111 protein-coding genes, 1 tRNA gene and 2 pseudogenes (2 of these 114 running past the window's edge) are annotated in these 112,095 nt (G+C 74.1%); 49 read left to right on the top strand and 65 right to left on the bottom strand.

Going from position 1 to position 112,095, the window contains the following annotated elements:
• The 15 genes from IEY94_RS09775 to IEY94_RS09705 form a co-directional block, all read left to right on the top strand.
• Positions 1–351 carry the 3' portion of a hypothetical protein gene (locus IEY94_RS09775; RefSeq protein ID WP_189169751.1) on the top strand. 309 nt of this gene lie to the left of the window's left edge, so the window shows 351 of its 660 coding nt (coding positions 310–660); its start codon lies off the left edge, out of view; the stop codon is at positions 349–351.
• A 100-nt stretch (positions 352–451) separates the two neighbouring features.
• Positions 452–1,477 (top strand): M23 family metallopeptidase, encoded by a 1,026-nt coding sequence (locus IEY94_RS09770; protein ID WP_189169750.1) that lies wholly within the window; start codon positions 452–454, stop codon positions 1,475–1,477.
• A 147-nt stretch (positions 1,478–1,624) separates the two neighbouring features.
• Positions 1,625–2,023: a hypothetical protein gene (locus IEY94_RS09765; protein ID WP_189169749.1), complete on the top strand. Its 399-nt coding sequence runs from the start codon at positions 1,625–1,627 to the stop codon at positions 2,021–2,023.
• Between the two features lie 154 nt (positions 2,024–2,177).
• Positions 2,178–2,624 (top strand): hypothetical protein, encoded by a 447-nt coding sequence (locus IEY94_RS09760; protein WP_189169748.1) that lies wholly within the window; start codon positions 2,178–2,180, stop codon positions 2,622–2,624.
• Positions 2,625–2,743: 119 nt separating this feature from the next.
• The gene (locus IEY94_RS09755) at positions 2,744–3,229 is read left to right on the top strand and encodes a hypothetical protein (RefSeq protein WP_189169747.1); all 486 of its coding nucleotides are present in this window, start codon (positions 2,744–2,746) and stop codon (positions 3,227–3,229) included.
• The gene (locus tag IEY94_RS23430) at positions 3,226–3,618 is read left to right on the top strand and encodes a hypothetical protein (RefSeq protein ID WP_229783472.1); all 393 of its coding nucleotides are present in this window, start codon (positions 3,226–3,228) and stop codon (positions 3,616–3,618) included. The genes IEY94_RS09755 and IEY94_RS23430 overlap by 4 nt, the downstream gene beginning before the upstream one ends.
• 58 nt (positions 3,619–3,676) lie before the next feature.
• Positions 3,677–4,447: a hypothetical protein gene (locus IEY94_RS09745; RefSeq protein WP_189169746.1), complete on the top strand. Its 771-nt coding sequence runs from the start codon at positions 3,677–3,679 to the stop codon at positions 4,445–4,447.
• Between the two features lie 116 nt (positions 4,448–4,563).
• Positions 4,564–5,322 (top strand): hypothetical protein, encoded by a 759-nt coding sequence (locus IEY94_RS09740; RefSeq protein ID WP_189169745.1) that lies wholly within the window; start codon positions 4,564–4,566, stop codon positions 5,320–5,322.
• Between the two features lie 174 nt (positions 5,323–5,496).
• Entirely contained in the window at positions 5,497–6,693 is a 1,197-nt protein-coding gene (locus tag IEY94_RS09735; RefSeq protein WP_229783471.1) for an AAA family ATPase, read from the top strand.
• Positions 6,690–8,429 (top strand): vWA domain-containing protein, encoded by a 1,740-nt coding sequence (locus IEY94_RS09730; RefSeq protein WP_189169744.1) that lies wholly within the window; start codon positions 6,690–6,692, stop codon positions 8,427–8,429. The genes IEY94_RS09735 and IEY94_RS09730 overlap by 4 nt, the downstream gene beginning before the upstream one ends.
• Before the next feature lie 163 nt (positions 8,430–8,592).
• Entirely contained in the window at positions 8,593–9,375 is a 783-nt protein-coding gene (locus tag IEY94_RS09725; protein WP_189169743.1) for a hypothetical protein, read from the top strand.
• Between the two features lie 88 nt (positions 9,376–9,463).
• A complete protein-coding gene (locus IEY94_RS09720; protein ID WP_189169742.1) occupies positions 9,464–10,000 on the top strand; it encodes a hypothetical protein in 537 nt (178 codons plus the stop codon).
• A 108-nt stretch (positions 10,001–10,108) separates the two neighbouring features.
• Positions 10,109–10,954: a hypothetical protein gene (locus tag IEY94_RS09715; protein WP_189169741.1), complete on the top strand. Its 846-nt coding sequence runs from the start codon at positions 10,109–10,111 to the stop codon at positions 10,952–10,954.
• 122 nt (positions 10,955–11,076) lie between these two features.
• Positions 11,077–11,679, top strand: a complete 603-nt coding sequence (locus IEY94_RS09710) for a hypothetical protein (RefSeq protein WP_189169740.1) — start codon at positions 11,077–11,079, stop codon at positions 11,677–11,679.
• 505 nt (positions 11,680–12,184) lie between these two features.
• Positions 12,185–12,385: a hypothetical protein gene (locus IEY94_RS09705; RefSeq protein WP_189169739.1), complete on the top strand. Its 201-nt coding sequence runs from the start codon at positions 12,185–12,187 to the stop codon at positions 12,383–12,385.
• Positions 12,386–12,604: 219 nt separating this feature from the next.
• Here IEY94_RS09705 and IEY94_RS09700 read toward each other — a convergent pair whose 3' ends face one another.
• The 14 genes from IEY94_RS09700 to imuA' form a co-directional block, all read right to left on the bottom strand.
• Positions 12,605–13,450 (bottom strand): DUF2637 domain-containing protein, encoded by an 846-nt coding sequence (locus IEY94_RS09700; protein ID WP_306341598.1) that lies wholly within the window; start codon positions 13,448–13,450, stop codon positions 12,605–12,607.
• Positions 13,447–16,704 carry a BTAD domain-containing putative transcriptional regulator gene (locus tag IEY94_RS09695; protein ID WP_189169738.1) on the bottom strand — a complete coding sequence of 1,086 codons (3,258 nt, stop codon included), beginning with the start codon at positions 16,702–16,704 and terminating at the stop codon, positions 13,447–13,449. The genes IEY94_RS09700 and IEY94_RS09695 overlap by 4 nt, the downstream gene beginning before the upstream one ends.
• 27 nt (positions 16,705–16,731) lie before the next feature.
• On the bottom strand, positions 16,732–17,163 hold the full coding sequence (locus tag IEY94_RS09690; RefSeq protein WP_189169737.1) for a pilus assembly protein TadG-related protein: 432 nt from the start codon (positions 17,161–17,163) through the stop codon (positions 16,732–16,734).
• Positions 17,160–17,570 (bottom strand): TadE/TadG family type IV pilus assembly protein, encoded by a 411-nt coding sequence (locus tag IEY94_RS09685; protein ID WP_189169736.1) that lies wholly within the window; start codon positions 17,568–17,570, stop codon positions 17,160–17,162. Before IEY94_RS09685 ends, IEY94_RS09690 begins: the two co-directional genes overlap by 4 nt.
• 59 nt (positions 17,571–17,629) lie before the next feature.
• On the bottom strand, positions 17,630–18,058 hold the full coding sequence (locus tag IEY94_RS09680) for a TadE family protein (protein ID WP_189169735.1): 429 nt from the start codon (positions 18,056–18,058) through the stop codon (positions 17,630–17,632).
• Between the two features lie 12 nt (positions 18,059–18,070).
• The gene (locus tag IEY94_RS09675) at positions 18,071–18,283 is read right to left on the bottom strand and encodes a hypothetical protein (protein ID WP_189169734.1); all 213 of its coding nucleotides are present in this window, start codon (positions 18,281–18,283) and stop codon (positions 18,071–18,073) included.
• Between the two features lie 24 nt (positions 18,284–18,307).
• The gene (locus IEY94_RS09670) at positions 18,308–19,177 is read right to left on the bottom strand and encodes a secretion system protein (protein ID WP_189169733.1); all 870 of its coding nucleotides are present in this window, start codon (positions 19,175–19,177) and stop codon (positions 18,308–18,310) included.
• Positions 19,174–20,058 carry a type II secretion system F family protein gene (locus IEY94_RS09665; protein ID WP_189169732.1) on the bottom strand — a complete coding sequence of 295 codons (885 nt, stop codon included), beginning with the start codon at positions 20,056–20,058 and terminating at the stop codon, positions 19,174–19,176. The genes IEY94_RS09670 and IEY94_RS09665 overlap by 4 nt, the downstream gene beginning before the upstream one ends.
• Entirely contained in the window at positions 20,058–21,614 is a 1,557-nt protein-coding gene (locus tag IEY94_RS09660) for a TadA family conjugal transfer-associated ATPase (RefSeq protein WP_229783470.1), read from the bottom strand. Before IEY94_RS09660 ends, IEY94_RS09665 begins: the two co-directional genes overlap by 1 nt.
• Positions 21,604–22,356: a CpaE/TadZ family protein gene (locus tag IEY94_RS09655; RefSeq protein WP_189169731.1), complete on the bottom strand. Its 753-nt coding sequence runs from the start codon at positions 22,354–22,356 to the stop codon at positions 21,604–21,606. Before IEY94_RS09655 ends, IEY94_RS09660 begins: the two co-directional genes overlap by 11 nt.
• Positions 22,356–23,015, bottom strand: coding sequence for an SAF domain-containing protein (locus IEY94_RS09650; RefSeq protein WP_189169730.1), 660 nt, complete (start codon positions 23,013–23,015; stop codon positions 22,356–22,358). The genes IEY94_RS09655 and IEY94_RS09650 overlap by 1 nt, the downstream gene beginning before the upstream one ends.
• On the bottom strand, positions 23,012–23,977 hold the full coding sequence (locus IEY94_RS09645) for an ATP/GTP-binding protein (protein WP_189169729.1): 966 nt from the start codon (positions 23,975–23,977) through the stop codon (positions 23,012–23,014). The genes IEY94_RS09650 and IEY94_RS09645 overlap by 4 nt, the downstream gene beginning before the upstream one ends.
• Entirely contained in the window at positions 23,971–24,600 is a 630-nt protein-coding gene (locus IEY94_RS09640) for a hypothetical protein (protein WP_189169728.1), read from the bottom strand. The genes IEY94_RS09645 and IEY94_RS09640 overlap by 7 nt, the downstream gene beginning before the upstream one ends.
• 746 nt (positions 24,601–25,346) lie before the next feature.
• Positions 25,347–26,123 (bottom strand): DnaE2-dependent mutagenesis accessory factor ImuA', encoded by a 777-nt coding sequence (imuA', locus tag IEY94_RS09635; RefSeq protein ID WP_229783469.1) that lies wholly within the window; start codon positions 26,121–26,123, stop codon positions 25,347–25,349.
• Between the two features lie 45 nt (positions 26,124–26,168).
• On the opposite strand from imuA', the gene IEY94_RS09630 reads away from it, so the two are divergent.
• Complete coding sequence (locus tag IEY94_RS09630) at positions 26,169–27,299, top strand: hypothetical protein (protein ID WP_189169727.1); 1,131 nt, start codon at positions 26,169–26,171, stop codon at positions 27,297–27,299.
• A 10-nt stretch (positions 27,300–27,309) separates the two neighbouring features.
• On the opposite strand, the gene IEY94_RS09625 is transcribed toward IEY94_RS09630, so the two are convergent.
• From IEY94_RS09625 to IEY94_RS09615, 3 genes and pseudogenes are all read right to left on the bottom strand, one after another.
• Positions 27,310–27,891 (bottom strand): hypothetical protein, encoded by a 582-nt coding sequence (locus tag IEY94_RS09625; protein WP_189169726.1) that lies wholly within the window; start codon positions 27,889–27,891, stop codon positions 27,310–27,312.
• 212 nt (positions 27,892–28,103) lie between these two features.
• Positions 28,104–28,441, bottom strand: a pseudogene (locus tag IEY94_RS09620) (YnfA family protein).
• A gap of 172 nt (positions 28,442–28,613) precedes the next feature.
• Positions 28,614–28,838: a hypothetical protein gene (locus IEY94_RS09615; protein ID WP_189169725.1), complete on the bottom strand. Its 225-nt coding sequence runs from the start codon at positions 28,836–28,838 to the stop codon at positions 28,614–28,616.
• Between the two features lie 239 nt (positions 28,839–29,077).
• On the opposite strand from IEY94_RS09615, the gene IEY94_RS09610 reads away from it, so the two are divergent.
• Positions 29,078–30,112, top strand: a complete 1,035-nt coding sequence (locus tag IEY94_RS09610) for an ATP-dependent DNA ligase (protein WP_229783468.1) — start codon at positions 29,078–29,080, stop codon at positions 30,110–30,112.
• Between the two features lie 14 nt (positions 30,113–30,126).
• On the opposite strand, the gene IEY94_RS09605 is transcribed toward IEY94_RS09610, so the two are convergent.
• On the bottom strand, positions 30,127–31,005 hold the full coding sequence (locus IEY94_RS09605) for a hypothetical protein (protein WP_189169724.1): 879 nt from the start codon (positions 31,003–31,005) through the stop codon (positions 30,127–30,129).
• Positions 31,006–31,157: 152 nt separating this feature from the next.
• Between IEY94_RS09605 and IEY94_RS09600 the strand changes: the two genes are divergently transcribed.
• Positions 31,158–31,493, top strand: coding sequence for a hypothetical protein (locus IEY94_RS09600; protein WP_189169723.1), 336 nt, complete (start codon positions 31,158–31,160; stop codon positions 31,491–31,493).
• Between the two features lie 10 nt (positions 31,494–31,503).
• Here IEY94_RS09600 and IEY94_RS09595 read toward each other — a convergent pair whose 3' ends face one another.
• Entirely contained in the window at positions 31,504–31,734 is a 231-nt protein-coding gene (locus IEY94_RS09595) for a DUF2188 domain-containing protein (protein WP_189169722.1), read from the bottom strand.
• A gap of 140 nt (positions 31,735–31,874) precedes the next feature.
• Here IEY94_RS09595 and ligD point away from each other — a divergent pair, with 140 nt between their 5' ends.
• On the top strand, positions 31,875–32,840 hold the full coding sequence (ligD, locus tag IEY94_RS09590) for a non-homologous end-joining DNA ligase (RefSeq protein ID WP_229783467.1): 966 nt from the start codon (positions 31,875–31,877) through the stop codon (positions 32,838–32,840).
• 9 nt (positions 32,841–32,849) lie between these two features.
• On the opposite strand, the gene IEY94_RS09585 is transcribed toward ligD, so the two are convergent.
• Positions 32,850–33,509, bottom strand: coding sequence for a VOC family protein (locus tag IEY94_RS09585; protein WP_189169721.1), 660 nt, complete (start codon positions 33,507–33,509; stop codon positions 32,850–32,852).
• A 288-nt stretch (positions 33,510–33,797) separates the two neighbouring features.
• Here IEY94_RS09585 and IEY94_RS09580 point away from each other — a divergent pair, with 288 nt between their 5' ends.
• Positions 33,798–34,433, top strand: coding sequence for a hypothetical protein (locus tag IEY94_RS09580; RefSeq protein ID WP_189169720.1), 636 nt, complete (start codon positions 33,798–33,800; stop codon positions 34,431–34,433).
• On the opposite strand, the gene IEY94_RS09575 is transcribed toward IEY94_RS09580, so the two are convergent.
• From IEY94_RS09575 to IEY94_RS09565, 3 genes are read right to left on the bottom strand one after another with little or no spacing between them, the layout of a single operon-like run.
• Positions 34,327–34,827: an HXXEE domain-containing protein gene (locus IEY94_RS09575; RefSeq protein WP_189169719.1), complete on the bottom strand. Its 501-nt coding sequence runs from the start codon at positions 34,825–34,827 to the stop codon at positions 34,327–34,329. The two genes, IEY94_RS09580 and IEY94_RS09575, sit on opposite strands and share 107 nt — an antisense overlap.
• 44 nt (positions 34,828–34,871) lie before the next feature.
• Positions 34,872–36,287 carry an outer membrane protein assembly factor BamB family protein gene (locus tag IEY94_RS09570; RefSeq protein ID WP_189169718.1) on the bottom strand — a complete coding sequence of 472 codons (1,416 nt, stop codon included), beginning with the start codon at positions 36,285–36,287 and terminating at the stop codon, positions 34,872–34,874.
• 19 nt (positions 36,288–36,306) lie between these two features.
• On the bottom strand, positions 36,307–37,632 hold the full coding sequence (locus IEY94_RS09565) for a collagenase (RefSeq protein ID WP_189169717.1): 1,326 nt from the start codon (positions 37,630–37,632) through the stop codon (positions 36,307–36,309).
• A 368-nt stretch (positions 37,633–38,000) separates the two neighbouring features.
• Here IEY94_RS09565 and IEY94_RS09560 point away from each other — a divergent pair, with 368 nt between their 5' ends.
• The 3 genes from IEY94_RS09560 to IEY94_RS09550 all read left to right on the top strand — a co-directional run bounded on the left by IEY94_RS09560 (position 38,001) and on the right by IEY94_RS09550 (position 39,680).
• Positions 38,001–38,162: a hypothetical protein gene (locus tag IEY94_RS09560; protein WP_189169716.1), complete on the top strand. Its 162-nt coding sequence runs from the start codon at positions 38,001–38,003 to the stop codon at positions 38,160–38,162.
• A gap of 324 nt (positions 38,163–38,486) precedes the next feature.
• Positions 38,487–38,957, top strand: a complete 471-nt coding sequence (locus IEY94_RS09555; RefSeq protein WP_229783466.1) for a PaaI family thioesterase — start codon at positions 38,487–38,489, stop codon at positions 38,955–38,957.
• 646 nt (positions 38,958–39,603) lie between these two features.
• Positions 39,604–39,680, top strand: a tRNA-Phe gene (locus tag IEY94_RS09550).
• Between the two features lie 175 nt (positions 39,681–39,855).
• On the opposite strand, the gene IEY94_RS09545 is transcribed toward IEY94_RS09550, so the two are convergent.
• Together IEY94_RS09545 and IEY94_RS09540 are read right to left on the bottom strand one after the other, a co-directional pair.
• Positions 39,856–42,267, bottom strand: a complete 2,412-nt coding sequence (locus tag IEY94_RS09545) for a PLP-dependent aminotransferase family protein (RefSeq protein WP_189169715.1) — start codon at positions 42,265–42,267, stop codon at positions 39,856–39,858.
• Between the two features lie 229 nt (positions 42,268–42,496).
• The gene (locus IEY94_RS09540; protein ID WP_189169714.1) at positions 42,497–43,060 is read right to left on the bottom strand and encodes a permease-like cell division protein FtsX; all 564 of its coding nucleotides are present in this window, start codon (positions 43,058–43,060) and stop codon (positions 42,497–42,499) included.
• Positions 43,061–43,499: 439 nt separating this feature from the next.
• On the opposite strand from IEY94_RS09540, the gene IEY94_RS09535 reads away from it, so the two are divergent.
• From IEY94_RS09535 to IEY94_RS09520, 4 genes are all read left to right on the top strand, one after another.
• Complete coding sequence (locus tag IEY94_RS09535) at positions 43,500–46,298, top strand: putative bifunctional diguanylate cyclase/phosphodiesterase (protein WP_229783465.1); 2,799 nt, start codon at positions 43,500–43,502, stop codon at positions 46,296–46,298.
• Positions 46,299–46,308: 10 nt separating this feature from the next.
• Positions 46,309–47,571, top strand: a complete 1,263-nt coding sequence (locus IEY94_RS09530; protein WP_229783464.1) for a type III PLP-dependent enzyme — start codon at positions 46,309–46,311, stop codon at positions 47,569–47,571.
• A gap of 7 nt (positions 47,572–47,578) precedes the next feature.
• Entirely contained in the window at positions 47,579–48,871 is a 1,293-nt protein-coding gene (locus IEY94_RS09525) for a hypothetical protein (protein ID WP_229783463.1), read from the top strand.
• Between the two features lie 253 nt (positions 48,872–49,124).
• Positions 49,125–50,441 carry an ABC transporter substrate-binding protein gene (locus tag IEY94_RS09520; protein ID WP_189169713.1) on the top strand — a complete coding sequence of 439 codons (1,317 nt, stop codon included), beginning with the start codon at positions 49,125–49,127 and terminating at the stop codon, positions 50,439–50,441.
• A gap of 24 nt (positions 50,442–50,465) precedes the next feature.
• On the opposite strand, the gene IEY94_RS09515 is transcribed toward IEY94_RS09520, so the two are convergent.
• Positions 50,466–51,785, bottom strand: coding sequence for a PrsW family intramembrane metalloprotease (locus IEY94_RS09515; protein WP_229783462.1), 1,320 nt, complete (start codon positions 51,783–51,785; stop codon positions 50,466–50,468).
• Positions 51,782–52,330: a hypothetical protein gene (locus IEY94_RS09510; RefSeq protein ID WP_189169712.1), complete on the bottom strand. Its 549-nt coding sequence runs from the start codon at positions 52,328–52,330 to the stop codon at positions 51,782–51,784. The genes IEY94_RS09515 and IEY94_RS09510 overlap by 4 nt, the downstream gene beginning before the upstream one ends.
• Positions 52,331–52,450: 120 nt before the next feature.
• On the opposite strand from IEY94_RS09510, the gene IEY94_RS09505 reads away from it, so the two are divergent.
• On the top strand, positions 52,451–53,422 hold the full coding sequence (locus IEY94_RS09505) for an aldo/keto reductase (protein ID WP_189169711.1): 972 nt from the start codon (positions 52,451–52,453) through the stop codon (positions 53,420–53,422).
• A gap of 142 nt (positions 53,423–53,564) precedes the next feature.
• Here the strand turns inward: IEY94_RS09505 and IEY94_RS09500 are convergent, their stop codons facing one another.
• Positions 53,565–53,774, bottom strand: a complete 210-nt coding sequence (locus IEY94_RS09500) for a BldC family transcriptional regulator (protein ID WP_189115003.1) — start codon at positions 53,772–53,774, stop codon at positions 53,565–53,567.
• A gap of 296 nt (positions 53,775–54,070) precedes the next feature.
• Complete coding sequence (locus tag IEY94_RS09495) at positions 54,071–54,925, bottom strand: DUF8083 family protein (protein WP_189169710.1); 855 nt, start codon at positions 54,923–54,925, stop codon at positions 54,071–54,073.
• A gap of 169 nt (positions 54,926–55,094) precedes the next feature.
• Here IEY94_RS09495 and IEY94_RS09490 point away from each other — a divergent pair, with 169 nt between their 5' ends.
• On the top strand, positions 55,095–56,171 hold the full coding sequence (locus IEY94_RS09490; RefSeq protein ID WP_189169709.1) for a Leu/Phe/Val dehydrogenase: 1,077 nt from the start codon (positions 55,095–55,097) through the stop codon (positions 56,169–56,171).
• A 302-nt stretch (positions 56,172–56,473) separates the two neighbouring features.
• Positions 56,474–56,677 carry a DUF3073 domain-containing protein gene (locus tag IEY94_RS09485; RefSeq protein ID WP_189169708.1) on the top strand — a complete coding sequence of 68 codons (204 nt, stop codon included), beginning with the start codon at positions 56,474–56,476 and terminating at the stop codon, positions 56,675–56,677.
• Between the two features lie 85 nt (positions 56,678–56,762).
• Here IEY94_RS09485 and amcA read toward each other — a convergent pair whose 3' ends face one another.
• From amcA to IEY94_RS09460, 5 genes are all read right to left on the bottom strand, one after another.
• Complete coding sequence (gene amcA / locus IEY94_RS09480; RefSeq protein WP_189169707.1) at positions 56,763–56,984, bottom strand: multiple cyclophane-containing RiPP AmcA; 222 nt, start codon at positions 56,982–56,984, stop codon at positions 56,763–56,765.
• Entirely contained in the window at positions 56,953–58,056 is a 1,104-nt protein-coding gene (gene amcB / locus IEY94_RS09475) for a cyclophane-forming radical SAM peptide maturase AmcB (protein ID WP_189169851.1), read from the bottom strand. Before amcB ends, amcA begins: the two co-directional genes overlap by 32 nt.
• Positions 58,057–58,177: 121 nt before the next feature.
• Positions 58,178–59,278: a phosphoribosylformylglycinamidine cyclo-ligase gene (gene purM / locus IEY94_RS09470; protein WP_189169706.1), complete on the bottom strand. Its 1,101-nt coding sequence runs from the start codon at positions 59,276–59,278 to the stop codon at positions 58,178–58,180.
• 35 nt (positions 59,279–59,313) lie between these two features.
• Positions 59,314–60,804 carry an amidophosphoribosyltransferase gene (gene purF / locus IEY94_RS09465; protein ID WP_189169705.1) on the bottom strand — a complete coding sequence of 497 codons (1,491 nt, stop codon included), beginning with the start codon at positions 60,802–60,804 and terminating at the stop codon, positions 59,314–59,316.
• Between the two features lie 260 nt (positions 60,805–61,064).
• A complete protein-coding gene (locus IEY94_RS09460) occupies positions 61,065–61,421 on the bottom strand; it encodes a sterol carrier family protein (protein ID WP_373291254.1) in 357 nt (118 codons plus the stop codon).
• Positions 61,422–61,585: 164 nt separating this feature from the next.
• Here IEY94_RS09460 and IEY94_RS09455 point away from each other — a divergent pair, with 164 nt between their 5' ends.
• Positions 61,586–63,616 carry a carboxypeptidase regulatory-like domain-containing protein gene (locus tag IEY94_RS09455; protein ID WP_189169703.1) on the top strand — a complete coding sequence of 677 codons (2,031 nt, stop codon included), beginning with the start codon at positions 61,586–61,588 and terminating at the stop codon, positions 63,614–63,616.
• A gap of 108 nt (positions 63,617–63,724) precedes the next feature.
• On the opposite strand, the gene IEY94_RS09450 is transcribed toward IEY94_RS09455, so the two are convergent.
• The 5 genes and pseudogenes from IEY94_RS09450 to IEY94_RS09430 all read right to left on the bottom strand — a co-directional run bounded on the left by IEY94_RS09450 (position 63,725) and on the right by IEY94_RS09430 (position 69,116).
• On the bottom strand, positions 63,725–64,501 hold the full coding sequence (locus IEY94_RS09450; protein ID WP_189169702.1) for a 2-phosphosulfolactate phosphatase: 777 nt from the start codon (positions 64,499–64,501) through the stop codon (positions 63,725–63,727).
• Positions 64,502–64,934: 433 nt separating this feature from the next.
• Positions 64,935–67,367, bottom strand: a pseudogene (purL, locus tag IEY94_RS09445) (phosphoribosylformylglycinamidine synthase subunit PurL); the annotation flags it as partial.
• Positions 67,364–68,104, bottom strand: coding sequence for a phosphoribosylformylglycinamidine synthase subunit PurQ (purQ, locus tag IEY94_RS09440; RefSeq protein ID WP_189169700.1), 741 nt, complete (start codon positions 68,102–68,104; stop codon positions 67,364–67,366). The pseudogene purL and the gene purQ, both read right to left, overlap by 4 nt.
• Positions 68,101–68,352, bottom strand: a complete 252-nt coding sequence (purS, locus tag IEY94_RS09435; RefSeq protein WP_189169699.1) for a phosphoribosylformylglycinamidine synthase subunit PurS — start codon at positions 68,350–68,352, stop codon at positions 68,101–68,103. The genes purQ and purS overlap by 4 nt, the downstream gene beginning before the upstream one ends.
• A 158-nt stretch (positions 68,353–68,510) precedes the next feature.
• Positions 68,511–69,116 (bottom strand): TMEM165/GDT1 family protein, encoded by a 606-nt coding sequence (locus IEY94_RS09430; RefSeq protein ID WP_189169698.1) that lies wholly within the window; start codon positions 69,114–69,116, stop codon positions 68,511–68,513.
• Between the two features lie 155 nt (positions 69,117–69,271).
• Here IEY94_RS09430 and IEY94_RS09425 point away from each other — a divergent pair, with 155 nt between their 5' ends.
• The 4 genes from IEY94_RS09425 (at position 69,272) to IEY94_RS09410 (ending at position 72,124) form a co-directional block, all read left to right on the top strand.
• Positions 69,272–70,000 (top strand): S1 family peptidase, encoded by a 729-nt coding sequence (locus IEY94_RS09425; RefSeq protein WP_189169697.1) that lies wholly within the window; start codon positions 69,272–69,274, stop codon positions 69,998–70,000.
• 25 nt (positions 70,001–70,025) lie between these two features.
• Positions 70,026–70,880 carry a S1 family peptidase gene (locus tag IEY94_RS09420; RefSeq protein WP_189169696.1) on the top strand — a complete coding sequence of 285 codons (855 nt, stop codon included), beginning with the start codon at positions 70,026–70,028 and terminating at the stop codon, positions 70,878–70,880.
• Between the two features lie 310 nt (positions 70,881–71,190).
• The gene (locus IEY94_RS09415) at positions 71,191–71,541 is read left to right on the top strand and encodes a YbjQ family protein (RefSeq protein WP_189169695.1); all 351 of its coding nucleotides are present in this window, start codon (positions 71,191–71,193) and stop codon (positions 71,539–71,541) included.
• Between the two features lie 61 nt (positions 71,542–71,602).
• Entirely contained in the window at positions 71,603–72,124 is a 522-nt protein-coding gene (locus IEY94_RS09410) for a hypothetical protein (RefSeq protein ID WP_189169694.1), read from the top strand.
• Between the two features lie 4 nt (positions 72,125–72,128).
• Here the strand turns inward: IEY94_RS09410 and purB are convergent, their stop codons facing one another.
• Complete coding sequence (gene purB / locus IEY94_RS09405) at positions 72,129–73,550, bottom strand: adenylosuccinate lyase (protein ID WP_189169693.1); 1,422 nt, start codon at positions 73,548–73,550, stop codon at positions 72,129–72,131.
• Between the two features lie 77 nt (positions 73,551–73,627).
• Positions 73,628–74,935, bottom strand: coding sequence for an acetyl-CoA C-acetyltransferase (locus IEY94_RS09400; protein ID WP_189169692.1), 1,308 nt, complete (start codon positions 74,933–74,935; stop codon positions 73,628–73,630).
• Between the two features lie 107 nt (positions 74,936–75,042).
• On the opposite strand from IEY94_RS09400, the gene IEY94_RS09395 reads away from it, so the two are divergent.
• Both IEY94_RS09395 and IEY94_RS23425 read left to right on the top strand, forming a co-directional pair.
• Complete coding sequence (locus tag IEY94_RS09395; RefSeq protein ID WP_189169691.1) at positions 75,043–76,368, top strand: 3-oxoacyl-ACP reductase; 1,326 nt, start codon at positions 75,043–75,045, stop codon at positions 76,366–76,368.
• The gene (locus tag IEY94_RS23425) at positions 76,365–77,432 is read left to right on the top strand and encodes a MaoC/PaaZ C-terminal domain-containing protein (protein WP_229783460.1); all 1,068 of its coding nucleotides are present in this window, start codon (positions 76,365–76,367) and stop codon (positions 77,430–77,432) included. The genes IEY94_RS09395 and IEY94_RS23425 overlap by 4 nt, the downstream gene beginning before the upstream one ends.
• A gap of 204 nt (positions 77,433–77,636) precedes the next feature.
• On the opposite strand, the gene IEY94_RS09385 is transcribed toward IEY94_RS23425, so the two are convergent.
• The 4 genes from IEY94_RS09385 to IEY94_RS09370 form a co-directional block, all read right to left on the bottom strand.
• The gene (locus IEY94_RS09385; protein WP_189169690.1) at positions 77,637–78,149 is read right to left on the bottom strand and encodes a hypothetical protein; all 513 of its coding nucleotides are present in this window, start codon (positions 78,147–78,149) and stop codon (positions 77,637–77,639) included.
• Positions 78,150–78,728: 579 nt separating this feature from the next.
• Complete coding sequence (purD, locus tag IEY94_RS09380; RefSeq protein WP_189169689.1) at positions 78,729–80,018, bottom strand: phosphoribosylamine--glycine ligase; 1,290 nt, start codon at positions 80,016–80,018, stop codon at positions 78,729–78,731.
• A gap of 150 nt (positions 80,019–80,168) precedes the next feature.
• Positions 80,169–81,071, bottom strand: a complete 903-nt coding sequence (locus IEY94_RS09375) for a hypothetical protein (RefSeq protein WP_189169688.1) — start codon at positions 81,069–81,071, stop codon at positions 80,169–80,171.
• A 152-nt stretch (positions 81,072–81,223) separates the two neighbouring features.
• A complete protein-coding gene (locus IEY94_RS09370; protein ID WP_189169687.1) occupies positions 81,224–82,513 on the bottom strand; it encodes an adenylosuccinate synthase in 1,290 nt (429 codons plus the stop codon).
• Positions 82,514–82,635: 122 nt separating this feature from the next.
• Here IEY94_RS09370 and IEY94_RS09365 point away from each other — a divergent pair, with 122 nt between their 5' ends.
• Both IEY94_RS09365 and IEY94_RS09360 read left to right on the top strand, forming a co-directional pair.
• Positions 82,636–83,583, top strand: a complete 948-nt coding sequence (locus tag IEY94_RS09365; protein ID WP_189169686.1) for a hypothetical protein — start codon at positions 82,636–82,638, stop codon at positions 83,581–83,583.
• Between the two features lie 1,094 nt (positions 83,584–84,677).
• Positions 84,678–86,954, top strand: coding sequence for a chromosome partitioning protein (locus IEY94_RS09360; protein WP_189169685.1), 2,277 nt, complete (start codon positions 84,678–84,680; stop codon positions 86,952–86,954).
• 163 nt (positions 86,955–87,117) lie between these two features.
• Here IEY94_RS09360 and IEY94_RS09355 read toward each other — a convergent pair whose 3' ends face one another.
• The 3 genes from IEY94_RS09355 to IEY94_RS09345 all read right to left on the bottom strand — a co-directional run bounded on the left by IEY94_RS09355 (position 87,118) and on the right by IEY94_RS09345 (position 88,757).
• Entirely contained in the window at positions 87,118–87,735 is a 618-nt protein-coding gene (locus tag IEY94_RS09355) for a DUF4360 domain-containing protein (RefSeq protein ID WP_189169684.1), read from the bottom strand.
• A gap of 276 nt (positions 87,736–88,011) precedes the next feature.
• On the bottom strand, positions 88,012–88,341 hold the full coding sequence (cutA, locus tag IEY94_RS09350) for a divalent cation tolerance protein CutA (protein ID WP_189169683.1): 330 nt from the start codon (positions 88,339–88,341) through the stop codon (positions 88,012–88,014).
• The gene (locus tag IEY94_RS09345; RefSeq protein WP_189169682.1) at positions 88,338–88,757 is read right to left on the bottom strand and encodes a DUF3151 domain-containing protein; all 420 of its coding nucleotides are present in this window, start codon (positions 88,755–88,757) and stop codon (positions 88,338–88,340) included. Before IEY94_RS09345 ends, cutA begins: the two co-directional genes overlap by 4 nt.
• 29 nt (positions 88,758–88,786) lie before the next feature.
• Between IEY94_RS09345 and IEY94_RS09340 the strand changes: the two genes are divergently transcribed.
• From IEY94_RS09340 to IEY94_RS09325, 4 genes are all read left to right on the top strand, one after another.
• Positions 88,787–89,980, top strand: coding sequence for an LOG family protein (locus tag IEY94_RS09340; protein ID WP_189169681.1), 1,194 nt, complete (start codon positions 88,787–88,789; stop codon positions 89,978–89,980).
• 34 nt (positions 89,981–90,014) lie between these two features.
• Positions 90,015–90,656, top strand: coding sequence for a PadR family transcriptional regulator (locus IEY94_RS09335; RefSeq protein ID WP_189169680.1), 642 nt, complete (start codon positions 90,015–90,017; stop codon positions 90,654–90,656).
• Between the two features lie 153 nt (positions 90,657–90,809).
• Positions 90,810–91,778, top strand: coding sequence for an ATP-binding cassette domain-containing protein (locus IEY94_RS09330; RefSeq protein ID WP_189169679.1), 969 nt, complete (start codon positions 90,810–90,812; stop codon positions 91,776–91,778).
• Positions 91,779–91,787: 9 nt separating this feature from the next.
• Positions 91,788–92,543, top strand: a complete 756-nt coding sequence (locus tag IEY94_RS09325; protein ID WP_189169678.1) for an ABC transporter permease — start codon at positions 91,788–91,790, stop codon at positions 92,541–92,543.
• Between the two features lie 49 nt (positions 92,544–92,592).
• On the opposite strand, the gene IEY94_RS09320 is transcribed toward IEY94_RS09325, so the two are convergent.
• The 4 genes from IEY94_RS09320 to fbaA all read right to left on the bottom strand — a co-directional run bounded on the left by IEY94_RS09320 (position 92,593) and on the right by fbaA (position 95,885).
• Positions 92,593–93,276 carry a lipoprotein gene (locus tag IEY94_RS09320; protein WP_229783496.1) on the bottom strand — a complete coding sequence of 228 codons (684 nt, stop codon included), beginning with the start codon at positions 93,274–93,276 and terminating at the stop codon, positions 92,593–92,595.
• Positions 93,277–93,474: 198 nt separating this feature from the next.
• Entirely contained in the window at positions 93,475–93,636 is a 162-nt protein-coding gene (locus IEY94_RS09315; protein ID WP_189169676.1) for a hypothetical protein, read from the bottom strand.
• A 1-nt stretch (position 93,637) separates the two neighbouring features.
• Positions 93,638–94,711, bottom strand: a complete 1,074-nt coding sequence (locus tag IEY94_RS09310; RefSeq protein WP_189169675.1) for a hypothetical protein — start codon at positions 94,709–94,711, stop codon at positions 93,638–93,640.
• A gap of 148 nt (positions 94,712–94,859) precedes the next feature.
• Positions 94,860–95,885: a class II fructose-bisphosphate aldolase gene (gene fbaA, locus IEY94_RS09305; RefSeq protein ID WP_189169674.1), complete on the bottom strand. Its 1,026-nt coding sequence runs from the start codon at positions 95,883–95,885 to the stop codon at positions 94,860–94,862.
• Positions 95,886–96,064: 179 nt separating this feature from the next.
• On the opposite strand from fbaA, the gene IEY94_RS09300 reads away from it, so the two are divergent.
• Complete coding sequence (locus IEY94_RS09300) at positions 96,065–96,277, top strand: hypothetical protein (RefSeq protein ID WP_189169673.1); 213 nt, start codon at positions 96,065–96,067, stop codon at positions 96,275–96,277.
• Positions 96,278–96,297: 20 nt separating this feature from the next.
• Here the strand turns inward: IEY94_RS09300 and IEY94_RS09295 are convergent, their stop codons facing one another.
• From IEY94_RS09295 to IEY94_RS09285, 3 genes are read right to left on the bottom strand one after another with little or no spacing between them, the layout of a single operon-like run.
• On the bottom strand, positions 96,298–97,032 hold the full coding sequence (locus IEY94_RS09295; RefSeq protein WP_189169672.1) for a hypothetical protein: 735 nt from the start codon (positions 97,030–97,032) through the stop codon (positions 96,298–96,300).
• Positions 97,033–97,068: 36 nt separating this feature from the next.
• The gene (locus IEY94_RS09290) at positions 97,069–97,725 is read right to left on the bottom strand and encodes a CoA transferase subunit B (RefSeq protein ID WP_189169671.1); all 657 of its coding nucleotides are present in this window, start codon (positions 97,723–97,725) and stop codon (positions 97,069–97,071) included.
• 28 nt (positions 97,726–97,753) lie between these two features.
• On the bottom strand, positions 97,754–98,524 hold the full coding sequence (locus IEY94_RS09285; protein ID WP_189169670.1) for a CoA transferase subunit A: 771 nt from the start codon (positions 98,522–98,524) through the stop codon (positions 97,754–97,756).
• 153 nt (positions 98,525–98,677) lie between these two features.
• Here IEY94_RS09285 and IEY94_RS09280 point away from each other — a divergent pair, with 153 nt between their 5' ends.
• Positions 98,678–99,343, top strand: coding sequence for a DedA family protein (locus tag IEY94_RS09280; RefSeq protein ID WP_189169850.1), 666 nt, complete (start codon positions 98,678–98,680; stop codon positions 99,341–99,343).
• Between the two features lie 115 nt (positions 99,344–99,458).
• Here the strand turns inward: IEY94_RS09280 and IEY94_RS09275 are convergent, their stop codons facing one another.
• The 6 genes from IEY94_RS09275 to clpB all read right to left on the bottom strand — a co-directional run bounded on the left by IEY94_RS09275 (position 99,459) and on the right by clpB (position 106,716).
• Positions 99,459–99,836 (bottom strand): ArsR/SmtB family transcription factor, encoded by a 378-nt coding sequence (locus IEY94_RS09275; RefSeq protein ID WP_189114961.1) that lies wholly within the window; start codon positions 99,834–99,836, stop codon positions 99,459–99,461.
• A gap of 57 nt (positions 99,837–99,893) precedes the next feature.
• A complete protein-coding gene (pyrE, locus tag IEY94_RS09270; protein WP_189169669.1) occupies positions 99,894–100,436 on the bottom strand; it encodes an orotate phosphoribosyltransferase in 543 nt (180 codons plus the stop codon).
• Between the two features lie 100 nt (positions 100,437–100,536).
• Complete coding sequence (locus IEY94_RS09265) at positions 100,537–101,325, bottom strand: SDR family NAD(P)-dependent oxidoreductase (protein WP_189169668.1); 789 nt, start codon at positions 101,323–101,325, stop codon at positions 100,537–100,539.
• A 5-nt stretch (positions 101,326–101,330) separates the two neighbouring features.
• Entirely contained in the window at positions 101,331–102,521 is a 1,191-nt protein-coding gene (locus IEY94_RS09260; RefSeq protein WP_189169667.1) for a hypothetical protein, read from the bottom strand.
• Positions 102,522–102,644: 123 nt separating this feature from the next.
• Entirely contained in the window at positions 102,645–104,090 is a 1,446-nt protein-coding gene (locus tag IEY94_RS09255; protein ID WP_189169666.1) for a hypothetical protein, read from the bottom strand.
• Between the two features lie 40 nt (positions 104,091–104,130).
• The gene (gene clpB, locus IEY94_RS09250) at positions 104,131–106,716 is read right to left on the bottom strand and encodes an ATP-dependent chaperone ClpB (RefSeq protein WP_189169665.1); all 2,586 of its coding nucleotides are present in this window, start codon (positions 106,714–106,716) and stop codon (positions 104,131–104,133) included.
• A gap of 199 nt (positions 106,717–106,915) precedes the next feature.
• Here clpB and IEY94_RS09245 point away from each other — a divergent pair, with 199 nt between their 5' ends.
• The 4 genes from IEY94_RS09245 (at position 106,916) to IEY94_RS09230 (ending at position 109,623) form a co-directional block, all read left to right on the top strand.
• Entirely contained in the window at positions 106,916–107,353 is a 438-nt protein-coding gene (locus tag IEY94_RS09245; protein ID WP_189169664.1) for a hypothetical protein, read from the top strand.
• Positions 107,354–107,417: 64 nt separating this feature from the next.
• Complete coding sequence (locus IEY94_RS09240) at positions 107,418–107,918, top strand: cation:proton antiporter regulatory subunit (protein WP_189169663.1); 501 nt, start codon at positions 107,418–107,420, stop codon at positions 107,916–107,918.
• 1 nt (position 107,919) lies between these two features.
• Positions 107,920–109,107, top strand: coding sequence for a cation:proton antiporter (locus IEY94_RS09235; RefSeq protein WP_229783459.1), 1,188 nt, complete (start codon positions 107,920–107,922; stop codon positions 109,105–109,107).
• 87 nt (positions 109,108–109,194) lie between these two features.
• Positions 109,195–109,623 carry a hypothetical protein gene (locus IEY94_RS09230; protein ID WP_189169662.1) on the top strand — a complete coding sequence of 143 codons (429 nt, stop codon included), beginning with the start codon at positions 109,195–109,197 and terminating at the stop codon, positions 109,621–109,623.
• A 22-nt stretch (positions 109,624–109,645) separates the two neighbouring features.
• On the opposite strand, the gene IEY94_RS09225 is transcribed toward IEY94_RS09230, so the two are convergent.
• From IEY94_RS09225 to grpE, 4 genes are all read right to left on the bottom strand, one after another.
• The gene (locus tag IEY94_RS09225; RefSeq protein ID WP_229783458.1) at positions 109,646–109,849 is read right to left on the bottom strand and encodes an Rv0909 family putative TA system antitoxin; all 204 of its coding nucleotides are present in this window, start codon (positions 109,847–109,849) and stop codon (positions 109,646–109,648) included.
• Positions 109,850–109,926: 77 nt separating this feature from the next.
• Positions 109,927–110,373 carry a heat shock protein transcriptional repressor HspR gene (locus IEY94_RS09220; protein WP_189169661.1) on the bottom strand — a complete coding sequence of 149 codons (447 nt, stop codon included), beginning with the start codon at positions 110,371–110,373 and terminating at the stop codon, positions 109,927–109,929.
• Entirely contained in the window at positions 110,366–111,571 is a 1,206-nt protein-coding gene (gene dnaJ / locus IEY94_RS09215) for a molecular chaperone DnaJ (protein WP_189169660.1), read from the bottom strand. Before dnaJ ends, IEY94_RS09220 begins: the two co-directional genes overlap by 8 nt.
• Positions 111,572–111,638: 67 nt before the next feature.
• Positions 111,639–112,095, bottom strand: partial view of a nucleotide exchange factor GrpE gene (gene grpE, locus IEY94_RS09210; RefSeq protein WP_189169659.1) — the 3' portion only. The gene runs 131 nt beyond the window's last position; only the last 457 of its 588 coding nucleotides appear in the window; its start codon lies beyond the right edge, outside the window; it ends in the stop codon at positions 111,639–111,641.

The following is a 112,095-nucleotide window of genomic DNA, read 5'->3' as shown; positions in this document are numbered from 1 at the left end:
GCCAAGAAGACAGTCAAGGTCCGCTCGTTGGTCGGCGGCACCACCCTGGCCGGCCTCTACGCCGCGTTCCGGCCGGCGCCGGACGACCTCGCCGCCGTCGCCCGGGCCAAGGCCGCCCGCACCGGCCCCGACGCCGCGGCAATCACCGAGGGCGTGGTGGTCACCGTCGCCGGACCGGGCTGGAAGCACCCCGCCGGCCGGCTGTACGTGGTGACCCGCCGGATCAGCGACGAGCACGCCCGCATCGCCGTACTCGGCGGTGACAACGGCCGCTACTTCCCGAAGATCCCGGTCGCCTGCCTCACCGTCGTCCGCGACATCGCCGCCGCGCTCCGGGCAGCTCAGCCCTAGCCGCCACCGCGCCGCGGGGCGGAACCGGCAGCACGCAGCAGCACCTGGCTGCGGCTGCGGCCCCGCCCGCGCGGCCCCCGTCGGGAAGGGAAAGCTCGGGATGAAGCTCAAGCAGATCCTCGCGCTGGCCGTCTGCGCGGTCGCCGGACTCGTGCTGTGCGGCGCCGGCCTGGTCGGCACCGGATTCGGCGTCGGCGGCGACACCGGCGTCTGCCTGCACGCCCTGGCGTCCACGGGCGGGGTGTCGGGGTTCGACGGCGAGCAGACCGGCCACGCCGCCACGATCGTCGCCGTCGGCGCGCGCCTGAAGGTCCCGCCGCGGGGCTGGGTCGTCGCGGTCGCCACCGCGATGCAGGAGTCCGGCCTGCGCAACCTGCCCGGCGGTGACCGGGACTCCGTCGGCCTGTTCCAGCAGCGCCCGTCGCAGGGCTGGGGCACCATCGCGCAGCTGCGCGACCCGGCCTACGCGACGACGAAGTTCTACCAGCGGCTGCTCACCATGCCCGGCTGGGAAGCGATGCCGGTGACCGTCGCGGCGCAGGCCGTACAGCGGTCGGCCTACCCCGACGCCTACGCCAAGCACGAGCCCGCCGCGACCGCCCTGGTCGCCGCCGTCGCCGACGCCACCGCCGGGCTTCCGGTGTGCCCGCCGGTCGGAGCGCAGGGCTGGATCGCGCCGGTGAAGGCGCCGATCGTCTCGGGCTTCCGTACCGGCGACCGGCCGAACCATCAGGGCGTGGACCTCGGCGCCCCGCGCGGCACTCTGATCCGCGCCGCAGCGGCCGGCCGCGTCGTGCAGGCGATCTGCAACATCGACCCGGCCTCCCACGGCTGCGACCGTGACGGCTCACCGACCGTGGGCGGCTGCGGCTGGTACGTCGACCTCGACCACGGCGACGGGGTTCTCACCCGCTACTGCCACATGGCCGCCCGCCCGCTCGTACACATCGGCCAGCAGGTGACCGCGGGGCAGCCGCTCGGGCACGTCGGCTCGTCGGGGAACTCCTCCGGCCCGCACCTGCACTTCGAGGTCCACGTCCGCGGCGACGCCGGCCCCGCCGGCGCGGTGCCGCCGACCGAGTGGATGGCCGCACACGGCGCCCCACTCGGCCAACCCCAGCCCTAACCCCGCGGGCAGCGCCCGCTCACCGGTCCCGGACCCGCGCCGGGACCCGACCAGCCAATCCCTCTCCGCGTCGGCCGGCGCCGACACCCAACCAGAAGGTCGACCATGTCAGAACGCGGCTACATCGGCATTCCCGACAACGGTGGCGTGACCGCCCGCTACCTGCACTGGGCCGACGGCCCGGACATCCTGATCCCCACCCTGCGAGCCATCTGGGACGGCTTCGGACGCGACAGCCGGGCGATGGCCGCGGCGCTGCTCGCCGAGGACTGGTCCCAGCTCAGCGCCGCCCGGCAGCGCACCGGCCCGTACCGGATCGTGCCCGGTGTCGGACAGCCCTCGCCCGGCGGCACCCGCGCCCGCCCGGCCCGCATCCGGTTGGTCGAGCCCATCGGAGCGTGGCTCGGGTGGCTCTACGTCGTCGATCCGGACTCCGACACCGTCACCGTGTACGAGGCCACCGTCCACGACCGATGGCTGCACCACAGCGTCCACGAGCTGCACACCCTCGTCCCGGCGCCGGTCAAACCGACGGCGCAAGGCTAGCCCGTCGCGGCGGTTGGATGGCCGCCCACGCCGCCCCGCTCGGGCAGCCCTGACCGCGCGACGCCGCTGCATGTCGACCCCATCCGCGCGACCCGGGGTCGGCGTGCTGCGGCCTCGGGCAACTCCGTCCGACGCCACGAATAGGGAGCACCTGTTGAACGACGACTACATGCCGGCGTACCTGAGCGGCGATCCCGACCAGCGAGCCAGCATCCTGGAGCGGGCGGTCAGCCGCTACCGGCAGTCCCTCGCCGAGACCGACCTGGACCGCGTCGCCGACCTCTTGATTGCCGACGGTCTGCAGCGGTGGCTGAACCTGTGGCCGCACTTCACTCGCCTGCTGTTCAGCATCAGCGGACCACCGACCCCAGCGAGCACCATCCTCATCGGCCCGGACAGCGACGACCTCGACGCACCCGCCCACCGTGACTGGCTCCAACAGCACTCGGACTACGAGGCGGGCGGAAGTTTGATCCTCGCCGCGGTCACTCTCGGCATGCCACCCCACATGCGCCGGACCGGCCGGACTCCGGACACCCACGTACTGCAGATCGCGGACACCGCCTACGTGCGCGCCACCGGCTGGCCCGGCAAGCCATGACCGCACCCCGAGCCCACCACCGCCTCCGGCCGCGCGGTGTTCGCACAGCCCCACCTGTTCGACCCGAGCCGCCGGCAGCCCCCGGCGGCTTCTTCATGCACGCCGAAGGAGCACCAACGATGAAACCTGTCACCCCGCCCGTTCTGCCGCTGCGCATCGGCGAGCGCGGCATCTTCGCCGGTCGCTGGGCGTGGCAGCCCGATCCGGCCACCGGCGGGCGCCGCGTCGCGGTCGGCTTCGCCGGCACCCTGATCGACTGGTGGAAGGGCTGGGCCGTCTGGTCCTGCCCCCGCCCGGTCGCTGAGGCGGTCGTCGCCGACCAGATGTGCCTGCGCATCGACGCCCGCGACCGGCTCGCCCGCACCGGGCTGACCGGCGGGGCCCTGGACCTGGCTGTGGACCGGCAGCTGCCGCAGATGCAGTGGCACGACGACACGCTGGTCGTCAACGAAACCGCCCAGCGCGGCGCCTTCACTCTGCGGCATATCAGCCCGGACCGGCTCGGCCGGTACGTCATCGGCGGCTGGCAGTGGCCGTGGACCGCGATGAGCCCGCAGGCGTGCGACCGGATCGCCGACGTCGGCCCCGACGGAGCCGGCCGATGACCCCCGCCGGCTGCGCCCTTCCGGACCGCGTGGGCGAGCCGCTGCTGGACACCATCCGGACCGTCGCCCGCGGGGACGCCGACAACACCGCCGCCTGGTGGCAGCAGGACGCCATCGGCGGACGAACGGCCGGCGACACCTCCGCCGCGGCGCGCCGGGTGCTGGCCGGGATCGACAACGGCGACCCCGCCGTCCTGGACACGCTGCCCACCGCCGCAGACAGCGGCCCGGGCGACGCATACGCGACCAGCAGCCCGGCCGGTGCGGCCCCGTACCGGGAGCTGTGCCGTCTGTGCCGCAACCGCATCGAGTTCGCCTACGAGCAGGCATTCACAGACCGGCTCGCCGACGCGATCGGCGAGCACTGCCAGCAACTGCCCAACCCCTGACCAACCGCCGCGTGCGCACATCGCACCCCGGCAACCCGCTCACCTGAGGAGATTCTTCATGGCAACACCGTTGCGGCACACCTACACCGACCCCGAACTCACCGCGCTCGCGGACACCGTCGACGCCGCGAGCGACCCGATCGCCTTGATGGCCGCGGCGATCACCGCTGTCTACACCCCGCTGGTGGCCGCCGTCGGCGGCACCTTCGCCCTGGCCGACTACAGCCGTGGCCTGATTCGGCCTGCCGACTACAGCATCCCGACAGTCCAGTGGGAGGCGATCTGCGCGGCGGTGGCACTGCGCGCCGAGCAGTGGGGAACCCAGGTCATGTTCGCCCTCGAACTGGTTGCTCACATGCCGGCCCAGCACCAGGATCCGACGGTGCCGGCGCCGAAACTGGAGATCCCGGACCGGCGCCCGCTGATCCATCAGCTCGATGTGGACCGCGACGCGGTCGACGTGATCGCGGCCTGCAGCCGCCACGTGCAGAACCTCGCCGACTACTTCGGGGCGGGCAGCCCCGCGCACACGGATGCGCTGCAGTCCTGGGAACGGCAACTCTCCCGCCTGTTCCTCATGGGGCTCGGCGCCCACAGCAAGGTCCGCCGCGACGGGCCCCTGTCGCTGATCGTGGCGACCGCCGCCGGGGTGACCTTCGGGCTGATCTTCCACAGCCTGCGCCGTCGCTGCACGGTGTCAGGCTGCGCTGCCTGGATCGCCGACGACGGCAAGGTCAGCGGCACGCGCGGCGGTCCGCCCGGCCACGCCCACGTGCCGAATTACCCACTCGGGGCGCCGCAGCCCGGCACGTGGCGCTTCCACTCCTGAACCTTCCTCGGCACACCCGCGACGAGGCCGTCCGGCACGCAACCGGCGCGCTCGACCCGAATCTGCGGCGTGGGCACAGGGTCCACGCCGACAACCATGAGGAGAAACACCAACCCATGTCGACACCGATCCGACACACCTATACCGAGGAGCAGATCGCAGCGATCGCCGACGCGATCAACGGCAGCACCACCCCGATCGACCTGCTGCACAACACCATCGACATCGTCTACCGGTTGCTGCTGGCGGCCGACCCGGACATCAACCCGTCCGAGGCCAGGGTGATCAACATGCACCGGTACGCCATCCCCGCTGTCCAGTGGTCGGCGATCCTGCACGCGGCCAGCGACCGCGCCCAGCCGTGGGGAATGGCCGTGCACATCGCGGTGGACCTGTCGCCGATTCTGCCGCCGCGCTACGACGACCCCGGGGTGCCCGATCCGAAGATCACGGTCCGGCGCTACGACCCGCTCGTGCACCACATCGACGTCACCCTGCCGGCGGCGCAGGTGATCGCGGCGGCCAACGCCTACATCGACAGGCTCGCCGCGTTCTACGGCCAGGACAGCCGGTACTACCTCGACGCCGTCGGGTCCTGGCAGCGGCACCTGTCCGCGGTGTTCAGCCTCGCCTGCGGCACGGCCAACGGCAGCCGCACCCGCGTCCACCGGCACCGGCCGTTGTCGCTACTGGTGCAGACCAGCAGCGGCGTGCTGTACGAGCTGACCTGGAACGGCCAACTCAGGCTCTGCCGGCACTGCGGCGCCACCGTCACCGACGACGGCGCGGCCGACGGCGGCAACCCCGACTGCGGGCACGAGCCGAGCTACCCGGTCGACGGCCCTGAGCCCGGGACCTGGACCTTCAAGTACTAGCGAACCGAATCGCGACTCACTCGGGCCGCGATGTAACTCCCTGAGTCCGCCGTAGCGGCGGGCGCCGGCAACGCCATCCCACCCCGCGCACCGCGGGCGGGATCCCACGCAGTGGGTGGCCGCGCCGGCATCGGTGCGGCCACCTCCTGCCCAACCTCGGGAGGAACTGCACCCATGACCACCGGTATCGACACGCCGCCCACCAGCGGCGCCCCCATGAGGATGGCCACCCCGAGCGGCGGGGTGAACGCCGACGGCTCACCAACCCTGCGCCCCGGACAGCTGCAGGCCATGGTCTTGGGCCACCTCGCCGAAGACGACAGCCGCCACGCCACCGTCGGTGAAATCGCCAAGGCCCTGGGCGGCCGGTCCACCGGCGCGGTCGGACAGGCCCTGGACAGACTGCAGCAGCTCGGCCACGTCGTCTCCACCTTCGGCTCCGGGCGGCGGGAATTCTCCGTCACCACCACCGGCGTCAACCAGCACCAGACCAACCTCAACCGCGGGCCGATGCCGCCCGCACCGCAACGCGCACCCCGCAGCACGCCGCCGGCCCCGCCGGCGCCCACAGGGCCGGTCATCCGACCCAACGGCACTCCCTACCACCCCCGCCGGTTGGCCGGCCGCCGCGACGTCGACGTCCTGCAAGAGCTGCGCGGCGCGGGGATCGCGGTGCTGCTCTACGGCCCGCCCGGCACCGGCAAGACCTCGGTGGTGGAGGCGGCGTTCGGCGACGAGCTGCACACCGTCGCCGGTGACGGCGACACCACCGTTGGGGACCTGATCGGCGACTACGTCCCCGACGGCCCCGGCTACCGATTCGTCCCCGGGCCCCTGCCGACGGCGATGGAACGCGGGGAGGTCCTGTTCATCGACGACGCCACCCTCATCTCCCCACGGGTGCTGGCAGCGATGTACCCGGCCATGGACGGCCGCCGACAAATCGTCCTGAAGGCGGACGGCGGCCGGGTCGTCACCGCCACCGACGGGTTCTACGTGATCGCCGGCCACAACCCCGGCGTGCAGGGCGCCGTGCTCACCGAGGCCCTCGCCTCCAGGTTCACCACCCACGTCGAGGTCACCACCGACTACGACCTCGCCCGGGCCCTGGGCGTGGACGCCCGCGCGGTGCGCGCGGCGATGGACCTGCACGGGCGGGTCAAGGCCGGCGAGATCGGCTGGGCGCCGCAGCTGCGCGAACTGCTGGGTTTCAAGGCCGTCGCCGACGTGCTGGACCTGGACTCCGCGATCGCCAACCTGGCCGGGGTCGCCCCGCCCGAGGACCGCGACGCCGTCGTCGAAGCCCTCGCCAAGAGGTTCTCCCGGCAGCCGAACACGGTGGCCGGGCTGGCCCTGGGCCGGCAGCTGTGACCGCCGCGCAGCCCGCCCCGGCGGCTTCCACGATCGGCGGCCACATCAACCCGACCGGCGCGCCGACCGCACCGGTGGATCCGACGTGGCAGCGGCTGTCGGATGCCTGGACCCAGCAGGTCCCGATACTGGCCGACCGCACCGACCTCACCGTGGTGGTCGCTCCGGGCGCCGGTCACGGCTCCCCGGCGTGCTTCTTCCCGTTGCTCAACCGCATCGAGGTCAACGGCGACCACCTCGGCGCCGACCCGGCCACCGTCGACCCGTGGGCATTGGACGCCGCAGATCAGTACCCGGTCGGGTGGGGGCTGCTCGTGCACGAGGCCGCCCACGCCCGCCACTCCCACTGGGACCCGCCCGGCGCGATGGATGGCGTGCCCTGGCCGGTGTTCGACGCGGCCCGGCATCTGGACGAGTCCCGCATCGAGTACCGGCAACTACGGCGCCGGCCGATCGACCGGCTCTACCTGCGAGCGGCGACCCGTCAGCTGCTGATGCACGCCATCCCGCCCGTCGACGACGTGCACGTCGCGGGGAGGGCGTGCGCGCTGCTGCTTGCCCGCGCCGACGCCGGTGTCCTGGACCGGCCGGAGGTCCGGCCCGTGCGCACCGCCGTCCGCAAGCTCATCGGTACCGACCGGCTGCGCCGGCTGCAGGTGATCTGGCGCAAGGCCCACCGCACCCGCGATGACGACACCGCCCGGATGGTCGATCTGGCCCGGCAGTGGTGCGAGGTGCTCGGCATCGACACCACCGGCTACGGCCCCGCCATGGCGCTGCCCAGCGGGACCGGCGGAAGCCTGTACGACGCCGTCGCTGCGGCAATCGGGGCGATCGCCGCCGCCGACGCCGCGGACGCCCAAGCGGCAGCCGATGCCCTGCGCCGGGCCCTCGCCGCAGCGGCGGCCCGCCAGCGCGCCAAGGAAGCGGAGGCCCTGGCCGCCAAGCGGTCCCGAAACACCGCCCATGAGGTGTTCGGCAAGCCGGCCGCGCCCGGCCACACCCGCACCCCGAAACCCGGGGAGCGGGCGAGCGCCCGGCAACTCGCGCGGGCGTTGAAGGCCGCGGCGCAGCGGGAACCGGTCACCATCCACACCACCTCAGAAACACCGCCGGGCCGGTTGATCCCCAGAGCCGCCGTCACGGCAGCCGCGCAGCGCGCCGCCGGGGTCCGCCCGGACGCCCAGCCCTGGCGCAGCAGCCACCACCGCCGGATCCCGAACCCGCCACTGGCGGTCGGGATCACCGTCGACGTGTCGCTGTCCATGCGCGCCTGGCTCGGGCCCCTGCAGTCCGTCGCCTGGATTACCGCGCAGGCCACGCGGTGGGCGCAAGGCCGGTCGGCGACGGTGACCTTCGGCGAGAACGTCACCGCGATCACCCGACCCGGGCAACCACCCGGCGAGGTCCGCGAGCTCGGCCTGGAGGGCAACACCGTCGGGTTCACCAAGACCGTCGACGCCCTCGACGGCGCCCTCGACCTCGGCGACCCCCGCGCCGGGGCGCGGCTGCTGGTGGTGGTCTCCGACGGCGAGTTCACCGGCGTCGACACCGTGACCGGGCAGCTACGCATCAACCGCCTCCGCGCCGCCGGCTGCGCCGTGCTCTGGCTCGGCCCGCCCCGCAGCACCCCGCTGCACGGCGTCACCACCCGGCTCGGGATCGCCCCCGCGCAGGCCGGCAAGGAGATCGCCGACGCCGCCACCGCCGCCCTGCGCGGCCACCCCGGCCCCTAGCCGGATCCCGGAAACGGCGGCGTGCGCTCCCATCGCTACGCCGGCCCCTCGCGGCGCCGAATCGCCGGGCCGCGCCAACCCACACCCATCTCCGAGGCCGTCGGCTGCCCGCCCCCGCGGTGGTCAGCCGGCGGTCTCACATCGTGAAAGGACCAGCACCTTGTTGGATTACGACCCCCGCACCGAACCGGGCATCGATGCCTATCTGCAGGACTTCCTCGACATCAGCGACCTGGCGGTCGAGCCTGGCGATCTGATGTGGGCCTGGGTCAACTGGCCCGACCTGACCACCTCGTTTCTGCAGGCCGTCGGCGACTACGCCGTCGCCCACTACCACCGCAAGCTGCTCGCCGGCACATTCGAGTACCTACGCGACGAGATCGGCAACAGCCACAACAGCGCCGACGACATCCTGAACCAAGCCCGCGACCTCGGCCGCGCCGCCGACATCTACACCGGCCTGAACAACAAGATGCGCGACGCCTGGAAGCGGTTCACCGACGCCCGGAAGACCCTCAGCGCCAACGGAGTCCTGGAGCCGATCCCGCGGACCTGGGTGCGGGTGGACCTCGTCCCGGCCGGCTCGACCACCGCCTACTCCCTGGAGATCCCCCGCCCGTACCCGACCGACGCGTCCACGGCCGGGATCGCCGATCCCGAGGGGGCTGCCGTGTCGCTGGTGCGGGCCGATTGGCGCACGATGCGCGCGCTCGCCGACGACAGCACGAACCACGCGCCGGGTCGACGGCAGATGCATCGCCGCGGCGACTACTTCGTTCGCTGCCTTCCCGGCGCCGACGCCCCTGGACGGCAGCAGGTGCTGCTGGACCTTCTCCACGCCGATGGCGGCAAGTACTGGCTGCTGCGCGACTTCGCCTGGCAGCCCCTCTCGCCGGCCGTGGCACCGCCGACCGGCGAAGCCGACGGCGAGCCCGTCCACCAGTAGGCCCGGCTGCCGCCGAAACGGCCACCACGTCTCAGCCCATGCCCGGCCGATCCCGGCCGGGCATTTCGCATGTCCGAAGGAGAAACACGTGTCCATCGACCCGACCCACCAGGCATCAACCACCGAACGGGAAGCCGAACAACTGCGCGCGATCCTTGAGCGCGCCTGGGCCCGCACCGCCGCCGAGCAGACACCGGAACCCCACGACGTGTGGATCGCCGCCACCCTGCCGCTGATCCAGCACCACGCCAACAATGTGGGCTTCCGCATGGGCGAGCGCCGCGCCGCGAGCCTGCAGACACGGGTAAACCAGCTGACCCGAACCATCCAGGCCCAACTGCGCGACGGCGTGGCCGAGGACAACATCGACCTCGAACTCGCCCAAGGCATCCTCGACGCCTGCAGCCTGCCGCGCCTACGCCACCACTACACCGTTCGCGTGCAGGTCGTGTTCGAGGTCGACGTCACCGCCGAAGGTAACGACGACGCCGAGGACGCCGCCACCACCCGCGTCACCGACCTACTCCAGGACCAGATCGAAGACGACGACCTGCGGCCGGAGCGCGACACCGAGATCCTCAACTGCGACATCGGTGACCTCGTCGAACTCGACGACTACCGCTGACCCCCTGAGGCGCAACCTGCGCCGACCCCTCAACGCCGAAGGCGCCCCACAGCCGTGCACACCGCGGCCATGGGGCGCCTTCGGCGTTTCCATCGGAAGGAACAATCCTTGTACGACTACGACGCCGTGGCCGCCCCGAGCATCCGCGACTACCTACACGCCCTCACCGCCAACGCTGGAATGGCCATCGTGCCGGAAGAAATGCAGTGGGCGATCGCCAACGACACCGACGTTCTGCGCTCCTGGATCGACCCCGCCGCCGGCTACGCCGCCGCCGACTATCACCGTCGCCTGCTCGCCGGCGTTATCTGCTACCTCCGTGACGAGATCTCCCACTCCATGGCGGCTATCGAGGACATTGCGAGCTTCACCGGCGGGCTCGCGGACGCTGTCCGCAAGTACTGCGAGCGGGACCGAGACCGTGACACCCATAGGGCACAGTTCGCGGCGGCCAGCCGCGGACTCGTCGCCCTCAGTGCACTCAGGGCTGACGCCGTGAATTGGCAGCCACGCAATCTGACCCCTGCCGGTGAACACCGATCCTATGAAGTGCAGGTCCCCGCCGATGGCCCAGCCGGCTGGCCGCTGGTGCGCGCCAACATCCTCACCATGAGCAAGCTCGCCGCCGACGCACGCGGCACCAAGCCCATCTCGGGCCGCCCAGTGGTCGGGATCGTCGACGGCGAGGTGTACGTCAAGGTCAGCACCGACCATCGGGGCCGAACGTCCCACGAAGCAATCATCGACGTCGACGGGAACTGGCTGCTTCACGGTTTCGCCTGGCAGAACACATCGGCTTCCGGGCCGGCATCCGCCCCCGAGTGCTGGGCACCCCCGGCCAACTGCCCCGCGCCACCAACGGCCCTCGATGTCAAGCGGGCGACCGAGCCGTCGCCGCGCACGAGCGGAGCCGGCGGCTCCCCAGCCGGTCCCTCGTCGGACCTCGAAGCCTGACCCCGTGACCGTGCTTCGCCGTGCGCCGGGGGCGACTTGACCGCGGCGCGCGGCGAAGCGTCACTTCCGTTGCCCGCCGGCCACCGACCGGCGGCTCATCGAACTCGGAGGAACCATCAGCGATGCCGTACTTCCCGTCGGGAGTCTTCGACCCGACCCATCACGCCTACCAGCGCGCGCGGGCGCTCCTGTCGGACCACTTCGACATCGTCGACTGGTCCGACGACACCGGCATGCCCATGGCCATCACCCTCGTGGACGTCGACTGCGGCGACGCGTTCACCGTCACCCTGAACGACACGTTCGTTGACACCGCTCCCGCCACCATTCTGGCGTTCACCGCCGACGGGCGGGTGATCGCCTACGGCCCCTATCCCGGCCGCCGGGCGGCGAGCGCCGCCGCACCCGCGGTGGCCGCCGCAGGTCCGGTCGCGGCGACGTTGAGCGCTTCCCTGTACGAGCCGGGACCAACTGTCGAGGCGGCCGTCAGCGGATGGCACAGCATCCACGAGCTGGTACCCGAAGGCGTCGAGTTCCTGCCCGGCCCGGCTGGACCCGCCGCCGTGATTCTCATCGACTGGACCGGGCGACGCCTGCTACCCGTCGGGCCCTTCGCTACCGCCGCGGACGCCGACGCCTGGACGCCGGCCGGCCTGGCCGGCGACGTGCAGCGGTACACGCTCGCGCTGCGCGCTACCCCGCCGGCCGTACAGGAGGTGACGTAGCCGCACCGGCCCGGGCGGCATCCGCAGATCGTGGGGCGCCGCGGGCACACGGCCCGCGGCGCCCCACGATCGCCACAACACCCCCAAGCCGCAGTGACCTGCACCCGACGATCACCCGGAGGCGACACCGTGCCCGTCGGGGTATGGCATTGCTCCGGCTATCTGCCGCGGCTTCGCCGACCGCTACGACACCCAGGCTTTGCAGGTGATCGGGGGACTGTGGGGCTTCGTCGAGGTGGAGCCCCCGCCGCTGGCGACCGGCGACGCGCCTTCTCGGGCGGCGTCGGTCATGACGGGGTGACTACAGTGGATGGCGGTTGGCTGTCTCCGCTCCCCCGTGCGGAGACAGCCAACCGCCATCCTGGCCCGGCCGGCGCCGGCTACCGGTCGCCGAGCTGCGCCGCCGCCGCAGCGTCGCTGGGCGGTAGGTGGTAGCGCGACCGCGCGCTCCAATTCCCGCCCCGCAGCGGGCTCCACGACACATCTGGCGACGGGAGCAGCGATCGTGACTCGCCCGGAACCCATGGCCGTGAAGCGGCGGGTCCTTGCGGCCCGTCTCGCGGCGCTCTGGTGCGGCCTGTTCGCCGTGCGGGGCGTCTACTGGGCTCTGGGCGGCACGGTTGGTCTGGGCACCCTGTCGCAGGGGATCAAGGAACTGCAAGCCCAGGGCGATCGGATGCTGTTTCTGGCGCTGACCCCGCGGTGAGTGGTGAGTAGACCGGCGGGCCCCACTGGCGGCTGGCTGGAGCTCACGCCCTACGAATAGCTGGCTCTCGGGAGTGGACCCGTCCCGCGAGGAGCTGTGGTACTCGCTGTTGTGGGGGCCGTGGTTCGTCCCGGGTGGTGTGTTGTTCATGGTGGCCGCTGGGGCATCGCTCGCTCGCCTCCGCGTGATCGCGATCCGGTGATGTGAGGCCGGGCTGCATCAAGCGGCGCTCGTCGCGGAGTGCTGGCTACTGTCGGTGTCCTCGGCGGGTTTCGGTAGGTACCGGTACACAGTGCGCACTGACCGGTCGACCCGCTCGGCGATCTGGTCGGGATCCAAGTCGCGGGCGTGCCAGTACAGGACGGCTTCCTTGATCCCGGCAGGCACCTCATCCGGCGAAGGATCGGCCTTTTCGTCGTTGGGGATCGGTTCGTCGCCGCTTGGCGGTGCGCTATCTGCCGGTAGCGGCATGTCCGGTGGGGCGCCGCTGCCGGCCCCGTCGGGGTCGTGCCCGGCCGGTGCGGCATTCGGATCGTCGGGCGCGGCCGGACTCGGCTCGCCTGACGGCGTGGTCGGGAACTTGCCCGGTGTCGCCGCGCCTGCGGCGGTGGTGAGCGCGCCGGCCTTGAGGATGCGGATGCGGCCGGCGATCTCGACCAGGCTGATCGAGGCCACGACGACCAGGCCATCAACGGACAAGGGCAGCAGGTACGGGTCGGAGCCTGTCTCGCCGTAGCGCGCGGCGACGGCGACCATGTGCCAGTACGACACCCAGGCGGCGATGGCCGCGATCCCGGTGGTAGCGACGATGCGGATGATCGCGTGCACCCGCCGGTGTACCGGCACCCGGCCGATGACCTCGATGGTCAGCAGCAATGCGATCGGCGGCCACGCGGCGACCGCGCGGGCGATCAGGTGATCCTGGGCGTGCAAAATGTTCGCGCCGACGCTGGCGGCCACGCCGAGCATCAGCACGCCGCGCACAGCCCAACGGATGCGGATGAGCTGCTTGAGCGTCATCGGCGTGGAGCCCAGGCTCGATCGGCCGGCGGTCAGGGCGGTCACCGGCGATCACCCCGACCTTGGCGGCCTGCGCGGCGGGCCACCTCGGCCAGCAGCTGGGCAGCCAGCGCGCGGGTGTCGTCTTCGGGTTCGGCGTCGATGCTCTCCAGCGCCCGGGTGAGGTCGCGGCGCACGCGTTTGATACCGGTTTCGTCGCCGAGGGCGGCGTGGGCGCGCATCGCCTCCTGGTAGAGCACCTCGGTGTGCGGGTGGGCGGCGATCGCCGGCTCCAGCACCGCGAGGGCGTCGTGCGGCTGGGCGGCCAGCTCTTGGGCAAGGGCGAGGACGATGTCGATGTGGTCGCGGCGGACCGCCTCACGGGGCAGGTCGGCCCAGTCCCACTTGTTCTCACCCTCGGCGAAGGTGCCGCCGTAGGCGGCCACGGCCCGGCGCAGCAGCCGCACCCGTTGCACGCTGCTGTGGGCGGCCTTGGCCTTGGTGAGGTTGTCGCGCATGCGCCACACGTCGATGTCGAAGCGGTCCCGGCGCAGGCCGACGCGGCGTTCGTCGCGGTCGAGGAACTCGCCGTCGCCGAAGTCGCGCATGGCCTGGCGGAAGCTGTAGACGGCAGCGGCAAGCCGCTGCTTGGCCTTGGAGAAGGTGGCGTCGGGGACGAGGTCTTCCAGGACGGCGTCGACGGAGGTTTCGCCGCCGTTGACGGCGAGGTAGGCCAGCAGCTCCAGGGCGCGGCCCCGGCCGCCGAGTTTGCCGGGCCGCTGGTAGTCCGGCAGCGTCGGGCGGCCGAGCAGCATCACCCGGACCCGCCCGTCCGCGGGCGCGGGGTCGTCGTCGCTGTCCTGCGGCTGCGGCTCGTCGTCGCCGGACGCCGCGGCGGTGACGGCCGGGACGGGGTGCCCGTTGATCGGCGCACGCGTCGGGGAGCCGTCGTCGTCGCGCTCCGGAACGGTTGCGTCGTCCGCGTCGGGTTCGGGCGTGCCGTCACCGGCGGTGGGGTCGGCCTTTTCGTCGTTGCGGACCGGAACACCTGCCAGCGTTACGGCGGGGGCTTCGGGGTGCGGGTCCGGGGCGGGCTCGCCGTTGTGCGCCTCGGCGAGGGTGGTGAGGGCGGCGAGGGTCTGGTCTTCGTCCATGACGGCGAGGCGGCCGAGGTCGGCGCCGTGGCCGTGTCGGTGCCGCTCGGCGACGCCGCCGCGGTCGGGCCGGCTGGTGGTGCCGTCGGCGTCGACCTGCACGGTGTCGCCGTGGGTCCAGCCGCCGAGCAGGACGCCGTGGATGTCGAGGCGGTAGTGGTGGGACAGGGACCAGGCGATGCGGGTCTGCTCGGGCGCACCGCCGACGTCGGTGATCAGCAGCAGCGGCGGCAGGTCCTCGGCGTCGGTCCGCTCGCGCAGGTCGGCGATGGAGAACACGTCGTGCTCCTGGCACAGCCGGGCCCGGCACAGGGCCTCCTGCTCGACCTCGACGAGTGCTTCCTCCAGGCCCGCGGTGACCTCCAGCCGCCCGGACTCCGGCACCCGCACGGCGTTGGCGCCGAGCAGGGAGGCCAGGGTGCCGGCGGTGATGATGACCCGGGTCCGGGAGTGCGGCAGGTCGGGTTGGCCGGCGGCGAGCGCGGCGACGAGCATGCCGCGGGCGGCTGCGTGGGCGCCGGGGCCGGTGAGGCCGAGGCCGGCGGTGGGCCACAGGTCGGCGTGCTGGCCGGTGATGGCCGGGGCGACCGGCTGCGCGTCCCCGGCGTTTACCACCGCTAGGTCCTGGTCAACGTCGTCGGTTCCGGCCGCGACCAGCTCGTCCATATCCGGGTGCTGCGGGAGATCAGCGGTCACCGGTACGGCAGGGTCGTCGGCGGTGGGTGCCTTGAGGTCGTCGACCCACGCCTCGATCGGCTCGGCCGAGTCGGTCGCCGGCGCGGTGGGGGTCGGGGTGAGGCGGGCGCGTAGGTGCCGGATCAGCGCGGGCAGGGGGCGCAGGTCGGGATCGGCCCGGCGCAGGCCGTGGCCGCGGCCGGGCCGGTAGCGGCGGCGGCGGTGCGCCCACACCAGCGCGCCGACTCCAGCGAGGGCGGCGGCGAGGCCGACGTCGACCCAGCCGCCGCCGGGCAGGTCGATCCCCACCGGCGACGACGCGGGCTGTGTCGGCCGCTGCGGCGCCGGCGTCGCGGTCGGGGTGTCCGTGGGCCGGGTCTGTGCGGGTGGGACGGTGACGACGCCGTCGTCGCCCGGTCCCCCCGGCGTCGGCGTCGCCGGGGGCGGCGTGGTCGGGGCGGTGGGCGCCGGCGGTGTGGTCGGCGCCGGCTCCGCGGGCTGGGTCGGATCGGCGGGTGGCTTCGGCTGGTCCGGCGGTGTCGTGGGCTTGGTGTGGCCGGGTGGGCGGGCGTCGTCGGGCAGGTCGAGGGTCCACCCGGGGTGGATCAGCCGCGGGGTGTGCAGCGTGCGTCCGTCATCGAAGTGGCGATGCTTGTTGAGCTTGTAGATCTCCGGCCAGCGGTCGCCGTCGCCGAGCCACCGCTGCGCGAGGGTAAACAGGTTGTCGCCGCGCTTGACCTGCACCTCGTGGGCCTGCTGGTTGGCGACCAGCGTGATCGTCCCCGCCTGCACCTCGACGCTGTCGGCGTCGTGCAACCCGTGGCTGGGGTGGGGGATGCGCAGCTGCCAGCCCTCGCGGATCAACGTCTGGCCGTGCTGCAAGGCCCGCCCGTCCGGCTGGGTCACGCCGGCGTTGGCGGCCACGATCCGGCCGAACTCGTCGGCGCTGCCGTAGTACCGCTCGGCCAGGTCGAGCAGGTGCTCGCCGCGCTGCACGGTGTGCACGAGCGCGTCGCCGCGGTCGGCGCCGGGGCCCTGGTGCACCACCGGTGCCCGATCGCCCTGGACCGGGGTAGGTGTGGCGGCGTCGTGGAGGGCGACGGCGGCCGGCCGATCTGGGGGTGCGGGCAGGCTCGCCGCCGTGCCCCAGCTGCCGGCGGTGGCGGTGGTGGTGAGCACCGCGCCGAGCAGCACGGTGAACAGGGCGCGTTGGGCGCTGATCGCTGGGATGGGTCGGCCGCCTGGCCGTAGGTAGTCCAGCAGGGCGGCGACGAACGCCTGCACGAATGTCAGCCAGGCGATCCAGCCGACGAGGGTGATCGCGCCGAGCAGGACGGTGTTGCTGTGGTCCACGTCGAACAGGTGCTGGCCGGCCCAGGTGGCGGCGGTCCAGGGGTTGGTGCCGAGGTGGAGCAGGGCGAAGGGGGCGCCGGCCAGGATCGCGGCCATGGCGGCCAGCGCGCCGGCGGCTTTGATGATCCGGGTCAGCATCAACAGTGTCCTTCGCAGTCGTGCAGGTCAGTTGGGGGTGATCAGGCGGGCGGTGGCTTCGCCGGTGACGTCGCGGCTGCCGTACCCGAAGGCGGACAGCAGGACGGGCCGGTGGGTGATGGTGGCGGTGACGGTGACCGACTGCCGGTCCGGGGCGACCGTGACCGTCCCGGTGGCACCGGCGGAGGCCAGGTACTGGGCTGCGGCTTGGTTGGCCGCGGCCGGGTCGATGCGCTTGACACCGCCGCCGACCGCCGCGGGCAGGTCAATGGCCTGGCCGGCGGTGCGGGCGGCCTGGGCGGCGACGTTGTCCGCGCGCTGCAGCGCGCGGATCTGCCCTGCGCCGTCGACGACCAGACCGACCAGCAGAAGCAGCACGGGGGCGAGCATGGCGACGAAGATGCTCACCCCGCCCCGGTCACCGCGCACGCCGGCCAAGCGGCGACGCAGCCGGCTCATGAGGGCACCGTCCGGGTCCGGAACCGGTCCAGCGGCGAGGTGAACTCGGACTTCAGCGTCTTGGTCGCGGTGATCCCGGGCAGGGCGGCGAGCTTGGCGTAGGACATCGTGCACGCGACCTGAACCCGCACCTGCGCCGGCTGCCCGAGCGGCACCGCGTACCCGGAAGTGTCGACGACAGTGGCGATGTCCTCACACTGCAGCCCGTTGCCGGACAGGGACCGGTGCGCGGCCCGGTCGGCCTCGGCACGCGCCTTCGCCGGGTCGGTTTGCAGGGAGGCGGCGCGGGCGGCGTCGTGGGCGGCGTCCGCGACGGCGTTCGCGGCCAGCACGGTGCGGCCGGCCGCGACGGCGAGCAGGATCAGCAGCAACAAGACCAGGCCCAGGATCGCCGTCTCGATCGTCACCGACCCCCGCTCCCGGTCAACCGCGCGCCGTGCCGGCGCTGGCGGGACGAGGCGGCCGGTCATGGCGCACCGCCGGTGACGACCTCGCGCGGGCCGGAGCTGGACTTCGAGATCCGCGACCACGGGCCGGGAATGATGCTGACGGCGTCGGCGTCGATGGTGACCGTGACGGTGGTGGCGGTGGTCTCCGCCTTCACCCGCGGGCTGGTGACCAGCCCGCCGGCGGCTTTGCCGAGGAACCGCGTCGCGGACTCCTGCGCCGCGCCCGGCGGCGCGTCGTAGAGCCGGCCGGCATCCACGCCCTGCTGCGCCGCCGCGAGGACGGTCATGTTCGCGTACATGCTCAGGGCGGCCTGTACCCCGCCGACGATGAGCAGCATGACGGTCGGGGCGAGGATCGCCAGCTGCACCGCCGTCGCCCCCCGGTCGCCGCGCAGCCTGATCCGCCGCCGCGCGAGCGCGCGGCGGAACCGGTCAACGACGGGCACAGGCATCGGCGGCTACGGCGTGAGGCCGTTGATGACGTCGATGAACTTCCCGACCCCACCTTTGATCGCGGCGATCACGAGCAGCGCGAGCAGGGCCAGGCCGGCGGTGATGATCACGGTCTGAATGGTCTCCGCGCCCCGGTCGCCGTCAGGCCCTGTCAGCCGGGCAGCCAGCCGGCCGCGCAGCCGCGCGGCGACGGCCTTGGCGCTGGTGATGGTCTTCATGTGGTGCACCTCCCGTGAGTTCGTTCAGGTTGCGAGCTGTAGTTGGGCGACGAACGGATACGCGGCGATGCCGAGCAGCACCAGCACCAGCGCCGCGCCGAGGGCGTCAAGCGCGGTGGAGGACGCTTTCGCGGCGGACAGTTCGTCGTAGCGGATCTGCGTCCGCAGGCTGGTGGCCTTGGCGCGCAGGGTGCGGTAGACGTGCGCGCCGGCGGTACCGGAGGCGTGCATGATGTCGCCCAGGTCCCCGAGCGCAGGAACGTCGAGGTCCCGACCGAGCTGCTGCAGCCGCTCCCACGGCGGCTCCAGCCGCAGCCGGGCTTCTCCGAGGGCGCCGCGGATGAGGTCGAACACCGCGCCGACACCGACGGTCGCGGCCTGCTCCAGCGAGGCAACCGGCCCATGCCCGGCGGCGGTGGACAGGGCGACCTGGTCGAGATAGACGCAGACGCCACGCCGGTACTCCGACCGCGCCCGACGGGCCCGTGTCCGGATCCCGCGGTACTGCAGGACCATCGACCCCAGCGAGAACCCCAACCCACCAGCGGTCGGGACGACGAACGGCACGTCGACCTCGGCGAGCGAGGCAGCGAGCGCCAGCGTCGGCACGGCCACCAGGCCAGTGAGGGCGGCGAGGCCGAGGTGGGACAGGAACCTCGTGCTGGTGTAGCCGAGCACGGCGATGTCGGCGGCCGGGACGAGCTTGTCGGTCGCCCAGCGCCAGCCGCGCCGCAGTGGCGGCTGATACCGCTGCGGGGTGTCCGGGTTCAGCCGCGCCAGCGCCGGCCCCAGCGCCGGCGTCGCGGGCCGCAGCTGCCACACCACCACCGCCACGGCGAGGCCGAACAGTGCGCCGGCGATCAGCCCCGCCACCGCGAGGGTCCCGCCGCTCATGCCGCACCGTCCAGGGTGAGGATCCGCGCGGGGCGCCGCGGCAAGGCGAGCTTCCGCGCGGCGAGCAGCAGGCCGATGAACGCCGCCGAGAACAGCGCCAGCACGACCTGACCGGTCGCGGTCGCGTACGGGGCGGCGTAGGCGGGGGCGAGCACGCCGACGGCGAACTCGGCGATCACCATCGCCGTCAGGACTTTGAGGGTGAGGCGGGCGTTGGCGCGTTCGGCATGCACCGCCCTGCGGATGCTGGCTTGCTCGGCCGCGGCGGCGGCGATGCCGTCCAACACGTCGCCGAGGCGGGAGCCGCGCACCTGTGCGTGGGCGATCAGCGCGGCGACGACCTCGTCGGCGTGCGGATCGTCCAACTGTCCGGCCAGCCGCCGCAGCGCCGCGGGTAGGTCCTGCCCCGCCTGCAAGGCGGCTGCCAGCGCTCGCACTTCGACGGCGATCTCCGGCGCCGCGGTCGCGGCGGAGGCGATGATGCCCTGCTGCAACCCGGTCCCCGTCTCGACCAGATCCTTCAGGCGCCGGGTCCACGACTCGACGGCCTCGAGCCGTTCAATCGCGGCCTCCTCCAGCTTCCCGGCGCCCAGCAGCCACGGCAGCCCACCCACCGCGAGGGCGGTCAGCGCCGCGGCCACCGGCATCCCCGACACCGCCAGCACCGCCAACGCGGCCAGGCCGGCGGCAGCGATGCGGCGGCGGTGGATCCGCCGCTCCCGCGCCCCGCCCCGCCGCGGCCCACGCCATCCCCGCCGAGCCCAGGCGGTCGCCGGTCCGAGGGTGCGCGGGAGCCGGCCGGTGAGCATGCCGACCAGCCACAGCACCGAGACCGCGAGCACGGCCCCGGCGACCATGGCGGGCAGGAACAGGCCGTCCATCAGCCGCCACCGCCCACGATCGTGTCCAGCCGGCGGGGCCACCTACCGACTCCGCGGTACTGGTTGAGGACACCTGGGTCGTAGCCGACGCGGCGCAGCCGGTTGACGTGCCGCTCCGGCAGATGTTGTGGCACCGCCCGCCCCGACTGCCCGTCGGCCGGCCCGAACACGGTGGTGGTGCGGACGCCGTCGCCGTCCGGGAAGAGGCCGTCGACCTCTAGGACGTGGCTCACGAAGCGGTGCTTCCGGCCGCCGATGGCGGTCTCGTCGATCATCTCCACGTACACGATCAGGTCGACGGCGCCGGCGACCTGCCGGAACGCCCGCTGGACCGAGTGTTCGCCGCGGTGGGCCAGGACGAGTTCGACGACGCGGTCCATCACCATCTGCGGCCCCCGCGAGTGGATGGTGGCCAGGGAGCCGCCGGTGGTGCCCATCGCCTGCAGCATCGCCACGATCTCCCGCGACCGGACCTCACCGACGATCACCCGGCTGGTGTTCAGGCGCAGGGATAGCGGGATCATGTCGTCGAGGGTGATCTCCCCGACCGGCCGGCCATCCATACCGAGGTCACCGTGGCCTTCACGCGCTTCCAGGGAGACGGCCCACGGGTGGGCGCCGGTGGTGTGCAAACCGAGCTCGCGGGACTCCTCCATGGTCACGAACCACTCGTGACGGGGGATCTCGGCCGCGAGCGCCCGCACCAGGGTGGTCTTGCCTGCGCCCGGCCAGCCGGCCACCAGCACGTTGAGGCGGGCGGCCATCGCGGCGGTGAGGAAGTCCGCGAGCAGCGGATCGAGCATGTCGAACGACGGGCCAACCAGATCGGGAAGCGTCACCGCCAGGGCGCCGTGGCGGCGGATCACCACCACCGGCCGCTGGGACACCTGGTAGATCGCCGTCAGCCGAGACCCGTCCTTGAGCTGCAGGTCGAGCATCGGCTGCGATGGCGACAACGACCGCTCCGTCGAACCGGAGTCCGCCGCCCGGCGGGCGAGGTTGGCGACCAGGGCCACCAGGTCGTCGTCGCTGTCGGCCACCGGCGGCGCCGAGGCGATCCGCCCGTCCCGGTACTCGATCCGGACGCCGTCGCAGCCCAGGATCGTGATGTTCTCGATCGTCGGGTCGTCGAGTAGCTGCTGCAGCCGCCCGAGCCCGGCGATCTCGGCCATGACGGCGGCCAGTAGGGCGTCCTCGTACGCCGGGGTGATGCGGCGCTGTCGGCGCTGCTCGTCGACCCAGACGCCGACGACGCGGGTCACGATCCGCTCCCGCTCGGCCACCGCGACGGGGTCGTCGCTGGCGGTGGCGTGCAGCATCGTGGCCTGCTCCCGCACCACCCGCTCGTGTAGCCGCCGCACCAGCGTGTAGTCCACCGCCTGCGCATCCTGCGGCGCGGCGGGGGCGGGTTCGGGCAAGCGCGGCGTCGGGACGCGCGTGTTGGCCTGCTCACCGGCGGGCTCGTCGGTCATTTGCCGGTTGGTGCGCACCGCGGCGAGGTGACGTGGCGGCGGCAGCGGGCTGGTCAGCCATGGCGGCTTCGGCTTATCGGACATCGGCGCTCACCCCCTGCCGGTGCACCCCGTCGTGCAGAGTGCGGGCCAGGCGGTGCGCCTCCACGATCAGCCGCTGCCCCCGCGGCAGCGCCCCACCGTGCGAGAGCTTGCGCGCCACGCGTGGCGCCCACGGCCACACCCCGGCCACCGGTGCGTCCAACCGCCGACCGGCCTCGCTGGCGTAGGGGCCGTCGTCAACGATCAACAGCCTCACGTTCTGCGGGTGCGCAGCGACAGCCTCCAGCTTCGCCAGGGCGTGCTGGGCGTGCGCCAGCGACGGCAGCGTTGCCCGCACCACCAGCAGCACCGCGCCCGCGGCGCGGATGACCGGCCAGAGGGTGTGCTCGGCGGACAGCCGGCCGCAGTCGGCCACCACATCCAACCCCTGCGCGTCCAGGTCGGTGAACAGGGCGGCCAGGTCCTGGCCCATCTCCGCCACGACCCCGGCCGAGGTCGGGGAACTGATCCCGGGCAGCAGCAGCCGACGCTGCGCCGGCGGCTCCAAATCGATCAGGTTTCCGAAGAACTCCTCACGCAGCCGGCCGCGGGCGTGCGCGACCGCCAGCTCCGCCGTCCCCCGGTCGGCCGGAACCTGGCCGGCGAGGTAGCCGGGCAGCGCGTCGCCGCCGGCCGGATCGCACTCGGCCAGCACCACCGGAATCGGCCACGACAACGTCAACGCCAACGCCGCCGTACTCACCCCGGGCGAGCCCTTCGCCGAGCACACAGCTACGACACCCATCAGCGGTCACCGCCGTTGACCACCAAAGCGATCCGGCTGGCCGCCGCCGCCGTCGCGATGCGAGGTGCTTCGCCGGCCTCGACGATCACGTCCACGGTGGTGCCGCCGCCGAACTCCAACGCCCGCACCGCGACCACGGTGCCCGGGTAGGTACGCGGCGGGGCTTCGGTGTCACGGCCGGCGCCCGCCACCGGCACCTCCACCAACTGCACCCCGGCGGCCGGCTGCAGCGGCTGCGCCGGCGCATGCTCCGCCTTCAACGGCACCGACACCATCCGCTTCCCGGCGCCGGGGAACGACTCGACGAACGGCGTACCGGCCGTCAGCAGCTGCCCGGCCAGCAGCGGCGCCTGCGCGTACCGGCCCACGATCCGATCCCGCTCATCCGCGTCGACCGGCCGAACCGCTGCGTCCAGCGAGCCGCGGACGACCACGAGGTCTTCGGCGGCGATCCGCTGACCCATCGCCACCGGCCGCGCCACCGCCAGATACGACCCCCCGCCTCGCGCCGCCGCCAGCAGATACACCACCGCCAAGCCGGACAACACCATCAACACCACCGCCGCGGCGATCACCGACCGGCCCGCACGCCGGCTGGTGACCCTCTGCGGCGCCGCGACGGGACCGGTCGAGCGGCGAGCTTCGGCCTGCGTGCTCATCCGTTCACCACCACCAGCTCCTTCACGTCGACCGCCGTGGTCGACTGCCGGGTGGTGGTCAACTCGCCGGACTGGCCGCCGCCGGCCCAGGTCACGCGCCAAGTGGTGACCGCGGTGATGGTGTACTTGCCATCCGGCTGCGACTTGCTCGGCGTGCGGTAGACGTACCCGCAGTCAGGCGACGTCGCCCCCGCGGCGGACGCCTTGTACGGGGTGCCGGGAGTCGTGCAGGTGACCGACTGGCCATCACCCATCTGCCACTCGATACGGCTCGCGTTCGCGGTCGCCGTCACGGTGATTCCGCCGGCCGACGCCGTGGCGGTAGCCGGTCCCCAGGTTCGCGGCGACACTGTGGTCCAGAGCCAGACCGGCAGGCCGACCAGTCCGGAGCCGTCGCGGCGTGGGGCGGTGCCGATAGCTGGCCCGGTGATGGGCAGGCGGGCGACTGCCTGTTGCGCGAGCACCGCCGGGGATACGCCTCCGCCGAACCCGGGCGGTGGGCTCGCCAGCCACTTGATGCCGACCCCGCCGATGCCGAGAGGATGAGTCCTGCCGGCTGGATAGCAGATGTACTCGTACACGGCGCCTTCACCGGGCTTGTGGCCCTCCCACAGCGTGCTGCTCGCCGGGGGCGGCGGGTCGATCGTGTTGTAGTAGCAGCCGTCGCCGGCGTTGAACCATGCGGACGTGGCGCGAGTGATCTCACTGCGGACCGGAATCGTGCAGGGCACGGTTTCCCCGGCCCAGTTGCATGCCCCGGCGCCGCCTTCGCTGGGCTTGCCGGTGCCGGGCTTGGTGCCGCCGGGCTTACCGGGCTTGGTGACCACGACGGTGCAGTCACCGTCCGGGGTGCAGATCACTGGCGGGTCGGCAGATGCCGGTGCAGCGCTGGTCAGGATGGTTGCGGTCGGCGCGATGAGCGCAAGGCACATCATGAGCGCCGCCCCCGTGCGGCTCAGCATGGACTCTTCCTCTCCGGTGTGAGCGTGGAAATCAGCCACCGGCCGTCGCCGTACTTCTCGGCCTTGGCGCGGACGATGTACTTCGGGAGCTGGTCGGGCGCCGACCGGTTCTGACCCGTGGCCTTGTCGATCGTCTTGGAGCCGTTGGCGTCCCGGCAATCGACCAACTGCACGTACGGCGGGGTGCCGGCGAGGTTCACCTCGGCCACGCGTACGTCGTGCTTGGGGGTACCGACGACGGCCAAGCCGTTGTCAGCGAGTTGCTTCAGCGAAACGCTGGCCTGCAGCCGCAACGGTGACCCCGCGCCCTTAAGCGGAAGGTCCTTCGCCGGGTCGGCCGCGGCAGCATTGAACGACTCCTGGTACGCATTGAACGCAGCGAGCGCCTGCTCCGCCGCCTGGTCGCGTGCCGCGTCAGCAGAACTGGTAGGCGAAGCACTCGGCCCGGCTGTCGGTCCGGGCCCCGACGAGCCGTCCTGCGGCCAGTACTTCACGGCCAGCAGCACTGCGCCGAGGACCAGCACGAGCACGACCGCGGTGATGCCGATGGCTTTGCCGCCGGAGCCGCGGCCATCGGCTGCTTCGGTGGTGGTTACGTCGTCGGCCGGGTGCGGTGACGGCATGATGGAGGACCTTTCTCGTCATCGGGGCGAGGGAAGTCGAGTCGGGTGCAACAACGTTTCTAGTCGATGTGTTCCACCCTCGAAAAACCCATTACGCGCGGTAAGTGAACGGCAGCACGAGAGTCGGGGTGGGCCGGACGGTTAACTGTCCATCCAGTTCACGGCCGATTACCGGCCGGTAGTCCCGTGTGGAGGGTGTCACGTTGGGTGACGGATGTGGGCGTCGCGGACGTTTCGGAGATGGCCCATCGGTCCACATCGAGCCGGCGAAGTCCAATTCACATCACGTCCCCCCGTGGCATTCCTCTGTGAACACAAACATGAGACTCCGCGAATCGTCAGGTGGTTTCCGGCGTGTGCCTGGTCACTTTGTCGACGCAATTGCCTGAGGCTCACCTATCAATTGACGACTCAAATAACGGTGCGCAAGCGGGTCCGAGCGGTGGGTCAGCGAAGAGCCCGCACAGATCGCGGTACGCGCGGTGCAGCACGCCACATCGGCACGCCAGCTCTCCGCGCAGGGCGGGTGCGTGCGTGCACCGGCACGGGTACTCCGGTTCCGCGCCGACCCGGTACGGTCGCGGCGGTCGCGCCAGCGCACGGTGGCCGGGTTGGCGCGGATGCGTCGCAGGTCGGCGCGTAGGTCCGCGACGGTGTCGAGGTAGAGGGTGAGTTGCGGTGGTCCGGGCCAACCCCGGTCGCGGGTGACGACGAGGCGCCACCTGCTCACCCTGTCGCCCATCCGTTCATTCGCTCCAGGTGGTCCAGGTCTGCGGGCGTCGCTGCTGCGCGGTGACTCCGGGCCCGGGTAGCGGTATCGGCGTGGTCAGCCGTCGGGGGCGGGCGGCGGCGCCGCGGCCGTGGGCGGTGACGGTCAGGGTCATCTGCTTGAGTCGGCCGCGGCCCTGGCCGAGTCCGTGCCAGACGCGGTCGCTGGCGGCGAGGTTCAGGTCGGCGCCGGGCCACCGGCCGGTGGGTATCAGGATTGTCCCGGTGCGTCGGGCGCGCGCCACGAGCGCGCGGGCGGTCGCGTCGGTGACCCCGCCGCGCGGGCGGATGGCGACGGCATCGACGCCGTCCATGAGCACGGCGAGGATCGCGGGCCAGTCGGTGCCGGGGTCGGGTACCAGCGCCAGGCGCGATAGGTCCAGGCCGTCGTGCTCGGCGGCGGCGACCGCGCCGAGGTCCGGCATCCCGACGACGGCGGCCCAGCCGCCGGCGCCGATGATCGGCGCGAGCACCGCGTACAGCAGGGACATCGACCCGGTGACCGCGACCGTTGAGCCGCGGCGTAGCCCGCCCGCCCAGGGCGACAGCGGGGCCAGCACCGGGTGCAGCGGCAGGAACCGATCCGCGCCGCTGTCGGACACCTGCGCGGCAGCGCGCAGTGCCTGTGCAGGCGTGGCGGTGGTGAGGTTCTGCTTCTTGCTGGCCGCCGTACCGGTGACCGTCGCGAGCGCTCGGGCGACGTCGTCGGAGCCGCGGATCCGACCGGCGCCGCGCCACGGCGCGGGCGAGGTCATCGGCGTTCACCCCCTCTCGGGCAGCACGGGACGCACCCTCGACCGGTGCTGCTGGTCGAACGTGTGTACGAATGCGGTAGGTGGCTGACGCTACCCCGGGCCGGTGGCGGCGGGATCGGACTTTCGGTGGCTTCGATCTATGTCACAGCAGGTCAGGCGGTTCGGGTTGTCGTTTCGTCGGTGTCCTTCCCCGGTGTCCGCTCCTCGCCAACGTCCGGCCCGGTAGCGCTGACGAGGCGGCGGTCGACGCGCGCGGCCGGTGCGGCCCGCGGGGGTGCTCGCGCGATGGCGGGCGGGCTGGCGCCGCGCATCTACGGTGGGGCGGTGGCGTTGATGACGCGCACGGCTGCGGTGCGCGTGCTGAGGTGGGCGGCGGTCGTGGTCATCGCGGTCGAGGTGCTGCTGGTGGCCACGGGCGTACTGGATCTGGGCGATGCGGTGGTCATCGCCGTCGGGCTGGAAGTGCTCTGCGCGCTGCTCGCGCTCGCCCTGGCGGTGGCCGCGCGGGCCGTCTACCGGCGGCTGCGCCGCGACGGGGAGAGCCGGAGCGAGGCGTTGCTGCAAGCGGCGGGAACGGTGCTGCCCCGGCCGGTGGTGTCGCTGCTGCGGCACGAGGTCGGCGGCGTGCTGTCGATCGGGATGCTGCTGCGCGGGCGCAAGGACGTCCCGGCGGGTGCGGCGGTGATCCGGTACGGGGGCGCGCACAAGGCGTTCCTGATCGTGATGATGGTCCTCGCCCCGGTGGAGATTCTGCTGGCGGAGCTGTTCATCCCGTGGGCATGGCTGCGGCTGACCCTGCTCGTGCTCGCCGTATACGGGGTGGTGTGGCTGTTCGGCCTCTACGCCGGCATCGTCACCCGCCCGCACTACGTCGACGGCCACCGGCTGGTCGTGCGCATGGGGCATCTGGCCTCGGCGTCGGTCGACCTTCGCTGCGTCCGGTCCGTGCGGCGGGAGTCCGCCAGCGGATACAAGGGGCTGGTGTCGGTCCGCGACGGGGTGGTCGCGGTGCCCGGGATGAACGGCACCGGGCTCACCGCCGTCCTCACACCGGATGCGGTGGTGCGGGTGCAGGGCCGCGGTGCGGTGACGGCGGGGCAGCTGCGGTTCGACGCCGACGACCTGTCCGGCGCGCAGCGGTCGATCCACGACAGCCTCGCCACGCGGTCGAGCTGACGCCCGCGGGTCAGCGGCGGGCGGTGAAGTTCAGCCGGTAGCCGTCGCGCTGCAGGGCCAGGACTGTGGGTTCGAAGTCGCCGCCGTCGAGGTCGCGCCAGCGCTCGAGAGCGGCGCGGATCGGCTCGGGTAGGCCGCCGTCGCGGCGCACGAGGGTCGGACGCCAGGTCGGCTGCACGGTGGGCACTCCCAGCGAGCCGGTCGGGCCCCACGCGAAGTCGTACGGGTGCCAGTGCAGGACGTGGCCGTCGAACGTCGCCTCAACGGTGACTATCGCCGTCGGGAACACCTCGCCCGGAGCCTGCAGCGCGGTCATCAGGTCGGCGTGCTCCCACGCCACGAGCAGGCGCGTGGCGTACATCGAGGCGGGCAGCTCACCTAGCCGGGCGATGGCCGCTGCGGCGTCGGCGCCGCGCCGGAACTGGCGGCTGGTCACGTAGCCGGCGTAGGGCGGGTCCATGGTGTCGATGAAGATGTGCACCGTCGGCGGCGGTACCGCTCCGGCTTCGCGCATCACCTGCTCGGCGGTCTCGAGCACCACGCGCCTGAGCTGTGACGCCATGGGATGCTCCGGCTGCTGCTCGATGACCACATCGACCTCCCCGTGGCGGACCAGCGCCCGCCTGAGCCACCACCGTAGAGGCACCGGCACCCTCCGCGCGCTACCGCTCGGTGGGCTGCGGCGGGCGTCTGTCCGGTCTCGACAGTGGCCGCCGCGCGGCGTACGGTCGGCCCTGCGGTTGCCGCCCGACCACACTGCCCGCTGGCGAGTCGGTACCCGCCCTGAGCTGAAGTCTCTGTGGGTCAGCCGGATGTCCTGGGCGCGTACCTGATGATCGCCACGCCCGCCACACAGATCAGTGCGCCGATAATGTCCCACCTGTCGGGGCGGAACTTGTCGACCGCCATACCCCAGGCCAGTGAGCCGACGACGAAGACGCCGCCGTATGCGGCGAGGATGCGGCCGAAGTTCGGGTCGGGCTGGAAGGTGGCGACGAACCCGTAGGCACCCAGGGCAATGACACCTGCGGCGATCCACCACAGGCCGCGGTGCTCGCGCCAGCCTTGCCAGACCAACCACGCCCGCCGATCTCGAACAGGGCCGCGACGGCGAACAGCAGGATCGAGCGGGCGACGATCATCCCTGGACCGTACCGGCGTCCCCGCCGCCGATGATCATGCAGGTGACCCGGCCGGCGGGCGGCCAACCCTGCCCCGACAGGACCCGGCGGCCAGCAGCGGCGGCGAATGACGCAGCCCCGCGCAGGCCGACCCCGTTCATACCGGTCAGTGCTTCAGCGCCGTGGCCCGCCCTCAGGCCGGCTTGGGGGCCGGTTCGGTGTCGCGCGACCTGTAGGTGGCCACCTCGCCGGTCTCCTCGAACAGAATGAAGGAGCAGTGGCCGACTCCGTGGTCCATCTCCCTGCTGCCGATGACCCGGCCGATGTTGGCGCCCTCGGGTCGGCCCTTCACCCGGACCCACCGCTCTTCGTTGGTAGACGCGATCCCGTTATTGACGGATTGCACAGAGATGTCCATGTCGCCACGCTATACGGCGGCTCCGACAACCTCGAGGCCGTGCGGTCCGACCGCTCTTCGCGAGCGCCGCATCGCCTACTCACCTGCTCGCCACGGCGGCCCCCGCGGCTTCGATCCGGGTCTGAGCAGGTCACGGATGTCGCCGAGCCCGTTTCCCGGTTCGCCGGTTCGCCGGTTGCGGGACCCTCTACGCGCTCACTCTGGGATCAAGACGCAGGCACACCACCGGGAGCGCGCTCATGCGGCGGCCGGGCATCGAGGGAGTCGGTGGGCCGGCGATCGTTCCGCCGGTCGCGCCGATGCTCGCCGACGCCGTCGAGCGGCTGCCGTCCGGTGAGCGGTGGATCTTCGAGCCGAAGTGGGACGGCTTTAGGGGGATCCTGTTCCATCTCCCGGAGGGCACGCGGCTGCAGTCGCGCAGCGGCAAGGCGCTGGGCCCGTACTTCCCGGAGATCCTGCGCGCCGGCCGCTGGCTCCCCGTCGGCACCGTGCTCGACGGCGAGCTGATTGTGTGGCGCGAGCACGGCCGCACGTCGTTCGCCGCACTGCAGCGGCGGCTGTCCGCCGGCCGGCAGGTCATGCGGCTGGCACGCGAGTACCCGGCGCACCTGGTCGTATTCGACCTCCTCGCTGACGCCGACGGACCCTGGCTCGACCAACCACTGCGCCTGCGACGGACCCGCCTCGTCGAGCTGCTTGCCGGGGCGCCGCCCGAGCTGGTGCTGTGCCCGCAGACGACGGACGTCGAGGAAGCCCGGGAGTGGATGCGCACCTGGACCGCCGCCGGTGTCGAAGGGGTCGTCGCCAAGCGCGCCGACAGACCGTACCGGCCGGGCCGACGTGGCTGGCGCAAGTTACGCGTCCGCCACACCGTGGAAGCGATCATCGGTGGGGTCACCGGCACTCTCAGCCACCCCGAAGCCCTGCTGCTCGGCCGTCATGACGCCGACGGGCGCCTGCACTACGTCGGCCGCACCGGCCCGCTGACCGACGCCCACCGCGGCGAACTCCGCGCAGTTCTCACCCGTGCCGGCCCCGCCCGCGGTGGTGGCACCGACCATCCCTGGCCTCAACCGCTACCGGCCACCTGGACCGGGCAACTCGACCGTGCTCAGCCCCTGACCTATGTACAGGTCCAGCCGACGGTCGTCGCCGAGGTCGCCGTCGACGCCGCCTACGAACACCGCCGCTGGCGCCACATTGCCCGCTACGTGCGCTGCCGCTTCGACCTGTCCGTCTACGACACGCCCTTGCTCACATCAGGCGAGATGTGACAGCGGGTCGGTCCTCAGCGCCGTTGGGTGTAGGCAGCCAGGAGCCCTGCCGTCGTCGCCAGAATGGCCTCGGCGTCTACGCGGCTCCAGGAGAAGCCCTCGGTAGTGCTGTCGTCATGGTGAGCAGCACTGGCCATACTTTTCACGTCGTGGAGAATCGCTGCCCAGCGCTGGTCCTGGGTGCGCTGGGCCGGCGGGGTCTCCGCAACGTTCTTGGCTGAGGGCAGGGTCACCAGCCGGGAGACGTTCTCCAGTACTCGGCGGCAGGTAGCCACGCAGTGCTCCCACTGGTGGTCCTGCAGCTCGGCCCGCGCCTGGCGCAGCCGAGCTGCCGCCTGGGACAGCGAAGCCGCGTCCTCGTCAGATGCCGCCGGCGGCGATACGAGCGCTGAGTCGGTGAGCGGGCTCGGCACCCGGATCAGCACGCCGACTTCCGCGCCGGCTTGATCCAGTAGTTCTGACCAGCGACTCCGGGAGATTCGCACCGGCAGCTCTTCGTGGGCCACCGGGTGCACACCGTCCGGCGGTGCCAGGAGTGTGGCCTGGAGCTTGAGGCGCAATACAACGTCGTCCTGTCCACGCGCGCGTTCCAGGCTGATGAGCTGGTCGTCTGTGAGGGAGAGGACCAGTTCCTCGGCGGCCAGGTAGCCACGCAGGGTCACGACCTGAGCTTCCAGCCCGACCAACCATCGGAAGGATGGGTTCTCGGACCAGACCGTGCCGGTCAGGAGGGCCGGAGCATTGCTGGTCGCGTCCTCGGCCTCCAGCCACGTGGCGGTCAACTTGATGGGGAGCACCAGGCGGTGGTTGGCGATGCCCGGTGTTAGCTGGAGCTCCCCGAAGGAGGCGTGAATCTGCCCAGCGGGGTGGTAGCGGAATGAGGCCGTGGTCACGGGCTAAGGAGTAGCACGTGGCACCGACGGTCACCGGTTGATACGCCGTGCATGGTCGCGGGCGGTCGGAGAGATGCCGTAGCGGCCCCGGTTCGGCGCCGGCTGGGCTGCGTTGCCGAGCGGATGTCATAGGGCTGGGGCAGGATACGGGCGTGCCTGCGCTCCGGGACCCTGCCACCATCGCCGCGACGATCGCTGCGGCCCTCGGTGTCGCCGTACCGGAGAGCAGGGTCTGCCCGGCGGGGGTACCGGATGAGTTGGCCCGCTGGCACTGCTACACCGCCGCCAGCGGCCACAGCGTTGTCGTCGCGGTCGCCGCGCTCCTGACTCCGGGGACCAACCCGCTGCACGCGCTGGTGGCGGCGCCGGTCAACGCCGTCACCAGGACGGGCTGGCGCTGGGATCCGGCGCACGACCTGATCGTCGCGGATCTCCCGTATGACAGCGACCGGGGAGTGCTGATCGACCCGGCCGACATCCAGCCCTGACCGCCGAGGGTCAGCCCTTGGAGCTGCGGGGGTCGCGGCTGCGCGGGTAGGTGTTGCGCGAGCCGATGGTGCCGTCCTGGTTGTGGATGACGTGCTCCACGCCGCGGTCGATGGCCATCTGCCGGCCCTCGGCCTGGGCTTCGGCTTTGGTGGCTGCCGTGTTGGAGGCGCGTGTGTTGCCCTCGGCCTTGTTGACCCAGCGGTCGCCGTCCTTGCTGGTGTGGATGTCGCCCTCGGCCATCGTCTGACTCCTCTCCTCCCCGGTACTGCCGGCGTCGATGCGGTTGCCCGCCTCGCGGGACGCGCCCACCATTCCCCGCTTCGCCGTTGGTCATGCCTTGATCAGCGGTGGCCAGCGTGCCGTTCTGGCACGCTGGAAGTGTGGCGATCTTGGGTGGTGAGCTGGTGAAGCCGATGCTGGCCACCCTCGGCACGCTGCCGGCCGGGCCGGGGTGGGCGTCGGAGTTCAAGTGGGACGGCGTCCGCGCCGTCACCTACGTCCGCGGCGGCGCGGTCAACGTCGTGACCCGCAATGACCTCGACGTCACCAGCCACTACCCCGAACTGGCCGACGTCGCCGGCCTCGCCGGCCGGCGGGAGGTCGTCGTCGACGGGGAGATCGTCGCCCTCGACAACCGCGGCGTGCCCGAGTTCGCGCGGCTGGGCAACCGCATCCACGTCCGCGCGCCGACCGCCCCCCTGCTGCGCACCGTCGGCGTGCAGTACTACGTCTTCGACGTCCTGGCCGTCGACGGCGAGCCGACGGTCGGCTGGCCCTACGCCCGCCGCCGCGAGCTGCTCGACGAACTCGGCCTGGACGGCGGGGCGGTCCGTACCCCGGCCGCGTTCGTGGGTGCGGAGCCGGCGGCGGCGTATGACAGCGCGGTCGAGGCGGGCCTGGAGGGCGTGGTGTGCAAGCGCCTGGACTCCCCGTACCGGCCGGGCCGGCGCTCCCCCGACTGGGTCAAGGTGCCGATCGCCCAGACCCAGGAGGTCATCGTGGTCGGCTGGCTGCCCGGCGCCGGCCGCCGCGCCGGGATGATCGGCTCCCTGCTCACCGCCGCCTACGACGCCGACGGGACGCTGGCGTACACCGGCAAGGTGGGCACCGGCTTCACCGACGCCGCCCTGCGGCAGCTGGAGCAGCGGCTGCGCCCGCTCGCCCGGGCGACCAGCCCCGCCGACGGCGTGCCGCGCGCCGAGGCCCGGCACGCCCGGTGGGTGACGCCGAAGCTCGTCGGCGAAGTCGCCTTCCGCACCTGGACCCCGGACCGGCGGCTGCGGCACCCCAGCTGGCGCGGCCTGCGCATCGACAAGACACCCAGCGACGCACGGCTACCCGAGTAGGCGCCGCGGTCAGCGGCGGCGGGCGGCCAGCCACGGCCCCAGACCGGCGCCGTCGTCGGCGGCCAGGAACGCGCCGCGGGCGTTGAGCAGCGCCTCCTCCGCGTGTGACAGGCATCCCCAGACGGTGTCGCCCCAGGGGTCGGCGAGCTTTACCTGCGCCGGCTGGTCACAGGGTGCGCCGTGGGGGCCGCCGATGCGGCAGCCGCCGAGCGGGGCGTCGCCGCGAGCCGCGACGCGGGCTGCGGCTTCGGCCAGGATCGAGAACCCGGCGTCCGGTTGCGCGCGGGGTTCGGTGGGCGGGCCGGTGGGGCTGCGCTGGCCGAGGACGATGACGTTGCGGTCCGGGTCGGCCGTGCGCGCCTCCCCGCCCGGGGCGTGGGGCGGGTGGCCCACGTGCTCACTCTGAATACCGGCATCGGTCAGCGCTTGCTGGATGGCGGTGACGTCAGTCGACCACAAGTAGAGACCCATCGGCAGCGGGGCGGTGACCGGACAGGGATCGACACGGGCGAGCAGGACGGTGCAGTCGCCGTGGCCGAGGAACCGGTAGCCGCCGGCGTCGCTGCTACCGCGGCGCAGCTCGGCGAGCCCGAGCAGCTCGTAGAAGGCCTGCGCCGCGTCGAGATCCTGCACGTAGCAGACCGGGATGGCGTCCTGCAGCGTCGACACGGGCCGAACCCTACGGCACCGGGTGCGCCGCGGACCGGCGGCAGCCAATGGCGCGCGGACCGGTTAGCGCAGCGCGCTCCCTCACCAATCCCGCCAGGCGGGCGGCGGGTGGTGAGCGAGCTCCGGTGGGGTGCGACACGAAGCGCTGTGCGCATCAGCAGGTCTACGCCAAGCCCCTGGCCGACGGCGGGGGTACCGCGTAGTCAGCGCGCTGGTGGGTCGGCGTCGCCCACGTGGCTCTGTCGTAGTCGTTGCGTATGTTGCGGCCACGGATTGAGAGGAGTGGCGGTGTCCTTCATCGAGCATGGCGAGCCCGGCGGGAGCATCGCAGCCGGCGGAGGGAAGTACAGCCGCGATGCCGCCCGGCGGGGTGGCTACTTCGAGCGCACCGTCGCCGGGGCGCTGCGGACGTGGCTCGGCCGCCGCGCCGACACCCTGCATCTGATGCACGACCTGGGCAACTTCAACCAGATCGGTGGCGCCGGCTTGCCGCCGCTGAGCCTGGGCGCGGCGAACGTGGATCACCTTGTCGTGGGTGGAGAGCGGTGGCTGCTGTTCGACGCGAAGGGATGCGGCGCAGGCACTCTGCAGCTTGACGACCGGGGCCGCGGGGTCCTTGTCAAAGACGACGGGGGTGTCGTGGCGCAGCCGTGGCTGAACTCGCAGAAGACCTACTCACTGATGGGCGCGGTGTACCGGCTGACCGAGGGGGTGGGAGGCCAGGTCGCCTGGGTGCTCCCTGACCACACCGACTACACCCGGCTGCCCGTGAACAAGGTTCGGGCGTTCGCCAAGTCCGGGGGATTCGTCCTGCACGTCAGTGAGCTGGCGGCCGGCGGTCTCGACGAGCATCTTCCGGACCCGCAGCCTCCTGCCTCGCCGGCGACGGTGCAGGCGCTCCGGCAGCACCTGCTGTCCGGGTAAGGCCCGGCCCGTGGCCATCTCGCTGATTTGTGCGGTCGAGGTCGCGGCGCAGCCGGAGCCAGAGCAGCCCTGCGGGCAGGTTGAGCAGCAGCGCGGTGATCAGGCCGGGGGCGTAGCCGCCGCTGAGGATGGCCAGTGGCACATGCGGGACCACGGTGTTCGCCAGCATGATCCATGCGAGGGCCGTGACATACGCGGTGTGCTGGCGCCGTACAGCGATCGCCGTGGCCAGCAGCGCTACGAACGTCACGGTGACGGTCGCCAGTTGGAAGGCACCCGCCGACGGCCACGGGATCGGCAACTCGCCGCGCATCCGGTCGAAATATCTGGGTGCTGTCAGCGCTTCCTCGGTGTTGTGTACGGCGAACGCGGCCAGGAGCAGCCAGGCCGGCACTGCGGGTACCCGCCGCCGGTGGCCGGACACCGGTTCGCGCTGTCTCACCGGATGCCGAGTAGGGCGTGGGTGTTGCCGCGGCGGGACCATGGCACGACGACGTAGGTGTTGCCGGCGCGCACCAGGGTCGCTTCGCGTTGGTACTCCAGCTCCGGTGCTTCGACCTCGGCCAGAGTGCGTACGGCGCCGTCAGCGGCGGCCAGGTGCAGCAGCCGGGTGGGTTCGTCGACGGAGGCCAGCCCCGGTTCGAGCAAGGTGACGCTCTGGTCGTCGACGGGGCCGAGCATGGTTGATCGATCCAGCTCCCGGCTGGTCCACCGCGTGTCGCCCGTCGCGAGGTCGATCGCGTGCAGGTAGCGGCCGTTGCCGTCGGCGAACACGTAGAGGGTGTTGCCGTGCACGGCGGCGGGCAGGCCGGCGGCTTCGTCGCCGGAGACCGGGCCGAGGATCTTCACGATCCGGCCGTCGATGCGCTGCGGAATCGCCACGGCGAAGCTACCGGTGTCGGTGAGGGCGATGATCGCGGCGCGGTCGCCGCCGAGTCGGGTGGTGGCCACCGGCGGCGAACCGGAAATGACGACGGCCAGGCCGTGCCCGTCGCCCTGCGGGGTCATCCACTTCTGGCGGCCGGTGGCCAGGTCCACACCGGCCACCGACGGTGGGGTGCGGCTGAACAGGCCCTGGACGCCGACGATGGCGGTGGTGGCGGAGGCGCCGAGCCCGGTCAGGATGCCGTCGCCGGTGGTGCCGCCGGTGTAGGTCCAGCCGGGCCGGCCGGTCGCGGCGTCGTAGGCGCGCACCGCGGTGGACGCGTCGTTGATCAGAATCTTTCCGCCGGCCACGGCCATGTTCGTGGCGCGCCAGTCGGTGCGCGGGTGCGAGCTGTCCGCCGCCGGCAGGGCGCGGGTCCAGGTCTGCTTGCCGGCGGCGAGGTCGATGCCGAGCAGGGTCGAGCAGCCGGTCTTCTTGTCCGCGACCAGCACCGCGGTCAGGGTGCCGGTGATGCGCTGCGGGGCCGCGCAGACCTGCCGGTCCTGCGGTGCGGGCACGGCCCAAGCTTGCTGGCCGTCGGCGACGCGGTAGCCGATCACCCCGTCGGGCTGGGCGCGCACGACGACGTCGCCGGCGGTCCAGATAGCGTAGGGGCGGTCGGAGTCCTGGTTCTTCAGGTCCCACTCGGTGGCGTAGGTGACCGTCCACGCCACCGACGCCAGCGGCCCCTCCCGCTCCCGCTCGTCCGGTGCGATGGCCGCCCGCACGGCGAGGGTTACGCCCAGGCCGATCAGTAGCAGGGCGGCGACTCCGGCGGCGATCCACACGCCCAGCCTCCGCGTGCCCCGGCCGCCCGGCGGCGGGAACGCGACGACGTTGCCGGCGGGCGGGGCGGGCGGCGGCGCGCTGCCGACGCCGGCGGCCGGGGTGGGGTGCGGCGGTGGTGTGGGCTGCTGCGGTCCGGTCATGGTGGTGTCCCCCCGGGGGTCAGCGCAGTTGGCTGCGCGCGTAGGCGATGGCGGCGGGCGCGAACGAGGCGTACGGCGGCGCGCCGACCTCCGCGAGTGCGGTGTCGCGTTTCCCGGCGCGGTAGTAGGCGCTCACCAGCCGGTACGGGGCGGTCGGCCCGTACTTCGCCGCCAGGTAGCGCATGGCCTGGTGGCCGGACCAGTAGTCGAGGTCGGTCTGCCGCCGGTCGGCTACCGCCAGGAGTTCGGCCTTGGCCAGCCGGATGGTGCGGCCAGCGGCCACGTCCGCCCGCGCGGTCGTCGCCCGGGTTTGGGCGGGGCCGCCGTGGTTGGCCAGGTACTCGGCGAACCCTTCGACGATCCACAGGTCCTGGCCGGACAGGCCGTTGTCGGGGTCGGTCTTGTTGACGTTCATCCCGGCGATCAGGGCGTGCGCGAACTCGTGCCGCCACAACTCGGCGACGGTGCCGTCGCGGAAGAACGAGGAGTTCGCGTCGACCACGACGCGGACGCCGGTGGGCTCGGGGCGTTCGGGATGGCCGTGATCGACCATCGGCATCGCCCACCCCGCCGCGTCCTGCGTCTGATCCGCAACCTGGTACAGGGCGTCCATCTCCCGCTTGGTGGGCACGATCGAGGCTACGAACGTCTCGAACGTCGCCCCCGGCGCGCCGGCCTTGCGCCAGGCTGCGAGGTTCGCCTCCGCCGCGGCGTCGGCGGCCGGTAGCCATCGGCGGGCGGTGGCCGCCATCGGCGCGTCGACCAGCAGCACCACGCGCTTGCCCTTCACCACGCGCATGTCCGCCCAGCGGTCCCAGGGGGCTGGCCAGAACACGGTCTTGGAGAAGCCCAGACCGGGCGCAGGCGCGCCGGTCACCGCGGTGATGACCGGCTGCGCGGTCCGGTGGGGTTTGGTGACCGTCCACCGGTACCACTCGGTCACCGGCAGCGGGTCGTAGCCGGCGAGTTGGTGGACGAACGACACGTCGAAGCTGACCGTGATCGCACGGCCGAACGAGTCCGCGGCGCGGCCCTCGTGCCAGATCGGCCGGTACCCCGCCTGCGCGAAGTTCACCTTCTGCAGGTTGTCGAACAGCCGTGTCTGCCCCGCGCGCAGCTTCGCATTGGCGGCCAGCGGGGCGAGGAACCCAGTTCGGTCCTTGCTGCGGATGGCCTCGCTGCGTGCGTTGGCGAGCTTCTGCAGCTCGGCGACGGTCAGCTCGTTGGTGTTCGCTCCGCCGACACCGACGGTCGGCGGCGGCCACCCCGACCTGTTCTCCGCATACTGCTGCCGGCGGTCCAGCCCGCCGAGCACGTAGCCGGCGACGACAGCGATCGCCACCACGGCCGCGAGCGCGCCCGCGCCGATGCCGATCCAGCCGCCCCGGCTGAGCCCACGCCGGCGAACCGCCGTGCCGGGCCCAGCCGGGGCCACGTTGTGAGTCGATGACGAGTTCTCGGTCACGGCGCCCTCCCCAACGGCCGTCCGCACCGAACACCAGCAACCCCACCGCACCTAGTCCACTACGGACGGTCATCGGTGGTCGGTCGCGTGGGTGACGCGCTCGGATGTCGATCAGTCTAAGAAGCAGGCGCAACAGCATTGTTCCCACCGACCGGCAACTTTTCGGCATGCGAAGCATCACCACGCAGCGTGTGGGCGAACCCGCGAACCCGACGCACGATCGAGCCAGATCCACGAGGGAGGACACGATGATCCGACTCCTGCGCCGCCGCGCCGCCGCCTACCTGCAGGGCACCACGTTCTGCGACTCCTGCTACGCCAGCCAGGTGTGCACCCCGGAGTGCCGCGCCGAAGGCCACTACCAACGCATCCGCAACCTGCCGCTGGTCCACACGTCGTTCATGCGCTGAGCCGCCGGAACCCACCGGCGGCGGTCAGCTCAGGTCAAGGACGCGGTCCAAGCCGGTGATGTTCAGCAGCCGACGGACGAGCTCGCCGGGCCGGGCCACCGTGAAAGGTGGTCCCGGCCCCACCGCGGCGTGGTGCAAGTGACATGCCCGACCGGTGCTGGCTCGCGCCGTCAGCCGCTTCTCGGCTGGTTCAATGCTCGCCATGGGGGTTGTACTCGGCGTGCAGCAGCTCCTCGGTTGATTCGTTGTCGGCGCGGTCGGTAGGGGACGTCGGGCCTGGCCCCGCTACACGCGGCAGATGTAGTGAACGGATGATGAGAGCGGGTGCAGGCAGGTATGGACGATGCGAGCGTTGACGCTTCGATGAGCCGCGAGGTGCGGGAACGGGTCGAGGCCAGCTTCGGCCGGCAGGGCTTGATGCGCTATCTGGGCGCGCGTCTGACCCGCATCGCGCCGGGGTGTGTGCACATCGAGTTGGCCAGCCGGCCGGAAGTGACCCAGCAGCACGGTCACGTTCACGCCGGGGCGACGAGCGCTATCGCCGACACCGCAGGCGGGTATGCCGCACTCACACTGCTTCCCGAGGGGGCGGAGGTGCTGACGGCAGAGTACAAACTCAACCTGACCGCTCCGGCTCGCGGGGACCGCATCGAGGCGGTCGGAACGGTCCTCAAAAGCGGCCGGACGCTGAGCGTGTGTCGGCTGGAGGTGTACAGCGTTCAAGACGACCAGAGGTCACTGGTGGCCGCCGGCCTACAGACGATCTACTGCGTTCGGCCCGCCGCGGCTCAATGACCCGGACCGGGATGAGGGCCCACACTGATTGAACGCGACGCGAATCGGCACGTCGACTTCGACCGGCTCGAGCGAGAGTGAGCCGTCCGAGGTCACGCGCGGATCGGGGCCAGGATGCGTGTGCATGCCGTCCAGTGACCTGCGCTTGAGCGAGCCGACCAGCGACGGTGTCACCATCGTTGCCGTGGCGGGGGAGCTGGACATGAGCAACGCGACCTCCCGATCTCGGTCGCATCGGGGATACGCCCGCGTGCCCGCCCACCAGCGGATGTCACGGACAGTGACACGCGTCGGGCCGCGACTGGCCGCATGTGCGTGCTCCCAATGTGCTCGGATGTCGAGGTACGCGGAAGGACCGGGAAGGACCCAGCCGGACTGACGCGGATTCCGGCCCTGATCATCAGACTGGTCGCCGAGCGCCGTCCCTTCCCCAGTCGGACCCGCGACGAGGTCGACGAGGAGGTGCTAGAGCCCATGCCGGCCCCCTATGACCCGTGACGTTCTGTACACCAAGAACCAGGCAGCGATCACGGAGCGTCTAACGCGCGACACGCAAATCGGTCGAACGGCGCCCACGCCGTCGAGGCACACCCTCACCCGACCCTTTCGGCCCACCCTGATACTCTGGCCCAGCGCGACAGCGCACGGCCAGGTAGCTCAGTTGGTACGAGCGTCCGACTGAAAATCGGAAGGTCGGCGGTTCGACCCCGCCCCTGGCCACCAGCACCTTCGCCGGGCTGAGTAAGCGCCCACCAGCAGCAACGCCGGTGGGCGCTTTACTGCACCCAGCCCCGGCCGCGACTCGATCGCCCACCGAGTCCCGGTTCACCCGCCCCCGGGGCGAAGCGCTGATAGCGCACGCAGACGCCACAGAGCGAACAGACCGCCACGGAACAGCCTAGGCGCCGGCGAGTTGCCGCCCCTCCCCCACCGCCGGCCGCAGATGGAGACGCTGGGCGATGTCGCCCAGCAGGTCCCGGTGCAGGCTGTCGGTGGACTGCACGTACAACCAGCTCCGGTGCCGCCGCGCCCCGAACCGCGCCTTGTGCCGGTCGGCCCCCATGCCGTACAGCACCCGCCCGCTGCCGTGCCGCTGCGCGCACCGGATCGCCTGCCACAGCGTCTGCTGGTACGAGTCGTCCGTCCGGACGTAGTCGTAGTCCAGCCCGATGAATACGCCCTGGACGTGGTCGGGGCCGACGTGGTGGGCGCCGAACGCGACCGGGCGGGCGGTGCGCTCGGGGAGCCGCAGCGTGACCACCTCCCAGCACGGGTGCGCCAGCACCGCGTCGATGGTGCGCCGGGGCAGCGGGAAGACGTTGAGGTCGAGGTGCCGGTCGTGTACCCGGCGGTACAGGTCGTAGAGGTGGTCGCGGTCCGCCGGGCCGAGGGCGGCGGCGCTGCCGCCGCGGACCACGTCGACCCGGTACCGGGCCTCCACGGCGAGTACCCGGTTGCGCTGGTGGTAGCGCGCCTTCTTGGTGAGCTGGCCGACGAACTCGTCGGTGTCGGCGAAGTCCATCGGGCGCTGCCAGTTGTCCCGGCCGGGCAGCCGGGCGAACCCCTCGCCGAGCAGGAACAGGCGCAGGTCCTCATCGTCGGGCAGGTCCCGCAGCACGATGCCCGCGGCGCCGATCCGGTCCTCCTCGGCCCGGGCGGCGTCGAGGATGAGGCGCAGCGCGCCGCGCCAGTCCCGGCCGCGGTCCAGGTACAGGTGGTCGCCCTCGGTGATCAGCGAGCCCATCGCGAGCACCCGCGAGGTGAGGTGGTACGGCGTCGTCGCGCGCTGCCGCTCCACCTCGGCGGAGACGTCGGACGGGGCGAGCATGTCGTCCTTCCAGATCGTGTCGGTGAAGAAGGTCGCGGCGACCGGGTGGCCGGTCGCGTCCCGCACGATCCAGTAGTGGAAGCGCCAGACGTTCTCCGGCCGCGGGTCGGGGCCGGCGAACACGTCCTCGGCCGTGCGCAGGCCGGCCCAGTCGAACGAGCCGCGGCCGCCGAGCAGCGCGTTCCACTCGGTCGGCGCGACGGTGTCGATGGTGTCGTGGTGCTCCAACCGCAGCGCGCCGGCCGGCGGTGGCGGCGGCAGCTCCGTGCCGGCGACCGGGCGCCCGTCGAGCTGCCGGGCGAACAGCCGGGCCAGGTGGTGCGCGCTGCTGCCGCCGGCCGCCAGCGCCCGGGGCAGGGCGGCGGCCAGGGTGTGCGCCAGGCCGGTGACGTCGGCCTCGGTGTGGTGGGCGGTCAGCGTGAGGCGCACGCCCGACCGCTTCGCCGGTACCGCCGGGAAGGAGGCGGTGTCGACGAAGTAGCCGGCCGCGTGCAGCCGGCCCACCATGTCGTACGCGAGGTGCGGCAGGCCCGCGCCGACGAACCGGATGGGCGCCTCGCTGTCGCTGACCAGCGGCAGCCGCAGGTCGGCGGCGAGCGCGTTGAAGTGCCGGATCAGGCCCAGCAGGCGCTGCTGTAGTTCCGGGAGCAGCGGGGAGCGGTGGATCCGGGCCGACCCGAGGATCGCGCCGAGCATCGGCGGCTGGACCGGCCCGGAGAAGATCATCGGGCCGCCGACGGTGAACACCTTCCGGCGGCTCTCCGGGTCGGGGAAGACCAGCACGCCGCCGGCGGCGGCGAAGGACTTGTTGAGCGAGCCGGCCACGACGGCGCGGGTCGCCGCGGCGGCGCCGAGGTGCTCCAGCGCGTACCCGCGGCCGTGCCGGCCGGTCCAGGAGAGGCCGTGCGCGTCGTCGAGGTACAGCCACAGGTGCTCGTGCCGCTCGGCCAGCGCGTTCAGGCCGTCGATCGGGCAGTGGTCGGCGTACATGCTGTAGAGGCCGTCCGCGGCGTACCAGACCCGCCGGTACCGGCGGCGGTACTCGGCCAGCCGGCGGTCCAGCGTCCGCAGGTCGTTGTGCGGGACGAACTCCACCCGGGCGCCCTGCGCCCGGACCAGCGTGGCCGCGGTCTGCACGCTGTGGTGGACCTGGTGGTCCAGGAGCAGGACGTCGGTGGATTCGACCAGCGTCGGCAGCGTCGCGAGGTGGCCCATGGTGGTGCTGGCGGTGATGAGAACGTCCCGGCCGAAAATGACGGACAACGCCGATTCCGCCGCTTCGTACAGCGGCGCCGAAAGGTACGCCCGGGACGACGAGAACTGTGTGCCGAACCGCATCGTGGCATCCACCGCGGCGGATTTCAGCAGCTCGTGCGTCTCCAGTCCGAGATAGCTGCACGATCCGAAATGGACCATTTTCTTGCCGGACACCGTGACGGTGCGGCCGTCCAGGCGCTCGTCCTCCGCCCGCAGGTGCAGCATTCCCCGGCGTACCCCGTCCGAGACAATCTCGTCAAGTGCCGCCAATTGTTCCTCGGACGTCGCCAACCGAACCTCCCACACCACAGCGGACCGGTCACATTAAGATCCAAAATGGGGAGTGGTGTCAACCGACCTCACTGTGACATCGGCCGCCTCCATTGTTCCGTATGAATCGCGCGGATTCCGGAAGAATTGGCAGTGACGTCGCTATTCGGCGGCCCGGCGTCCGTCAGTTGCCGCACTGGACCACGACCGGGCGGGAGCCCGCGGCCGCCAGCGGGATGTCCGCCCGCTCGACCCCGGCCAGCGCGCAGTACGCGGCCACCACCCCACGGTGGTCGACCACGTCGGGCCGGACCGCCGCCCGGAAGCTCTCCGGCAGGTCCCCGCCGCGGGTCCGCGCCACCAGGTCCGGATCCACCTCGCCGAACGTCTCGCGGAAGTGCGCCAGGGCGGCGGCGCGGTCGACGAACCGCACGTCGGCCAGCCGGCGGTCGCCGACCAGCGCGGCCCGCACGGCGGCCTGCTGGGCCGGGGTCGCGTCGGCCCGGAGGTACACGTTCATCGTCCGCGGCGGCCCGGCGGCCGGCGCGCCCGGCCGCAGCAGGAGCAGCAGGGAGCCCGCGGCGCCGGCCAGGAGCACCGCCGCCGCCACCAGCAGCCACCGGCGCGGCGGGCGGCGGTGGGAACCCCGGCGCCGGGGGTGGTCCGGGGACGGCGGCGCGGCGGGGACGGGCGAGGCGGGGACGGGCGAGGTGACCATGGTCGGGCCTTTCGACGTGGGAGCGGTCATGCTCGCCCGCTCCCACCCCGCGCACCAGCCACGCGTCGGGTAGTCGACACCACCCCGTCGGCAGCCGGGCGCCGCCCTCGACCGAACCCGCCACCCGCAGCCGGGCGCCGCCCTCGACCGAACCCGCCACCCGCAGCCGGACGCGCCCTCGACCGAACCCGCCACCCATCGACGCCCGTGCGCCGGTACCGCACCCGCTGCGGCCCGGCCGGTCGGCCTGCGGCGGGTGGTCACGCGGCCGGTACCGCGCGGCTCGCCGATTCGCACCCGCCCCGCACCCCGCCCAACCCGGACCCCCGGCCCGTCCCGCCGCGAACAGGACGAAACCACCGAACCACCCGCGCGAACCCGCTCAGGTCACCCTGCCCCCCTCCGATCTCCGCTGTTGCCAGGCGACCCGGCTGGCGGTTCCCCCGGACCTGGAGTGGTGAGGATGGCTGTGGAGACGCGCGCCCCCCGAAGCGCCGACGCAGTGACCGACGTCGACCCGACGCCGGACGCGACCCCGATGCGCTCGCGGAGTTGGCTGTGGCTGTGCGCCGCCGTCGCCGCGATCGTCGGCGGGTTCGGCGGGCTGCTGATCACCGACGCCGGCGGCGAGACGTTCTCGCAGACCGTCTCGAACGTGGGCCTGTGCGTCGCCGCGCTCTCCGCCGCGGGCGCCTGCCTCGTCCGGGCCCGGCACAGCGCCGGCCGGCTGCGGCTGTCCTGGGGGCTGATCGGGCTCGGGATCATGGCCTGGGGCGTCGGCCAGGGGGCGTGGGCCTACCTGGAGTCGGTGCGCGGCGAGGAGGTGCCGTTCCCGTCGGCCGCGGACTTCGGGTACATCGGGCTGCCGCCGCTGGTGGTCGCCGGCCTGCTGTTCTTCCCGGTGGCCCGGCAGACGCTGGCCAGCCGGATCCGCAACGTGCTCGACGGCCTGATGATCGGTACGTCGGCGCTGGTGATCAGTTGGATCTTCGTGGTCGCGCCGACGATCCAGGCGGGCGGGGACAGCCCGCTGGCGCTGTACATCAGCCTCTGGTACCCGCTCGGCGACGTCGTCGTGCTCACCGTCGTGTTCTTCCAGCTCGCCCTGCTCCGGCACCGGCGCGAGGGGATGGGCCGCCCGCTGATGCTGGTCGCCATCGGCATCACGATCTTCTCGATCTCGGACAGCGGGTTCGCGTACCTCAACCTGACCGGGTCGTACACCTCCGGCGGCGTGATCGACACCTTCTGGTTCATCGGCTTCGCGTTCATCCTGCTCGCCGCCCGGATGCCGGTCGGCGCGCCGGTCGAGCCCGCCGCCGCCCGCAACGCCGAGGACGAGGACGAGGACCAGCAGCCGTTCGCCGTGCTGCTGCCGTACGTGGCCGTGCTGGTCGCCCTCGGCACCACGATCTTCTGGTTCGCCACGAACGTCGGCGGCTCCCCCTTCATCTCCTGGACCCGGTCCGCGCTGATCCTGCTCATGGTCGGCCGGCAGATGCTCACGCTGCTGGAGAACCGCGCGCTGACCCGGCACCTCAAGGCCCGGGTGGTCGAGGTGTCGGCCAGCGAGCAGCGGTTCCACGCGCTCGTCCAGCACAGCTCCGACGTGGTGACCGTGGTCGACGCCGACGCCGTCGTCACGTACCAGAGCGAGTCGGTCCGGCGCGTCTTCGGCTACTCGGCGGCGATGCTGACCGGGCGGACGCTGACCAAGCTGCTCGACCCGGAGGCCGGCGTGCGGCTGTCCGAGGCGCTGCGGGCGGTCGCCGGGCGGCCGTACGGCAGCACGGTCCTGGAGCTGTACGTGCAGCACCGCGACCGGCGCCGCCGCCAGGCCGAGATCACCGTCACCAACCTGATGGACGACCCGAACGTCCGCGGCCTGGTGCTCAACACCCGGGACATCAGCGAGCGCAAGGAGTTGCAGGAGCAGCTCGTGCACGAGGCGTTCCACGACGCGCTCACCCAGCTCGCCAACCGCGCGCTGTTCCACGAGCTGGTCGGCGAGGCGCTGCACCGCAAGGGCGACAACGGCACCGTGTCGGTCCTGTTCCTGGACCTGGACGGGTTCAAGGAGGTCAACGACTCCCTGGGCCACGCCGCCGGCGACCAGCTCCTCGTGCAGGTGGCGGACCGGCTGCGGCACTCGGTGCGGGCCGACGACGTGGTGGCCCGGTTCGGCGGCGACGAGTTCGCCGTGCTGGTCGAGGCGCCCGGCCGGGACGACGCCGAGGACATCGCCGAGCGCGTGGTCGCCGCGATGGACGCGCCGTTCCTGCTGGACGACCGCGACATCCACATCGGCGCCAGCGTCGGCCTCGCCTGCGGGGACGACGACGAGGCGGCCGCCAGCGACGCCGAGCAGCTCATGCGCGACGCCGACCTGGCCATGTACCGGGCGAAGTCGCTGGGCGGCGGCGGCTGGGCCGCATACGACCCGCAGATGCACTCGGGCCTGGTCGCCCGGCTCGAGCTGGAGGCGGACCTGCGCCGTGCCCTGGACCGGGACGAGATCAGCCTGCACTACCAGCCCACCATCGACCTGGCCGACGGCCGGATCGTCGGCTTCGAGGCGCTGGTCCGCTGGTACCACCCGGTGCGCGGCATGATCAGCCCCGGCGAGTTCATCCCGGTCGCGGAGGCCACCGGGCTGATCATCCCGCTGGGCCGCTGGGTGCTCACCGAGGCGTGCCGGCAGGCCGTCGCCTGGGGCGCCGGCAGCGGCAACGACGAGCTGAAGATGTCGGTCAACGTGTCGGTGCGCCAGTTCGACCGGGCGGACCTGCCCGCCGTCGTCGCCGCGGTGCTCGCCGAGACCGGGATGCCGGCCGCGCAGCTCTGCCTGGAGATGACCGAGAGCGTCCTGATGACGGACACCGAGGAGAACCTGGCGCAGCTCATCCGGCTCAAGGACCTGGGCGTGCAGCTCGCGATCGACGACTTCGGCACCGGCTACTCGTCGCTGGCGTACCTGCGCCGGTTCCCCGTCGACACGATCAAGATCGACCGGTCGTTCGTCGAGCGGCTCGGCGAGGAGGCCGACGAGTCGACGCTGGCCCGCACGATCGTCCAGCTCGGCCAGAGCCTCGGCATGCACACCGTCGCCGAGGGCATCGAGGAGCTGGCCCAGCTCACCGCGCTGCGCCGGATGGGCTGCGAGCTGGCCCAGGGCTTCTACTTCTCCCGCCCGGTACCGGCGGCCGAGGCCGGCCGCCTGCTCGCCGGGGCGGACGCGCCGCTCGACAACTCCTCGATGGCCGCGTGAGGGCAGACCGATGACGACGATTCCGACCCGCGACCCGCGCACCGACGACCTCGGGAGCCGACCGACCATGCCCACCGCGCTGACCGGACACCGCGCGCAGCCGCGCCTGCCCGGCCACTGGCCGACGTCGCTGACCCCGGACTACCTGGGGCTCATCGACATCCCGACGCCGTACCTGGTGACGGACCTGGACGCGCTCGCCGACCGGTACGCCCGGTTCTCCGACGCGCTGCCGGACGTGGCCACGTTCTTCGCGATGAAGTGCAACTCCACCCCGGAGATCCTGCAGGCCCTGCACCGGCAGGGGGCGAGCTTCGAGGTGGCGTCGATCGGCGAGCTGCACGCGCTCCAGGCGCTCGGCGTCGACCCGGCCGGGGTGCTGTACAGCAACCCGATCAAGCCGCCGGCGCACGTCGCCGCCGCGCACGCCGCGGGCCTGTGGCGGTTCGGCGTCGACTCGGTCGGCGAGCTGCACAAGATCGCCCGGTACGCGCCGGGCAGCGCCGTCTACCTGCGCCTGCGGGTCGACGACAGCACCAGCGTGTTCCCGCTGTCGCGCAAGTTCGGCGCCGAGCTGAGCGGGGCGCGGGAGCTGCTGCTCACCGCGCGCCGGCTGGGCCTGCGCCCGTACGGGCTGACCTTCCACGTGGGCTCGCAGTGCGCGAACCCGAGCGCGTGGCGGCAGGCCATCGCCGCGGCCGGCACCCTGATGAGCCAGGCGCTCGAGGACGGCATCCGGCTGGAGATGCTGAACCTCGGCGGCGGCTTCCCGGCCCGGTACGTGGCCGCGGTCCCGTCGATCACCGAGATCGCCACGATCATCGAGGGCGCCCTGCGCGACCTGCTGCCGTACCGGCCGGAGCTGATCGCCGCCGAGCCGGGCCGGCACCTGGTCGCCGAGACCTCGGTGATGGCGACGACCGTGCTGGGCCGCGAGGTCCGGGCCGGCGAGAACTGGCTGTACGTCGACGTCGGCGCCTACAACGGCCTGATGGAGACCCAGCAGACGGTCAACGGCTGGCAGTTCCCGCTGTGGACGTCGCTGGCCGACCACCACGACGTCCCGCACGTCCCGTTCACCGTGACCGGGCCGAGCTGCGACTCGTCCGACACGATGTTCTACGGCGTCTCGCTGCCGGAGAGGCTGGACGTCGGCGACACCCTCTACATCGGCTCGGCCGGGGCGTACACCCTCAGCTACGCCTCCCGGTTCAACGGATTCGCCCCCCCGACGCCGCTGTTCGTCGGTGACGGCCATGTCGGCGGCCGATGACGTCCGCGTGAATCCCCCCGCGGACGCGGCAGCACCCGGTCGCAGCGGGCATCGGCGACCGGCGTACAACGGCGCCCGCCGACTGCTCGGCCACGGCGGCCGGCGCCGGGCCCGGCCGGGCGGCCTGCGCCGGGTCGGCCGGCTGCGCGAGATCGTCGGCACCGGCCTGGTCGACTCGTTCGGCATGGCGCTGGGCTGGACCGTGCTCGTGCTGCTCGCCGTCGCCCGCGGCGGCATCGCCGAGGCCGCCCTGTACAACGCGTGCATGCTCGTCGGCGTCGTGCTGTCGGCGCCGGTCACCGGCTGGCTGGCCCGCCGGTACGTCGGCCGGACGCTGCTGCGCGGCTCCGCCGTCCTCGAACTCGTCCTGCGCGTCGGCGTGCTCGCCGGCCTGGTCGCGGGCGTGCCCGCGCCGGCGGTGGCGGCCGCCATCACGATCATGAACATCGCCGCCTGGACCGGCTACGCCGGGATGCGCGCCGAGGTCACCGCCGTCGACCCGACGCCGCGGGCGATGACCCGGTACGCGATGGGCATCGCCGCGGTCGAGGCCGCCGGCACCGGCCTGGCCGCGCTGCTGCCGGTCGGGCCCGCGGGGCACCCGACCGGCTGGCTGCTGGTCGCGGTCGTGGCGGTGTACGCCGGCAGCCTGCTGCCCACGATCCTCAGCGCCCGCCGCGCCCGGGTCGCCACCCGGCCGGCGGCCCGGCGGGAGATCGCCGCGCACGACCGGACCGCCGTCGCCCCGGCCACGCTGCTGGCCGGCGGCGGCATCATGCTGCTGGCCTCCGGGCCGACCCTGCTGGCCGTACCGCTGACCACCGAGCTGTACAGCCGGGAGTGGGTCGCCGGGGCGGCGGTCGCGTTCAGCCTCGGCTGCCTGCTGTCCGCGGCCGCGGTCGAGGCGATCGAGCGGCTGCGGGTCTCGACCGTGCCCCGCTGGGCGCTGTGGGGGCTGGTGATGATCGTCGGCTGGATCGCCGCGCCGATCAGCGCCGCCGCGGTCCTGGTGGCGCAGTTCCTGTCCGGGATCGCGATGACGGCGTTCGAGGGCGACATGGACGCCCGGGTGGCCGAGCGGGCGCCGCGCTCCACGGTGACCCGGGCGCTGGCGTACAGCGCGTCGGTCCGGGCGCTGGGCAGCGCGTTCGCCGTCCGGGCGCTGCCGCTGCTGGTCGCGGCCCCGGCGATCGGGGTGGCCAGCTCCGGGGCCAGCATCGCGCTCGCCGTCGCGGGGGCCGCGGTGTGGGCCGGCACGGCCATCCGCCGGGCCACCGGCCACGCCGTCCGGCCGGCCTGACCGGGCCGCTCCGCCGGGCGCCCGACCGGCCCGGCCGGTGCCGGATTGCGCACACGATCGACTTGCCACACCCCGCCGCGGGGTCCGCTCGCGGGGGTTTCGTCACAGTTGCGGGCTTCATTGTGGACATATCCAGCGCATCGACCGCCCGGCCGGGCTACGCCGATCAGCCCGGGCGCCTACCCACAGTGCGGTATCGAGCGTCGCGCGTTAGTCTTCGCAGGTGACGAATCCGGGAGGGAGATACCTGTCCATGCGCACGTCGCACCCAGCCCTCCTGGTGGCCGCGGCCCTGCTGATCACGGGCACGGCCGCGTGCGGCGGCGAGGACCCCGGCGCGGGCGACCGGCCCGCCGCCGTCCGGATCTACGGCGCCGACGGCAACATGAGCAACTCGTTCGGCGAGGCGTTCAAGGGGCAGCCCGGCCTGCTGGCCGGGATGAAGGGCACGATCCCGCTCACCCCGCTGTCCGAGAGCTTCCGCACCCGGCTCACCGAAGTGGACGGATCGCTCACCGACTTCAGCTACGCCGCCGAGGCGTACGACGCCGTGGTGATCAGCGCGATCGCCGCCGAGGTCGCCGGCAGCACCAGCAGTCGGCGGATCGCCGAGCAGATCACCGGGGTGACCGCCGGCGGCGAGCTGTGCGAGACCGTCGCCGGCTGCCTGCGGCTGGCCCGGGCGGGCAAGGACCTGCGGTACCGGGGCATCTCGCTGCGCCGCTCCGGCTTCACCGAGGCCGGCGAGCCGTCCTCGGCCTCCTACGCCACGCTGCACTTCGGCGAGCGCGACCGGATCGACGACGCGAAGACCGAGTTCGTCGGCGCCGGCGACGAGACCACGGTGTCGGGCAGGAACGCGCCGCCCGGCCGGGGCGCGAGCGCCGCCAACCCGCTGCGGCTGGGCGGGCTGCTGCCGAAGACCGGGGCGGCGGGGCTGCTGTACCCGCGGGTCCGGGCCGGCATCCAGCTCGCCACCCGGGAGATCAACACCGCCGGCGGCGTGCTCGGCGCGCCGGTGCAGTGGGTGGACCGCAACGACGGCACCGACCCGGCGGTCGCCCGCCGGTCGCTGGCCGAGCTGGTCGCCGCGCGGGTCAACGTGATAATCGGCCCGGGCACCTCGGGCGTGGCGCGGGAGATCCTGCCGGACGTGGTGAAGGCCGGCGTGGTGCTGTTCTCGCCGTCGAACACCGCCGCCGACCTGTCCAACGCCCGCGACGACGGGCTGTACTTCCGCACCGCCCCCTCGGACGTGCTCCAGGGCCGGGCGCTCGCCGACGTGATCATGCGGGACGGGGCGCAGCGGGTGGCGATCGTCGCCCGGGACGACGCGTACGGCACCGGCCTCCAGGCCAACGTCCGGGACGCGCTGGTCAAGGCGGGCCGGGCCGAGGCCGTGATCAAGCTGCTGACGTACCCGGCCGGCGGCGAGGGGCCGGTGGACTTCACCGGCGGCGCCAACGACATCCGGTCGTTCCGGGCGGACGCGGTGCTCATCGTCGGCCTGTCGGAGTCCTCGGGCGTGATCAGCGCGCTGAACGCGGCCGGCCTGCCGATCACCCACTGAGCCACTGACCCGCCGGCCGCCGGGTCAGGACGGGCCGAGGGCGCGGATGGCGAACCAGATCATCCCCAGTGCCACCAGCCCGGCGGCCGTACCGGTCCAGCGCAGCAGCCGGGCCCGCCGGACGTCGACGGCGATCGCCTCGGGGTGCCCGTACGCCTCCAGTTTGGTCCGCTGGGCGAGCACCTCGCGGTGCCAGTGGCTGACCTCGGCGTCGGCCCGGTCGCTGTGCGGCCCGGCGATCGCCGCCCGGCTCAGCGCGACCGCCAGCCGGGCCTGCGCGGTCTGCAACCGGCGGACCGCCCGCCCGGCCCGCGCCCCGGCCCGCTTGCCGGCCTGCCGGCGGGCCTCGGCCCGCAGCGGGCCGCTGGCGAGCACCCGCAGCTCACCGGGGGTGACCACCCGGCGGTCGCCGAGCCCGGAGAGCTGGTCGACGTAGTAGTCGGCCTGCCGGCCGTGCGCCACCCGGACCACCAGCACGATCACGACGAGCGGCGGCGCGCCCTTGACGACCAGGGCGGCCAGCACGCCCCAGCCCCCGCCGCCGAAGCCCTCCGCCCACAGCGGACTGTTCCACAGGAAGTGGGCGAGCCAGGCGCCGAGGAACGCCAGCACCGCGGTCAGCACCCGGACCCGGCGCGGGCGCTGGTGCCGGACGACGAGGTACCCGATCCCGGCCCCGGCCAGCCCGCTGAACAGCGTGTGGCTCCACAGCCCGCCGAGCACCCCGCGGAGCAGGAACGTGGTGACCACCGGGTCGATCCGGTCGCCGCGCCCGGCCAGCGCGACGGCGCTGATCGCGTACACGATGTTCTCGACGACCTGGAAGCCCAGGCCGACCAGGGCGCCGTAGATGAAGCCGTCCAGCACGCTGTTGACGTAGTCGGCGGCGATCAGCACGATCGCGCAGACGCCGAGCGTCTTGGCCACCTCCTCGACGAGCGCGCCGCCGACAGCCGGGCCCCAGGCGGCGGCGAAGCCGGGCGAGGCGAGCTTGGCCAGCAGGTTGTGCGCGGCCGGCGAGCCCGCGAGCGCGAGCGTCGTGGCGACGAGGGCACCCCAGGCGAAGGCGAGCGCGAGCAGGGGCGCGGGCTCGCGCTCGAGGTAGTCCAGCGAGCCGAGGACCGACCAGAACGGCACGGCGTACAGGGCGAACAGCACCAGGGCGGCGGTCGCGGCGACGGGGAAGCGCTCGTACCCGTCCCGCCAGACCCCGGCGACCCGGACGGCGCCGACCAGCAGCAGCGCGGTGACCACCCAGTACGCCGGCAGGGTGAGCGGGCTGCGCCCGACGGGCAGCGCGGGCCGGACGGGGGCGGTGCGCCAGCTCCGGCCGGGCGGGGTCACCGGCGGGGCCGGACGGTCAGCGTGCGCACGGCCGCGTCCACCCGGTCGAGGCTCGCCCGCAGTTCGGCGTCGTGGCCGCTGACGGTCACCTCGACGGCGAGGCCGCCGACGACGAGGACGAGGTACCGGCCGATCCGGTCGGCGCCGGCGTAGCCGCCGGCGAGGCCGGGCACGCCGGCGTCGGTGCGGTACGGCTGCTCGACCCCGGTGACCTGGCTGCCGCGCTGCGCGGTGATCTTCTCCCGCAGCCGGGCGGCCGCGGCGGCGAGGTCGCGGCCGAACGGGGTGACGACGACGGCGAGCCGGACGGGCCCGAGCAGGAACAGCGCGGTGCCGGTCCGGCGGGCGGGGCGGGCCCGGGCGACGTCGAGCAGCGCGCCGGCCGGCGGGACGAGGTGGACGCCGGCGCCGACGTGGTACGGGCGGCCGGGGGTGAGCGGGCGGGCCGCGGCGAGCCGGTCGTCGAGCGCGGGGAGCCCGAGGGCGAGCGCGGCGGCGGTGCCGGCGAGGGCGAGGCTGCCGGCGAGGTTACGCCACCACCCCATGCCCCCCGCTCCGATCGTCGCTGTGCCCCGACACTATGCCACCAACCGGTAACCGATTACGGGTAACCGGAAATCGATCTTGATACGGTCATTGGGGTCCAAAACCACCGGGAGGATGCCATGCCGCAGATCGGTAGCACCGTCGAGGTCAACCCCGCCCGCGGCATTGTGCCGGACCAGTGGCGCGGCGGCGTCCGCCAGTCCGCCCTGGTGCTCGGCGCGGCGCAGATCGGCGGGTACGCCGGCGCCGACGCCCCGGTCGGCCCGACCGAGGCGCTGCTGCGCACCGCGGCCGAGCTGGGGATCACCCACATCGACACGGCCCGGGCGTACGGGGCGAGCGAGCGCCGGCTGGGCGCGGCGCTGCCGGCGCTGCCGCCGCGGACGTTCGAGGTGATGACGAAGGTGGTGCCGCTGCCGCCGGGGACGAGCGCGGCGGACGCGGCGGCGGCGGTGGACGCCAGCGTGGCGCGCAGCCTGGCCGAGCTGGGCGTGGACCGCGCGACCGTGCTGCTGCCGCGGGCCGAGGACGCGCTGGCCGCGGACGGGGCGGCGTGGGAGCGGCTGCGGTACCTGCGCGACCGCGGGGTGGCCAGCCGGATCGGCGTGACGATCCGGCAGCCGGACGAGCTGCCGGCGGTGCTGCGGCTGCCCGGCCTGGAGCACGTCCAGTTGCCGTGCAACATCCTGGACCAGCGGTGGCTGGCGCCGGCGCTCACCGGGGCGCTGCTGGACCGGCCGGAGCTGGTGGTGACGGTCCGCAGCGTGTTCCTGCAGGGCCTGCTGGCGGCCGGGCGGGCGGTGCGCTGGCCGCGGCTGGCCGACGCCGAGCGCGACCGCGTGGTGTCCACGCTGGACGGGCTGGCCGCGGAGCTGGGCCGGTCCGGCCGGGACGAGCTGTGCCTGGCCTACGTGCGGGCGCTGCCGTGGGTGACGTCGGTGGTGATCGGCGCGGAGAGCGCGGACCAGCTCCGGCAGCACGCCGGCCTGGTGGCGGGCGCACCGCTGACGACGGGCGAGCGGGCGCGGGTGCAGTCCGCGGTCCCGGCGGTGCCCGCCGAGCTGCTCGATCCGTGCCGCTGGCGGGGTTGACCGGCAACGGCACGGACCGACGCGGGGACGGTGCGATGTGCGGCATGTGTCGAAGGGCGTAACCCTGATCAACTCCCGGCGTTGTACCTGTCGACCCGACAGGTACAACGCCGCAGCGAGTCGCGCCCCGGTTACGGGTGGTTCAGTCGCCCTGCCGCTGCATGGGGATCTGCCCCTGCAGTAGCGCGCGCACCTCGGACTCGCGGTAGCGGCGGTGGCCGCCGAGTGTCCGGATGGCGCTGAGCTTGCCGGCCTTGGCCCACCGGGTGACGGTCTTGGGGTCGACTCGGAACATCGACGCAACCTCGGCCGGGGTCAGCAGCGGCTCGGGTTCGTGCGTACGCGATGCCATCGGGGTTCCTCCAAAGGGGACTTGTGACGACGATCGGGGTCCCGCCGATCGGCGCACTTACATGGTCCGGCTAGACCGCAATGTCCGACATGGGCCGAACGGTTTAACGTCCCTAGATGGATGGATGATGATTGACCGTTTTTGCCCGCTTTTTTTACTGTGAATCCGTCTTAATGCTGGTTCATTTCACGCTCCGCAATCGGACGGTTACGGCAATTGATGAAGGTCATCTTTAAATGATCTATACAGAGAGCAAGATTATGGTTACCGAACGTTTAAACGTCTGACGTACCCGATCAGTTGATCCGCTCGCGGAGCTGGACCGTCCGCCAGCGGCTCACGAGCGTCTCGTACGACCGGGTCGCGGCGTCCCCGTCGGCCCGCCCGAGCCCCGCCAGCCCGGCCGCCGCGAGCGCCGGCGAGTCGTCCGCGGTCAGCTCGTCGTCGGACAGCAGGTCCACGATGCCGCCGTAGTCCAGCTCCACCACCGAGCGCGGGTGGAAGCCCTCGAGCCAGCGCAGGCTCTCCTCCACGGCGTCGGTGATCGGGGCCTCGCCGACCGCCTTGCGCAGCACCGCCGCCGCCCGGTGCGCCCGCCGCCGGGCCCGGCCCATCCGGGTCCGGTAGCGCAGCGCGCGCTCCCCCGGCGCGAGCGCCAGCGTCCGCTCGGCCGCCTCGAAGAAGACGAACCAGCGCAGCGGCACCCCCCAGGTCGCCTCCTGCTCGTGCGGCTGCGGCTCGGCGTCGTCGTCGGCCCCGTCGGCGATCCGCCACTCGTCCAGCACCGTCCGGGCCCGGCCGGCGAGGACCGCCGGGACGAACGCATCGGCGAGCACCTGCGGCACCCCGTCGCGCGCGCTCAGCGCCGCCCGGGCCACCCGCACCCGCAGGTCCCACGGGCAGACCAGCGGGCCGTCGTCGGCGGCGAGCGCGGGGTCGGTCAGCACGTACGCCTCGTCCGGCAGGTCGGGCAGCCGGGTCCAGCCCGCGCCCAGCGCGGCCAGCACCGTCGCACGCTGGACGGCCGGGCCGTCGGCCGGGGCGACGGCACGATCCTCGTCAATGTATCGGCGCCAGTGCGACCGGCGCTCGCGATTGAACGCGGCCAATGGCTCGTACACCCGGAGATACGACGCGAACGGGGAGGGCACGTCCGCGATCCTCCCACGGAATCCCCGGCCCGCCCGGCCAGGGCGCGGCGCGCGGCGGACCGCCGCCGACGACTACCCTCAGGGCGTGGGACCGACGTCACCCACCCGTCGGCCACGGCGGCGGACGCTGCACGGGTCCGCTGCCCCACCCAGGTACCTTGGAGCAGCAATGGGCGTATTCAGCACCGGGCCCGAGAGCACGGCCGCGCACGAACAGGTCGTTTTCTGCGAGGACAAGCAGTCCGGGCTCAGAGCCATCATCGGCATCTACTCGACCGCCCTGGGCCCGGCCCTCGGCGGCACCCGCTTCTACCCGTACGCCAGCGAGGCGGACGCGCTGCACGACGTGCTCGACCTGTCCCGCGGGATGGCGTACAAGAACGCGCTCGCGAACCTCGACCTCGGCGGCGGCAAGGCCGTCATCTGGGGCGACCCCGACCGGATCAAGACCGAGGCGCTGCTGCGCGCGTACGGCCGGTTCGTCGAGTCGCTCGGCGGCCGCTACTACACCGCGTGCGACGTCGGCACGTACGTCCGGGACATGGACGTCATCCACCGCGAGACCGACTACGTCACCGGCCGGTCCGAGGCGCGCGGCGGCTCCGGCGACTCGTCGGTGCTCACCGCCTGGGGCGTCTTCCAGGGCATGCGGGCGGCCGCCGAGCACGCCTGGGGCGCGCCGTCGCTGCGCGGCCGCCGGGTCGGCGTCGCCGGGCTGGGCAAGGTCGGCCGGTACCTCGTCGGGCACCTGCTGGACGACGGCGCCGCGATCGTCGCCACCGACGTCTCCGAGCGGGCGCTGGCCTGGGCCCGGCAGCACCACCCCGAGGTGGACCTGGTCGACGACACGCAGGCGCTGATCACGTCCGACATCGACGTGTACGCCCCGTGCGCGATGGGCGGCGCGCTCAGCGACGACACCGTCCCGGTGCTGCGGGCGAAGGTGGTCGCGGGGGCGGCGAACAACCAGCTCGCCCACCCCGGCATCGAGAAGCTGCTGGACGAGCGCGGCGTGCTGTACGCGCCGGACTACGTCGTCAACGCCGGCGGCGTGATCCAGGTCGCCGACGAGATCGAGGGCTTCGACTTCGCCCGGGCCAAGGCGCGGGCGACCGGCATCTTCGACACCACGAAGCGGATCCTGGAGTCGGCCGACGCCGAGGGCATCCCGGCGGCCGTCGCGGCCGACCGGCTCGCCGAGCAGCGGATCGCCGAGGTGGGCCGGCTGAGCACGATCCGGGTCTGACCCGGTACGCACGGTTGCCGGCGGGTGGGCCCCCGCCGGCGCCGCGCCGCCCCGTCCCGCGTCGGCCAACCGGGCGGGCCGCGGCGGTATGTCCGGTCCGCCGGCGATCGTCCGGCCGGCTGGCATAGCTGGCCGTGTGGGGGGACCCGGCCGGAGGTGGGCGGGTATGCCACCCGACCCGAGGTGCCGAACCCGGCCGTACCCATGTACCGTAAGAGCCACGAGAGATGCCGGACTTCATCGGGGCTCCCCGCGGTGGCTCTGCCATCGTGCTGCCCCGACATGTGTGCGAGGGGGTCGCCATGGGACGCGGCCGTGCGAAGGCGAAGCAGACGAAGGTCGCCCGGGAGTTGAAGTACCACTCCCCGAACACCGATCTCACTGCACTTCAGCGCGAGCTCGGTGGTGGCAGCACGTCGGTGAGCGACAGCGACGAGCGCGACCCGTACTCCGACGACGACACCGAGGACGACGCGGACGACCGCTGGTCCTCCTCCTCCCGCTGACCCCCGGGAATCCCGCACCACCGCAGTGAGCGGACGGGCTGATCGCCCGCCGCTCATTGCCGTGCGCCCGCGGCGCACCGCCGGCTCACCGCGGGCGGTTGTTCCAGTTGAAGAACGTCGGGATGTTCTCGAAGTGGTTCCAGGCGCAGACGGCCCCCGCCGTCGGCCCGTCCGCCTCCGCCCGGCGCCGCCGGGCCGCCGCCGCCTCGGCCAGCAGCGCCGTCAGGCCGGCGCGGGCGTCGCGGACCCTGGCGGGTACCGCACCGGGCGGCGGGTCAGCCGCGGTCGGGCGTATGGGCGTCGACATGGTCGAGCACTCCCTCCAGGAGCCGCATCTTGCTGTTGCGGCAGTGATTTGTCACCGTACCGTCAAATCGTCCAATCTCGAAGTATCGATTTGCCGCGTGCGCCCCACCGCAGAAACCGAAGTACCCGCACGACGCCCGGCACGCCTCCACCCCGGCGAGGAACTCCGGGATCCAGCCCGCCCGCCCGGCGCCGGCCAGGATCGCCGGCAGCGGGGTGCGCAGGACGTTGCCGGAGCTGAAGTCGCCGTACCGCGGATCGGTGAATCCGGCCAGCTCCGGCGAGAGCAGCACCACCGCGCCGTCGTGACCGACCGTCGGGATCGGGTCCAGCCGGCGCGGCAGCAGGTCGCCGTCGGTGCCCTCGAGGACCGCGGCGGCGTACCGCAGGCTCCACTCGATCTCCCGCAGGTGGATCCGCGGGTCCGCCCGCCAGGCCGCCGTCAGCGCCGCCCAGAAGCCGCGCACCGCCGCCGCGGGCGGCGCGGTCACCCGCCGGTTGACCCCCTCCTGCTCCTCGATGTTCAGGCCGAGGATCTCGCAGCCGAGGTCGAGGAAGTACCGGTACAGCTCGCCGGCCAGCGCCGGCGTCGGGTCGCTGACCACGCACAGCGCCGCGAACGGGATGCCGTGCCGGCGCAGCGCCGCCACCCCGGCGGCGATCCGGTCGTACGCCGGCCGCCCGCCCCGCCCGACCCGGGCCGCGTTGCGCGCCCGCGGGCCGTCCACGCTGACGCTGACCCGCATCCGGTGCGCGGCGAAGAACTCGCACCACGCGTCGTCGATCAGCGTGGCGTTGGTCTGCACGTGGTGCTCGACCGCCGGGTCGAACGGGGCGATCAGCGCCGCCAGGTGCTCCCGCCCGGCCGCCAGCGGCTCGCCGCCGTGCCAGACGACCGAGAACCGGTCCGCCGCCGCCCAGGCGTTGCCGGCCGCGGCGACCGCGGCGGCCACCGCGACGGGCATCCGCCGGTTCGCGGCGCGCAGCGGCAGGTAGCAGTACGTGCAGTCCAGGTTGCACAGGGTCGTCGGCTGCATGACCACGTACGCCGGGCGCTCGGCGAGCCCGCGCATGCCGCCGGGCAGCCCGCTATCGGGGAGTGCGCCGCCGCCGTCCTCGCCCATAGTGGACATCCTATGGCCGAAACGGCGTACCGGCACGGCGTCCGGATCCGCACCGGGCGCACGACGGGCGTCAGCCGCGGGTGTGCGAGCCCACCATCCGGACCTCGCCGGTCCCCGCGACGATCTCCCCGGCCCGCCACGCGGTCAGGCCGCGGTTGGTCAGGAACGCCAGCGACCGGTCGGCGTCCTCGGGCGCGACGACCGCGAACATGCCCACGCCCATGTTGAACGTGGCCTCCATCTCGCCCTGCTCGATCCGGCCCTTGGCCCGGACCAGGTCGAAGATCGGCGCCGGGCGCCAGGTGGCCCGGTCCACGATCGCGTCCACGCCGGGCGGCAGCACCCGGTTCAGGTTGCCGGGGATGCCGCCGCCGGTGACGTGGCAGTACGCCCGCACCTGCGCCTCGACCATCAGGGCCAGGCAGTCCCGGGCGTAGATCCGGGTCGGGGTGAGCAGCTCCTCGCCCAGCGTGCGCTGGCCGCCGAACTCCTCCACCACGGTGTCCAGCCGCATCCGGCCGGCGCCGAGCAGCACGTGCCGGACCAGCGAGTACCCGTTCGAGTGCAGTCCCGACGAGCCCATCGCCAGGACCGTGTCGCCGATCTCCACCCGGTGCGGGCCGAGCAGGTCGGCTTCTTCGACCACGCCGACGGCGTTGGCCGAGATGTCGTACTCGTGCGGGCGCATCACGCCCGGGTGCTCGGCCGTCTCGCCGCCCAGCAGCGCGCAGCCGGCGTACCGGCAGCCGTCGGCGATGCCCGCGCCGATCTCGGCGATCCGGTCCGGCACCACCTCGCCGCAGGCGATGTAGTCGAGCAGGAACAGCGGCTCCGCGCCGCAGGCGACCAGGTCGTCCACGCACATCGCGACCAGGTCGATGCCGACCGTGTCGTGGATGTCGAGCTGCTGGGCGATCACCAGCTTGGTGCCGACGCCGTCGGTGGACGAGGCGAGGACGGGGTGCCGGTACTTGGTCATGTCCAGCTTGAAGAGGCCGGCGAACCCGCCCAGGCCGCCCATGACCTCGGGCCGGGACGTCTCGGCGACCTTGTTCTTGAGCAGGTCGACGGCCCGGTCGCCGGCCTCGATCGACACCCCCGCCGCGGCGTACGTCGCGGAGCGCGCGCCCCCGGCCGGCCCGCCGCCGGTGCGCTCGTGCACGTGCGTCACGGTCAATACCCCTTTGTTCTGTCCGGTCGAGGAGTTCAGGAACGGTCGGCCGGCGCCGGGTCGCCGGCCGTGACCCGCTTGCCGACCGCCTCCAGGACGTGCTTGCCGATCAGCTCCGGCGTGGGCAGCCCGATCGGGTACTCCCCATCGAAGCACGCCCGGCAGGTCCGCGACTTCGGCTGCTCGGTCGCGGCCACCAGGCCGTCCAGCGAGACGTAGCCGAGGGAGTCCGCGCCGATCGAGCGGCGGATGCCGTCGTTGTCCAGCCCGGTGGCGATCAGCTCGGCCCGGGTGGCGAAGTCGATGCCGTAGAAGCACGGCCACTGGACCGGCGGCGACGAGATGCGGATGTGCACCTCCAGCGCGCCGGCCTCGCGCAGCATCCGGACGAGCGCCCGCTGGGTGTTGCCCCGGACGATCGAGTCGTCGACCACGACCAGCCGCTTGCCGCGGATCACGTCGCGCAGCGGGTTCAGCTTGAGCCGGATGCCGAGCTGCCGGATCGTCTGCGACGGCTGGATGAACGTGCGGCCGACGTACGCGTTCTTGGTCAGGCCGTGGCCGAACGGGATGCCGGCCGCCTCGGCGTAGCCGATCGCCGCCGGTACGCCCGACTCCGGGACCGGCATCACCAGGTCGGCCTCGACCGGGTGCTCGGCGGCGAGCCGGCGGCCCACCTCGACCCGGGCGGCGTACACGTTGCGGCCGGCGATGGTGGCGTCCGGGCGGGCGACGTAGACGTACTCGAAGATGCAGCCCTTCGGGTCGGCCGCGGCGAACCGGGTCGAGCGCAGGCCGTTCTCGTCGATGGCGAGCAGCTCGCCGGGCTCGACCTCGCGGACCATGCTGGCGCCGACGATGTCCAGCGCCGCCTGCTCGCTGGCCACCACCCAGCCGCGCTCCAGCCGGCCGAGCATCAGCGGGCGGACGCCGTGCGGGTCGCGGGCGGCGTACAGGGTGGTCTCGTCCATGAAGACGAAGCTGAACGCGCCCCGGACGGTCGGCAGCAGCTCCAGCGCCGCGGCCTCGACCGGCAGGTCGGGCCGGCTGGCCAGCAGCGCGGTGATCACGTGCGTGTCGGAGGTGCCGTCCACGGTCAGGCCGCGCTTGCGCGCCTCCGCGGCCAGCTCGGCGGTGTTGACCAGGTTGCCGTTGTGGGCCAGCGCGAGCGTGGTGCCGGAGGTCGTAGCGCGGATCGTCGGCTGCGAATTCTCCCAGGTGGAGCCGCCGGTGGTGGAGTACCGGGTGTGGCCGAGCGCCTGCTGGCCGCGCAGGCTGGCCAGGGTGGCCTCGTTGAAGACCTGGGAGACGAGCCCGATCTCCTTGTAGACGACCAGCCGGGTGCCGTCGCTGACCGCCATGCCCGCGGCCTCCTGGCCGCGGTGCTGGAGCGCGTACAGGCCGTAGTAGGTGAGTTTGGCGACCTCTTCGCCCGGCGCCCAGACGGCGAACACGCCGCACTCGTCCTTCGGGCCCGGCTCCTCCGGGTCGAGGTCGTGGCTCAACTGGCCGTCGCCTCGGGGCACTGCCACTCCTCGCGCTGGTCGAGCGCCCGCCGGTTCGGGGTTCGCCGTCGGGTGCGCCGCCGCCGAGCCTACCGACCCGGGCACGTCGCGGCGACACCGGTCCGACCCGGGGGATCATGAGCGGCGGCAGCGCGGGTGGCGGGCGAGGGCGGGCACGGCGCTTTCGTGGTTTCCACCGAGTTTACCCGACCCATCGTGGAGCTGCCCGGCACGCGACGTGACGGCGACGCGACTGTGGAGGGTCGGCGGGTGCCGGGCGATCAGGTGCCGGCCGGCCGGTTGCCCGGCGGCGAGTCGGGCGTTAATAACGGCAGAAATACGGACAGATCCGCGCGTATGCCGCTGACCGCCACCCGGCCGGCGGCGACCGCGTCGGCCCAGGTCAGCGCGCCCGCGGCCAGCAACACCCAGGTCAGCGGGTCCAACTCGACGACGTTCGACGGGGTGCCGCGGGTGTGCCGGGGTCCGGCGCCGCACTGCACCGCGCCGTACGGCGGTACCCGAACCTCCACCGCGCGGCCCGGCGCGCGCGCCGCGAGGGTGGCCAGCAACGCCCGAACGGCCGCCCGCAGGTCGGCCGGCTCGGGCGACTTTCCGCCGGCGACAGCGGCGAGCACGGCCGACGTGGGGAGCGACGGATCGGGCGGGATGGACACGCCGGAACGATACGTCGGCGAAATCGGCCACATTCGGACCACCCCGGGGTCGCGAACGCGGGCCGGGACAGGGCATAGTGACCGTCGGTGCATAGCCGACGTGCTCCGATGGAAGGCGGTGGCCCGTGACAACGCAGCGACGAGCCTGGATCCCCCGCGCCGGGATGGCGCTGGCCGCGATCCTCGGCTTGATGCCGCTGGCCTCCCCCGCCGGCGCCGCACCGACCACGCCGCCCGCGCTCGCCGCCGGGCAGCGCGCGGACGCGCAGATCCAGATCATCAGCCTGGACCCGCGGCGGCTGCGCTCCGGCAAGACCGCGACGCTGACCTATCAGGCCACGCTCGTCGTCGGCTCCCCGCGGGTGCGGGTCGAGACCGACTCCGCGCTCGCGTGCGAGGGCGACTGCGAGGTCACCCTGGAGCCGGGCGAGAACGAGACCTACACCGCCCGGCTGACCGCGCGGGACATCCCGGTCGGCGAGGTCCGCCCGGTCCGGGTCGCGGTGATCAGCGGCGGCCAGCGGGCCGAGGACCAGCTCACCATCTTCGGGCCCGAGCGGGCGCCCAGCGCGCGGCGGATCAGCGGCCGGATCGTCGACGCCGAGACCGGCGAGGGCGTCGGCGGGGCGCAGGTCGGCCTGAAGGACTCCGCCGACCACAAGCAGTCCACCACCGCCGACGGCAGCGGCCGGTTCGCCTTCTTCGGCTCCGCCCAGCAGCCCATCTCGCCCGGCCAGGTGCAGATCGGCGCGCGGGCCGACGAGTACGGCAGCCAGATCGTCACCGTCCGGGCCGCCGACAACGGCAACGTCAGCGGCGTCCTGCTGCGGCTGCGCTCGACCGTCCGCCCGACGCCGAGCCCGACGCCCACGCCCACGGCGACCCAGCCGTCCAGCGACCCGACGCCCGCGGACGAGCCCAGCGACAGCGCGCCCGGCGCCACCACGCCCGCGTCCGGCGACTCGAGCAGCCCGCTGTTCTGGATCGGCGTGGTCGTCGGCCTCCTCGTGCTCGCGCTCGGCATCGGCGGGCTGATCCTGCTGCTGCTGCGCCGCCGGCAGGAGAACAAGGACCGCGGCGGCGCGACCGGGCCGGCCGCCGCCCCCGCCGGCGGCAGCGGCGCGCCGTACCCGCCGCTCGGCGACGCGACCGCGATCGTCAACCAGCCCGTCGCGGCGGACCCGCTGGCCAACGCGCAGACGGTCACCCAGCCGGCGGTGCGCGACGAGTACGCCGACCCGTACGGGCTGCCGCCGCAGGTGCCGGGGCAGCCGCAGTACGGGGCGCCGCCGGCGTGGAGCGCGCCCGCCGGGTACGAGGGCGGCGGCGAGACCCGGGTCGGCACCCTCGCCCCGGTCGGCGACTCCAACACGACGACGGTCGGCGCGGGCGGGTACGGCTTCCCGCCGGCCGACCCGTACGGCACCGGCACGACGCCGGTCCTCGGCGCGCCCGCGCCCCCGTACGGCGCGGAGGCGCCGCGCGGCGACGGCTTCAGCGCGTTCGGCGCCAGCGGGACCTTCGGGACCGTACCGACGCAGGAGCACGGACCCGGCGGCTACCCGGCGCCGGCCGGGCCCGACGGCACCGGCGGCTTCCCCGCCCGCGGCGGCACCGGCGGCTTCCCGGCGCAGGGCCACCCCGACGGCTACCCGGCGCCCGGCCGGGCCGGCGAGCACAGCGGCGGCTTCCCGGCGCAGGCCGCGCCGGGCGGGTACGCGGTCGGCTCGCCCACCGGCGGGTATCCCAACGCCAACGCCGAGAGCAGCTTCTTCGGCGACGCGGGCTACCCGAGCGGCGGGTACCCGGCGGCCGTGCCGGGCGGCACCGGCGGCTACCCGAACGTCGTCGCCCCGGCCAGCGCCTTCTCGGCCTTCGGGGCGCCGGCCGAGTCCGCGGTACCGGCGCAGCCCGGCGCCGCCGACGAGCCGCGGGCCAGCCACCCGCGCGGGTACGGCGGGCCGTCCCCGTCGCCGTACTTCCCGGCGGGCGCGCCGGCGCCGACCGGCGAGTCGCCGCGGTACGACGAGCCGACCGGCATGTTCCGGCCGGAGGGCGGGGCGCCGGTGACCCCGGAGTCGTACCTGAGCGGGCTCAGCCAGCCGTCCGGCGACCAGCCGCCGCAGCGCCGCTCGACGGAGTGGATGGACGACTGACCCCCGCCGGCCGGGTGCGCCGCCCGCGACCGCCGCCGGCGGGCACGCCGGGCGGGACCGGGGCGCACCGGCGGGATCGGTGACCGCGGTCGGGTGCGCCGGGCGGGGTCAGGCGACGGCGACGCCGAAGGCGCCGTCGCGCAGCACCGGCACCACCGCCGACGTCCCGCGCGCGACCGCCGCGTCGATGTCGGCCGCGAACCCGTAGTCGACCAGCTCCTGCCCGGAGGCGCTGCCCAGGATCGCCGCCCGCAGGTCCGGCAGCGCGTCCACCGCGGCGAGCGTCACGGCCGCCTCGACCGACAGGCCGCCGGGCGCGCCGATCAGGCCGTCCAGCAGCAGGCCGGCGCCGACCAGGTCGGCCACGCAGGGCCGCAGCGCGCCGTCCGGCCACAGCTCGCCGGCGGCGACGACGCCGACCGGCCGGTCCACGGTGCCGTACCCGTTGCGGCGCAGCCACTGCGCCACCGCGTCGGCGTTGCGCACGCAGCCGGCCAGCACCGGGATGCCGCTGACCCCGGCGGCGGCGCAGATCGCCGAGCCGTTGGGCGAGGGCAGGACCAGGTCGGGCACGTACGGGGCGGCGAACAGCGAGGCCGGCGACAGCGAGTACGGCCGCGCCGCCGACTGCTCGGAGCGGCCGACGGCCAGCGCGGCGCCGACCCGGTCGGCGTACGCGGCGGCCTGGTCGCCCCACGGGAACGGGTGCACCCGGATGCCCCGGCCCACCGCCACGTCGACCGCGGTGGTGAACGAGAGGACGTCGACGACGACCAGCGCCGCGCAGACCTTGGCGAGCGAGGCGGCCCCGGCGATGCCCCAGTCGAACCGCACCCCGGAACCGGGCTGGCCGTAGACCGGCTCGGCGGACCGCGTGGCCGTCACTCGCTACCTCACCTCGTCAACCCTTGCCGGCCGCGCCCTTCCCGCGCCGCGCCGGGTTGGTGGGCTTCGCCGCGGCGCCGCGGGGCGTGGACCTCGGCGCGGCGGGTGGTGCCGCGCCCTCCTCGGCGGGGGGCTCGTCCGCGTCGGACGCCGCCCCGGTCTCGGACCCTACCGAGTCCGCCGCGCCACCGGCGGGCCGCGCCGATTTCGTGGCGGAACCGGAATCCTCCGCCGCACCGGCGCCGGCCGGGCCAGCGGGTTCGGCACCAGCGGCGGCGGCACCCGCGGCGTCCGCGGCATCGCCGGCGGCACCCCCAGCGGCCGGGGACCTGCCGGCAGCCGCCGGGCCGGCGGCTGCCGGGTCGGTCGTCGCCGGTCCGGTCGTCGCCGGTCCGGACGTCACCCGTCCGGACGTCGTGGGTCCGGTAGTCGTGGGTCCGGACGTCGCCGGTGCGGCCGCGCCGGGGGCCGGGGGCGCGGTCGGGGCGAGCGTCACCGGGTCGGCCGCGGCCGGGGCCGCCGCCGCGGCGACCGCCGCCGGCCGGTCGAACAGGCCCGGCAGCGTCGCCGCGGACGCGTCGCGCAGCGTGCCGATCGAGACCGTGAACTGGTCCCGTACGGTCAGCGCCGCGTCCCCGGCCGGGTCGACCACGCCGAGCGCCGTCCACGGCACCCCGTGCTCGTCGCACAGCGCGGCGAACGCCTTCTCGTGCCCGCGCGGGACGCTGACCAGCGCCCGCCCGGCCGACTCGCTGAAGAGCTGGGTGAACGCGTCCAGCGGGGTGTCGTCGGCCAGCGCGATCTGCGCGCCGACGCCGTGCCGCAGGCAGGACTCCACGAGCGCCTGGGCGAGCCCGCCGTCGGACAGGTCGTGCGCGGTACTGATCAGCCCGGTCCGGGCGCCGGCCGCGACGACCGCGCCCAGCGCGCGCTCGGCGGCCAGGTCGACCCGCGGCGGCAGGCCGCCGAGGTGCCGGTGGGCGACCCACGCCCACTCGGAGCCGGACAGCTCGTTGCGCGTCTCGCCGAGCACCATGATCACGTCCGCCTCGCGGCGGAAGCCCATCGGGACGCGGCCGGCGACGTTCTCGATCAGGCCGAGGACCGCGACGACCGGGGTCGGGTGGATCGCCACCGAGCCGGTCTGGTTGTAGAAGCTGACGTTGCCGCCGGTGACCGGGATGCCCAGCTCGGCGCAGCCGTCGGCGAGGCCGCGGCAGGTCTCGGCGAACTGCCACATCACGCCCGGGTCCTCCGGCGAGCCGAAGTTCAGGCAGTTGCTGACCGCGATCGGGGCGGCGCCGCTGACGGCGACGTTGCGGTACGACTCGGCGAGCGCCAGCTTGACCCCGGTGTACGGGTCCAGCCGCGAGTACCGGCCGTTGCCGTCGACGGAGACGGCCACGCCGAGGCCGGTGGCCTCGTCCACCCGGATCATCCCGGCGTCCTCGGGCTGGGCCAGGACGGTGTTGCCGAGGACGTACCGGTCGTACTGCTCGGTCACCCACGACTTGTCGCACAGGTTCGGCGAGGCGACCATGCGCAGCAGGGTCTCCCGCAGCGCGTCGCCGGTGGTGGGCCGGGGCAGCGTCTCGGCCCGGTCGGCCTGGAGCAGGATCAGGTCGGACGGCTCGCGCATCGGCCGCTCGTACACCGGGCCGTCGTCGGCGAGCGAGCCCGGCGGCACGTCCACGACCGTGGCGCCGTGCCAGGTGACGACGAGCCGGCCGCCCTTCTGCGCGTCGTCGGCCTCGACGACCTCGCCGATCGCGGTGGCGGCGACGCCCCACTTGTCGGCGATGTCGAGGACGGCGTCGAGGTTCTCCGGCGCGACGATCAGCAGCATCCGCTCCTGCGACTCGCTGGCCAGCACCTCGTGCGGCGCCATCGACGCCTCGCGCAGCGGCACCTTCTCCAGCTCGACCCGCATGCCGGTGCCGGCCGCCGCGGCAGTCTCGGACAGCGCGCAGGTCAGGCCGGCGCCGCCGAGGTCCTGGATGCCGACGACCAGGCCGGCGTCGTAGATCTCCAGGCAGCTCTCGATCAGCAGCTTCTCGATGAACGGGTCGCCGACCTGCACCGACGGCCGGCGCTGCGTCGACTCGTCGTCGAAGGTGGCGCTGGCCAGCACGGAGACGCCGCCGATGCCGTCCCGGCCGGTCCGGGCGCCGAGCAGGACGACGACGTTGCCGGCGCCGGCGGCGGCCTTGTTCTGCAGCCGGGCCACCGGCAGCACGCCGATGCTCAGCGCGTTGACCAGCGGGTTGCCCTGGTAGCAGGGGTCGAACACGACCTCGCCGCCGATGTTGGGCAGGCCGAGGCAGTTGCCGTAGCTGCCGATGCCGGCGACGACGCCGGGGAAGACCCGGGCGGTGTCCGGGTGGTCGGCGGCACCGAACCGCAGCGGGTCCATCACGGCGATCGGGCGGGCGCCCATGGCGAGGATGTCCCGGACGATCCCGCCGACGCCGGTGGCCGCGCCCTGGTGCGGCTCGACGAAGCTCGGGTGGTTGTGCGACTCCACCTTGAACGTCACGGCCAGCTCGTCGGACACCCGGACGACGCCCGCGTTCTCGCCGATACCGGCGAGCATCCGGGTGTTCGGCGGGGCCTTCTCGCTGAACTGGCGCAGGTGCACCTTGCTCGACTTGTAGGAGCAGTGCTCGCTCCACATGATCGAGTACATCGCCAGCTCGGACTGCGTCGGCCGGCGGCCGAGGATCTCCCGGATGCGGGCGTACTCGTCGTCCTTGAGGCCCAGTTCGGCGTACGGCTGGGTGGCGTCGGCCGAGCCGGCGGCGGCCGCGACGGTGTCCACCGCGTCCGCGGCCGGCGGCGCCGCGATGGGTTCGGGCTGTGCGGTCATGCGGTTGCTCCGGGGGCGTTCGCGGCGGCGGCGCCGCTGGCCGCGGGGGTGCGGCCGAACTGGCTGAGGATCGAGGTGAAGAAGCCCAGCCCGTCCAGCGACGGACCGGTCAGCTCCTCCACGGCGTGCTCGGGGTGCGGCATCAGGCCGACGACGTTGCCCCGCTCGTTGGCGATGCCGGCGATGTCGCGCAGCGACCCGTTGGGGTTGCCGCCGACGTACCGAGCGATCACCCGGCCCTCGGCCTCGAGCGCGTCGAGCGTCCGCTCGTCGGCGACGTAGCAGCCCTCGCCGTTCTTGACCGGGATGAGGATCTCCTGCCCGGCGGTGTACGCATTGGTGAAGGCGGTGGCGATGGACTCGATGCGCAGGACCTGGTCCCGGTTGCGGAAGTGCAGGTGCTGGTTGCGGGTCAGCGCGCCGGGCAGCAGGTGCGCCTCGCAGAGCACCTGGAAGCCGTTGCAGATGCCCAGTACGGGCAGGCCCTCGCGGGCGGCGTCGACGATGGTCGCCATCACCGGCGCGAACCGGGCGATGGCGCCGGCGCGCAGGTAGTCGCCGTACGAGAAGCCGCCCGGCAGGATGACGGCGTCCACGCCGTGCAGCTTCGGGTCGGCGTGCCAGAGCCGGACGGCCTCGCCGCCGGCGAGCCGGACGGCGCGCGCGGCGTCGCCGTCGTCGAGCGAGCCGGGGAAGGTGACGACCCCCACCCGGGCCCGGGTGCCGGCCGCGCTCATGCGGCCGAACCCTCCTGCGGTACGGAGACCGTGAAGTCCTCGATCACCGGGTTGGCGAGCAGCTTGTCGGCGATCTCGCGGGCCAGCTCCGGGTCCGGCGCGCCGGCGAACTCGATCTCGACGCGCCGCCCGATCCGCACCGCGGTGACCTCGGCGATGCCGAGCCGGGGCAGCGCGTCGGCGACGGCCTGTCCCTGGGGGTCGAGGATTTCGGGCTTGAGCATGACGTCAACGACGACGCGAGCCACTGGAGGTCTCCTGACTGGTCGACGCGGCCTACGCTGCGGCCGGATCTGCTGCTTGCCGGACCTGCGTAAACGCGGGTTGCGCGGGGATGGAACCGAGGGTCAGCGTACCCGGATGAGCGAGTTCTCCACCGGCCGGGTGACCGTGCCGGCAGCGCTGCTCACCGGGCCGTCGCGGCGGTCGCCACGGCCAGGGCGGCGCAGACCGCGGCACCGACGTACGTCACCACGGACAGCTTCACCCGGGCGAGCAGCCACCGCCCCACGAGCACGGCCACGCCCGAGACGACCATCAATGCCGCCCACGACCCGACGAACACCGCCAGCGGCGGCTGGCCGCGGGCGACGAGCGCCGCGGAGAGGAGCTGCGACAGGTCCCCCCACTCGGCGGCGAACAGCACCAGGAAGCTCGCCCCGGCCGCCCGCCAGCCGCGCCGCGGGTCGGCCTCGACCCGGTCGCCGTACGCCCGCTCGTCGTCGGCCGCGGCGGCGTCGGCCCGGCGGGCGCGGCGCAGCAGCAGGACCGCGCCGACGGCGAACAGCGCCGCGGCGGCGAACTCGACCGGCCGGCGGGGCAGCGCGCTGATCAGGTGCCCGGCGCCGACGGCGACGACGCACTGGACGCCGAACGCGGCGACGACGCCGAGCCAGACGGGCAGCGGCGGGTACCGGGTGCTGAGCACGAGGGTGGCGATGAACGTCTTGTCCGGCAGCTCGACGGGGACGATCAGCGCGAACGCCGTCAGGGCCGCGACGAGGAACTCCACCCGGCGATCGTACGGCGGCCGCGATATTCACATTTGTACGTGCCCGCTCTTGTGAACACCATCGCTGAGCTCTAGCTTATCGATGACTGTGATTGTGATCGCAGCCGATCGCCCGACGCGCCGCCCCCACCCGATCGCGTACCGGAGGTCCGCCCATGCCGCGCCGTTCGCTGCTCCTCGCCGCCCTCCTCGCCGGCGCCCTGCTGCCCGCCCCGGCGGCGGCCGCGCCGGCCGCCGCGCCGGCCGCGGACCGGATCTTCGGCGGGAGGGACGCGGAGTCCGGGCCGTGGGCCGCGGCGCTGTACTGGGCGGACGCCGACAAGCTCATGTGCTCGGGCACCGTCGTCGCCGACCGGTGGGTGATGAGCGCGAGCCACTGCGTCCCCGGCGTCGTCAAGCCCGGCGCGCTGCCGGTGACCGTCCGGGTCGGGCAGGTCGAGGCGGCCAAGGGGGAGGCGATCGTCGTCGAGCGGATCGTCCAGCCGCCGGCCAACCCGTCCTGGGACATCGCCCTGTTCAAGCTGTCCCGCCCGATCACCGACCCGGTACCGGTTCGGCTCGGCGACGCGGAGCCCCCGGTCGGCGCGGTGAACGAGATCTTCGGCTGGGGCCGGAGCTGCGCGCCGTCCGCGAACTGCGGGCCGTCGCCCGTCCTCCGCACGGCGACGGTCCGGGTCACGACGCCCGGCGTCACCGACTACCGGCAGGGGCCGGCGATCTCCAGTACCAAGGACAGCGGCTACGCCCGCCCCGGCGACTCGGGCGGCCCGCAGTTCCACGACGGCAAGCAGGTCGGGGTGGCCTCGACGGCCGCGGACGGCATGCAGTGGTACTCCAGCGTGCCGCGCCGGCTCGCCTGGATCCGCGAGCACATCGGCCGCTGACCCCACCGACCCCCGGGAGCGAACCATGGCGCTGCGCGCACACCTGGCCCTGGCGGCCGCGATCCTCCTCGGACCCGGCCTGCTCGCACCCGGTCCGCTCGGGGCGGGTCTGTGCGGAACGGGTCCGCTCGGTGGCGGCGGGGCGGCTGCCGCCGCGGCGCCGGTCGGTCGGTCCGTGGCCGGGCCCGCTGGCGGGTTCGGGAGTGGTCCCGCCGACCGGTTCGGGGACCCCGCCGACCGGATCTTCGGCGGGAGGGACGCGGAGTCCGGGCCGTGGGCCGCGGCGCTGTACTGGGCCGGGGTCGAGAAGATCATGTGCTCCGGCTCGGTCGTCGCGGCCCAGTGGGTGATGACCGCGGCCCACTGCGTCCCCGGCATGGAGAAGCCCGGCGAGCTGCCGATCACCATGCGGATCGGGCACGTCGAGGCGGCCAGGGGCGAGGCGATCGTCGTCGAGCGGATCGTGCTGCCGCCGCTGGACCAGCACAAGCGGCCGCGGTGGGACATCGTCCTGCTGCGGCTGTCCCGGCCGATCACCGCGCCGGTGCCCGTCCGGCTGGCGGCGCAGGACCCGCCGCACGGGGCGGACGACGAGATCTTCGGCTGGGGCCGCGCCTGCGCCGGCGACTGCGGCCCGTCGCCCGTGCTGCGCACGGCCACGGTCCGGGTGGCGGCGGACACGGCGTTCACCGACCACTACGGCGGGCCGGCGGTCGGCAGCACCCGCGGCACCGGGTACGCCCGGCCCGGCGACTCCGGCGGCCCGCAGTTCCACGCGGGCGAGCAGGTCGGCGTGGCCTCGCGGGCCGGCACCGGCGTGCAGATGTACGCGAGCGTGGCCCGGCACCTGGCCTGGATTCGGGAGAATGTCGGGCCGTGAATGGCGCGCAATGAATTGGCAATGGAAGCCAATGGCGGCAGACCCGGGATACCCGGCCGGACCCGCGATACGGCGTCGGGCACGCAATGGCCCGGCACCGGCGTCAACCGGCGATGACCCGATTCTAAGCGCCTTTAGCAGTCGGGTACGACGGTTTTTCGGCACCACACCGCGGCGACTCCCGTACGAGTGATGCAGGACACATTCCGGCCCGCAATGATCGGCGGTCTGCTCGCCCGCCGGTCGTCCCGACAATGTGGGCTTTCATAATTCGGTCCCGCGACAGGTCAATGCGGACTAAACTTCGATCATGTTGGTCGTGACCACGGACACCCTTCCCGGGTACGAGATACGCGACGTGCTCGGCGAGGTCATCGGCATCACCGCGCGCTCCAACAATCCATTCAACGAGGGCATCAAGTCCCTGCACGGCGGCTCCAATCCGCGCATGTTCGAAATGCTCACGAGATGGCGCGAGGAAGCGGTCGAACGGATGGCCCAGAACGCACTCAGCCGCGGGGCGAACGCAATCGTGGCGATGCGGTTCGACCACCGTAACCTGACGGCCTCGTGGATCGAGATCTGCGCGTACGGCACCGCGGTCGTCGTCTCCCTCAAGGCGAACGGCGTACGGCACGGCCACCTGGCGGCCGCGAGCTGACCCACCCTCCACAAGCTAGACTCGCCCCGTCGGCTGCGGCTTACGGGGCGAGGGGTGACCGATGCGGGTACTGGCGGCGCTACTGGTACTGCTGTCGACGTTCGTCCCCGCGACCCCGGCCGGCGCGCGCCCGCCGGCGGCGGCGACCGACTGCCGCCCCGGCGAGGGCAACTCCGGCCGCATCCTCGCCGTCACGGCCACGCCGGGCGACCGGGTGATCCACGCGCGCGGCTGGGTGCGGTACTGCCGCGCGTCGCCGGCCGACCCGACGGGGCTGTGGCACCTCGCGTTCGTCAGCCACGGGCGGACCGACGGGAGGGCGCACGGGCACGTGGGCTACTCGCCCAGTTACACCGAGGGCGTCCGGATGACCCGCGACTTCAGCGGGCCGTACATGATGGCCTGGCCCGGCATGCAGCAGGTGTGCCTGCACGCCCACACGGTCGCGCTGGACTGCTGGTCCGTCCGGGACGACGGGACCCTGGACCACCCCGCCCCCGCCGTCATCGGCCCGAGCAGCTACCGCGGGCGGATCCCGGACGACACCCGCCCGCCGATCGTCGCGTGCGGTACCTGCTGGTGACGGCTCAGAGGATCTCGGCCGGGCTGTAGGCGGCCGCCGCCGGGTGCGCCGCGAGCACCGACTCCACCCGCGCGACCACGGCCGCCACCTGCGCCGGCGCCGCCCCCACGAACGCCGCCCGGTCCCCCACCAGCGCCTCGACCGCGTCCCGGCTCAGCCGCAGCCGCTCGTCCGCGGCCAGCCGGTCGAGCAGGTCGTTGTCGACCGCGCCCTTCTCCCGCATGGCCAGCGCCACCGCGACCGCGTGCTCCTTGATCGCCTCGTGCGCGACCTCCCGCCCGACCCCGGCCCGGACGGCGGCGACCAGCACCTTCGTCGTGGCGAGGAACGGCAGGAAGCGGTCCAGCTCGCGGCCGATCACGGCCGGGTACGCGCCGAACTCGTCCAGCACCGTCAGGAACGTCTGGAACAGCCCGTCCAGGGCGAAGAACGCGTCCGGCAGGGCCACCCGGCGGACCACCGAGCAGGAGACGTCGCCCTCGTTCCACTGGTCGCCGGCCAGCTCGCCGACCATCGACAGGTACCCGCGCAGGACCACGGCCAGGCCGTTGATCCGCTCGGACGAGCGGGTGTTCATCTTGTGCGGCATCGCCGACGAGCCGACCTGGCCGGGCTTGAAGCCCTCGGTGGCCAGCTCCTGCCCGACCATCAGCCGGATGGTCGTGGCCAGCGACGACGGCGCCGCGGCGACCTGGACCAGCGCGGCCAGCACGTCGAAGTCGAGCGAGCGCGGGTACACCTGGCCGACGCTGTCCAGCACCCGGTTGAAGCCCAGGTGCGCGGCGACCCGCCGCTCCAGCTCGGCCAGCCGGCCGGCGTCGCCGTCGAACAGGTCGAGCTGGTCGGCCGCGGTGCCGACCGGGCCCTTGATGCCGCGCAGCGGGTACCGGTCGATCAGGTCGGTGAGCCGCTCGTACGCGATCAGCAGCTCCTCGGCCGCCGACGCGAACCGCTTGCCCAGCGTGGTCGCCTGCGCCGCGACGTTGTGCGAGCGGCCGGTGAGCACCAGGTCGGCGTACTGGGTGGCGCGGGCGCCGAGCCGGGCCAGGGCGGCGACCGTACGGTCGCGGATGAGCAGCAGGGACGCGCGGACCTGGAGCTGCTCGACGTTCTCGGTGAGGTCCCGCGACGTCATGCCCTTGTGGATGTGCTGGTGGCCGGCGAGCGCGCAGAACTCCTCGATCCGGGCCTTCACGTCGTGCCGGGTGGCCCGCTCGCGGGCGGCGATGGCGTCGAGGTCGACGGTGTCCAGCACCCGCTCGTACGCCTCGACCACGCCGGGCTCGACGGCGGCGCCGAGGTCGGCCTGGGCGCGCAGCACCGCCAGCCAGAGGCGGCGCTCCAGCCGGACCTTCTCGGCCGGCGACCACAGGGCCACCAGCTCGGCGGAGGCATAGCGCGAGGCGAGGACGTTCGGCACGGTCACCCCGCCATGCTACTGCCCATGACGGCCGGCTCCCCAACGCGCGGATTTGCCCGGATGCCGGGTGGGACGGGCGGAATTCAGGCGTCCGGTCCGGTGAGGATCGCGGTCACGCCCTGGCCGCCCGCGGCGCAGATGGAGATCAGGCCGCGGCCGGCGCGGTCGCCGGTGGCGAGCAGCTTGGCCAGGGTGGCGGTGATCCGGCCGCCGGTCGCGGCGAACGGGTGGCCGGCGGCCAGCGACGAGCCGTGCACGTTCAGCTTCGCCCGGTCGATGCCGCCGAGCGGGCCGGCGAGGCCCAGCCTGTCCCGGCAGAACTCCGCCGACTCCCAGGCCGCGAGCGTGGCCAGAACCTGCGAGGCGAACGCCTCGTGGATCTCGTAGTAGGAGAAGTCGGACAGCGCCAGCCCGTTGCGGGCCAGCAGTACCGGCACCGCGTACACCGGGGCCATGAGCAGGCCCTCCTCGCCGTGCACGAAGTCCACGGCGGCGGTCTGCGCGTCCTGCACGTACGCCAGCACCGGGAGCTGCCGCTCGCGCGCCCACTCCTCGCTGGCCAGCAGCACGACGGCGGCGCCGTCGGTGAGCGGCGAGGAGTTGCCGGCGGTCATCGTCGCGGTCGCCGCGTGCGGGCCCGCGGTGCCGAACACCGGCTTCAGCGCGGCCAGCTTCTCGATGCTGGTGTCCGCGCGCAGGTTCTGGTCCCGGGTCAGGCCCAGGTAGGGGGTGACCAGGTCGTCGAAGAACCCCCCGTCGTACGCCGCGGCCAGCCGCTGGTGCGAGGCCAGGGCGAGGGCGTCCTGGGCGGCCCGGTCGACGTCCCAGCGGCGGGCGGTCATCGCGGCGTGCTCGCCCATCGACCGGCCGGTGCGCGGCTCGGCGTTGCGCGGGGTCTCCGGCTGGAACGGCTGGAGCGGGCGCAGCCGGGCGGCCGCGCGCAGCCGGTCGCCGAGCGAGCGGGCGGCGTTGATCTCCAGCAGGGTGCGACGCAGGTCGTCGTTGAGCGCCACGGGGGCGTCCGAGGTGGTGTCGACACCGCCGGCCACGCCCGCCTCGATCTGGCCGAGGGCGATCTTGTTGGCGACGGACAGCACCGCCTCCAGCCCGGTGCCGCAGGCCCGCTGCAGGTCGTACGCCGGGGTGGCCGGGTCGAGCTTCGCGCCGAGCACGCACTCGCGGGTCAGGTTGAAGTCCCGGCTGTGCTTGAGGACGGCGCCCGCGACCACCTCGCCGAGCCGCTGCCCGGCCAGCCCGTACCGGGCGACCAGGCCGTCCAGGGCGGCGGTCAGCATGTCGGCGTTGGACGCGGCGGCGTACCGGCCGCCGGAGCGGGCGAACGGGATCCGGTTGCCCCCGACGATGGCGACGCGGCGAACGGTACGCGGCACGGCTGCCCCCTTTCGGATCACGGCTGGCCCCCCTTTGGATCACGGCTGGCCCCTTTGGGATGCCGTTTCCCTATCAGCCCTACCCTACCCATCAGTACGCTGAAGGCATGACCGATCGGTACGCGAGCTTCGCGAACTCCGGCCCCGGCCGGGCCCTGGTCAAGCGCCTCGGGCTGCCGGATCCGCCCCGACTGCGCCGGTACGAGGCCGGTGCCCCGCCCCTGCCCGGACCGGTCCTGCTCGGCGGGGGCGGGCGGCTCGGCAAGCCCGTCCGGGCCGTCCTCGACGCGGGCGGCGTCGAGGTCGCCGAGCAGCCGCACAAGAACCTCGGCGCGCTGGTGTTCGACGCCACCGGCATCGCCGACGTGGCCGGGCTGCGCACGCTGTACGACTTCTTCCACCCGCACGCCCGGCTGCTCGCCGCCGGCGGCCGGGTCGTCGTGCTCGGCACCCCGCCGGCCGCCGCCGGCGGCGTCGGCGCGGCCGCGGCGCAGCGCGCGCTGGAGGGGTTCGTGCGCAGCGTGGGCAAGGAGTTCGGCCGCGGCAGCACCGCCCAACTCGTGTACGTCGCGCCGGGCGCCGAGGACGGGACCGCCTCGACGCTGCGGTTCCTGCTGTCGCCCCGGTCCGCGTACGTCTCCGGCCAGGTCGTCACGATCGGCCCCGGCGACGCGACCCCGCCGGCCGACCCGGACCGGCCGCTCGACGGCCGGGTCGCCGTCGTGACCGGCGCCGCCCGCGGCATCGGCGCGGCCATCGCCCGGCTGCTCGCCCGCGACGGCGCGCACGTCGTGGCCCTCGACGTGCCCGGCTCCGGCGACGCGCTCGCCGGCGTCGCCAACGCGATCGCCGGCACGGCCCTGCAACTCGACCTCACCGCCGCCGACGCGCCCGCCCGCCTCGCCGACCACCTCGCCGCCCGGCACGGCCGGGTGGACGTCCTCGTGCACAACGCCGGCATCACCCGGGACAGGACGATCGCCCGGATGCCCGACGCGGCCTGGGACGCCGTCCTCGCCGTCAACCTCGCCGCCCCCGAGCGGGTCACCGCCGCGCTGCGGGACGCCGGCCTGCTCCCGCGCGGCGGCCGGATCGTCGGCGTCTCCTCGATCGGCGGCATCGCCGGCAACCGCGGCCAGACCAACTACGCCGCCAGCAAGGCCGGCGTCATCGGCTGGGTGCAGGCCCTCGCCCCGGCGCTGGCCGCCGACGGCATCACCGTCAACGCGGTCGCCCCCGGCTTCATCGAGACGTCGATGACCGCGGCGATGCCGGTCCTCGTCCGCGAGGCCGGCCGCCGGATGAACAGCCTCGCCCAGGGAGGGCTGCCGGTCGACGTCGCCGAGACGATCGCGTGGCTGGCCGCGCCGGACTCCGGCGGGATCACCGGCAACGTCGTCCGGGTGTGCGGGCAGAGCCTGCTGGGGGCGTGATGGCCACCGACCTCGACCGCCTGCCCGACCTCGGCCCGAGCTACCGCCGGGCCATCGCCCGGGCGCTGCCCCTGCCGGGGCGCGCCGCCGGGGACGCGCTGCCCGACCGGGTACTGCGGGTCGCGGGGGTGCGGATGGACCGGGGGGAGCTGGCGGCGTACGGGCGGGTGTGCGGGTTCCCGCTGCGGGACACGCTGCCGGGCACGTACCCGCACGTGCTCGCGTTCCCGCTGGCGCTGTCCCTGATGACCGAGCCGGACTTTCCCTTTCCGCTGGTCGGGCTCGTGCACGTGGCGAACCGGATCGAGGTGCGGCGGGGGCTGTCGGTCGACGACGCGCTGGCGGTGACGGCCCGGGCGGAGGGGCTGCGGGGGCATCCGCGGGGGCGGCAGTTCGACGTGGTCGTGGAGGTCGCGGACGCCGCGGGGGTGGCGTGGCGGGGGGTGTCGACGTACCTGCGCCGGGGCTCGACCGACGGCTCCGACGAAGCCGGCGTCTCCCCGGTCGACCCGGACGGCGGGTCCGCTCCGGCCGACTCGGCCGGCGATTCCGTGCCGGCTGGCGCGGAGGGCGGGTCCGCTCCGGCCGGCTCTGCTGGCGCGGGCGGGTCCGGTGGCAGGTCCGGTGGCGGCGGTCCGGGTGGTGATGGCCGTCCGGGTGGCGGTGCCGGTGGTGCGCCGGGTGGTGTCGGCGGGCCGTCCGGGGACCGGGATGCGGGCGGGGAGTTGCCCGCGGGGGCGCGGTGGCGGGTCGGCGGGGGGACCGGCGCGGCGTACGCGGCCGTGTCCGGGGACCGCAACCCCATCCACACCTCGCTGGTGGGCGCGCGGCTGTTCGGGTTCCGGCGGCCGATCGCGCACGGGATGTGGAGCAAGGCGCGCTGCCTGGCCGCCCTGGACCCGCGGCTGCCCGACGCGTACACCGTGGACGTCGCCTTCCACGCCCCGATCCTCCTGCCGTCGACGGTGGAGTTCGCCGCCGCGGCGGAGGACGACGACGCGTGGCGGTTCGCGCTGCGCCGGGCGGGCGGCGACCGCGTCCACCTCACCGGCCGCATCCACTGACCATCGCTGCTCGGCCGGCCATCGCCGCCCGACCGGGCTCCCGCGGCCGCCGACCCTGTCCCGAGCCGCGCCGGGGCGGCCCTGCCGCACGGAGCCGCGGTACCGGCCGGTCACCCGCGCGGGAGCGCCGGGGCGGCATCGTCACCGCCCCGGCGCTCCACTGTGCGACCGTCCCCGGCCGTACGCGACCCGTCCCCGCCCCGGTCAGGGTCGGATGACCTCCACCGCGAGGTGGGTGTCGTCGAGCCGCAGCGACGTCGCCGGCGCGACCACCGCCGCCTGCGCCCGGACGTGGTACCGCCCCGCCGGCAGGTAGTGCGAGCTGCGCTCGAGCGCGTGCCCCTCCCACGAGTCGCCGGGCGAGTCGAACGCGTAGTCCAGCCCCGACGCCGGCGCCAGCTCCACCGTGGCCCCGGTCGAGGCGTTGGTGACGACGATCCGCGCCGAGCACCAGCCGCTCGACCCCGAGCACAGCGTCTCGGCGGTGAACCGGGCGTCCAGCATCCGCCGCTGCCCGCTCGGGATGCTGACCAGCACCCGGGCGACGTCGGTGAAGCCGGTGGACGTCACGGTGATCGGCGCGTCGTTGCGGGTGAACGTCTGCCGCTCGGTGAACGTCCCGGTGGAACCGGTGATCGCCGCCCCGGCCGCGGTACCGGCCGCCAGGACCGCCGCGGTGCCGGCGCCGACCAGAAGTGCCTTCTTGATACCAGCCACGGTATTGCTCCCATCCCCCTGGTGCCGCGGCCCGTCCCGCCGCGGCGAACATGAACAGGAGCGGCCGGGCACCCCGGCGATACGTCCGAGCCGAGAAATTCCGGGACCCATGGCCGCACGCGCTCGCGGTGGGCAGCCGAGCCGGTACCGGAGAAACCGGAGGGCGGCGGCGGTCGGGGACGGGGGTGTCGGGGATGCGACAGATGCCCGGGATGGCCGGGCGGGGCGCGTTAACGTCCGTACTGCTTCCGGTGATCGGGAGTGCGGGACGCCCGCGACGGGCACACCGGCGCGGCCGCGGGGGCCGAACCGGCGGCATCCACTCGCGGGCACGCACTCGACCACACCGGAAGCGCGCGAGCGCGGCGGGGCGCGTGCGGGTGCCCCGCCGCCCCGCGCACCCCACCCCGGCTCGTACACCTGCCGTGGATCAGGACTGCTGGCCGCCGAAGCACGGGGCACACTCGCGCGCACACGCATGGCGTGGGTACGAGTTCCAGATGCACGCACCGTCCGAGCGCCCGACCGTCGTATCCGACGAGCGGGCCGAGCCGGAATGATCGGCTCGATTGGTCGTGGTCAGGAGGCCGCCGTCGTGGGGACGCGGTCTCCTTCCGCCCCGGGTGCGGGGACGTCGACCGTGCCCGTCGCGGCCGCGGCCGCGATGTCCGTGCGGTACTGGGCGTCGGCGAGGTGGACGGTCGCCAGCAGCTCGTACGCCGCGTCCCGGGCCGCCGCCAGGTCCGCGCCGCGGGCCGTCGCGCAGAGCACCCGGCCGCCGGCCGAGACCAGCGCGCCGCCCGGCTCGCGCCGGGTGCCGGCGTGGATGATGCCCGGCTGCTCGGCGCCGGTCAGCGGGTCGCCCGTCCGCACGGTGCCGGGGTAGCCGGCGCCGGCCAGGACGACCGTCACCGCGGCGCCGTCGTACCAGCGCAGCGGCGGGTGCGCCGCCAGGGCGCCCGTGGCCGCCGCGTGCAGCAGCCCGCCGAGCGGCGTCGCGAGCTGGGCGAGGACCACCTGGGTCTCCGGGTCGCCGAAGCGCGCGTTGAACTCGATCACCTTGGGGCCGGCGGCGGTGAGCGCGAGGCCGACGTACAGCAGGCCGGCGAACGGCGTGCCGCGCTCGCGCATCTCCGCCAGCGTCGGGTGCACCACGTCGGCGAGGACCCGGTCGACCAGGTCCGGCGGCGCCCACGGCAGCGGGGTGTACGCGCCCATGCCCCCGGTGTTGGGGCCGGCGTCGCCGTCGCCGAGGCGCTTGAAGTCCTGGGCGGGCAGCAGCGGTACCGCCGCCTCCCCGTCGGTGACGACGAACAGCGAGACCTCGGGCCCGTCGAGGTACTCCTCGATGACGACCCGCCCGCACTCGGCGGCGTGCTTCAGGGCGACCGCGCGGTCGCCGGTGACGACGACGCCCTTGCCGGCGGCGAGGCCGTCGTTCTTGACCACGTACGGGGCGCCGGTGGCGTCGAGGGCCTCGTGCACGTTGACCGCGTCGGTACAGGCGAACGCCCGCGCCGTCGGCACCCCCGCCGCGACCATGACCTCCTTGGCGAACGCCTTGCTGCCCTCCAGCGCGGCCGCCGCGGCGGACGGGCCGAAGCAGGCGATCCCGCGCGCCCGAACGGCGTCGGCCACCCCGGCGACCAGCGGCGCCTCCGGCCCGATCACGACCAGGTCGGCGGCGACCTCGGCGGCCAGCGCCGCGACCGCGTCCGGGTCGGTGCCGTCGACCGCGCGCAGCTCGGCGACGGCCGCGATGCCGGGGTTGCCGGGCGCCACGACGAGATGCTCCACGGCGGGGTCCGCCGCCAGGCCCAGCGCCAGGGCGTGCTCCCGCCCGCCGCCGCCGATCACCAGAACTCGCACCCCGCAACCCTACCGACCGCCCCGCCCACCCCCTCGCCCCCGCCCCCTCCGCCGACCACTCCTCCCCACCCATCCCGCGACCGAGGATGTCCGGGCCGAACCAGCGCCCGCATCCGCGACCGCGATGTCGGTCGGACGTGACCGGGAGCGTCAGTCGGACAGGACCGTGCGGACCCGGCGCGCGACCGCGTCCGGGTGGGCCGCGTCCGCGCGGCTGAACCGCAGCAGGCGCCAGCCCGCCGCGACCACCCGGTTGTGCCGCCGGTGGTCCCCCGCCCCGCCCGGTACCGGCTCGTCCGCGTCCACGATCAGCCGGCGCGACGGCCAGCCGAGCGCGCCGTGTGCCACCACCCGGCCGCCGCGGTCCCGGACCGGTACCCGCAGCCCCTCCGGCGGTACCCGGCCCTCCAGGCAGCGCAGCCGCAGCCGGGTCTCCAGCGGGGAGGCCGCCCGCCCGTCGGCCAGCGGCAGCGCCGCCCGCGCGGCGACCGCGCCCCGGCGCCCGGCCAGCAGCGCCGGCAGCGCGCGCAGGTCGGCCGGTCCGAGCAGGCCGCGGTACAGCGCGGCGTCGAGCAGCGCGACGGCGGCGTCCCGGTCGAGGCGGGGCAGCAGGGCGGCGAGCGTCCAGCGCGGCGTGGTCGCCGGGATGCCGCCGACCCGGGTTCGCCCCGCGGGCGGGATGGCGAGCTGGTGCACGACGATCCCGGGGTACGCCCGCGCCGGCCGGCGCCCCGGCGCGGCGACGTGGACAGTGCCGGCGGCGCGGTGCGCCCCGGCGGGCGGCAGGCCGTGCAGCTCGGCGGCCGTGTCGAGGACGACCAGCGCCGTCCGGCCGAGGGAGAGCCGGGCGGCGCGGATCGCCGCCCGCCGCCCCGGCTCCGGGTGCGCCGCCGAGGCGACGAAGTACGCGCCGCGGGCCAGCGACCGCCACCGCCCGGCCCGCCGCAGGCCGTCGACCTCGTGCGGGGCGAGCCCGGCCCGCAGCGCCCGGCCGCGCCCGATCACGCCGTCCTGCCCGCGGGCCACCCGCTCGGCTCTCGCCAGTCCGTCCATGCCCGGCAGCGTGCCGCCCGCCCCGCCGACCGCCAAGCGGGGTTATCCACAGCCTGTGGATAACCCCGCTCCTGTGGATAACCGACGACCGGACAACCAGCGACCCGGCCAACCGGCGTCTCGGACGGACCAGCGGCCGGACGACCAGCGGGTCAGAGCAGGTCGTGGCGCAGGACGTTCTCGTCCCGGGCCGGGCCAACCCCGATCAGCGAGACCCGCGCCCCGCACAGCTCCTCGATCCGGTCGATGTACGCCCGCGCGTTCGCCGGCAGGTCCGCCTCGCTGCGGGCGCCCGAGATGTCCTCGAACCAGCCCGGCAGCTCCTCGTAGATCGGGCGGGCGTGGTGGTAGTCGGTCTGCGTGGTCGGCATCTGCTCGACCCGCTCGCCGTCGATCTCGTACGCCACGCACAGCGGCACCGAGTCCAGCCCGGAGAGCACGTCGAGCTTGGTGATGCACAGGTCGGTGATCCCGTTGACCCGGACCGCGTACCGCGCCACCACCGCGTCGAACCAGCCGGTCCGCCGCTCCCGCCCCGTGGTCGTGCCGTACTCGCCGCCGATCTTGCGGATCCGCTCGCCCAGCTCGTCGTGCAGCTCGGTCGGGAACGGACCGGCGCCGACCCGGGTGGTGTACGCCTTCGACACCCCGATCACCCGGGTGATCGCCGTCGGCGGGATGCCCGCCCCCACGCACGCGCCGGCCGAGGTCGGGTTGGACGAGGTGACGAAGGGGTACGTCCCGTGGTCCATGTCCAGCATCGTGGCCTGGGCGCCCTCCAGGAACACGGTCTCGCCGCGGTCCAGCGCCCCCCACAGCAGCGAACGGGTGTCGGCGATGAACGGGCGCAGCCGCTCGGCGTACCCCAGGTACTCCTCCACCACCGCCTCGACCTCGATCGCCTTGCGGTTGTAGATCTTCTGCAGGGTCTGGTTCTTCTCCCGCAGCACCAGGTCGAGCTTCTTGCGCAGGATGCCGACGTCGAGCAGGTCCTGCACGCGGATGCCCATCCGCGCGACCTTGTCCCCGTACGCCGGCCCGATGCCGCGCCCGGTGGTGCCGATGCGGGAGCTGCCCAGGTACCGCTCGACCACGTGGTCCAGCGCCCGGTGGTGCGGCATGATCAGGTGGGCGTCGGCGGAGATCACCAGGCGGGCGGACACGTCCACGCCGCGCTGGGCGAGCCCGTCCAGCTCGGCCAGCAGGACCTTCGGGTCGATCACCACGCCGTTGCCGATGACGATGGTCGCGCTGGGCGACAGGGCGCCGGACGGCATGAGGTGCAGGGCGTACTTCTGGCCGTCCGGGGTGACCACCGTGTGACCGGCGTTGTTGCCGCCGGAGTAGCGCACGACGTAGTCGACGCGACTGCCGAGAAGATCCGTTACCTTGCCTTTGCCCTCATCGCCCCACTGCACACCGATGAGCACGATCGCTGCCATGTCATCTCACTTCCGTGCGGCTCGGGTGCCAGGTGGCGACCGGTCGGCGAGCCCGGTGTGCCAGGCTAACAACCCGGTCACCCGCCGGTGGCACATCCCTGGAGGCAGGAGGCGCAGCGGTCGTGCGCGACGTCGTGATTCTCACGCTGGGCGACGAGCCCCCGGGCGGCGGGTGTGCCGGCGGCTGCTGCGGCGACAGCGGCGGCTGCGGGTCCGACCGGCCGCGGGTGCCCGTCCTGGCGTGCGCGGAGGCGCTCACCGCGGCCGGCGCGACCGTACGCACCGTCACCGCCGCCTCGAACGAGGAGATCGACGCCGTCCTCGCCGACCTCGACGGCCCGGCCCGCCCGGACGGCCTGCCGTGGCCGGCGGCCGACGGGCCCCGGCTGGTCGTCGCCTCGGCCGCCGACGGGCAGCTCCGGGCCGTCGTGCGCCGGCTGGTCCGGCGGTACGCGCCGCCGCCGAGCCGCCGCCCCGCCGACCTGGCCGACACCCGTACCGTGCCCGACCTCGCCCCGATCGGCCTCCTGCCGCTGGCCGACAACCCGGCCGACCTGGCGGCGCAGCTCGGCCTGCCGCGCGACCCGGCCGCCGTCGCCGCCGCGGTGCTCGCCGGCGGCGCCCGGCGGCTGGACCTGCTGCGGACCGACAGCGGCTCGGTCACCCTCGACGGCGCGCTGCTCGGCGGCGCCGACGGCAACGGCCGCGCGCTGCCCTGGCGCGGCCGGGTCGAGGTGGACGACACCGTGCTGACCGACGGCGCCGACCCGGTGGCCGCGGCCGTCGTGGCGAACGCGGGCGGGTACGCGACCGTGGGCGGCGTCCCGCTGGTCCGGGCCGCCGACCCCGCCGACGGGACCGTCGAGGTCGCGGTGGCGATCCCGATCGTCGCGCGTGGACCGTTCGGGCGGCGCCGGGCCCGGGTGGAGGTGCGGCGGGCGCGCGGGCGCGCGGTCTCCGTGACCCCGGTCGGGGAGCTGCCGTACACCGACGACGGCGTCAGCGGGAACTTGACCAGGAAGCGGGCCTGGTGGATGGAGGCCGGCGCCTGGGCGGTGTACGCCGGCTGAAATTCTGTGCCACCCTTGGCCCGATGGACGGCGAGGGAGGGACAGCGGTGGAGCAGCCGTACACGCCGGCGGAGCGCCCCGAACCGGACTTCTGGCCACCCGACGTCGCACCGTCCGACGAGGACGCCGACGACGACCGCCCGGGGTGGAGCGCGGCGTCGCCGTGGTCGACGCCGCCGGGCACCGGGTCGCCGTGGGCGGACCCGCACGGCGGCGAGCGCCCGCCGCACCCGGCCAACATGCCGTCGATCGGCGTGGGTACGTCGACCCGGGCGCGGAAGGCGGAGCGGCGGACGGCACCGACGTTCGTGGGCGCGGCCTCCCCGATCCCGCCGGCCGCGGCGGCGCTGGATGTCGTACCGGCACCGGCGGCGACGGACGCCGCAGGGTCGCCGTCCGGCCGGCACGCCCTGGTACCCGCACCACGCACCGACCCGACCCCCGACGCCGGGGCCGGCACCGGCTCGACCGGCAACGCACTGCGCATCGGGACGGGTCCTACGGCGGACGGGGATGCGCCGATTCGCGCGACCGCACCGGTCGCAGCGGGCACACCGGCCGGTGTGGACAGCTCGGCGAGTGTTGCGGCGCCGGCAACCGCCCCGGTGCGCGCCGACGCAGCACCGGGTACCGGTGTACCCGTCAGCGGCGGCGCGGCGGCGAGCGCGGGCCGGGTCGACGCGGTGGCGGGTGCGGGTCCGGGCGGCGCGGCGGCGGGCGCGGGCGCAGCGGCGACCGTGGGCACGGCAACGGGTGCCGGCACGGCGGTGAGCGCGGGCGCAGCGAATGCGGGCGCAGCGGCGAGCGCGGGCGTGGCGAGCGTGGGCGCTGTGAGCGCGGGCGCTGTGAGCGCGGGCCTTGTGGGTGCGGGCGTGGCAGGGAACGCAGTCGCGGCCGTCCAGCCGGGTCTGCCCGGCGACGTGGCTCCCCCGGTGAACGCGACCCTGCCGGTCGACGCGACCCTTCCGGCCGACCTGGCTGTTCCGGCCGACATGGCTGTTCCGGTCGACATGGCTTGCCCTGTCGACGCGGCCCTCCCGGGTGACGCGGCTCGCCCGGTCGACGCGGCCGTTCCGGTTGATGCGGCCGTTCCGGTGGACGCCATCGCCACCGGGGCAGGGGGTGCGGCGGGGCGGGGTTCGCGTGGGAACGCAGAGCCGCTGCTGCCCCGGCGGACCCGGACGTCGCCCCTGCCGGCCGGGCAGCCCGACCAGCCGCTGCTCATCCCCGCCGGCCGGCGGGGCCAGCGCTCCGGCGACGACGCGGCGCTCTGGGCGGAGCCGGACGACGACGACCTCGTCCCCACCGACCCGTACGCCGGCCTGGCCGACCTCGCCGACCCGGAGGCCCACCCGGACGACGCCCCGACCGCCGCCGGCGCCTACGCCGCGCTGGCCGAGCCGGCCCCGGCCGGCCCCGACGTGTACGCCCGCATCGCCGACGCCGTCGGCCGCCGCCCCCACGAACCCCGCGAGTCCACCCCACCACCCCCGGCGGACACCGACCGCCTCGCCGCAGCGCTGGCCCCGGCAGCCGTCACCGCGCCGCGCACGCTGCCCGCGCCGACCGCCACCACCGACGCGAACAGCACCCCGCCTCCGGTACCGGCCACTGCGCGCACCGCGGCCGCCGCCCCGGCCACCGGCCCCGACCCGCTGCCGGCCGCCCTGCAACCGCCGGCGGCCGCGACTCCCGCCGGGCCGTATCCGGTACCGGTGGCCGTGGGCCCGGCAGCGGCGGTCCCGCCGGCGCGGCCGGTCGACACCGAGGTCTCGCTGCCCATCCCCGCCCTCTGGCCACCCGTGCCCGAGGCGGCCCACTCACTGCCCGGCGCTGCCGCCCACCCCGACAACGGCGGCGCCGGCGCCGCCCGGTCCGGCGACGGGCCCACCGCCGCCGGGGTCAACACCATCGGCGCCGCCACCGTCCGGAATCCGGCCAGCGCCGCGCCCACCGGCCCGAACGCCGCCGGCCGGCTCGCCGCTGATCCGAACGCCACAAGCCCGCTCGCCGCCGATCCGAACGCAGCGGGCCCGACCGCCGTCCATCCGAACGCGACAGGCCCGAACAGCCCGGGTACCGCCGCACCCGGCACCCCCCTCGCCGCCGCGCGTCCGCCGACGGCCCCGACCCGGCCGGCCGGCGCGCCCGCGACAACCGCCGCCGCAGCACCGCCCGCCGCACCGACGCCCGGTCAACCCGCCGCCGCAGGCCCCGCCGCCCCGAGCCGGCCGGCCGGCCCCCGGCACGCCGCCGCCGAGGAGCCGACGCCCCCCAGCGGCTACACCCTGTACGGCACGCCCGCCGCCGGCCCCGGTACCGCCGGCGCCGGTACCGCAGACGCCGGCCACACCGCGCGGCGCCGCGCGGTCCGCGCCGCGCCCGCCCCCCTCCCCGGCGCCGGCGTCTTCGACCCGCGGACCGAGCTGGACGTCCGCCCGGTGCCCACCGCCGACGACTTCGCCCGCCGCCGCGCCGCTCGCCCCGCCGACCCGCTCGCCACCACCGGCGCCAGGGCGGCCGTCCGGCGGGCGACGCTCGGCCTGGTCAAGCTCGGGCCGGGTACCCGCGAGCTGGAGCACCGGCGGTACGTCGAGACCGTCCGGCGGAACTTCGGCGGGCTGCGCCAGGTGACCGTGGTCAACCCGAAGGGCGGCGCCGGGAAGACCGTGGCGGTGCTGCTGTCGGCGATGACGTTCGGCCAACACCGGGGCGGGTACGTCCTGGCCTGGGACAACAACGAGACCCAGGGCACCCTCGGCATGCGGGCGCAGCAGGACTTCCACTCGCGGACGGTCCGGGACCTGCTGCGCGACCTGGAGCAGTTCGCCGGGGCGCAGGGGCGGGTGGGCGACCTGTCGCAGTACGTCCGCGCGCAGGGCGAGGGCATGTTCGACGTGCTGGCCTCGGACGAGTCCGCGACGGCCGGCGAGATGCTGACGGCGCGGGCGTTCGCGGAGCTGCGCGAGGTGGTGTCCCGGTTCTACAAGCTGATCTTCGTGGACACCGGCAACAACGTCCGGGCGGAGAACTGGCAGGCCGCGATCGACGCGACCGACCAGCTCGTCGTGACGATGTCCGCGCGCAACGACTCGGCGGAGCCGGCGGCCCGGATGCTGGACCACCTCGAGCAGACCGGCCGGCGGCGGCTGGTCCGGCAGGCCGTCACCGTGGTGTCGATGCCGCCGACCCGCAAGGACATCGACCTGCCGGCGATCCAGGAGCACTTCGCGGCGCGGACCCGGGCGGTGCTGCTGGCGCCGTACGAGAAGCTGGTGGACTCGGGCGAGCCGGTCCGGTACGGGCAGCTCACCCACGCCTCGAAGGACGCCTGGCTCCGCATCGCCGCCGCCGTCGCCGAGGGCCTCTGACCGCGGTCGGCAGCGGCTGACCGTCCGGTGGCCGGCGGCCGCGGCCGGGCCGGCAGCAGTGGCGCGGCCCGGGTGCGCGGCCGCGGCGAGGAGCTTCATCGGTACCCCCGAGGGTGTGCTGGCGCCGCCCGCGGGGTCTTCCGACCCCGCGGGCGGCGGTCGTTCAGCAGCGGCGGAACTTCAGTTCCGCGGTCAGGCCGCGGCGCTCGTTGAGCTGGAGTTCACTGCTGCCGCCGGTGCCCTTGGCCTCGACGAACACCTGGGCGTTGATGTTCAGCGCCCGGTTCGCGTCGCACTCGGACCAGTTGCCGTGCTGCCGGTCGTACGAGTCGAACTCGTCGTCGTACGGGCCGGACAGGTCGTTGCGCGCCTCGCCGGTCGACGGCAGCCCGGCGTGCCAGTGCGTCGCGATCGCCGTGCCGGTGGCACCGCGCTTCAGCGTCGCGTACCCGCTCATCGAGAGCCGGCCGATGGCGTACTGCCAACCCTCGTCCACTCGCAGCTTCAGGTTGGTGACGCAGTTGTGCCGCTCGCTGGACGGTTCCCCGCTGCCGCCCGCCCGGACACTGAGCCGTTCGTAGTTCACCTTGATGCGGTCCCCGTCGAGGGACGCGCGCGCGTCGCCGCGCTTCGGGCACCCGGAGCCCTCGTACACCGCCGAGGCGATCTCGACGTTCGGCTCGTCGGCGGCCGCGGCGACCGGCGCGGCGACGCCGATAGCCACGAGCAGAACCGCCGTCGCGCCGATGGATCGTGCGGCCTTGCGCACAACCGGATTCATGACACTCCCCAATGGTTAATTGGATTGGGCCTTGCCGACCCCAGCTTCGGCCGGCCCGGTCGGAAGGTTAGGGAGTGACCACGGGACATCGAAAGATGCCGACGCACGTTGTGGAGAAAGGTGCCGCCGGCCCCGGCACGAACGACCGATAGCCGATCGGGCAGTTGATCTGAATCGATTCGATCAGCGACATCGCCGCAGCTAGACCATCACGTCGACCCGGCGGACAACCATCATGCGGGGACTCGCGCGGGCGTTACCGCGCGGGCGCGAGTATCACAGTGGACGGACGGTGCCCGCCTCGACCCGGGCCAGGTACTCCGGGTCGCCGGTGAGGATCGGGGTCACCACGATCGCGGCGTCCGGCTGCGCAGTGCGCACATATGCAACGAGTCGGGGGTACGCCTCCTCGGTGGTGTCGGCCACCCACTCCCACTCGCGCGCCACCCGGATCGCGTCGCCGTCGCGGTACGTCGTGGCGACCGGGCCGCCGACCCGGACGGCCGCGGCCAGCCCCGCCGCGACGGCGTCCCGGGCCAGCGCGGCGGCCCGGTCGGGGTCGCCGACCGCCGCGCGGACCCGGCAGCAGGCCGGCTCCTCGGTCACGCCGAGGCCAGCGCGTCCGCCGCCGCGGGGTCGCAGTCGCGGAGGAAGTCCGCGCAGCGGGCGGCCTCGTCCGCCTCGCCGATCCCGCCGGCGGCCCGGGCGAGCTGGTGCAGGCAGCGCAGGAAGCCGCGGTTCGGCTCGTGCGCCCACGGCACCGGGCCGTGGCCCTTCCAGCCGTGCCGGCGGAGCTGGTCCAGGCCGCGGTGGTAGCCGGTGCGGGCGTACGCGTACGCGGCCACCGGCTCGCCCGCCGCCGCGGCCCGGGCGGCCAGCGCGGCCCAGGCGTCGCTGTGGCCGGGGTGGGCGCCGGCCGCCGCCGCGTACGCCGCGTCGGTGTCGGCGGCGGCGAGCGCCGCCGCCGCGGCCGGATCGGCGGCGAGCAGCGTCGCGGGCGGGGGCGGGAGAAGGTTCTGCATGCCGCCATTGAACCAGGCACAATGCCGACATGCCGACCCCACCGCCACCGGACGTGACGGCGCTGCGCGACACCGCCGCGGCCGAGGTGGAGAGCGCCGCCGAGCTGGCCGAACGCCTCGGCGCCGGCGGCCTGGCCGGGCTGACCGTGCAGGGCGTCCGGGTCGAGGCCGACCTGTCCGGCGTCGAGGTGGCCGACGCGCTGTTCCTCTGCTGCGACTTCGCCGACCCGGCCGCCGAGGCCGACGTGGTCCGGCGCGGCGCGCACGTCCTGCACGGCTTTCCGGAGCTGCCGTACCGGTGCCAGCCGCCCGGCCTGTACACCGCCGACGAGCTGGCCGCCGGGTTCGCCGCGGGCGGGTTCGCCGGCATGCTGGACAGCCGGGTGTACGCCCACTACCGGGCGGCCGGCGGGGCGACGCCGCCGGTCCGGGAGGCGCTGGCGCAGCGGGTGCACGACCACGGCGTCGACAACGCGCTGGCCGACGCGACCCGGACCTGGCTGGACCGGCACGGCCCGGGCGCGATCGTCGGGATCATGGGCGGGCACGCCGAGCCGCGGGGCAGCGCCGCGTACCGGATGGCGGCCGTGCTGGGCCGGGACCTGACCCGGGCCGGCAAGCTGGTCGTCACCGGCGGCGGGCCGGGGGTGATGGAGGCGGCGAACCTCGGCGCGTACCTCGCCGACCACGGGCCGGACGCCCTCGGCGCCGCGATCGACCGGCTGGCCGCGCACCCGGACTTCACCGACCACGACGCGTACACGGCGGCGGCGCTGGCGGTTCGCGCGGCGTACCCGGCGCCGGCCACCGACGACCCGGACGGCTGGGCCCGGGCGGGCGGGCTGTCGATCCCCACCTGGCTGTACGGGCACGAGCCGGCCAACCTGTTCGCCGGCCGGATCGCCAAGTACTTCTCCAACGCGATCCGGGAGGACACGATCCTGCGGCTGGCCCGCGGCGGGATCGTCTTCGCCGCCGGCCGGGCGGGCACCGTGCAGGAGGTGTTCCAGGCGGCGACCAAGACCTTCTACGGCACCGACGGGGTCAGCGGCGCGTACGTCTTCCTGGACCGGCACTTCTGGACCCACACGCTGCCGATCGAGGCGCTGCTGCGGCCGCTGCTCGGGCTGTCCCCGGCCGGCGACCTGTCCACCACGATCCACATCACCGACGACGTGCGCGAGGCGGTGGCCGTGCTCACCGGGGGCCGCGGGGCCGCGTGAGATCATCGCCGGGGACCGGCGAGGGGCGGTGGGCATGGCCAACGACACGCGGCTGCTCATGCTCGGGGCGGTCAAGCTGTTCGAGCCGGTCAACGGGTACCAGATCCGCCGCGAGCTGGTCTCGTGGTCGGTCGAGGAGTGGGCCAACATCCGGCCCGGCTCGATCTACTCCGCGCTGGCGACGCTGACCAAGCAGGGGATGCTGGCCCGGCACGAGGTGCCGGAGGGCGGCCGGTCGGTGGCGGTGTACACGCTGACGGCCGCCGGGCAGGCGGAGTTCGACCGGCTGTACGCGGCGGCGGTGACCGCGCCGGACCGGTCCTCGTCCACGGCGATGCAGGCGGCGGTCGCGCTGATCCCGCTCGTGCCCCGGCCGCGCTTCGCCGAGCTGCTGGCCGAGCGGGTGCGCGCGCTGGCCGAACGGCGCGCCGCCGACGCCGCGCGGTCCGGCGCCACTGCCGGTGCCGTACCGGGGCATGTCGCCCAGCTCGCCGCATGGTGGGCGGAGTCGACCGCGGTCGAGGAGGCGTGGTGCCGGCAGCTCCTGGACCGGGTCCGCGCGGGTGAACTGACCTTCGCCGGCGAGCCGTGGGACTGGACACCGGCGCCGGACGACCCGGGCTGGCAGATCCACCGGGACCACGAGCACTACCGGCGCGTCCTGAATCTCGGCTGAATTCCGCCGGGCGCCCGGCCGAACCGGTGTTTCTGTCGTACCCGGCGGGAATGCTGCGCGCCGGCGGGCCGGTTAATGGCCTTGACAGGGCAGTATTCAAACTTGAACACTGCCCACCGAACGTGACTACCCACTTGGCAGGAGGCGGCACGAGTGATTCGCGCCAGAGGTCTGGTCCAGACCTTCCAGAGCCGGCAGGGTCGGGAGAAGACCGAGGTACGCGCCGTGGACGGCGTGGACCTGGATGTCGCCGAGGGCGAGATCGTCGGCTTCCTCGGCCCCAACGGCGCCGGCAAGACCACTACGTTGCGTATGTTGACCACGCTGCTGCGGCCGACGGCCGGCGAGGCGACGGTGGCCGGGTACGACGTGGTGAAGGACTCGAAGCAGGTCCGCCGGTCGATCGGCTACGTGTCGCAGAGCGGCGCCACCGGCAGCGTCGCCCGGGCGGGCGACGAGGTGATCGACCACGGCATGCTGTACGGGCTCAGCCAGGCCGAGGCCCGCAGCCGCGGGCAGGAGCTGTTCACCCGGTTCGAGCTGGACGGCCTGTGGTCCCGGCAGCCCAAGACGCTGTCCGGCGGCCAGCGGCGCCGGCTGGACATCGTGATGGGGCTGATCCACGTACCTCAGTTGATCTTCCTGGACGAGCCCACGACGGGCCTGGACCCGCAGGCCCGGGCGAACCTGTGGCAGCACATCCGCGCCCTGCGCGACCAGCGCGGCACGACGGTGTTCCTGACCACGCACTACCTGGACGAGGCCGACGCGCTCAGCGACCGGATCATCGTCATCGACCACGGCAGGATCGTCGCCTCGGACACCCCGGACAACCTCAAGACCCGGGTCGCCGGCGACGCCGTCGACCTCGAGGTCAGCGACCCCGACCGGGTCGCCGCGGTGGCGGCCGCGCTGGAGGCCGTCGCCGACCCGGACGACAAGGTCACCGTCGACGGCCGGCACATCCGCGGCCGGATCCGGCAGGCGGGCACGGCCGTGCCGGGCCTGCTGCGCGAACTGACCCGGGCGAACATCGAGCTGACCAGCATCGAGGTCCGCCGCCCCACGCTCGACGACGTGTTCCTCGCGCTGACCGGCCGGTCGCTGCGCGACGGCGAATGAGAGGCAGCGATGCTGTTCCTGCGTGAGAGCTTCATCGTGTTCCGCCGGCAACTGCGGATGAACCTGCGCAACCCGGCGTGGGTGCTGATCGGCGCGTTCCAGCCGGTGCTGTACCTGCTGCTGTTCGGCCCGCTGCTCGAACCGCTGACCGCGCAGTTCGGGGCGACGAACGCGTACACGTTCTTCGTCCCCGGCATGCTCGTCCAGCTCGGCATCTTCGGCGCGTTCTTCGCCGGCTTCGGCCTGATCGCCGAGTGGCGCGACGGCGTGGTGGAGGCCGAGCGGGTCACCCCGGCCAGCCGGACCGCGCTGCTCATGGGCCGGCTGTGGCGGGACCTGCTGCAACTGCTGTTCCAGGCGCTGATCCTGGTCGGCCTCGGGTACGTGCTCGGCATGCGCGCCCCCTGGGACGGCATCGTCGCCGGCGTCCTGCTGACGCTGCTGGTCGGCGGCGCGTGCGCGGCGGCGTCCAACGCGCTCGCCCTGACGACCAAGAGCGAGGACGTCATGGCGCCGGTGATCAACGTGGTCATGATGCCGGTCCTGCTGCTGTCGGGCATCCTGCTGCCGATGTCGCTCGGGCCGGGCTGGCTGGAGACCGCCAGCGACTACATGCCGGTCAAGCACATCGTGAACGCGGTGCGCGACTCGTTCGCCGGCCGGTTCACCACGGACGCCTTCCTCTGGGGTTCGCTGTGGACGGTCGCGCTGTTCGCCCTCGCGGTCTGGTGGGGTACCCGCACCTTCCGCAAGGAGAACGCCTGAGCTGAGCCCGCTGCGGGGCGCCCGGCCGGGCGCCCCGCAGCGGTCGGCCCTACCGCCCGCCCATCGTGCCGCGGGCCAGCACCAGGCCGGCGAGCAGGTCCTTGTGCAGGTCCTCGTCCAGCCCGCCGATCTGCATCAGCACCGGGCGCTCGGCCGCGGTCACCAGCAGCGCCCGCCGCGGCATCGTCTCGCCGAGCGCCTCGACGTGCTCGCCCCAGGTCACCTCCAGCGCCGGTACCCCGTCGACGGTCACCGGCCGGTCCGCCCGGCCGCGCACGTTCGCCTTCTCCGGCGCGAGGTACGCGTCCGCCGCCCCGGTCAGGTCCGTCGCCGGCTCGTCCGCGCGCATGATGCGCACCAGCCCGATCAGCCCGGCCGACTTCGCGTCCAGCTCGCAGACCAGCGTGAACCCGCCCTGCTTGCCCAGCTCGGCCAGCTCCCCCTCGACCTTGACCGGCTTGGCCTTCCACCCCTTCGGCGCGGTGAAGGTCACCGGGAGCCCGCACGGCGTACCGGTGCCGGCGCCGATCCGCGCACCGGCCGCGGCGGGGCGGACCTCGTCGTACCAGGGCTTGCCGGGCTTCGCTGCCGCGCTGGGCGACGCCACCGGCCCGCTCGCGACGAACGTCGGCGAGCCGGCGGGCGGCAGCACCTTCGCCGAGTCCCCGCCGCACCCCGCCAGCGCCGCCGTCGCCACCACCGCCGCGGCCGGGCCGCCCCACATCCGGTTCATCACGCGCACTCCACACCCCTCGAAAATCGACGGGCGTGAACGTATCCCGGATCGCCCGCCGGCGAAGTCGGGAATCCGACAGCCGGCGCGCGGATATCCGCCAACCGCCTGCTTTCCCGCCGCCGGTCCGCTGCGGCGGGCGTCTGTCCACGTCGGAGGTGGCGGCCCGACCGGCGGTGGTGGCGCGGGCGGGCCTGGTCAGCGGCGGTCGCGGCCGATCAGGAGCAGGACGCCGATCCCGGCCAGGGCGATCCCCACCCCGATCACCGCCACCACCCCCGGCCGGGCCACCCCGCTCGGCGGCAGCGACCCGGCGGCCGGCGCGAGCCGGATCCCGAGGGCGAACGCGTACAGCGACATCTCAGGACCCCGGCCGGCCGCGCCGGTTCACGGCCATCCGGAGCAGCACCACACCCAGCCCGCACAGCGCCGCCCCGATGACGATCCAGTCCGCGGCGCGCCGCCCGGTCACCGGCAGCGCCTGCGCCGCGGCGCCGAGCAGCCCGGCGTCCAGCCGGTGCCGCTCCCCGGCGACCGCGGTGAGGGTGGCCAGCCCGAACGTCCCCTCGGCGATCGCGGTGTAGTCCGAGTCCCGGTCGCCGGGCCCCGCGTGCGGGGTGGTCAGCGAGGTCGCGGGCTGCAGGGTGTCGGACCCGCGGTCGTACCGCGACAGCACCACCGCCACCACCATCGGCCCGGGGTCGAGCGGCCCGAAGTCGTACCGCCCGTCCGGCCCGCTGGTGGTCGAGTCCAGCTCGGCCTGCTCGTAGCCGGGCATCCGGCCGCGGGTGTACTCGCGCAGGCTGGCCACCGCGGCGCCGCGCTGGGCGGCCGGCGGCATCGGGTCGGCGAGCGCGTAGTTGAACGCCCACACCCGCACGCCGGGCAGGCCCGGCTCGTCCGCGTCGCGGCGGCCGTCGTGGTCGCGGTCGTCCCAGACGACCCCGCTGATGCGTACCTTCGCCGCCCGGGCCACGCCGGCCCCGGAGGCGGACGCGCTCGGCGCGGGGACGCCGGCGCGCCGGGCGACGGGGTCCGGGGTGCCGGCCGGGTCGGCGGGTGCCGCGGCGGCGGGGCCGGGGACGCGGCGCGGTCCGCCGGACGAGGACGGGGCCGGGGCCGGGGCGGCGGTCGGGCCGCCGTTGCCCGGTCCGGGGTCGGGCTCGGGGCCGCCGGGCTGGGTGTCGGGCGGGTCGTCGGCGGGCGGGTCGCCGCCGGGCGGGGTGTCGGGCGCCGGGTCGGCGCCGGGTCCGTCGGGCCCGGTCTCGGCGACCAGCCGCAACGCCGGCAGCGGGACGGCGGCGGGTGCGGCACCCGCCCCGGCAACCGGCGGCGGGGCGGGTGCCGGGGCCGCGAGCGGCGCGGCCGGGGCGGTGAACAGGAGCGCCGCGGTCGGCGCGAGCAGTGCGGCGGGGACGGTGCGGGTGCGCGGCATAGGCTCCCCCGACTCCAATCGGTGTTCATCCGACCGGTCTTGAATCGGACAAACAGGGAGCTTAGGGAACTTTTCGGTCACGCTCCGGTAGGCGGCGGGGTGACGTCCGGCGACATTCGGCCGGATGTCACCCCGTCGATCCCGTTACCTACTTGCTCAGCGTCGTGCCCGTCGAGCGCAGATCCTCGCAGCCGCGGACGACCCGGGCGGCCATGCCCTGCTCGGCGGCCTTGCCCCAGGACCGCGGGTCGTACAGCTTCTTGTTGCCGACCTCGCCGTCGATCTTCAGCACGCCGTCGTAGTTGCCGAACATGTGCGCCGCGACCGGGCGGGTGAACGCGTACTGCGTGTCGGTGTCGATGTTCATCTTGACCACGCCGTAGTCGACCGCCGAGCGGATCTCCTCCAGCAGCGAGCCCGAGCCGCCGTGGAACACCAGCGCCAGCGGCTTCTCCTTGTTGTACTTCGCGCCGACCGCGTCCTGGATCTCCTTCAGGATCTCCGGCCGCAGCTTCACGTTGCCCGGCTTGTACACGCCGTGCACGTTGCCGAACGTCAGCGCCGCCATGTACCGCCCGCGCTCGCCCAGGCCGAGCGCCTCGACCATGGCCAGCCCGTCCTCGACGGTCGTGTACAGCTTCTCGTTGATCGCGTTCTCGACGCCGTCCTCCTCGCCGCCGACGACGCCGACCTCGATCTCCAGGACCACGTTCGCCGCGGCCGAGGCGGCCAGCAGCTCCTCGGCGATCTCCAGGTTCTCCTTCAGCGGTACGGCCGACCCGTCCCACATGTGCGACTGGAACAGCGGCGCGCCGCCGTGGGCCACCCGCTCCCGGGACAGCGCCAGCAGCGGCCGGACGAACCCGTCCAGCTTGTCCTTCGGACAGTGGTCGGTGTGCAGCGCGATGTTCACCGGATACTTCCTCGCCACCTCCGCGGCGAACGCCGCGAACGCGGCCGACCCGGTCACCATGTCCTTGACCGTCGGCCCGGACAGGTACTCGGCCCCGCCGGTCGACACCTGGATGATGCCGTCGCTCTCCGCCTCGGCGAAGCCGCGCAGCGCGGCGTTCAGCGTCTGCGACGACGTCACGTTGATCGCCGGGTACGCGAACGCGCCGGCCCGGGCGCGGTCGAGCATCTCGGCGTACACCTCGGGGGTAGCGATGGGCATGAACGCGCTCCTGTCCACTCGTACGGCCGTTTGGCCGCAGTATGCCACCCGCGCCGGCCCGGGGCCGGGGCCCTGTTTACCGGTACGGCGTCTCGGGGACGCACACCACCCGTACCGTGGGAGGCGACTGCCCGGCGGACGCGCCGCGCGCCGGGGCACCGCGCCGGGAGGAGTGCGCCATGACCCAGCAGTACGAGGACCTGACCCCGCCCGACCACCTGGACCCGGCGGAGCGCGACCTCGAGGCCCCCGCCGCCGACGCCATCGAACAGGCGTTCCCCGCGAACCCGGCGGACGCGCCCGAGGAGCTGCCCGGCTCGCCGGAGGCGAACGAGTGGGACGCGGCCGAGCAGGCCCGCGTCGTCGACCTGGACGACGACTACGACCGCTGAGGGCGCCCGCGGGCGCCTCGCTACGGGTCGCCGGCGGGCGGCGGGTTCAGCACGTCGGCGCCGCGGCTGACGACGTCGCCCGGCGCCGCCGGTACCGCCTCCAGGCCCGGCGCGGCCAGCACCGCCTCGATGCACGCCCGGCTCCCGCCCACGTAGGTCGAGACCAGGTCGACGTCCGTGGACACGCACCACGCCCGGTCCGCCGGCCACCACAGCGTCGGCAACTGGACGGACAGAGCGTCGTCCGCCAGCGACGTGGTCGCCGCCCGCAGCGGCCCGGTCAGCACCTTCTCCTCCCGGCGCAGCGCGAAGGTCGGCAGCCGCTCGACGTCGGGGTGCAGGTTGAACCCCTCCCACACCGCGAACCAGCACCGGTCCGGCGTCGCCGTGTGCGCGGCGAGCACGCCGGCCAGCGCCGCCGCCTCGGCGGGCAGCAGCGTGCCCCACTCCGGCATCGCGTCCCACAGGCCGGGCTGGTGGGTGTTGCCGTCGTAGTACTCGTACCGCCCGGTGATCGACTCCCACTGCGCCAGCGAGTGCAGGGTCCGGCCGTTGGCCCGGGCGACGTGCGCCCACGACACCGGCCACTCGTCGCGGCCGACCGACGCCGGGTGCAGGACGCGCGCATACGCGGCGAAGCCGGCGGGCAGCAGCAGCGGCACGACGGTGTACCCGTCGAACGGCGCGTCGCGCGCGAACCAGCCGCCCGCGCCGCCGTCGTCCCCGCTGCCCGTCAGCTCGCCGATCCGGATCACCGGTCCAGTGTCGGCCGGCCGGCGGGCCGGGGTGCGCTAGATCCGCATCTCCGGCACGTCGCCCTCGACGGTCACGTCCGGCTCCGTCTTCTCCCGTACCTCGTCCACCGTCACGCCCGGCGCCACCTCACGCAGCACCAGCCCCGCCGGCGTCACGTCGAGCACCGCCAGGTCGGTGATGATCCGCTGGACGACGCCCAGCCCGGTGTACGGCAGCGAGCACTTGTTGACGATCTTGTAGTCGCCGTTGCGGGCCACGTGCTCCATCAGCACGACGACGTGCTTGGCGCCGTGCACCAGGTCCATCGCGCCGCCCATGCCCTTGACCATCTTGCCGGGGATCATCCAGTTGGCGATGTCCCCGCCGGCCGACACCTGCATCGCGCCGAGGATCGCCGCGTCGACCTTGCCACCGCGGATCATGCCGAAGGACAGCGCCGAGTCGAAGTACGCCGCCCCCTTGCGCACGGTCACGGTCTCCTTGCCGGCGTTGATCAGGTCGGCGTCCTCGTCCCCGTCGTACGGGTACGGGCCCACGCCGAGGATGCCGTTCTCCGACTGGAGCACGATCTCCACGTCGTCCGGCACGTAGTTGGGGACCAGCGTCGGCAGGCCGATGCCCAGGTTGACGTACGAGCCGTCGGTCAGCTCGGCCGCCGCGCGGGCCGCCATCTGCTCACGGGTGAGTGCCATGATCGACTCTCTTTCTGCCGGGCCGGGGCTAGGACGCGTCGGGACGGGGACGGACGGTGCGGCGCTCGATCCGCTTATCGGCGGCCTGCTCCGGCGTCAGCACGACGACCCGCTGGACGAAGATGCCCGGCACGTGCACGTCGTTCGGCGGCAGCTCGCCGACCTCGACCAGCTCCTCGACCTCGCAGATCGTGATCCGGCCGGACATCGCGCACAGCGGGTTGAAGTTGCGCGCCGAGTCGCGGAAGACCAGGTTGCCCTGGCGGTCGCCGCGCCACGCCCGGATCAGGCCGAAGTCGCAGGCGATGCCCTCCTCCAGCACGTACTCGTGCGCGCCGAACGTCCGCACCTCCTTCGGCGGGGAGGCCACGGCGATGCTGCCGTCGGACGCGTACTTCCACGGCAGGCCGCCGTCGGCGACCTGGGTGCCGACGCCGGTCCGGGTGAAGAAGCCGGCGATGCCGGCGCCGCCGGCGCGCAGCCGCTCGGCCAGCGTGCCCTGCGGGGTCAGCTCGACCTCCAGCTCGCCGGACAGGTACTGCCGCTCGAACTCCTTGTTCTCCCCGACGTACGAGCTGGTCATCCGCCGGATGCGCTTGTCCCGCAGCAGCAGGCCGAGCCCCCAGTCGTCGACGCCGCAGTTGTTCGAGACGACGGAGAGATCGGTGGTGCCGCGGGCCAGCAGCGCCTGGATGAGCGCGCTCGGGATGCCGCAGAGCCCGAAGCCGCCCACCGCGAGGCTGGCGCCGTCGGGGATGTCGGCGACCGCGTCGGCGGCGCTGGAGACGACCTTGTCCATTCGGTGCCCCTCCTCAGGTCCGTACCGACGCGAACTCTATCGGTCGCGACCCCCCGCGGGCAGGCCCGTCCGACGAGCCTGCGGGAGCGCGGCGCGACCCGGGTACGCTGGGTCGCCGTGGATACCGAGCAGACCCGTGCCGTCGCCGACCAGATGGCGATCAACCCCCTCGACCCCAAGGCGCTGATCCAGACGTTCGGGCAGATCGGCATCTGGGCGATCCTCTTCGCCGAGACCGGGCTGCTGATCGGCTTCTTCCTGCCCGGCGACTCGCTGCTGTTCCTCGCCGGCCTGGCGGCCACCCCGATCGCGGACGCCGCCGTCGGCACCCGGCTGTCGCTGGGCCTGCTGCTGGTGGGGGCGCCGATCGCGGCCATCGTCGGCGCGCAGCTCGGGCACTACCTCGGCGCGCGGTACGGGCGCCGGATGTTCGACCGCCCGGACTCCCGGCTGTTCAAGCGGGAGTACGTGGACAAGGCCGAGTTCTACTTCAACAAGTACGGCCCGGGCAAGGCCGTGGTGCTGGCGCGGTTCATCCCGATCGTGCGCACGTTCCTGAACCCCGTGGCCGGGATGCTCGGGATGCCGGCGCGCCGGTTCCTGCTGTGGAACGTGATCGGCGCGATCCTGTGGACCGACGGGCTCATTCTCGCCGGGTACCTGCTCGCCGAGCAGATCACCAAAGTCATCGCGCCCGAGCGGATCGATCGCTACATCCTGCCGGCGGTCGCATTGATCATCGTAATTTCGATCTTGCCGATCGCGGTCGAACTGCTGCGTGAGCGCCGGGCCCGCCGGGTCAACGCCGACGGGAAATAGCGATAACCACCGGGGCCGTCCCCTGGCGATCCCGCCTGGCGCCTCCCCAGTAGCGCCGGGCGGGACCGCCGAGACGGTCGGTGGTGATGGTTACGGAGCGACTCCGGTGACGCGGTCAGCGCGCGCGCTTGGTGGCCCGCTTCCGCGGCGGCGTGAGCAGGTCCGCGATCGTGGCGATCGAGGCCGGCACCAAGCGGTAGTACGCCCACACGCCGCGCTTCTCCCGCTCCAGCAGCCCGGACTCGGTCAGGATGCGCAGGTGGTGGCTGACGGTCGGCTGGGAGAGCCCCAGCGGCGATGTCAGGTCCGCCACGCACGCTTCGCCGTCCGGCGCCGCCTGAATCAAGCTGAGCAGGCGAAGGCGCGCCGGATCGGCGAGCGCCTTCAATACACCGGCGAGCCGCTCAGCATCGGCTCGCTCGATCGGCTCGCCGGCAAGCGGCGAGATCTGAGGCATTGTCATTTCGGCCAACGCAGTTCCCACAGAACCCATCCTTCCACCAACACCATCGACCCGCCTGCATATCAGCAGGTCCGAACCGGCAGTTTTCTAGTCCGTAAGGCCGAGGTCCGCCAACGTATACGCCGCGCGGTAGGGGATTCCTTGCTCCTGAACCGCCCGTCCCGCCCCCCGATCGACAATAACCGCAACGCCGACCACTTCGGCCCCAGCCTGCTGTAACGCTTCGACGGCGGTCAGGACACTGCCACCCGTCGTCGATGTGTCCTCCACCGCCAGAACCCGCCTTCCGGCGACATCCGGACCCTCGATCCGACGCTGCAGGCCATGCGTCTTCTCGTTCTTGCGCACCACGAACGCGTCCAACGGCGCGGCGCCGGCCCGCGTCGCCGAGTGCAGCATCGCCAGTGCGACCGGGTCGGCACCCAGGGTCAGACCTCCCACAGCGTCGTACTCCCAGTCGGCGGTGAGCTGGCGCATGACGTCCCCCACGACGGGCGCGGCGGCGTGATGCAGGGTCACTCGGCGCAGGTCGGCGTACCAGTCAGCCTCCTTGCCCGACGAGAGCACGACTCGACCACGGACGATGGCCAGGTCGTTGATGTATTTGCGCAGTTCATCGCGGGGGTCCATGGCGGAAAGGGTACTCACCCGAGTCACATCCACGGGTGAGACCCCCACCATTAGAGTGACGAAGCGAACACTCGTTGTCCAGAACTTGACCCGGATTCTGTTAATCGTCCCGTTTCGGGCGGCGCTTGCCAGTGCCCGTGGCCAGGCGATGTGCCAATCGACGTGGCGCATGTCGCATCACACCCACGGCGATCCGGTACCGCCAGTCCGGCACGCTGACCGCGCGGCCGCGGGCGAGGTCACGCAGCGCGTCGGCGACGACGCGGTCCGCGTCCAACCAGGCCCACGGCGGGATGCCGGCCGTCGGGATCGCGGCGCGCGCGTGGAACTCCGTCCGGACGAAGCCCGGGCACAGCGCCATCACCCGGACGCCGTGCGCCCGCACCTGCAGGTGCGCGGACTCGCTGAAGTTGATCACCCAAGCCTTGCTCGCCGGGTACGACGAACCGGGCATCGGCCCGAACCCCGCGACCGACGCGACGTTGACGACGGCGCCGCGGCGCCGCTGCCGCATCCCCGGCAGCGCGGCGAGCGTGAGCCGCAGCACCGCCTCGACGTTGAGCCGCAGCATCCGCTGCTCGTCCGCGACCGGGTTGCCCAGCATCGAGCCGGCCAGGCCGATGCCGGCGTTGTTCACCAGCAGGTCGACCGGCCGGTCGGCGTCGGCGAGCCGGGCGGCGACGGCGGCCACGCCGGCGGCGTCGGACAGGTCCGCCGGCAGCGCGGTGACCGCGCTGCCGGTCGCGCCGGCCAGGTCGGCCGCGGCGGCGGCCAGCCGGCCGGCGTCGCGGGCGACGAGCACGAGGTCGTACCCGCGGCCGGCGAGGCGCCGCGCGAACGCGGCGCCGATACCGGCCGTGGCGCCCGTGACGAGCGCGGTCGGCGCCACGGCGCCTACCGGCTGTCCGGGTCGGCGTCGCCGGGCCGCCGCTCGCCCCCGCCGGCGGGACCGTCGGCACCCGGCGGCGTGTCCGCAGCCGGCGGCGCGATGCCGGGCCCGTCCGGCCGGGCCGGGTCGGGCGCCGCGGGCGGCACGGACACGGCGGGCGGGTCGGGTACCGGCGGCGGGGTCGGGTGGTCGGGTGCCGCGGGCGGCGGCGTCGGGTGGTCGGGTGCCGCGGGCGGCAGTGGCGGCGGGAACGCCGCGCCCGGTGCGGGCGGCGGCGCCGGCGGCGGGTAGTGCGGCGGTCCGGGCGGCGCGGCCGGCGGTGGGTACAGCGGCGCGGTCGGGTCGGCCGACGGCCCGCCCGGGTACGGCGGCGCGCCCGGCGGCACCGGTCCGCCGTGCGCCGCGGGTCCGCCGTGCGGCGGCGTGTCGCCGCCGGGCGCGGGCGGCGCGCCGTGCGGCGGGAACGGCCCACCGGGCACCGGACCACCCTGCGGCGGGCCGCCGTGAGCCGGACCGCCGTGCGGCGGGCCGCCGTGCACGGGACCGCCGGGGACCGGGCCGCCGTGCGGCGGGGCGGCGGGCTGGTCGGGCTGGACCGGGTACGCGGGGTACGCGGGCGGGAAGCCGCCCGGCGGGTACCCGCCGCCCGCCCAGCCGGCCTCCGGCTTGCGGAAGAAGTCGTTCGACGCCGGCAGCGCCAGCAGGACCAGCGCCACCAGCAGGACCAGCGCCGCGACCAGCTCGACGATGCTGCTCGACCACTGGTACCAGGTCGGGATCTCGATGTTGACCTGCCCGCCGCTGGGCTGGAACCCGCCGCCCAGCGACAGCGCGTCGGCGGCCACGCCGAAGGCGCCGCAGCAGACCGAGAGGCCGCCGAGCACCCAGAGGGTGATCCGGGCGCCGTTGCGGCCCCGGTTCACGAAGATGGCCAGCACCGCGAACACGATGGCGACGACGAGCAGCACGCAGATGCCGACGCCGAAGCCGATCATCGCGGCGGCCTCCATCGCCTCCCGCGACATGCCCTCCTGCGGCGGCGCGGCCGTGATGGACTCGCGCAGCTCCGGCAGCGCGACGACGAACAGGACGGCGCCGACCACCGCCAGTGCCACGTACGTGAATACCAGGGCCGTCGCCGCGCTGACCGTAGTCGGGCGCCGCCGGCCGGGCGGCTCCACCGCTGGGTACGCCATTCGCCTGCCTCCCTCGCTCCTCGCGCCCACGTTAGCCGGTGCGCGCCCGCGGCCCGCCGCGGCGCACGCGACACCGCCGCCGCGCGCGGAACCCGCGCCGGCCCGGCGCCGCGCCGGGCCGGGTCACCGCTGCCGCCGGCCGCCCGCGGGGTGGCCGGTCGCGCCGAGGTACCGCTCCGCCGCGGGCGTGCTCACCGCGAACAGGCTCACGACGAGCGCGGCCAGCGCGGCGGCCTGGAGCGCGAGCGCGCTCCACGTGAAACCGGCCGGCATCGCGTCCGTCACCTCGTCGACGGCGGCCCGGTGCGCGGCCCAGCCGATCCCGCCGGCGCCGAGGTTGAGGTACGCGAGGAGAGCCACGACCAGCGGGAGCAGCAGGCGGGGCAGCCGGGGGACCGGGCGGCCGGCCGCCGCGACGGCCAGCACCCCGCCGACCAGCGCCGCCCCCAGGAGCATCGCGACGGCGAAGTACGCCAGCCCGCCGTGCAGGCCGGCGCGCAGCTCGGCCACCGGCGTGTCGCCGACCGCGGCGACGTCCCGGGCGGCCTCGACCAGCCGGCCGTACCAGGCCAGCACCCAGCCGACGGCGAGCACGGTGAGCGCGACCACCGCCACGGTCGCCCGCCCGGCGAGCCGCACGGCGGCCGGCACCGGCCCGGACCGCACCGGCGGCCCGGCCGCCGCCCGCCCGCCGCGCAGCAGGAGGACGTCGCCACCGTCCCCACCGAACAGCGGATCGCCGTCCCCCGGCACCCCGCCGACCACCGGGGCGCCCGCGAGCAACGGATCGGGGGCGAGCAGCGGGTCGCCGTCCGCCGGCTGCCGGGACGCGTCCGCGCGGAGGACGTCGAAGCCGCGCGCGCCCGGCGCCGTCCGCCCCGGCACGTACGCCGGCAGCGCGCCGAACCAGGCCGACGCCGCCGGCCGGTACAGCAGCACCAGCGCCGGCCCGGCCAGGCAGGCCGCGACCAGCACCGCCGCCGCGGCCAGCCCCACCCACGGCCCGGGCCCGGCGACGGCGAGCCGGAGCCGGGCGTCGTCGGACATCGCCCAGCCGGTCTCGCAGTCCAGCGGCGGGCAGGGGGCGCGCGGCGCTACCCGGTCCGGATCGGCCATGCCGGTGGCGATCCCGCCGAACAGGCCACCGACGGCGTCCCGCACGGCGAGCAGCGCCAGGACGGCGGCGACGAGCACCGCCGGCCCGATGGCCAGGATGGCGTGCAGCGCGCGGACCGCGCCCGCCCCGCGCCACAGCGGGCGCAGCGTGCCGGCGCTCCACGCCGCGCCGAGCAGCAGCAGGAACGCGGCGATCAGCGGCCCCTCGCGGGCGCTGTCCCGGGCCGCGTCGACCAGGTCGGGCGGGGTGCCCAGCCGGTCCGCGGCGGCCCGTACGGCGGCGTCGCCGCGCAGCGCGGCGGCGACCAGCAGGGCCGCCGCCGCGAGCAGCAGCGCCGCGACGGCCGCCTGCAGGCGGACCGCCACCCGCACGGCGGCCGGCGGGCGCGGCCGGGCGCCGGCCGGCGACGCCCGGCCCGCGACCGCCGGCGGGTGGTCGGTGGGCAGGCTCACCCCCCGACCGTACGAAGCCCGGCGCGGCCGCGGGGGCGGTTCAGCGGACCGGCGCGACCGCCAGCCCGTCCTTGGCCGGGTTCAGCTCGACGGAGATCGTGTCCCCGTCCCGGACGTCGCCCGCGAGCAGCGCCCGGGCGAGCTGGTCGCCGATGGCCGTCTGGATCAGCCGGCGCAGCGGCCGGGCGCCGTAGATCGGGTCGTACCCGCGCTCGGCCAGCCACGCCCGCGCCCCGTCGCCGACCGCGAGGTCCAGCCGGCGGCCGGCGAGCCGGCGGCGCAGCGCGTCGAGCTGGATGTCCACGATGGCCCGCAGGTCCGGGCCGGTCAGGGCGTGGAAGACGATGATGTCGTCCAGCCGGTTGAGCAGCTCGGGCTTGAAGTGCGTCCGGACCGTGGCCAGTACCGCGTCCCGCCGCTGCTCCTCGGTCATCGTCGGGTCGGCGATGATCTGCGAGCCGAGGTTGGAGGTCAGGACGAGGATGCTGTTGCGGAAGTCGACGGTCCGGCCCTGGCCGTCGGTGAGCCGGCCGTCGTCGAGGACCTGGAGCAGCACGTCGAAGACGTCCGGGTGGGCCTTCTCGACCTCGTCCAGCAGGATCACCGAGTACGGCCGCCGGCGCACCGCCTCGGTGAGCTGCCCGCCCTCGTCGTACCCGACGTAGCCGGGCGGGGCGCCGACGAGCCGGGCGACGGAGTGCTTCTCGCCGTACTCGCTCATGTCGATCCGGACCATCGCCCGCTCGTCGTCGAACAGGAACTCGGCCAGCGCCTTGGCCAGCTCGGTCTTCCCGACGCCGGTCGGGCCGAGGAACAGGAACGAGCCGGTCGGCCGGTCCGGGTCGGCGATCCCGGCCCGGGCCCGGCGGACGGCGTCGGCGACCGCGAGCACGGCCGCGCCCTGCCCGATCACCCGGGACGTGAGCAGCTCCTCCATCCGCAGCAGCTTGGCCGTCTCGGCCTCGAGCAGCCGCCCGGCGGGGATGCCGGTCCAGGCGGCGACGACGCCGGCGATGTCGTCGGCGCCGACCTCCTCCTTGACCATCGGCTCGGCCTCGTCGGCGCTGGCCGCGGCGCTGGCCAGCTCCTTCTCCAGCGCCGGGATCTTGCCGTACAGCAGCTCCGACGCGGACGCCAGGTCGCCGCCCAGCCGGGCCCGGTCGGCCTGGCCGCGCAGGTCGTCGAGCTGCTTCTTCAGCTCGCCGACCCGGTTCAGCCCGGCCCGCTCGGCCTCCCACCGGGAGGTGAGCGAGCCCAGCTCCTCGGTCCGGTCGGCGAGGGTGCGGCGCAGCTCGGCGAGCCGCTGCACGCTGGCCGGGTCGGACTCCTTGGCCAGCGCCAGCTCCTCCATCCGCAGCCGGTCCACCGACCGCTGGATCGCGTCGATCTCCACCGGCCGCGAGTCGATCTCCATGCGCAGCCGGGAGCCGGCCTCGTCGACGAGGTCGATGGCCTTGTCCGGCAGGAACCGGTCGGCGATGTACCGGTCCGACAGCACGGCCGCCGACACCAGCGCGGCGTCGGTGATCCGGATGCCGTGGTGCGCCTCGTACCGCTCCTTGAGCCCGCGCAGGATGCCGATCGTGTCCTCGACGCTGGGCTCGCCGACGAGCACCGGCTGGAACCGGCGCTCCAGCGCCGGGTCCTTCTCGATGTGCTCGCGGTACTCGTCCAGCGTCGTCGCGCCGACCATCCGCAGCTCGCCGCGGGCGAGCATCGGCTTGAGCATGTTGCCGGCGTCCATCGAGCCCTCGCCCTTGCCGGCGCCGACGACGGTGTGCAGCTCGTCCAGGAAGGTGATCACCTGGCCGTTCGAGCCCTTGATCTCCTCCAGGACGCTCTTGAGCCGCTCCTCGAACTGCCCCCGGTACTGCGCGCCGGCGACCATCGCGCCCAGGTCGAGCGAGACCAGCCGCTTGTCCCGCAGGCTGTCCGGGACGTCGCCGGCCACGATCCGCTGGGCCAGCCCCTCGACGATCGCGGTCTTGCCGACGCCCGGCTCCCCGATGAGGACGGGGTTGTTCTTGGTCCGGCGGGACAGCACCTGGATCACCCGGCGGATCTCCGCGTCCCGGCCGATCACCGGGTCGATCCGACCCTGCAGGGCGGTCGCGGTGAGGTCGACGCCGTACTTCTCCAGCGCCCGGTACGTCTGCTCCGGGTCCGCCGAGGTGACCTTGCGGTCGCCGCCGCGGACGGCCGGGAAGGCGGCCACGAGCTGCTGCTCGGTCGCCCCGGCCCGGCGCAGCAGGTCGCCGACGGCGCCCGGGCCGCGGGCCAGGCCGGCGAGCAGGTGCTCGGTGGAGACGTACTCGTCGCCCAGCGGCCGGGCGATCTCCTCGGCGGCGGCGAGCGCGTTGACGAACTCGCGGGCCGGGCTCGGCTCGGCGACGCTGGCGCCGGCCGCCGACGGCAGCCCCTCCAGCGCCCGGACGGCGCCCCGGCGGACCTCGGCGGGGTTGGCGCCGGCCGCCCGCAGCAGCGCGCCGGCGGTGGAGCCGCCGGTGTCCAGCAGGGCGACCAGCAGGTGCCAGGGCTCGATGGTGGCGTGCCCGCGGCTGCCGGCGCCGCTCGCGGCGGCGCTGATGACTTCGCGGCTCTTGGTGGTGAAGCGTTCGGCGTTCATCAACCTCTCCCTGTGGGGCGTACGGGAAGTGAGACACGGGCGAAGTTGAGTCTATTCCGCTCAACTCCGGGACGCGCGGGTGAACGGTGCGGCCATTCCCGCTCGGGTGCCGCCGTTCACCGCCGATCAGGGGGATATTCCACTCGATTACCGCGGAGCGTCCGCGGGAACGTCATGATCCGTGGGGAGCATGCACCGCATGACCAAACTTTTCGCCGCCGCCACCGGCGCCCTGGCCGCCCTCGCCGCCGCCGCGCCGGCCGCCGCCGCCGACGGCAACCCGCGGTTCTGGGCCGCCGACGACCGGGCCGGCCTGGCCAGCGGCACGTACGAGTACGGGGCCAGCATCGGCACCAGCCCGACCTTCCCGGTGTTCCTCACCGGCCGGCTCACCGCCGACTTCGGCCGCGCCTGCCACGCGGCGTACGCCACGCCGCGGCTGGCCGACGCCAAGCCCACCTGGGTCCGGCTCGCCGCCGGCTGCGGCCTGGCCAGCGTCGACTTCCGGGCCACGCTCGCGGTGCCGAAGCGGGCCGGGAGCGTACCGGGGGTGCGGGTCTGCTGGGCCAACGACGACCCGGCCGCTGTCCTCCCCACCCGCAACTGCGGCCCCACCGACCCGCTCACGGCGGCCTGACCCGGCCACCCGAGCGGTCCGGGCGCGGGCGGCGGCGCCGCGGCGGACGCGATACGTTTGCCGGGTGCAGGTACGGATAGAGCAGAGCGAACTCCCCGGCATCGGCGTCCGGCACGACCTCGTGACCACCTCGCGGCGCCGGGTCGGCGTCGTGACCCGGTACAACGGCCGCCGCGACCTCGTCGTGTACAGCGACGAGGACCCCGACGCGTGCCTGGCGACGATCCCCCTCACCAACGAGGAGGCGGACGCCCTCGCCGGCCTGCTCGGCGCGTCGCTGATCCTGGAGCAGCTCGCCAGCCTCCGCGAGCAGGCCAGCGGCCTGCTCACCGAGCAGGTCCCGATCGGCGTCGGCTCGCCGTACGTCGACCGGCCGCTCGGCGACGCGCGCATCCGCACCCGCACCGGCGCCTCGATCGTCGCGGTGCTCCGCGGCGGCGACACCGTCCCCTCCCCCGGACCGGCGTTCGTCTTCGCCGCCGGTGATGTGGTCGTGCTGGTCGGCACCCGGCACGGGCTGGACGCCGCCGCCCGGACGCTCACCGACGACGATCCGGACGGCTGAGGTGCACGAGCACATCCCCCTGCTGCTCATCGAGGTCGGGGCCCTGCTGTTCGGGCTGGGCATCCTCGGCCGACTGGCCCGCCGGGTCGGCATCTCGCCGATCACGCTGTACCTGCTCGCCGGGCTCGCGTTCGGCCACGGCGGGCTGCTCCCGCTCGCCGCCAGCGAGAACTTCATCGAGGTGGGCGCCGAGATCGGCGTCATCCTGCTGCTGGTCATGCTCGGCCTGGAGTACTCGGCCGACGAGCTGGTCGGCAACCTGCGCACCGCGCTGCCCGCCGGCCTGCTCGACGCCCTGCTGAACGCCATCCCGGGGGCGCTGTTCGCCCTGCTCATGGGCTGGGGCCCGGTGGCCGTCGTCGCCCTGGCCGGGGTGACCTGGGTCAGCTCGTCCGGCGTGATCGCCAAGATGCTCGGCGACCTCAACCGGGTCGGCAACCGGGAGACCCCGGTGATCCTCTCGATCCTGGTGATCGAGGACCTGGCCATGGCGTTCTACCTGCCGCTGCTCAGCGCCCTGCTGCTCGGCGCGGGCGTGCTGGCCGGCGCGATCTCGCTCGGCGTGGCCGTGGCGACCGTGCTGGTCGTCCTGGTGGTCGCCGTCCGGTACGGCAACGCGATCTCGAAGATGATGAACCCGGACGACCCCGAGGTGCTGCTGCTCGGCGTCCTCGGCCTGTCCCTGCTGGTCGCCGGCCTGGCGGCGAAGCTGCACGTCTCCGCCGCGGTCGGCGCGTTCCTCGTCGGCATCGCGCTGTCCGGCAAGGTGGCGCACAGCGCGACCGAGATCCTGGCCCCGCTGCGGGACCTGTTCGCCGTCGTGTTCTTCGTCTTCTTCGGCCTCTCCACCAACCCCGAGGACATCCCGCCGGTCCTGCTGCCGGCCCTCGGCCTGGCCCTGGTCACGATGATCACCAAGGTGGTCACCGGCATCCGGGCCGCCCGGCGCGCGGGCATCGGCCGCCCCGGCCAGTGGCGGACCGGGCTGGCGCTGATGCCGCGCGGCGAGTTCTCCATCGTCATCGCCGGCCTCACCGCCGGCGTGCACCCGCAGCTCGCCCCGCTGGCGACCGCGTACGTGCTGATCACGGTCGTGACGGCGCCGCTGCTGGCCCGGCTGCCGGACGCCCGCTGGTTCCGCCGGCTCATCGCGCCCCGGCCCGTGCCGCTCGACCGCCCGACCGGCTAGCCGGGACCAACCGCTCGGTCGTCCCGCCGGCGGCGCTCGCGCGCTAGCGTGATCGTCTTCGATGTCCGGCTGGGTGGGAGACGGCGCGTGGTACTCGGACGCCCGGTGCGCGGCTTCGCGAACGTGGTCGACCCCACCGCGGCGGAGCTGCGCGCGTGGGCCCACGACCCCGACTCGGTCCCGATCAGCGAGCTGCCCGAGGACTTCGACCTGCTGGTCACCGGCGACCGGCTGGTCGGCACGCTGTTCGCGCTCGCGCTGGACCCGACCTGCCCGGCCCGCCGGTTCGCGCTGCACTGCCTGTACATCTACGCCGCCGACGCGATCCGCACCGAGTTCCGGCACCACCCGCGCCGCCGGCTGCGCCGGCTCGTCGAGCAGGCCGAGGCGCGCGGGGACACGGTGATGCTGACCTGGGCGCACAACTGCCGGGTGCTGCTGGTCCGGCCGGAGCTGTACACGTACCGCGACTGGTGCGCCGGCGGGCTGGTCCGGGAGCCGCGCGAGATCGCCTGACCCCCGGCCGCGCCGGCGTACGTCAGTGCTGGTCGCGCTTGTGCTCCTCGGCCTTCTTCCGGAGCTGCTCCTGCACCTTGTCGGTCTGGCCGGCGTACTTGCCCTTGGTGACCCGGTCGAACGCGTCGCCGGCCGCGTCGATCCCCTTGCGGACGAGCGCGTCGTCCTCCTTGGCCTTCTTCTTGGCCAGGTCACCCAGCTTGTTCAGTGCGTCCCCGATGCCCACCGCAACCTCCGCAGAAAGAGTCGATCCCCCTCCACGCTAGCGCGCCGCGGCGCCGGGGCCGAGCCCACGACCGGGCGTCAGGCGGGGCGGCGGGGCGGGTTCGGGCGCCAGACGACGACCGCGGCGCTCGGCCGGTGCACCGGCAGCAGCCCCTCCCGGGGGAAGGCCGAGTACCCCTCGCGCTCCCGGAGCCGCGCGTACGCCGCCGCCAGTTCCGCCTCCACCGCCGCGATCCGGTCCCGCAGGTCCCCGACGAGCTGCTCCAGCTCGATGATCCGCTTGATCCCGGCGAGGTTGACCCCGTCCTCCTGGCTCAGCCGCTGGATCTCCCGCAGCAGCGCCACGTCCCGGGTGCTGTACCGGCGGCCGCCGCCGGCCGCCCGCCCCGGCTGGACCAGGCCCATCCGGTCGTACTGGCGCAGCGTCTGCGGGTGCATCCCGGCGAGCCGGGCGGCGACCGAGATCAGCAGGACCTTGTCGTCGGAGGCCAGCTCGACGGTGACCCGGACCTCCCGGTCAGCCATGGCGCTGCGCCCGGCTCAGCAGGTGGTCCCGCGGGGCCTTCGGCGTGTGCGCGGCGAACTCCTCCAGCGCCTTGCGGGCGCTGTCGGACAGGCCCTTGGGCACGGTCACCTCCAGGGTGACCAGCAGGTCGCCGGGCTTGCCGTCGCGCCGGGGCACGCCCTTGCCGCGGGCCCGCAGGGTCCGGCCGCTGGGGGTGCCCGGCGGCACGCGCAGGGTCACCGCGCCGTCCAGCGTCGGCACCCGCAGGTCCGTACCCAGCACGGCCTCGGCGAAGGTCACCGGGACGGTCAGCGTGAGGTCGTCGCCGCTGCGGCCGAACAGCGGGTCGCCCTTGACCCGCACGGTGACGTACAGGTTGCCGGCCGGACCGCCGCGGGCGCCGGGCTCGCCGCGCCCGGCCAGCCGGATGCGCTGGCCGTCGGCCACGCCGGGCGGGAACCGGACGGTCAGCGTGCGGGACGTGGTCACGCCGCCGGTGCCCTTGCACTGCGCGCACTTGTCGTCGACGACCGTGCCCGCGCCCTGGCACTCCCGGCACGGCTCGGAGAAGCTGAACGCGCCCTGGTTGCGGGTCACCAGGCCGGTGCCCTGGCAGGACGGGCAGCGCCGGGGCGTGGTGCCCGGCTTGGCGCCGCTGCCCCGGCAGGTGTCGCAGACGCCCGGCGAGCGCAGCGTCAGCGGCAGCGTGATGCCGCGGACCGCGTCGTCGAAGTCGAGCGTGACCTCGGTCTCCACGTCCCGGCCGCGGGCCGGCCCGCCCCGCCGGTCGCGCGGCCCGGCCTGGCCGGGGCCGCCGCCGGCCGCCGCGCCGCCGGTGAAGATCGTGCTGAACAGGTCACTGAACGCCGAGCCGCCGAACCGGCCGGCCCCGGCGCCGCCGCCGTTGAACAGGTCGTTCGGGTCGAAGCCGCCGGGCGTGCCGGGGCCGCCGCCGCTCGCGCCCCGGCGGAACGCGCCGGAGCTGAACAGCGTGCGCATCTCGTCGTACTCGCGGCGCTGCTTGTCGTCGTTGAGCACGCCGTACGCCTCGGAGGCGGCCTTGAACCGCTCCTCGGCCTCGGCGTTGCCCGGGTTGCGGTCGGGGTGCAGTTCGCGCGCGAGCTTGCGGTACGCCTTCTTGATCTCGTCGCCGGTCGCGGTCTTCGTCACGCCGAGTACGGCGTAGAAGTCCTTCTCCAGCCAGTCCTTGCTGCTCACCCCGTCACCTCCACCCCTTCTTCATCGGTGACCGGGGGAGTCCCCGCAGGAATCCCCCGGTCACCGCTCATGCCGGATCCGCGACGGCCACCAGAGCGGGGCGCAGGAGCCGGTCGCCGAGCGAGTAGCCGCGGCGCATGACCTCGATGCAGGTCGGGGCCGACACCTCCGGGGAGGTGAGGTGCGTGACGGCCTCGTGCACGGTCGGGTCGAATGCGTCGCCCGGGTCGCCGAAGGCCGTCAGGCCGAACTTCTGCAGGGTCGCCGTGAGCTGCTCGGCCACCGCCGCGAACGGCCCGACCAGGTCGCCGTGGGTACGGGCCCGGTCGAGGTCGTCCAGGATCGGCAGGAGGCTGGCCAGGACGGCGCCCGTGGTCTGCTCGGCCACCAGGCTCCGGTCGCGGTCGACCCGCTTGCGGTAGTTGGCGTACTCGGCGGTCACCCGCTGCAGGTCCTTGGTCCGCTCGTCCAGCTCGGTGCGCAGGGCACCCAGCTCGGCGGCCAGCGGGCCGGCCGCCTCGCCC

The sequence above is a fragment of the Pilimelia anulata genome, from assembly GCF_014647895.1.
Classification (GTDB): domain Bacteria; phylum Actinomycetota; class Actinomycetes; order Mycobacteriales; family Micromonosporaceae; genus Pilimelia; species Pilimelia anulata.
Note: the sequence above shows the minus strand (reverse complement) of the source record. Positions and strands in the feature narration are given on the sequence as shown.

Coding starts and splice junctions, on each gene's coding strand:
- IEY94_RS09770 (WP_189169750.1), top strand. CDS start 452: ATGAAGCTCAAGCAGATCCTCGCGCTGGCCGTCTGCGCGGTCGCCGGA.
- IEY94_RS09755 (WP_189169747.1), top strand. CDS start 2,744: ATGAAACCTGTCACCCCGCCCGTTCTGCCGCTGCGCATCGGCGAGCGC.
- IEY94_RS23430 (WP_229783472.1), top strand. CDS start 3,226: ATGACCCCCGCCGGCTGCGCCCTTCCGGACCGCGTGGGCGAGCCGCTG.
- IEY94_RS09745 (WP_189169746.1), top strand. CDS start 3,677: ATGGCAACACCGTTGCGGCACACCTACACCGACCCCGAACTCACCGCG.
- IEY94_RS09740 (WP_189169745.1), top strand. CDS start 4,564: ATGTCGACACCGATCCGACACACCTATACCGAGGAGCAGATCGCAGCG.
- IEY94_RS09735 (WP_229783471.1), top strand. CDS start 5,497: ATGACCACCGGTATCGACACGCCGCCCACCAGCGGCGCCCCCATGAGG.
- IEY94_RS09710 (WP_189169740.1), top strand. CDS start 11,077: ATGCCGTACTTCCCGTCGGGAGTCTTCGACCCGACCCATCACGCCTAC.
- IEY94_RS09695 (WP_189169738.1), bottom strand. CDS start 16,704: ATGCTGACCCGGATCATCAAAGCCGCCGGCGCGCTGGCCGCCATGGCC.
- IEY94_RS09690 (WP_189169737.1), bottom strand. CDS start 17,163: ATGAGCCGGCTGCGTCGCCGCTTGGCCGGCGTGCGCGGTGACCGGGGC.
- IEY94_RS09675 (WP_189169734.1), bottom strand. CDS start 18,283: ATGAAGACCATCACCAGCGCCAAGGCCGTCGCCGCGCGGCTGCGCGGC.
- IEY94_RS09670 (WP_189169733.1), bottom strand. CDS start 19,177: ATGAGCGGCGGGACCCTCGCGGTGGCGGGGCTGATCGCCGGCGCACTG.
- IEY94_RS09665 (WP_189169732.1), bottom strand. CDS start 20,058: ATGGACGGCCTGTTCCTGCCCGCCATGGTCGCCGGGGCCGTGCTCGCG.
- IEY94_RS09660 (WP_229783470.1), bottom strand. CDS start 21,614: ATGTCCGATAAGCCGAAGCCGCCATGGCTGACCAGCCCGCTGCCGCCG.
- IEY94_RS09655 (WP_189169731.1), bottom strand. CDS start 22,356: ATGGGTGTCGTAGCTGTGTGCTCGGCGAAGGGCTCGCCCGGGGTGAGT.
- IEY94_RS09650 (WP_189169730.1), bottom strand. CDS start 23,015: ATGAGCACGCAGGCCGAAGCTCGCCGCTCGACCGGTCCCGTCGCGGCG.
- IEY94_RS09645 (WP_189169729.1), bottom strand. CDS start 23,977: ATGCTGAGCCGCACGGGGGCGGCGCTCATGATGTGCCTTGCGCTCATC.
- IEY94_RS09640 (WP_189169728.1), bottom strand. CDS start 24,600: ATGCCGTCACCGCACCCGGCCGACGACGTAACCACCACCGAAGCAGCC.
- imuA' (WP_229783469.1), bottom strand. CDS start 26,123: ATGACCTCGCCCGCGCCGTGGCGCGGCGCCGGTCGGATCCGCGGCTCC.
- IEY94_RS09615 (WP_189169725.1), bottom strand. CDS start 28,838: ATGGACATCTCTGTGCAATCCGTCAATAACGGGATCGCGTCTACCAAC.
- IEY94_RS09610 (WP_229783468.1), top strand. CDS start 29,078: ATGCGGCGGCCGGGCATCGAGGGAGTCGGTGGGCCGGCGATCGTTCCG.
- IEY94_RS09595 (WP_189169722.1), bottom strand. CDS start 31,734: ATGGCCGAGGGCGACATCCACACCAGCAAGGACGGCGACCGCTGGGTC.
- IEY94_RS09570 (WP_189169718.1), bottom strand. CDS start 36,287: ATGACCGGACCGCAGCAGCCCACACCACCGCCGCACCCCACCCCGGCC.
- IEY94_RS09560 (WP_189169716.1), top strand. CDS start 38,001: ATGATCCGACTCCTGCGCCGCCGCGCCGCCGCCTACCTGCAGGGCACC.
- IEY94_RS09545 (WP_189169715.1), bottom strand. CDS start 42,267: ATGCTGCACCTGCGGGCGGAGGACGAGCGCCTGGACGGCCGCACCGTC.
- IEY94_RS09540 (WP_189169714.1), bottom strand. CDS start 43,060: ATGACCGCTCCCACGTCGAAAGGCCCGACCATGGTCACCTCGCCCGTC.
- IEY94_RS09530 (WP_229783464.1), top strand. CDS start 46,309: ATGACGACGATTCCGACCCGCGACCCGCGCACCGACGACCTCGGGAGC.
- IEY94_RS09520 (WP_189169713.1), top strand. CDS start 49,125: ATGCGCACGTCGCACCCAGCCCTCCTGGTGGCCGCGGCCCTGCTGATC.
- IEY94_RS09510 (WP_189169712.1), bottom strand. CDS start 52,330: ATGGGGTGGTGGCGTAACCTCGCCGGCAGCCTCGCCCTCGCCGGCACC.
- IEY94_RS09505 (WP_189169711.1), top strand. CDS start 52,451: ATGCCGCAGATCGGTAGCACCGTCGAGGTCAACCCCGCCCGCGGCATT.
- IEY94_RS09500 (WP_189115003.1), bottom strand. CDS start 53,774: ATGGCATCGCGTACGCACGAACCCGAGCCGCTGCTGACCCCGGCCGAG.
- IEY94_RS09490 (WP_189169709.1), top strand. CDS start 55,095: ATGGGCGTATTCAGCACCGGGCCCGAGAGCACGGCCGCGCACGAACAG.
- IEY94_RS09485 (WP_189169708.1), top strand. CDS start 56,474: ATGGGACGCGGCCGTGCGAAGGCGAAGCAGACGAAGGTCGCCCGGGAG.
- amcA (WP_189169707.1), bottom strand. CDS start 56,984: ATGTCGACGCCCATACGCCCGACCGCGGCTGACCCGCCGCCCGGTGCG.
- amcB (WP_189169851.1), bottom strand. CDS start 58,056: ATGCGCGGGCTCGCCGAGCGCCCGGCGTACGTGGTCATGCAGCCGACG.
- purQ (WP_189169700.1), bottom strand. CDS start 68,104: ATGAGCGCGGCCGGCACCCGGGCCCGGGTGGGGGTCGTCACCTTCCCC.
- IEY94_RS09425 (WP_189169697.1), top strand. CDS start 69,272: ATGCCGCGCCGTTCGCTGCTCCTCGCCGCCCTCCTCGCCGGCGCCCTG.
- IEY94_RS09420 (WP_189169696.1), top strand. CDS start 70,026: ATGGCGCTGCGCGCACACCTGGCCCTGGCGGCCGCGATCCTCCTCGGA.
- IEY94_RS09415 (WP_189169695.1), top strand. CDS start 71,191: ATGTTGGTCGTGACCACGGACACCCTTCCCGGGTACGAGATACGCGAC.
- IEY94_RS09410 (WP_189169694.1), top strand. CDS start 71,603: ATGCGGGTACTGGCGGCGCTACTGGTACTGCTGTCGACGTTCGTCCCC.
- IEY94_RS09395 (WP_189169691.1), top strand. CDS start 75,043: ATGACCGATCGGTACGCGAGCTTCGCGAACTCCGGCCCCGGCCGGGCC.
- IEY94_RS09375 (WP_189169688.1), bottom strand. CDS start 81,071: ATGGACGGACTGGCGAGAGCCGAGCGGGTGGCCCGCGGGCAGGACGGC.
- IEY94_RS09370 (WP_189169687.1), bottom strand. CDS start 82,513: ATGGCAGCGATCGTGCTCATCGGTGTGCAGTGGGGCGATGAGGGCAAA.
- IEY94_RS09355 (WP_189169684.1), bottom strand. CDS start 87,735: ATGAATCCGGTTGTGCGCAAGGCCGCACGATCCATCGGCGCGACGGCG.
- IEY94_RS09345 (WP_189169682.1), bottom strand. CDS start 88,757: ATGCAGAACCTTCTCCCGCCCCCGCCCGCGACGCTGCTCGCCGCCGAT.
- IEY94_RS09340 (WP_189169681.1), top strand. CDS start 88,787: ATGCCGACCCCACCGCCACCGGACGTGACGGCGCTGCGCGACACCGCC.
- IEY94_RS09335 (WP_189169680.1), top strand. CDS start 90,015: ATGGCCAACGACACGCGGCTGCTCATGCTCGGGGCGGTCAAGCTGTTC.
- IEY94_RS09325 (WP_189169678.1), top strand. CDS start 91,788: ATGCTGTTCCTGCGTGAGAGCTTCATCGTGTTCCGCCGGCAACTGCGG.
- IEY94_RS09320 (WP_229783496.1), bottom strand. CDS start 93,276: ATGAACCGGATGTGGGGCGGCCCGGCCGCGGCGGTGGTGGCGACGGCG.
- IEY94_RS09315 (WP_189169676.1), bottom strand. CDS start 93,636: ATGTCGCTGTACGCGTTCGCCCTCGGGATCCGGCTCGCGCCGGCCGCC.
- IEY94_RS09310 (WP_189169675.1), bottom strand. CDS start 94,711: ATGCCGCGCACCCGCACCGTCCCCGCCGCACTGCTCGCGCCGACCGCG.
- fbaA (WP_189169674.1), bottom strand. CDS start 95,885: ATGCCCATCGCTACCCCCGAGGTGTACGCCGAGATGCTCGACCGCGCC.
- IEY94_RS09300 (WP_189169673.1), top strand. CDS start 96,065: ATGACCCAGCAGTACGAGGACCTGACCCCGCCCGACCACCTGGACCCG.
- IEY94_RS09290 (WP_189169671.1), bottom strand. CDS start 97,725: ATGGCACTCACCCGTGAGCAGATGGCGGCCCGCGCGGCGGCCGAGCTG.
- IEY94_RS09285 (WP_189169670.1), bottom strand. CDS start 98,524: ATGGACAAGGTCGTCTCCAGCGCCGCCGACGCGGTCGCCGACATCCCC.
- IEY94_RS09280 (WP_189169850.1), top strand. CDS start 98,678: ATGGCGATCAACCCCCTCGACCCCAAGGCGCTGATCCAGACGTTCGGG.
- IEY94_RS09275 (WP_189114961.1), bottom strand. CDS start 99,836: ATGGGTTCTGTGGGAACTGCGTTGGCCGAAATGACAATGCCTCAGATC.
- pyrE (WP_189169669.1), bottom strand. CDS start 100,436: ATGGACCCCCGCGATGAACTGCGCAAATACATCAACGACCTGGCCATC.
- IEY94_RS09260 (WP_189169667.1), bottom strand. CDS start 102,521: ATGGCGTACCCAGCGGTGGAGCCGCCCGGCCGGCGGCGCCCGACTACG.
- clpB (WP_189169665.1), bottom strand. CDS start 106,716: ATGAACGCCGAACGCTTCACCACCAAGAGCCGCGAAGTCATCAGCGCC.
- IEY94_RS09245 (WP_189169664.1), top strand. CDS start 106,916: ATGACCAAACTTTTCGCCGCCGCCACCGGCGCCCTGGCCGCCCTCGCC.
- IEY94_RS09220 (WP_189169661.1), bottom strand. CDS start 110,373: ATGGCTGACCGGGAGGTCCGGGTCACCGTCGAGCTGGCCTCCGACGAC.